Genomic DNA, 115,343 nt, shown 5'->3' on the forward strand with positions numbered 1-115,343 from the left:
ACGCCACGGTGGTGCACGTCGTCGACGCGCCGAGCCAGCGCGCGGGGCACCTGCAGCCGGCCGCCGCTCCCGCCGGTGACCTGCGGCTGATCCTCGGTGCCTTCGCCGGGCACTCGGGCGACCGGACCGACCACGCGGGCTGGATCGCCGACCTGCGGGCCGCCGAGGACGCCGCCAAAGCCCGCGACGCCGCGGAGATGGCCGCCGACACCGACCCGATCCGCCCCGCCCAGGTCTACGGCGAGCTGCGCAAGGTGCTCGCCCGCGACGCCATCACCATCGGTGACGGTGGTGACTTCGTCTCGTACGCCGGGAAGTACCTGGAGCCGGCGCTGCCCGGTACCTGGCTGGACCCGGGCCCGTACGGCTGCCTCGGCACCGGGATGGGCTACGCGATGGGTGCCCGGGTCACCCATCCGGACCGGCAGATCTGCGTGCTGATGGGCGATGGGGCGGCCGGCTTCTCCCTGATGGATGTGGAGTCCCTGGTCCGGCAGCGGCTGCCGGTCGTGATCGTGGTCGGCAACAACGGCATCTGGGGCCTGGAGAAACATCCGATGCGCGCCATGTACGGCTATGACGTGGCGGCCGACCTCCAGCCCGAGCTGCGGTACGACACCGTGGTCGAGGCGCTGGGCGGGGCCGGCGAGACGGTGGCGAAGTCCGCCGACCTGGGGTCGGCCCTGCGTCGGGCGTTCGATTCGGGTGTGCCGTATCTGGTCAACGTCCTCACCGACCCGACCGACGCGTACCCCCGCTCGTCGAACCTGGCGTGACGCGGGCCAGCCGCCGGCGCCGGGCACCGACCCGGGGTCGGCGGCCGCTCACACCTCCGGGCGTTTTTCCTCGCGGGGCGGCTCACCGTCGTGGCGACGGAGTTCGTTCTCACGGCGGCGCAGATCCTCCTCCCAGCGGCGGAACAGCTCCTGGTCCTGTTGGTTGGAACGTTCCTCGATCGAGCGGAGGAACTCGGGGTCGTCGTCGGGGGCCACCGGGCGGCGCTTACGTTCGGCGAAGACCCCGCCTGCCGGCCACGCCGCGCGCGGCCGACCGGCGGCACGCTCGCGTCCGGCGACGAACCAGGCGATCGAGCCGACCAGCGGGAAGAGGAGGATGATCAGCACCCAGGCGACCCGGGGCAGGGCGCGGATGTCGCCCTCCTCGGCCGAGAGGCAGCTGATCAGCGCGAAGACGGCGAGGACGACCTGCGCGAGGAAGAGAAGCACGTACAGCCGGGCCATGTCTCTATCATGGCGCACCCGCGTCGACTACCACACCCCGTGGACGACCAGCACCACACCGAGTGTGGCGTAACCGGCCGTGGCCAGAGCGGCCAGCGGCAGCGCCCGGCTGTAGGCGGTGGCCGGGGCGGCGCCGGTCGCCCGCCACCAGCACACCCGCAGCGCCGCCAACCAGCCGAGCACCGCCACCCCGGCCACCACCGTGCCGACGGCGCCAGCGGTCAGCGCCAGGCGCACCGTCAGCACCAGGACGACCGTCATCGCCAGCGCGGTACGCCGCCAGGCCAGCCGGGTCCGCTCGGGTTGCAGACCAGGGTCCCGTGTGCCGTCGGGTCGGGTCGGGTCAGTCACGCCCACCGACCACCCGGGCGAGCACCGCGGCGACCAGCAGCAACGCGCCGATGCCGACAGCGAGGGCCAGGACGGCCGGGAAGCGGGACGCGGGCAGCTCCTCGCCGAGCCGGATCGCGCGCTCCGTGCGGGCCCAGTGGTCGATCGCCCGGATGGCGACGGCCGCGCCGAGCAGCAGCAGCGCGATGGCGATCGCCTCGCGCAGGTGGGCCGGCGGCAGCGGTGGCAGGAACTGCGCCGCGGCCAGCCCGCCGGCGACCAGTGCCAGGCCGGTCCGCAGCCAGGCGAGGAAGGTGCGTTCGTTGGCCAGCGAGAAGCGGTAGTCGGGCGTGCTGCCCACCGACCGCAGTTCCTGCGGGTCGAACCACCGCCTGATCGCCTGCCACACGCGACCGATTATCGCCTCCGGCCGCTCGTAGCCTGCCGGAGATGCCTGCCATGACGAACCCGCCGGCCTGCCGCGGGCCACGCTGGTGACCGATCGGGCGCTCGCCGCGCAGGGCCGCGGCGCGAACTCGCTCCAGGTGGACGCCTCGGCGGACAACCGCCCGATCCTCCGAGCGGCTCGGCTTTGTCGCGGTCACCATTGCCGCGCCGGACGTCTACACTCCGTGATCATGGAGCAGACGTTGACGGCCGAGGAGCGGCTGACGCTCAAGACGGGCGCGTTCGGTGCGGTCTTCCTGGTGTCCAACGCCGATCCCGGGGTGCTGGCGCTGGTCCGGGAGAGCTTCGCCGCCTCGGGTGCGCTGGCCGACGCCAGCGGGGTGGTGAAGGAGGCGTTGACCACCGGGCCGCTGCCGGAGCTGCCCCGGGACTCGGAGCTGGAGATCGAGTCGGTGGTGCTTCCGGCGCTCACCCGGGCGATGGCGATCCTGCGGGACAAGTCGCCGCGGGACACGGTGACCTACCGTGAGGTGGTGTTGGCGGCGGCCGACCGGGTGGCCCGGGCGCACCGTGGGGTCACCCCGGCGGAGGTGGCCGCCATCGAACGGATCCGCGCCGCGCTGGCTCAGCCGGCCTGAGCTGGTGAGCTGTGTCACTCCGGCCCTCTCGAGGGTAGATGCTACTTGCGGGTAACATTGCTCTCGTGGGCAACTGCACAACAGCCCGCGGTTGACCGTCGGCAACGCCACGCGCGAGGCTGCGCCCCAGACCGGGCGAGCGATCGCACAACCACAGGAGGGTCGTCGAAGCGCGATGAACATCGTCGTACTCGTCAAGCAGGTGCCCGATTCGGGCGCGGACCGCAACCTGCGCAGTGACGACAACACCGTCGACCGCGGTTCGGCGAACAACGTCATCAACGAGATGGACGAGTACGCCATCGAGGAGGCGTTGAAGATCAAGGAAGCGCACGGCGGCGAGGTCACCATCCTGACCATGGGTCCGGACCGGGCGACCGAGTCGATCCGCAAGGCGCTCTCCATGGGCCCGGACAAGGCCGTGCACGTGGTCGACGACGCCCTGCGCGGGTCGTGCAGCGTGGCCACCTCGAAGGTGCTCGCCGCCGCCCTCGGGCAGCTCGGCGCCGACCTGGTGCTCTGCGGCGCCGAGTCGACCGACGGCCGGGTCCAGGTCATACCGCACATGATCGCCGAGCGGTTGGGTGTGGCCGCCATGACCGGCGCCCGCAAGCTCACCGTGGACGGCTCCACGCTGACCGTCGAACGGCAGACCGAGGAGGGCTACGAGGTGGTCACCGCCACCACCCCGGCCGTGGTCTCCGTCTGGGACACCATCAACGAGCCGCGCTACCCCTCCTTCAAGGGCATCATGGCCGCCAAGAAGAAGCCGGTGCAGACCCTGTCCCTGGGTGACCTCGGCGTCGCCCCGGCCGAGGTGGGGTTCGACGGCGCGACCAGCACCGTGCTGGAGCACAGCAAGCGCCCGCCGCGCTCCGGCGGCGCCAAGGTCACCGACGAGGGCGACGGCGGCGTGCAGCTGGTCGGGTTCCTCGCCACCGAGAAGTTCGTGTGAGAGCAGGTCTGCAACATGTCTGAGGTTCTCGTCGTCGTCGAAGCCACCCGGGAATTCGGCGTCAAGAAGGTCACCCTGGAGATGCTCACCCTCGCCCGTGGCCTGGGCGCACCGAGCGCGGTCGTGCTCGGCGGCCCCGGCGCCGCCGAGGCGCTGAGCACGAAGCTGGGCGAGTACGGCGCGGAGAAGATCTACGCGGCCGAGAGTGAGGAGATCGACGGCTACCTGGTCGCTCCGAAGGCGACCGTGCTGGCGGAGCTGGTCCAGCGGGTCGGGCCCGCCGCCGTGCTGCTCGCCTCGTCCCAGGAGGGCAAGGAGATCGCCGCCCGGCTGGCCGTCAAGCTCGACAACGGCATCCTGACCGACGTGGTCGAGCTGGACGCCGACGGCACTGCCACGCAGGTGGCCTTCGCCGGTTCCACCATCGTCAAGGCCAAGGTCACCCGGGGTCTGCCGCTGGTCACCGTCCGGCCGAACTCGATCACCCCGGAGCCGGCCGCGGCCAGCCCGGCGGTCGAGCAGCTCACCGCCTCGATCGCGGACGGCGACAAGCTGGCCAAGGTCGTCGACCGGGTCGCCGAGCAGAAGGGCTCCCGCCCGGAACTGACCGAGGCTTCGGTGGTCGTCTCCGGCGGTCGCGGGGTCGGCAACGCCGACAACTTCAAGCTGGTCGAGGAGCTGGCCGACCTGCTCGGCGGCGCCGTCGGCGCGTCCCGCGCCGCCGTCGACTCGGGTTTCTACCCGCACCAGTTCCAGGTGGGCCAGACCGGCAAGACGGTCTCCCCGCAGCTGTACGTCGCGCTCGGCATCTCCGGCGCGATTCAGCACCGGGCCGGCATGCAGACGTCGAAGACGATCGTCGCGGTCAACAAGGACGGCGAGGCGCCGATCTTCGAGCTGGCCGACTTCGGCGTGGTGGGTGACCTGTTCAAGGTCGTACCACAGGCCGCCGAGGAGATTCGCAAACGCAGGTGAGCTGAGCGCGAGCGCGGCGGGGCCGGGAACCGATCGGTTCCCGGCCCCGTCACGTCACCGTCCGCTCGGAACCGCCCTGCTGAGCCCGCCCAGGTGCGTGGACGACGGGCGGATCCGCGCACCCCCGGACTGGGACGGTGGACGAGCGTCGCCGATGCTGCCTCAGGGCGTCCGGGAGCGGTCACCACACGCCGACCTGCTGTTGGGTGCGTCTGCCGTCGTCGCCGCCCCGGGTCCCGCCGTCGGCGTTCGGTGGAGCCTGCCGGTACGCGTGGCGGTAGCCGGCACCGCGGGCCTCCCGCGGTGTTTGGTGGTGCCGCGCACCGAAACGGGCCGGCCGGGCCGCCCACGGGCGGGTCCGGGTCCCGGCCGCGGCCGGGACCCGGACCCGGGAGGTGCACTCCGGGGTCCAGGTGGCGGCCGGGTGGTGGTTAGGCTGAACCCTGATGGCTTACCTGGATCACGCGGCGACCACTCCGATGCTCGACGAGGCCCTGGAGGCGTACGTCGCCACCGCCCGTGAGATCGGCAACCCGTCCTCCCTGCACGCGGCGGGCCGCCGTGCCCGCCGGCGGGTGGAGGAGTCGAGGGAGCGGGTGGCCGCCGCGCTGGGCGCTAGGCCCTCCGAGGTGATCTTCACTGGCGGCGGGACGGAGAGCGACAACCTCGCGGTGAAGGGCATCTTCTGGGCACGGCGGGCCAGCGACGGCCGGCGGACCCGGGTGGTGTCCAGCGCCGTCGAACACCACGCGGTGCACGACGCGGTCGACTGGCTGGTCGCGCACGAGGGCGCCGAGGTGGGCTGGCTGCCGGTGGACCCCGTCGGCCGGGTCGACCCGGCCCAGCTCCGCGCCGAGTTGGCCGCCCACGCCGACCGGGTGGCCGTGGTGACGACGATGTGGGCGAACAACGAGGTGGGCACGGTCCAACCGGTCGCGGAGCTGGCGGCGGTCGCCGCCGAACACGGGGTGCCGTTTCACACCGACGCGATCCAGGCGGTCGGCCAGGTGCCGGTCGACTTCGCCGCGAGCGGGGTGTCCGCGCTCACCGTGACCGGGCACAAACTCGGCGGGCCGGCCGGCGTGGGCGCCTTGGTGCTCGCCCGCGACACCGCCGCGATGCCGCTGCTGCACGGCGGCGGCCAGGAGCGCGACATCCGCTCCGGCACGCTCGACACCGCCGGTATCGTCGCGGTCGCGGTCGCGGTGGAGGCAGCGGTCAAGCGCCAGCAGGAGCACGCGGCCCGGGTCGCCGTCCTCCGCGACGACCTGGTCGGGCGGGTCCGGCAGGTGGTGCCGGAGGTGGTGTTGAACGGCGATCCGGCCGACCGGCTACCCGGCAACGCGCATTTCTCCTTCCCCGGTTGCGAAGGTGACGCGCTGCTGCTCCTGCTCGACGCGCAGGGGATCGCCTGCTCCACCGGCTCGGCCTGCTCGGCCGGCGTGGCCCAGCCCTCGCATGTCCTGCTGGCGATGGGCGCCGACGACGACCGCGCGCGTTCCTCGCTGCGCTTCACCCTCGGCCACACCAGCACCGCGGCTGAGATCGACGCGCTGATCGCGGCCCTCCCCGCCGCGGTCGACCGAGCCCGTCGCGCCGCCTCCTACCGCACCCCCCGCTGATACGCGCGCGCCCGGCTCACCCCCTCTTCGAGGTGTTGCCGCATGGTGCCGAGTTACTACCCCGGTGCAGGCCCTGACGACGCGGCATCGCCGCTTACCCGCCCCGACCCACCACCACGCGAGCTTGCAGTGCCGCTGCCCAACGTGCGGCTACCGCACACCCTGTCGAGGCGGGAAGTGCAAGCTGGTGGCGGTGGGTCGGGCGGGGTGGAGTGGGGTGTGGGCGTGGAGGGGGTGGGTGGTTAGGCTCGGACGGGATCGGGAGGGGTGGTAGTGGTGCGGGTGCTGGCGGCGATGTCGGGCGGCGTGGACTCGGCCGTCGCGGCGGCACGGGCCGTCGAGGCGGGGCACGACGTGACCGGGGTGCACCTGGCGCTCGCCCGGAATCCGCAGACGTACCGCAGCGGCGCTCGGGGCTGCTGCACCCTGGAGGACTCCCGGGACGCCCGCCGGGCGGCCGACGTCATCGGCATCCCGTTCTACGTGTGGGACATGGCTGACCGTTTTCACACGGATGTGGTGGACGACTTCGTCGCCGAGTACGCGGCCGGCCGTACGCCCAACCCGTGCTTGCGCTGCAACGAAAAGATCAAGTTCGCGGCGGTGCTGGACCGGGCCGTCGCCCTGGGGTTCGACGCCGTGATCACCGGTCACCATGCCCGGCTCGGATCGGACGGCGTGCTACGGCGCAGCGTCGACCTGGCCAAGGACCAGTCGTACGTGCTCGCCGTGCTCACCCGCGAGCAGCTCGCCCGATCGATGTTTCCGCTGGGGGATTCGACGAAGGCGCAGGTCCGCGAGGAGGCGGCGGGCCGGGGGCTGGCCGTCGCCGAAAAACCGGACTCGCATGACATCTGCTTCATCGCCGACGGCGACACACGTGGGTTCCTCGCTCAGCGGTTGGGCGAGGCGCCCGGTGACGTCGTCGACGCCACCACCGGCGCGGTGGTGGGCACGCACGGCGGGGCGTACGCATACACCGTCGGCCAGCGACGTGGCCTGCACCTGGACCGGCCGGCGGCGGATGGCCGCCCGCGTTACGTCCTGTCCATCACGCCGAAGACCAACACGGTGACCGTCGGCCCGGCCGAGGCGCTGGAGGTCTCCCGGGTCCGCGCCGGGCGTCCGGTTTGGCTGGGCGGCACGCATCCGACGGGGCCGGTCGAGTGCGAGGTGCAGCTGCGTGCGCACGGCGATGCGGTGCCCGCGACGGTGACGGTGACCGCGGACGGCCTGCACGCCGAGCTGCGCCGTCCGGTCCGAGGGGTGGCCGCCGGTCAGGCGATCGTGGCCTACCGGCCGGATCCGGCCGGTGATGTCGTGCTCGGCTCCGCCACCATCGTCGGCTGACCGCCGAGCCGGCGGACGCCGACGCGGGAGATCCTGGAACCCGCCGGCCCTCCGGGCCGTTTTCGCCAGCACCCGCGAGGGTGGCGCTGGCGGCCCGCGCGGTGCGGTCCGCGTACCGGATAGTCTTCGGCGGTGACAGATCAGGCGTGGCCGTGGCCGGCCGGTGCGGCGACCGGCGTCGGGTCGCTGCCGGGTACCGACATCGCGGAAGCCCAGCGGATTGTCCTCGGCGAGCTTCCCGCGCTGCCGCACCTGCCGGAGCTGCCTGCCCGTGGCCCCGGCGCGGACATTGTCGGTCGCACGGCCGGCCTGCTCGTGGAGCTGCCCGTCGAGCTGTACGCGGCCCGTTGGCGCGTCGCCCCGCGCTCCGGGCGGGACCTGCGCCGCGCCCGGGACCTGCTGGAACGCGACCTTGACCAGCTCGCTGAGCAGGCCGAGACGTACGCCGGGCCAGTCAAGATCCAGGTCGGCGGGCCGTTCACCCTGGCGGCGGCGCTGGAGCTGCCGATCGGCGGTCGGCTGGTGCGCGATCCGGGCGCGGTGCGGGATCTGGCCGGGTCGCTCGCCGAGGGGGTACGCGGCCACGTCGCCGCCGTCGCCCGCCGGCTGCCCCGGGCCACGGTGCTGTTGCAACTGGACGAGCCGTCGCTTCCGGCGGTGCTTGCCGGGCGGGTGCCGACCGAAAGCGGCTTCGGCACGTACCGGGCGGTCGAACCGGGCGTCGCCGGGTCGCTGCTCCGCCGCGTCGTCGAGGCCGCCGGGGTGCCGGTGGTCGTGCACTGCTGCGCACCCGACGTGCCACTCGATCTGATCCGGAACGCCGGTGCCGTGGGCGTGAGCCTCGATCTGAACCTCGTCACCGACCTGGATCCGCTCGGCGAGGCGGTCGACGCCGGGCTGGGACTGCTGGCCGGTGCCGCGCCCACCCAGCCCGCCTCCGATGGTCGGGCGCCGAGCTCCGCCCAGGTCGCCGACCGAGTACGCCGACTCTGGGATCGCCTCGGATTCCCCCGCCGGAGGCTCGCCGATCAGGTGGTCGTCACGCCGGCCTGCGGGCTTGCGAACGGCTCCCCGCGGTACGTCCGGGCAGTCCTGGCAGCCTGCCGCGACGCCGGGCGGCGGCTGGCCGAGGAGTGAGTCCGAGGGTCCGGTGGGCCCGTCCTCGGGGCCGGCACCCCGCCGACGATCGGGTTCCGGCGGCGTCGCCCACCGGCGGGTGGCCCGTGGAGTGTCCCACCCTCCGGATACGGTGCCGAGGTAGTGGAACAACGGGAGGTCACGGCGGTGTCCGACGATGTCATCGGCCAGCGGATCAGTCCGGCGCAGGAGGCGGCGGCCGGCGCCGAGCCGACCCCGGAGGCGCGGGAACGGCACGCGACGCTCAGCCGTGAGCTGACCGAACATCAGTACCGCTACTACGTGCTGGACGCGCCGATCGTCTCGGACGCGGTGTTCGACCGGCAGCTGCGGGAGCTGTCGGCGTTGGAGGCGGAGTACCCGGCCCTGCGGACGCCGGATTCGCCGACCCAACGGGTCGGCGGCACCTTCTCCACCGAGTTCACGCCGGTGGCGCACGCCGAGCGGATGATGTCGCTGGACAACGCCTTCGCCGACGAGGAGCTGGCGGCGTGGGCCGAGCGGGTCGAGCGGGACGCCGGCGGTCAGGTTCCGTACCTGTGCGAGCTGAAGGTGGACGGGCTCGCGATCAACCTGACCTACGAGAAGGGGCACCTCGTGCGGGCGGCGACCCGGGGCGACGGTCGCACCGGTGAGGACGTGACAGCCAACGTCCGCAGCATCCGTGACGTCCCCGGCGAGCTGACCCCGTCCGCCGAGTTCCCCGACGTTCCCGAGTCCATCGAGGTTCGGGGCGAGGTCTACTTCCCGGTCACCGCGTTCGCGGACCTCAACGCCGGGCTGGTCGAGCAGGGCAAGGCGCCGTTCGCCAACCCGCGCAACGCCGCCGCCGGCAGCCTTCGCCAGAAGGATCCGCGGGTCACCGCGTCCCGTCCGCTGCGCCTGGTGGTGCACGGCATCGGTGCGCGGCGGGGCTTCCAGCCGGTTGCGCAGTCGGAGGCGTACGCCGCGCTGACGGCGTGGGGCCTGCCGACCAGCGACCGGTGGCGGGTGGTTCCGGACCTGGCGGGTGTCGCGGAGTACATCGCGTACTACGCCCAGCACCGACACGACGTGCAGCACGAGATCGACGGTGTGGTGGTGAAGGTCGACCCGGTCTCCATCCAGGGTCGGCTCGGCTCGACCAGCCGGGCGCCGCGCTGGGCGATCGCCTTCAAGTACCCGCCGGAGGAGGTCAACACCAAGCTGCTCGACATCGACGTGAACGTCGGGCGGACCGGCCGGGTCACCCCGTTCGCCGTCCTGGAGCCGGTCCGGGTGGCCGGGTCGACGGTGGCGCTGGCCACCCTGCACAACGCCCGGGAGGTCGAACGAAAAGGCGTGTTGATCGGCGACACTGTGGTGATCCGCAAGGCCGGGGACGTCATCCCCGAGGTGCTCGGTCCGGTGATCGACCTGCGCCCCTCCGACGCCCGGCCGTTCGTCATGCCCACCACCTGCCCGGCCTGCGGCACCCCGCTCGCACCGGCGAAGGAGGGCGACGTCGACATCCGCTGCCCGAACGCCCGCAGCTGCCCCGCGCAGCTGCGGGAACGGGTCTTCCACCTCGCCGGACGCGGCGCCTTCGACATCGAGGTCCTTGGCTACAAGGGTGCCGCCGCGCTGCTCGACGCGCAGATCATCACCGACGAGGGGGACCTGTTCGCCCTCGACGCCGAGCAACTGTCGCACTCGCCGTTCTTCGTCAACAAGGACGGCAGCCTCGGCAGCAACGCCGTGAAGCTGCTGGACAACCTGGCCGTGGCCAAGGAACGCGACCTGTGGCGGGTGCTGGTGGCGCTCTCCATCCGGCACGTCGGCCCGACAGCCGCGCAGGCCCTCGCCCGGCACTTCCGGTCGATCGAGGCGGTCGACCGGGCCGGTGAGGAGGAGCTGTCCTCGGTGGATGGTGTCGGCCCGACCATCGCCGCGAGCATCCGCGAGTGGTTCGCCGTCGACTGGCACCGCGAAGTGGTGCGGAAGTGGGCCGGGGCCGGCGTCCGGATGGCGGAGGAAGCGGACGACGAGGGGCCGCGCCCGCTGGAGGGGGTGACGGTCGTGGTGACCGGGACGCTCTCCGGCTACTCCCGGGACCAGGCGGCCGAGGCGATCCAGTCCCGCGGCGGCAGGGTCAGCGGCTCGGTCTCCAAGAAGACCGGCTTCGTGGTGGTCGGCGAGAATCCCGGTTCCAAGGCCGACAAGGCGGCCAGCCTCAAGGTGCCCGTGCTGGACGAGGACGGCTTTCGGGTCCTGCTCGACTCCGGCCCGGACGCTGCCCGCGAGATCGCCCGCGTCGAGGACTGACTAGGATCTTGCGCCCGGATACCAACTTAGTTACGACTACGACCGATTAGTGACTGTCATCCGGGGGAACCAGCCACCTGGGCGTTTCACTGGGGCACGGCGTGCGGACGGGTACGCCGTTCGTGATCGCCGGAGGTGTGATGGAGACAGCCGACCCGCGCAACTCCGTCCCACCAGGACGGACTGCGCCGTTCTCCGTCTTCGTGGCCACGGTCCTCGCCGTGGCCGCCACGGTCTCGGCCGGTCCCCTGCTGGCGCTCGCCGACCAGGTGTCCCGGCTGCCTGCCGCGTTCTGGACGATGGCCGTGCTGGCCGTCGCCTGCGACGCCCGCCCGTTCGTCCCGCCGGGGCGGCGCCAGTCCTCGGCGGTGTTCCCGTCGACCTGCTTCACCTTCGCCATCCTGCTCGGCTGGGGGCTGGGCGCCGCGGTCGTGGTGCAGGCAGTGGCAGTCGTGGTGTCCGGCGCCCGGATGGGCCACGCCGGCTGGCGGACCGTGTTCAACGTGGGACAGTACGCGTGTGCGCTCGCCGCCGCGTACGTCGTCGTCCGTATCGGCCCGGGTGACCTCTTCGACGGCGGCCCGCTGCGGTGGACCGACGTGGCGGCGGTCGGTGGCGCGATGCTCGCCTGGTTCGCGGTCAACTACGGGCTGGTCAGCGTGGCCGTCCGGCTTCGCTTCGGCGAGCGCTGGCTCCGCGGCCTGCGGCAGGGCCTGGGGTTCGAGCTGCTGTCCACCGGCTCGCTGCTGCTGCTCGCCCCGGTGCTGGTCACCGCCGCGCGGGCCAGCGCGGCGCTGATTCCACTGGTGCTGGTACCACTGTTCGCGGTCTACCGGATGGCCCGCCTCAGCATGGAGCAGCAGCAGCTGTCCTCCCTCGACCCGCTCACCGGTCTGCCCAACCGCGAGGCGTTGCTCGCTGAGGTGGGCGAGCAGTTGCATCAGCACGCGGAGCGGGCGGCGCGCGGCGAGCCGCCCGCCCGGTTGGCACTGCTGCTGATCGACCTGGACCGGTTCAAGCACGTCAACGACGCCCTCGGGCACGCGGTGGGGGACCGGCTACTGGTCGAGGTGAGCGCCCGCCTGACCGAGGTGGTCGGGCGGGACCTGGTGGCCCGGCTCGGCGGGGACGAGTTCGCCATCGTCATGACCGGGCTGACCGACGTCAGCGAGGCGCGGGAGCTGGCCGATCGGGTGGTGGCCACCCTGGCCGAGCCGGTGCCGCTGGACGGGCTGCCGCTGGACGTCGGCGCTTCGATCGGAATCGCCCTCTTCCCCGACCATGGCGAGGACTCCACCACCCTCATGCGCCATGCCGACGTGGCGATGTACGACGCCAAGCACCGCAACGACACGGTCGCCGTGTATGCGGCCGAGTCCGACCACAACTCCGCCGAGCGGCTGGGGCTCCTGGCCGACCTGCGTCGGGTTCTGGGGTCCGGCCCGTCGACCGCGGACGCGGTCTCCGGGACCGACCCGGCGACCACATTCCCGATCGCGGAGACCACCGACTCGGGCGGGCCTCCGACCGGCGTGGCGGTCGGCGGGCTGGGTGGGGCGGACCCGGCCACCACCGGCCCTCGCCCCGACCCGGACGGGTCGGCGGTAGCCGATGCTTCCGGGCAGCAGGGTGCGCAGACCGTGGAGTCGGCGACCGCCGGCCGGATGGGAGCCGCACCGCACGGACGGAACCGGAGTCCCGCCCCAACCCCGGACGGGGCGCCGCCGGCGGCGGTCCCGGCTCCGGTCCAGGGCGGTGACGGCGCCGTGCTCCCGGTCCGGGGCGGCTCCCGGACCGGCCGCTGGTGGTTGCGCGGCCGACGGCAGCGCGCCGATGTGATCCAGACCGATGACCTGATCCGGCAGATCGTCACTGCCGCCGACCCGATCCGCCGCCGGGCCGCGAACCGGACCGGGGCCGCCGACCGCGCGATCCGCGCGGATGGTCGCGCCGGCGGCGGCCCCGCGCTGGTGGGCCGGGACGGCCTGGCCGTGGGCCGGCGTTCCGGCTGGAACGGGTGGCGCGGTGGGGACACGCCCCACCCGGGCAGCCGGCGGGCGGCCCACCACCGCCAGGCCGTCGCGGACCGGCAGGGTGAGTCGGCCGCCGACGCGGGTGAGATCACCATGTACTACCAACCCCAGATCGCGATGGCGACCGGCGAGGTGGTCGGCGTCGAGGCGCTGCTGCGCTGGCGGCACCCGCGCCGCGGGATGGTCGACCCGGAGGAGCTGATCCGGGTCGCCGAACAGAGCGCCGTGATGCGGCTGCTCACCCTACGGGTCGTCGACGACGTCATGGAGCAGTTGGCGCAGTGGTCGGCCGCCGGCACCCGCCTGCGCGCTTCGCTCAACGTCAGTGTGCGGGATCTGCACACCGGCGAGATCGCGGACCGGATCACCGAGCAGCTCACCCGGCGCGACGTACCGCCGCAGCGGCTCCAACTGGAGATCACCGAGGGGGCGCTGATGGCCGACCCGCGCCGGGTGCTGACGACGATCTCCCGGCTTCACCGGCTCGGCGTGGGTATCGCACTGGACGACTTCGGCACCGGGTACTCGTCGTTGCAGCACCTACGCCGGCTGCCGCTGTCCGAGGTGAAGGTGGACCGCTCGTTCGTGCTGGGCATGGCCGAGGACGCCGACGACGCGGCGATCGTCACGTCGATGATCGAGCTGGCCGGGGCGCTCGGGCTGCGGGTGGTCGCCGAGGGGGTCGAGGACGAGCGGACCTGGCGGATGCTGCACGCGGCGGGGTGCGACGTCGCCCAGGGTTGGTTCTACGCCCGGCCGATGCCGGCCGAGGAACTGGTCGCCTGGCTGGCCCGCTACCGTCCGGTCCGCCCGGCCACCGCGCCGGACCGGACGGCCCGGCGCCGGCCCGCCCGCTGACCCCACCTGCCCGATCCGGGCGAACCGGCGGCGGTGGTGAGCAACCCCGGTCAGGTCGACCCGGCGGGGGTGGGAGGACGGCGCGGGCAGAAGGGGGAGTCCGGGGACGCGCCACCGGGGCGGAACAATAGACTCGCTCCGGTCACCGCGCGTCACGCACCACCGGCCGCGCGGTCGGCGTACCCAGATGCAGTAGGACAGCCACGAAGGGGGCACCCGATGGCCGCCATCTCCCGCGAGGAGGTCGCGCACCTGGCGCGACTGTCGCGGCTCGCCGTGACGGAGGAGGAGCTGGGCACCTTCGCCGGCCAGCTCGACGTGATTCTCCAGGCGGTCGCCCAGGTCGGCGAGGTCGCCGCGGCGGACATCCCACCGACCTCCCACTCAGTGCCGCTGACCAACGTGCTGCGGGAGGACGTGGTGACGCCGTGCCTGACCCCCGAGGATGCGCTGTCGGGCGCGCCCGACGCCGAGGAGCAGCGGTTCCGCGTCCCGCGGATCCTGGACGAGGATGTGGCATCGTGACCGACCTGACGAAACTGACAGCAGTCGAGGTGGCCGGGCTGGTGGCATCGGGCGCGACGACCGCCGTCGAGGTCACCGAGGCGCATCTGGGCCGGATCGCCTCGGTCGACGACCGGGTGAACGCGTTCCTGCACGTCGACACCGAGGGTGCGCTGGACGCGGCACGCGCGGTGGACGCCCGCCGCGCGGCCGGCGAGCCGTTGGGCCCGCTCGCGGGCGTGCCGGTCGCGGTCAAGGACGTACTCACCACGAAGGGTGTGCCGACCACCGTCGGGTCGAAGATCCTGGAGGGGTGGCGCCCGCCGTACGATTCGACGATCGTGCGGCGGCTGCGCGAGGCGGGCACGGTGCTGCTCGGCAAGACCAACATGGACGAGTTCGCGATGGGCTCGTCCACCGAGTACTCGGCGTACGGCCCGACGCACAACCCGTGGGACCTGAGTCGGATCCCCGGTGGTTCCGGCGGCGGCAGCGCCGCGGCCCTGGTCGCGTACGAGGCGCCGTTGGCGATCGGGTCGGACACCGGTGGTTCGATCCGCCAGCCGGGTGCCGTCACCGGCACCGTCGGTGTGAAGCCGACGTACGGCGGCACCTCCCGCTATGGCCTGGTCGCGTTCTCGTCGTCGCTGGACACGCCCGGTCCGTGTGCCCGCACCGTGCTGGACGCCGCCCTGCTGCACGAGGCGATCGGCGGTCACGACCCGCGCGACTCCACCTCCGTTCCGGCCCCGGTGCCGGATGTGGTGGCCGCCGCCCGACTCGGCGCCACCGGTGACCTGACCGGGGTCCGGCTGGGCGTGGTGAGGGAATTCGCTGGCGAGGGCGCCGAGCCGGGGGTGCTGGCCGCGTTCCGTGAGGCGGTCGACACCCTCACCAAGCTGGGCGCCGAGATCGTCGAGATCTCCTGCCCGCACTTCGGGTACGCGCTGCCGGCGTACTACCTGATCGCTCCGAGCGAGTGCTCCTCCAACCTGGCCCGCTTCGACGGCGTTCGATTCGGTCTCCGGGTCGGCGACGACGGGAACCGGTCGCTGGAGGAGGTCATGTCGCTGACCCGGGAGGCCGGGTTCGGCCCGGAGGTCAAGCGCCGGATCATGATCGGCACGTACGCCCTCTCGTCGGGCTACTACGACGCGTACTACGGTCAGGCGCAGAAGGTTCGCACTCTGATCACCCGGGACTTCACCGCAGCCTTCGGGCAGGTCGACGCACTGATCTCGCCGACCACGCCGTTCGTGGCGTTCCCGGTCGGCGCGCGCACCTCCGACCCGTACCAGATGTACCTGGCCGATCTGTTCACCATCCCGTCCAACCTGTACGGGGGGCCGGCCATCTCGGTACCGTGTGGCCTCTCCGACGGGCTTCCGGTCGGTCTGCAGGTCATGACGCCGACGATGGCCGACGACCGGATGTACCGGGTCGCCGCCGCGCTGGAGAGCGCCGTCGGCACGTTCACCCCACCGGCACTGTGAGGCAGGAGCACCGATGACGACGACACTGCCCGCGTACGACGAGGTCGTCGCGCGCTACGAACCGGTGATCGGCCTGGAGACCCACGTCGAGCTGGGCACGAACACGAAGATGTTCTGTGGCTGCCCGACCGACTTCGGTGGCGCGCCGAACACCCGGGTCTGCCCGGTCTGCCTGGGCCTGCCCGGCTCGCTGCCGGTGGCCAACAAGGCGGCGATCGAGGCGACGATCCGGATCGGCCTCGCGTTGAACTGCTCCATCGCCGAGTGGTGCCGGTTTGCCCGGAAGAACTACTTCTACCCCGACATGCCGAAGAACTTCCAGATCAGTCAGTACGACGAGCCGCTCTGCGTCGACGGCTACCTGGATGTCGAGGTGAACGGGGAGACCGTGCGGATCGGCGTCGAACGGGTGCACCTGGAGGAGGACACCGGCAAGACGCTGCACGTCGGCGGTGCTACCGGGCGGATCCATGGCGCGACCGAGTCGCTGGTGGACTACAACCGGGCCGGAATCCCCCTGGTCGAGATCGTCACCAAGCCGGTTGCCGGCACCGGCGCGCTGGCGCCGGAGGTGGCGCGGGCGTACGTCACCGAGCTGCGCGACGTGCTCCGCTCGCTCGGTGTCTCCGACGTGCGGATGGAGGAGGGCTCGCTGCGCTGCGACGTCAACACGTCGCTCAACCTGCCCGGCGAGCAGTGGGGCACCCGCACCGAGACGAAGAACGTCAACTCGCTGCGGTCGGTGGAGCGGGCGGTGCGATCGGAGATGATCCGGCAGGCGTCGGTGCTCGCCGCGGGCGGCGGGATCACCCAGGAGACCCGGCACTTCCACGAGGACACCGGAGACACCACCCCGGGTCGGTCCAAGGAGACCGCGACCGACTACCGGTACTTCCCCGAGCCGGACCTCGTCCCGTTGGCGCCGGACCCGGCTTGGGTCGCCGAGCTGCGGACCGCGCTGCCCGAGCTGCCCCGGCTGCACCGGCGCCGGCTCCAGCAGGCGTGGGGCCTGTCCGACCTGGACATGCAGTCGATCCTGAACGCGGGCGCGGTCGAGCTGATCGAGGCCACCGTCGCAGCCGGCGCCACCCCGGCCGCCGCCCGCAAATGGTGGCTGGGGGAGCTGTCCCGGCGGGCCAACGAGACCGGTGTGGAGCTGGCCGATGTCGGTGCCATCCCGGCTCAGGTCGCCGAGCTGCAGAGCCTGGTCGACGCCGGCAAGCTCACCGACAAGCTGGCCCGGACGGTGCTGGAGCACGTGGTCGCCGGTGAGGGCTCGCCGACCGAGGTCATGGCCAGCCGTAACCTGGAGGTGGTCTCCGACACCGGCGCGCTGACCGCGGCGGTGGACGAGGCGATCGCCGCCAACCCGGACATCGCCGACAAGGTCCGCAGCGGCAAGGTCGCCGCGGCCGGCGCGCTGGTCGGGGCGGTCATGAAGACCACGCGCGGCCAGGCGGACGCCAAGGCCGTCCGCGAGCTGATCCTGCAACGTCTCGGCGCCTGAGCAAGTGGTGTGTCGGCGGGTAGGTCGGACAGCCGGTAGTCGGTGGGTTCGTCCTGGCCGGGTGGCCATTGCACGAGCAGCCAGCATTCGGGGCGGACCCCGCCGTCACCACGGTTCGGTCCACGCTGGATGGTGCGGCCGGCGGGCCGGACCCGTAGGACGAGGAAGTGCCCGGATAGTTTACGGGTGGGCTGGCCTGCCTGGTGCACGGTCGGCGGTGGGGAGCCGGTCGCGCCAGCGCACCCGTCGTGTCGCGTGCGGGCCCTGGGCCAGAGCGATGTCCTTGAGGCTGCGGGCGGGTTGCGGGTATTTCGGGGTGGGATGCTTGCCGGCGCCGGCGTAAGGGACCTCGACCGGCTGGGCGTCGCCGGGTTGGACGGTGGTGGACGAGGTGGTCGCCACGAGGTAGGGGATGCCGCGTTCGGTCAGGCCTTGGCGGAACTCGGCGACCTGCCCGTAGCCGGCGTCGGCGGTCAGCAGCGGGGGACGCAGCCCCCATGCGGCCAGCTCGTCAAGCGTTTTCAGGGCCATCATCCACTTCGGCCGGTACCGCTGATCCTCGGGCAGCCCTTGACCTCAAGTCGGCTTGAGGATGTTGTATGGGGAGTCATGAATCGTGAAGAGTGGATCGCCCGGTACGGCAAGGCGTGGCAGGACAAGGACGACATCGGCGTGACAGAGCTGTTTCTCGAGGATGCGGTGTATCGGTCGTCCCCGACGGGGATTGCCCATGTGGGCAGCGACGCCATCGCGGCATACTGGCGCCGCGCCACGGCGAGCCAGCAGGAGTTGAACCTGCGGTTCGGTACCCCGGTAGTGGACGGTCCTCGAGTGGCCGTGGAGTGGTGGGCGGTGATGCGTGACCCCGAGTGGCGACCCGATGCGCCCAGCGACTGGGCGACGTTACCGGGCTGCCTTGTGCTGTTGTTCGCTGAGGACGGGCGCTGTGCGGAGTTGCGCGAGTACTACAACCCAGTGTTCGGCGAGGCGATACCCGCGCCGTCTGGCTGGGGCAGATGAGGGGTTCCGGTCCGCTCGACTGCGCGGTTCATGGCGCGCCGCAACGTCTGCATGTCTGGAATGTTGTCGACGTCGATGCCCTCCTCGGCGAGCAAGGGCGCCAACTCGCGCAGCATCTCGTTGGCCATGCCGGGCTTGAACTCGATCCTTGGCGGGCCAGGCGGCGGCTCGGGAGCGCGTCGGCGTATCGGTGCCACGCCACCATCCTGCCCGGCCGGTGCCGGCCGGGCCAGGCACGCCGTCGGTGTGGGTGTCCAAGCCGCGACCGGGTGACACCCCGACAGCCGCACACGGTTGGCACGTCTTGTGGGTTGGCACGTTCCGCCAACCTCACGCGCGTTTCCTTAGTCAGGGTCGATACCCTCTTCGGCCAGCAGCGGCGCCAACTCGCGCCGCAGCCCATCGGCCATCCCCAGCAACCGGTTCCGGACCGGCACGACGCATATCCACCACCGACCCCTGACGGCTAGATCACGGTCCAGCCGTCGATGCATACGGTGGCGGTGCCACCGACCCAGATCGTGCCTTCGGTGTCTTGGTCGATGTGGACGCGGCCCCGACGGCCCAACGTAGCGCCCTGGCTGGCGCGATACGGCGCGGTGGCGCGGCCGGACGAGATCAGCCACTGCGCGACCGACGCGTTCAGGCTGCCGGTGACGGGATCCTCGCGTATCTCACCGTGAGCGTCGCTGTAGAACGCTCGGAGCTCGAAGGCCGGATCGTGGCCTTCGAGGTACGGACCGACGACGCCGATGTCGGCCGAGCCCGGCCCGGTGTAGGGGCTGCGGTCGGGCTGCAGTGCGAGCACGGTGGCAGCGTCGGGGACCAGAACTCCGACCCAGCCGGGCCCGTTGTCGATCCAGGCGATGTCGACGACCTGGTCGGCAGTCAGCCCGAGGATCGCCGTCACCCGTGCCCGGTGGGCGCCGTCGACAGGTCCGCTGCGGATCAGCGGCGGGGCCGCGAAGGCAAGCCCCTCCCGGCTAATCCGGACCGGCACGAGCCCCACCCCGCTCTCCTGCACGACGATGCCGGCCTGTCGTGGAATCCCGCCGGCCGCGAGCCAGGCTTGGCAGGAACCGAGCGTGGGGTGACCGGCGAACGGGATCTCGCGTGCCAGAGTGAAGATCCGCACTCGGTAGTCTGCGTCCGGAGTTGTCGGCGGGAGTAGGAACGTGCACTCGGACAGGTTCGTCCACCGGGTGAGCGCTTGCATCTGTGCGGTGGTGAGCCCATCTGCGCCGCTCACGACCGCGACCGGGTTGCCGAGGTAGGGCTCGGCGCCGAACACGTCGATCTGGAAGAATCGTCGTCTCATTGAACCGGTCTCCTGATCGTGTCGCTGCGCCTGCTCGGCGTCGTTGGCTGGGTGAACACCGTCTCGCCCGACACCCACCGGCGTCGCACCAACACTTTGCTGAGCAGCCGGCAGTAGGTCCGTCGTTCGGCGTCCCAGGGCAGTGGCGGCGCAGCACGCGGATCGGGGGCATGGGCGATCATGGCCTGTCACGCCGAGCCTAGACACGATGCTGACTCGAAGAAGATCCAATACTGGACACGTGGCCTGCCAGCTCAACAGCTACGTCGGCTGGCAGCCCGATAGGCCCACCATTGCCGCATTCCGGGGACAAGGCGGTGCCCGCCCGTGCTACGAGATCGTGGTTCACGCCGATCACCACCCGCCACATCCGATCTTCCTTCGACCAGCACACCGTTGTTGTAGGCGGCGTCGATGTGCTCGGTGTCCAGGGCATCGCCGAGGCTCATCTGCCGGGAGAAGACCCCGATCGGGCGCTTGTTGAGCTGCGTGGTGGCCTGCTCGGCCAGGTCGATCGGGCGGCGTTCGGCACGCACGGTCAGCACCGGCCGCTGAAACCTACTAACGAGGATCGCCGGAGACACCGTTAGCGAGAGAGCCCCGTACGTAGAGGTCGTGGATCTCCGGTTGGCCGTCTGCCCGGTACCCGACGTCCAGCTTCATGCCGTCGACGGTGTGCTGCCGCTCGTGCAGCCACCGCTCGATGGCGCTGAAGGTGTCCGCGATCTGCTGGACCGGTCCCGCGTGCCGGCAGTGCGCCCACGCGCCGGCTGGCAGGTGGGCGACGGTCCAGTGCCCGCTGACCGGCGTGTCGGCGGGGACGGTGACGCCGACGACCTCGTGGTAGCGGCCGTCGCCGAGGTAGTAACTCGCCTCGGCGAATGTGCCGCCGGTCGGCGGCAGTTGCGCCTGGCGCGCGAAGAGTTCCCGCCACGCGGCGGGGACCAGGTGACTCAGGTCCTGGAAGGCGCCGATGACCGGAAGGCCGACGATCACGACCGGCTCGCGATGAATGATGTGCACGATGTTTCTCCATCCCTCGTTCATTCCTCCACCTTGCCGGATGCTCCCGCTGCCCCGGTCAGTTGCGGGGCCAGATCCGCGGCGGTACGCGGGGGAACGCGGCCGTCAGGAACTGCTCGGTGAGGCCGTCGCGAACGGCGGCGTCCGGCCAGGTGTCGAGTACTTCGGGCAGGGTGCGGTGACCGATGGTGAGGTGCAGCAGGGCGCCGGGTGGGATGGCGGCGTGGGGGTTCCCGTCGACACTTGCACCTACGGCGCTCCGCTTCGCCGTCACCGTCGTGAGTTCACCGTCGGCGAAGTGGAGGTGAGCGCTGGCGGTGTAGGTGTCTATCACGAGTGTGGGTTCGGGCCAGCGTAGGTCGGCCGCCTGCCAGCGGTTGCGTAGCAGCGGGGCGAGTCGGGCGAGCAACTCGATCGGGTCGCCGGTTCGGGCGTACCAGGCTCCGGGGCGTGCTGGTATTCCCCGCGGCCCGATCCGGGCCAGGGGATGGTCCGCGTCGAGTAGGGGACGTACCGCGTGGAACGGGCGCTGCGTCGTCGTGGCGTGGCGCCGACCGACCCGGCCGAGATGGGCGTACATCGCGGCGGCGGCCTCCGGCCAGTGCGCGCCGGGCTCGCAGGTTGCGGCGAACACGGTCAGCTCCCCGGCGGCGGAGAGTCCACTGCCGTGCACCAGGAATCCCTGGACGTCCTCGCCGCGTAGCAGAACGGCGATCTCGCGCCGGGCGATATCCGCGGCGCGGCGGCCCATGATCTCGTACCGCCAGACGACGGGGTTCCGCGGGCACACCAGAGCATCCCCGTCCGCCTGCCGTCGGTCGACGTTGGCGAGGCCGTCCGCGTCGGCTGCGGTGGCCGGACGGACGGTCAGGAGGCCGCGGTAGACGTCCGGTCTTGACGCCTCCAGGTCAGGCAGGGCATTGGCGGGCATGGTCGGCGCGCCACCGTTCGCCAAGGCGTAGTCGTAGCCGAACCGGCGGTAGAAGTGAGGGATCCCCTCGATGATCTGAAGTGGCACGCGATCGGTCGCGCACCGGTCGTGCAGCGCGGCGAGGAGCCGTTCGGTGAGCCGGTTGCCGCGATGCTCCGGTGCCGTGCCCACCAACTCGACCTGAACCACCGGCAGCCAGATCCCGGCCAGACTCCACTCCTGACGAAGGCCCACCAGACTCGCCGCCAGACGGCCGGTGGCGGTTTCCTCCACGACCAGGAAGTCGTCGGGTACGACTGAAGGATGCCCGGTCAACAGATCCTGGGCCCAGGCGGAGATTCCCGCGTGCGGTTCTCCGCCCGTTGCCGCCTGCAGTTGAACGGCCGCCTGCAGGCGTGCGATCTGATCGACGTCCGATTCGCGGCCGCGTCGGATCTTGTAACGGTCGCTCTGGCTCCTCATGCCTTACGTTCTACCGCCGGCTGTCCGCTCCCGGGACGTGATCTGGCGCACCCTGCGTGAGCATGCCGACTTATCCTGCAGCCGTGAGCATTACCGACTGGCAAGTGCCGCACCACGTGGAGTTCCCAGGGCTGAGCCTGCCCGCATCGCCATATCCCACCTGGGAGGCCGGGACAACGGTTCTACGTGCGCTGCTGGCCGGCCCGGCGCCACCGAGCCCTGCCACTCGATCCCAGACACCCGGGCCCGTCAGAACGGAAACACCTGGGGCCGAGGCCTGCGGGTCGGTGATGTGCTCGGCGGGGATCCACTGACGCGCGCCGATCAACGCGTGCCCCGGCTTCTCCCGAACGAAGGACAGGTGCACGGTGTTGATCCCGTTCGCGACCCGGCCCGCGCACCCCCATGTACTGCCGCTTCACCCCACACGTCACGACGCCCTGCTTCGGCTGGCCCGTCTCGTCCAACGCACCCACCGTCAGGCCACGCCGGCGCCGACGGCTCGCCGCCTCGTCCAGACCAGCGGCCACGAACCGCCGGACGTGGCCCATCGTCGCCGTCGTGTCCCAGACCGCCCGGTTCAACAGCCGCTGCGTGCGGTCCTGCGTGGCGTCCCGGACCTGCTCGGCGCGCTCCACCCGTTGCGCTTCGGCATCTGACTGACCAGCGCCGACGCATCGGCGGCGCAGCGTCATCGTCCAGCAGGCCGAGGCTGGTGAGCGGTTGGTGTCACCCGGATCGATAACGACCCGTTCGCTCTGGCTGAACAGGTCGCCGGATGGGGTGAAACGCCGCAGGTGGTGCTGGAAGCAACGTACGGCTGGTACTGGGCGGCCGACGTTCTCACCGGTGCCGGCGCACAGGTGCGCCCGGCCCACCCTCTCGGGGTTGAAGGGGTTCGCCTACCGCGGGGTCAAGAACGACGAACGCGACGCGTCTGACCTTGCCGATCTGCTGCGCAAGGGCAGCAGGACGCGAGTGACTCCGGCACCACGCCGCTGCCCTCGTCAGGACCAGGAAGTTGGCGGCGGCCCGGCCATGTGACGTGGTGCGGTCAGATCCGTCTGTTTGCAGTCAACGGCCTGGATTTGGTATCCAGTAACACCGCTGGCGACGTGCCGGAACCCAGGAGTCGATCGTGAACAACCAACCGCCCCGGCCCGACCTCGATGTCCTCGACGACATCCAGCGGCGGGTACTGTGGCTCGCCACCCGCGTCGTGGACGCGGCCAACCATGACCGCGACACCGGCGACGGGGTGAAGGTCGGCGGGCACCAGGCGTCGAGCGCGTCGTTGGTCACCGCGATGACGGCGTTGTGGTTCGCGCATCTGCGGGCCGAGGACCGGGTGGCGGTGAAGCCGCACGCGTCGCCCGTGTTCCACGCGATCCAGTACCTGCTCGGCAATCTGGACCGGCCGTACCTGACGCGGCTGCGCGCCCGGGGCGGCCTCCAGTCGTACCCGTCCCGGACGAAGGACCCGGACGAGGTGGACTTCTCCACCGGCTCGGTCGGTCTGGGCGCGGCGGCGCCGCTGTTCGCGGCGGTCACCCGCCGCTACGTCGACGCCCACTTCGGCGAACGCCCGCACTCCCGGTTCGTCGCCATCCTCGGCGACGCCGAGCTGGACGAGGGCAACATCTGGGAGGCGGTCGCCGACCCGGCCACCACCGGCCTGGGCAACGTGATGTGGCTGGTCGACTTCAACCGCCAGTCGCTGGACCGGGTCGTCCCGGGCATCCGGATCGACCAGTGGCGTGGCCAGTTCGAGGCCGCCGGCTGGCACGTCGTCGAGGTCAAGTACGGCCGCCGGCTCGCCGCGGCGTACGCCAGGCCGGGCGGCGAGGCGCTGCGCGACTGGATCGACGCGATGCCGAACGAGCAGTACCAGTCGCTGTTCGGGCTGGCCGGGCCGGCCCTGCGCAAGCAGTTCCTCGACGGCGCCCCGGCCGGCGTCGCGGAACTCGTCGCCGGTGTCGCCGACGACGAACTGGGCCCGCTGGTCACCGACCTCGGCGGGCATGACCTGCAGGCCATGCTCGACGCGTACGCCCAGTGCGACGCGGTGACCGACCGGCCCAGTGTGGTCTTCGCGTACACCGTGAAGGGCTGGGGGCTGCCGATCGCGGGCAACCCGCGCAACCACTCGGCGCTGCTCGCCACCGACCAGGTCGACGCGCTGCGCGCCGCGCACGGTCTGCGCCCCGAAACGGAGTGGGACCGCCTCGACCCGGCGAGCCCGGCGGGCATCCGGGCCGGCGAGCGCCGCGAGGCGCTGTCCCGGGCGCCGCGCGCGCGGGCGCTGGGCGTCACCGTCCCGGAGACCACCCGGGTACGCGCGAACAAGCCGATCTCCACCCAGGAGGTCTTCGGTCGGGTGCTGGTCGACCTGGCCCGTGACCCGAGCGTGGGACGGTACCTGGTCACCACGGCACCGGACGTGGCCACCTCGACCAACCTGGCCGGCTTCATCAACAAGACCGGCGTGTTCGCCCCGACCGCGCAGCGCGCCTGGAGCGAAGACCGGATGCTGCGCTGGACCGAGAGCCCGGCCGGGCAGCACATCGAACTGGGCATCTCGGAGATGAACCTGTTCCTGCTGCTCGGGCAGCTGGGCCTGGCCTGGGACCTGTCTGGGCAGCCGCTGCTGCCGGTCGGGACCGTCTACGACCCGTTCGTGCTGCGCGGCCTGGACGCGTTCCTGTACGGCACCTACTCCGGCTCCCGGTTCGTGGTCGCGGGCACCCCGTCTGGTATCACGCTCGCCCCGGAGGGTGGGGCGCACCAGTCCACCATCACCGCCAGCGTCGGGTTGGAGCTGCCCGGGGTCACCTTCCTCGAACCCGCGTACGCGGCCACGCTGGACTGGCTGCTCTGCGACGCGCTCGGCCAGATCGCGCAGGGGACGGCGCCTGCGGCCACCGCCGCACCGACCGAGGACGGCGCGTACTACTTCCGGCTCAGCACGCGCCCGATCGATCAGGGACCACTCGAGGCGGCCCGGGCCCGCCTCGGCGACGCGGTGCTGCGCCGGCAGGTGCTCGCCGGCGCCTACCGCCTCGTCGACGCCCACGCGGCGTACCCGCACCTGGCCGACGCCCCGGTCGTGCAGATCGCCGCGTCCGGCGCGGTCCTGCCCGAGGCGCTCGCCGCCGCCGCCGAACTGGCCGAGGAGGGCGTCGCCGCGCACGTCGTCGACGTCACCAGTTTGGACCGCCTCTACCGGGCCTGGCAGCGCACCCTGCGGCAGGGCGTGCGCACCGCCGCCGTGCCCAGCGTCCCGGGCGCCCTGCGGTCGGCCTTCGCCGACCGGGTGCCGGTGGTGACCGTGCACGACGCCGCCTCGCACGCGATGGCCTGGCTCGGCTCGGCGGTCGGTGCCCCCGCCGTCCCGCTCGGCGTGGACGAGTTCGGCCAGTCGGGCAGTGTCACCGAGCTGTACGAGCTGCACGACCTGCTGCCCGGCAGCATCGTCAACGCCGCGCTCGCCGCCCTGTCGCTGCGCTGACCCACCGACGGCGCCGCGGCGCCCGGTCGTCACCGGCGACGCCGGTTGCGAGTTCGGCGCCGACAAGCTGCGCCGACGGCTCGGATGCGGACGACCGGGTGCCCGTCGGGCCCCGCCCCGCCGCCGGTCGCGCGGAGTCCCGGCTCAGCGGGTCGGGGTGGGGGTGACCGGGGCGGGGACACCGACCTTCGGGTTCTCCACCACGTGCCGCTGGAGGTTCACCTGGGCCTGCCCGGTGCCGCCCACGGTGATGTCGTCGTACGCCGTGAGCAGTTTCTCCTTGTCGAAGTAGAGGACGCTCATCGACAGCGGCGTCGGCTCTTCGCCCTCCAGGCCGCGCAGGCCGGCGCCACCGGTCGAGCCCTGCACCATCAGCAGGGTGGGGGACTGGCCGGGCTCCTGCGGCAGCCGGGACACCTCACGATGGTGGGTGTGCCCCGCGAGCACCAGGGGGGTGGCACCCGCCAGCGGCCCGGCCGACGCGGGGTCGTGCACCAGCGCGATGTCCACCGGCCGGGGCGAGCTGCGGGCCGTGGCGGCGAGTTGGTCGCCGACACCGATGAGCTGGTCAGCGGTCTCCTTGGTGAGGCCGCTGCCGGCCGGTGAGGTGCTCTTGTCGGGGGTGAAGCGCGGGTCCCCGATGCCGGCGATGGTCAGTCCGGCGACGGTGGTGGTCGTGTTGTCGAGCACGATCGTGTTGCGTTGGCGGGCCACCGCCGCAGCCGTCCGCCCCGAGTCGTGGTTGCCCCGGATGAAGACGTACGGCTTCTGGAGGAGCCCGATCGAGCCGACGTAGGACGCCTCCGGCTCACTGCCCCAGTCCGTCATGTCGCCGGTGTCGACCACCACGTCGATGCCGAACTGCTCGACCACCGTACGGATCAGCTGCCAGGCGGCGGGGTTGAGATGCATGTCGGAGATGTGCAGCACGCGGGTGGTGCCGGGTTCCGGGTCGTACACCGGCAACGCCGAGACCGTGGTGTACAACTGGCTGACGTTGCCGACGATGCGCTGGAGCTGCTCGGCGTACCGCGTGTAGTCGTTGGCGATCCGGCGGGCGTCACCGACAATGGCCGGCGCGTTGACCAGTAGCCCCTCGTAGCGTGGTTCCTCGATCGCCTGCGGGCGCAGGGTGGCGGCGGCGGTGCCGAGGCTGCCGGCGGTCACCGCCAGCGCGAGCCCGCCCGCCCATGCCGCCCGACGGGCGTCGCGGAACACCAACAGGGCCAACGCGAGCGTGACCAGTACGGTCGAGGCGACCGTCCGCAGACCGAGCCGCAGCACCCCCGCGCGGATGTCCTCCACCGCGGTCTGGCTCGCCCGGTTGATGCTGGCCGGGTCGTGCAGGAGCGCCTGCGTCCGGCCCTGGTCGAGCGCGCCCAGTTCCACGGTCAGGTGGGTCGGCCCGTCGTGGCTGTCGAGCAGCAGCGCGCCGAGCGGCGGGACGTCGATGGTGGTGCTGCCGGCGAGGGCCGGCGCCATCGTCAGATCCGCCTGGAAAGGCCCGATGTCGGTGCTGACCCGGCCGCCGGCGAGTGCTCCGATCATGATCCCGGCCAGGGTCACGACGAGGATCGCCAGTGTCACACCGACCGCCCGGAGGGCACGCCACCGGGTCGGGCCCCGCCAGCCTGGCCCGCGGAGCGCGAACCGCCGGATGCGGCCGCCCTCCGGGGCCGAGCCGCCCCGCCCCTTCTGCTGCTCGTTCTCCTGTCCGTCCATGCTGAGATTCTGACCTGTCCGTCGGTGGATCTTGCTAAACCTGCGCCCGGGTGTCTCGAGTGTCAGCTTCGTCCGGCTCCGCCCTCAGTGAACACCAGCCGCAGCAACCGGTCGTCGTCCGGTTCGGGGTTGCCGCGCCCGTCGTGGTTGGAGGTGCTCACCCAGAGCGAGCCGTCGGGCGCGGCGGCGACCGCCCGCAGCCGGCCGAAGCGGTTGGTCAGCAGGTCACGGGGCTGGCCGAGTACCGTCCCGGTGGCGGTCAGCTCGACCAGCCAGAGCCGCTGACCCCGCAGGCAGGCCGTGACGAGCACGGCGTCGGCGCGGGCCAGCCCGGAGCACGAGGCGTCCGAGGTGGGCCACTGGACGATCGGATCGACGAATCGGCGATCGTCGGAGCGCCCTTCGACCTGCGGCCACCCGTAGTCGCGTCCCTTGGTGATCTCGTTGATCTCGTCCCAGGTGTTCTGGCCGAACTCGACGGCGTACATCTTCTGGTCGGCGGTCCAGGTGAACCCCTGCACGTTGCGGTGCCCCAGGGACCAGACGGGCGAGTCGGGGAAGGGGTTGTCGGGCGCCGGCTTCCCGTCGGCGGTGATCCGCAGGATCTTGCCGCCGAGGCGCTTGACGTCCTGCGACTGGGTCCGGTCGCCGGCGTCGCCGGTGCTGGCGTAGAGCTGGCCGTCCGGCCCGAAGGCGAGGCCGCCACCGTTGTGGATGCCTGCCTTCGGGATCCCGGTCAGGATCGGCTCGGGCCGCCCGCCCAGCCGCAGCCGCGCGATCCGGTTGTCCCGTTCGGCGGTGTAGTAGATGAAGACCATCCGGTCCTGCTGGTAGGCCGGCGAGACGGCGATACCCAGCAGCCCGCCCTCACCCGCCGCGGCCACCTCGGCGACCGTCTGCACCGTGGTCACCTTCAGGCCGTCGGGCCCGGACGCCGGGCCGACCTGGAGGATGCGGCCGCTGTCCCGTTCGGTGACCAGGGCGCCCCCGTCGGGCAGGAAGGCGATGCCCCACGGGACGCGCAGCCCGCTGGCCAGCACGGTGGCCACGACCTCCTGGCCGACCCCGTCGGCCGTCGCCGACGGGGTGGGAAAGGTGGGCGGTTCACCGGCCGGGTCCGACTCCGGCTCGCCGAAGGTGCAGCCGCTGGTCACCAGCAGCGCCGCGCATGACGCCGCGAGGGCCGCGCGGAGGCGGTAGGTGCGAGGGTGCGAGGTACGGGCGCTCACCCGGCCCAGCGTAGTCGGGTGAGCCCCAGGATCTGGGCGTGGATCAAGCGTCGAGGGCCTGTGGCTCCCCGTCGTCGCTGTCGGCAGCGGCACCCCGGCCTGTCAGTTGGGTGGCCTTCCCGACACCTCTGCCGTCGTGAACCACGCCGCCCGGCGGTGCGTAGCATCGCCGCATGGAACTGATCGGAGAGGTCACCCCTGACCGACCGTTACTCGTGCTGGCCGTCAAGGAGGAAGCGCAGTTTCTCCCCCCGACGCTGCCGGTTCTGCTCACCGGCATGGGCAAGGTGAACGGGGCGATCGCGTTGGCCACCACCCTGGCCCGCGGCCCTCGCCCAGCCGGCATCGTCAACCTGGGTACCGCCGGCGCACTTCGCCCGGGATGGGCCGGCACGCACGCCATCGGCATCGTGATCCAGCATGACCTGGACAGTGATGTGCTGCGGACCCTCACCGGCGAGGTCTACGGCTCCCCCCTGGCGCTTCCTGACTCCGACGGCCCCACCCTCGCGACCGGCGACGCCTTCGTCGCCGACGAGGCGTCTCGTCAGCGGCTGGCGGCCATCGCACCCCTGGTGGACATGGAAGGCTACGCCCTCGCGGCCGCCGCCCAGCAGGCCGGTGTCCCGCTGCGCATCGTCAAGCACGTCAGTGACCACGCGGGAGAGGGCGCGGCCAGAACGTGGCGTGAGACGGTCACGGAATGCGCCCGCGCGCTCGCCGACTGGTCCGTCCGAAACCTTCCGCTGGCGCGGATCTCACAGCGACCCGACTCGGCCGAGACCAGGGGTTGATCATCCGATCCGCCACTCGACTATTCCATCCGGAAGTCGGCGAAGTCGAATCCCGGCGTCACCACACAAGTGACCAGGACCGGCTGGTCACCCGCCGGGGCCGCTGCCTGCCACGTCCCGCCCGGGACCAGCATCTGCGGGCGCTGACCGGCAGCCACATCCGCGCCGAGGGCGACGTCCATGGGATCAGCCGCCGGCTCCCTGCCCGAGCCGCCGAGTCGCAGAGTCAGCGGGCCGCCCGAGTGCCACAACCACAGCTCGTCTGAGCGCACCACATGCCAGCGGGACCGCTCGCCGGGGTGGAGCAGGAAATAGATGGCGGTGGCCGCGTTACGACTGCCGTCGTAGCCCGCGGGACGCACGGTGTGCGCCGAGCGCCAGGTCTCTCGGAACCAGCCGCCCTCGGGGTGTGGCGCGAGGTCGAGCAATGCGGCAAGCGCGGGCCGCTGCGCATTCGTCACGCGCACCCCCTCTCGCTGATGGTCCGCCCAACGGGGCCAACACCAGGACTCATGGTGTGGAGGCGGTGGGCTGACGGTAACAAGCGCCGACTACGGAGCCGACTGGTCGCCGACTACGGAGCGGACCGGTCGGCCGCGTCGGGCAGGGACCCGCCGGTCGCCGAGACCAGGCGGGGCAGGTCGGTGCCCCGCACCGCCGGGAGCTGGACCTCGATGCCGTCGTCGAGGCGGGCGACCGCCCGGCCCCGCGGATCGGTGGTCAGCTCGACGACTCGATCCCAGTCAATGCGGCGTTGGCCGGCGAGCGCCCGTAGGCGCAGCCCGTGAGAGTCGGCGTCGGTGCCGGCCCGCCACGCCCACACCCCTACCGCGAGGGGTACGAGCAGCACCGGCAGTAGATACCACCGGGCGCTGGCCAACGGAAGGGCGCCGATGAAGGCGATCACCGCGGCGACCAGGACGGCCTGGTTGTGCCGGAAGCGGACGGTGTCGGAGCTGCTCACCCACCGATGATCCCACCCCGCCACGATGCCGGGCGCGGCGACCCCGTACGGGCGGTGACCGAGGCAGAATGGTGACCGGCATCACGGAAGGTGTACGTCACTGTCCGGGCGCCGGCTCGTTATCGGGAGTTGGGCAGCGGACTTGCCGTCCGCGTCCCGCACCGCCGCACCGCCCCCGTGCCCCCTCACGAAGGCGATCGCCGTGCCCCTCGCGTACCCGCGCACTTCAGCCCGCCGACCGGCCCTGCCCGAGGTCGTCGTTCTTGGGGTGGTCACCCTGCTTCTGCTCGCCGCCGCAGCCGGCACGCTGCCCGCGCTCGGCGTGGTGGCACTCACCGCGACGGCCGGCAGCGCGCTCGCCGGCACCCGGCTGTCCCGGCTGGCCGCCAACCCACCCCGCCCCGCCGTGCGCAACGGCGACACCCGGGCGGCCGCCCGGCGCCGGGCGGCGCGACCGCGCCGGGCCGCCGTCCTACTCGGCGCGGCCGTCGTCGCCGCCGGGCTCACCACCACCGTCCTGCCGCTGGCCGGCGCTGCGCACCGGAACGCCGTGGCCGTCGCCGGGCCGGCCGTCGTGGCGACGCTGTTCGGCTTCGGCCTGACCGCGCTGGCCGGGTCACCGCGCCCACCGGCCCGGGTCCGGCTGCGTCGGCTGACCGACGCGGCGGAGCCGGGCGCCGGGCTGGCCCTCGCCGGGTGGCTGATCCTGCCGCGGGACAGCCTCGGCGCACCGGTCCGCCTCGTGGCGGCGGTGACGCTTGGCACGCTCGCCGTCGGCGCCCTCACCGCAGTGACCGGGCCGCGTCGGCTGGGCGGGGCGGCCCGGTGCCGGGGCGGGGGGGCGCTGACGCTGACCGGACTCCTGCTGCTCACCACGCTGACCGCCGGCACCCTGCCCGACCGGGCGGGGCTGCTGGCCGTACCGCCGCTGGTGGGTGGGGTGCTGCTGACCGCGGCGGGGGCGCGGCGCGAACTTCGTCCGGACCTGGAGCCACCTCCGCGGCCGACCGCCGTCTGGCCGCGGGTCGTGGTGCCGGCCGTCGCCGTGGTCGCGGCGACCGGCTGGTGGCTCGGCGCGGGGCTGGCGTCCGACCCGACGGCCGTGCTGCTCGCGCTCGCCGTGGTCCCGCCGCTGGTCCTGCGGGAGCTGCTGCGGTCGCTCCGGCATCCAGACAGCCGGCGGACGGCCGGGGTGGACCCGACGGCCGAGGGGCCGGGCATACCGGTGACCGGTGGGCCCGACGAACCGGCCGCGCTGCCGCAGCCACCGGCACCCAGCAGACCAGGCCGGTCCGCGCCGGCCGGTGAACGCGGCGCGCTGCTGCGCGCGCTCGCGGCGCTACAGGACATGCCGCACCCGTCCGGTGCCCTGCTGGTGGTGGACCTGCACGCACCCACGGCCGCAGCGGCCGAGCAGCTCGCCGGGCCGGAGCTGACCGGCGAGGTGGCCCGTCGGACCCGGGCCGTCCTCGGCCCGGGTGACCTGGTGGTCGACGCGACCACCACCGACTTCGCGGTGGCGACCGGCGTCGGGCCGGTACTCGCGTACGCGCTCGGAACCCGACTGGTCGCCGCGCTCACCCGGCCCTACCCGGGTGCGGGTGGGACGGTGCGGCTGCAGGTGAGTATCGGGCTCGCCGAGACCGGGGGCACCGCCGCGGAGGCCGTGCTACGCCAGGCGGACCTGGCCCGCCGCCGCGCCGTGCAACTCGGCCGGGACCGGGTCGAGTGGTACGACGCCTACCTGGAGGAGCAGCTGGTCCGCCGCCTGGATCTGGAGCGTGAGCTGCCCGGGGCGGTCGCCCGGGGCGAGCTGGATCTGGTCTTCCAGCCGGTGCTCGGGCTGGTCGACCGGCAGCCGATGGGCGCGGAGGCGTTGCTGCGCTGGCGCAGCCCGGTGCTCGGTACGGTGCTGCCCGCCGAGCTGCTGCCGGTGGCGGAGGACCTCGACGTGGTGGGCGAGCTGGGCTGCTGGGTCCTCGACCGGGCCTGCCGGCAGTTGGCCGCGTGGACCGGGGCGGGGCGCGAGCTGTTTATGACGATCAACGTTAGTGTCCGGGAGCTGACCGCACCCGACTTCGTCCCTCGGACGGCGGCGGTGCTCGACGCGTACGGCCTGGCACCAGAGCAACTGGTGGTCGAGGTAGCCGAGCCGCGGGTGGCGGCGGAGCTGCCGACGGTGGTGGCCCGGCTGGCCGGACTCCGGTCGCTGGGTGTCCGCACCGCGCTGGACGACTTCCGCGCCGAACACGCCTCCCTCGCGCAGTTGCGTCGGCTGCCGATCGATCTGCTCAAGGTCGGGCCGCAGCTGGTGGGTCGCGGGGCGGACCAGGGCCGCCCGCTGATCGACGTGGTGGTGAACGTCGGCGACCGGCTTGGGCTGGAGATCGTCGCGGAGGAGTTGGAGTCGGACGAGCAGGTCGAGGGAGCCCGCCGCGCTGGCTGCCGGTACGGGCAGGGCTTCGCCCTCGCCCGGCCGGCGACCGCGGAACGCGTCGAGGCGTACTTCGAGGAGTTCCCGTTCGCGTCGCGCTGAGCCGACCACCGAGTCGGCTCAGGTTGGCCGGGGAAAGGCGGTGCTGCCCCCGGCCGGGCTCTTTGCCGCCCCCGCGTGGAGCCCACCGCAAGCAGTCCGACGGTGGTGGAGGCGGGGCGGTCTTGACACCCGTCATGTTGCTGGTTTCGGCGGGCCGGGCCGGCGCGGGATCCCGTGGTGCCACGCCGGCCCGACACCCGGGCAGCCGGATCGGTTTACCGGCTGCCCGCCGCGAGCCTGCCGGTCGACTGCCGGTCAGGCGCAGAGCGGGGTGCTGGTGTACTTCGTGCCGGACGGAGTAGTCACCTCGCCGACCGCGCACACCGTGGCGTTCTGGCCGTCGAGCTGGTCGCCGTAGTACTGGTAGCCGGTACCGCCGTACTTGGTGGTCGTGGCGTACGGGCTCTGCCGGTAGACCCACACCCGGACGGTGTTGTTCGGGCTCACCCGGTTATAGATCTTGCCCCAGTTGGTGCCGCAACTCGGGCTCCAGCGCAGCTCCACGACGGCCAGTGTGGTGGCTCCCTGCCTGATGTACGCCGGGTTGTAGGTTGCGTTCTGGGCGCCGGTGGAGCAGCCGGTGTCGATCGGGTCGGTGCGGTCGCACCCGGTCTGCGGGCAGGCGGCATTGGCCGGCGACGCTACCAGCAGACTGGCAGCGGTGAGGAGACCGGCGGCGGCGGTGGTCAGCAGTCGGCGGCGGGTGGAGCGGGTGGTGCGGGTCATCGAGCCTCCTGAGGACTGAACCGGTCGGGTCGACCGGCCCCTCATCCCTACCGCTCGTCGACCCTCCTCTCTACGCTGTGTCGCGTTGGACAATCAATTCCGATGTCGGTCAATCAATCGGCAGGAGCTGCATGGCCCGGGCGGAGCGTCAACTCGACCCGACGGCTAGCCCCGTCCAGGCGTTCGCCGCCGACCTGCGCAGGCTGCGCGACGCGGCCGGACGGCCCACCTACACCGCGCTCGCCCGGCGGGCACACCGGTCGGCGACATCCCTGTCCGAGGCGGCCGGCGGCCGGAAGCTGCCCACCCTGGACACCACGTTGGCCTACGTGCGTGCGCTGGGCGGCGACGAGGTGGCGTGGGCGCGACGGTGGCACGAGGTGGCCCGGTCCGGGGAGGCGGTGGTTCTACCCGGCGGGCCCGTCACGCCGGGGGCGGGCGGAACGCCAACGGAGGACCGGCGGTCGGGCGCCGGCGACGACGGCGGGCCCACCGGCCGGGGCCCCGATCCGCGGGGCGGCGATGCCGGTGCGGCGGGAAACCGGGACGGCGGCGACCGCCCGGCCCTGGAGCGTCGCTCCGGCCGGCGGAGCGTCCGAGCCCTGGTCCTGGCGGCGGCGGTGGTGGCCGGGCTCGTCACCGTGCCCTGGCTCGCCGGTGGCTTCCGGTCGGCGGCCACGGAGGACACGCCACCGGTTGCGGCGTCCCCACCGGACACCGGCGAGCCGCGCGACGGCGCCGACCCGAAGGACGCCGGCTGCGCCGTCGACCCGGCGGTAGCCACTGTGGACACCAATGCTGTCTTGCTCGACGGCCGGGTCGTCGGCACCGTGGAGCTGCGCTACTCACCGGCCTGCGGGGCGAGCTGGCCCCGGTTCCTGCCGGTGCCCGCCGCGGCGGCCGTGGTGCCCCGGCCGGCGCAGATCCAGCTCACCGTCACCGACGGCGAAGACCCGACCCGATTCGCCGACTTCGCCATGGACTACGCCGGCATCTCCGCCTTCGGGAACATCCTCACCAGCACCCGCACCTGCGTCTGGGCCCAGGTGCGACTCTCCGGCCCGGGCTGGACCTCGCCGCGGGCCCGCACCGGCTGCTGGCGCGGCGCCACCCAGGTCAGGCCGATTCCCTGAGCTCCCACGCGGCCGACCCGGCGGCGGCCGGAGACGCCCCGGTCCGGCAGCGCCCCGGTCCGGCAGCGTCCCGGGCCGGGCTACGCGGGGACGCGGCGGTAGGCACCGTCGCTGGCCGAGGTGGCCATCGAGGCGTACGCGCGCAGTGCCGCCGACACCGGCCGCTGCCGGTCGACCGGGGTGTACGGACGGTCCCGCTTCTCCTGGGCTGTCCGCCGGGACTGGAGCACGTCGTCCGGCACGGCCAGCTCGATCGACCGATTCGGAATGTCGATGACGACTTCGTCGCCTTCCTCGATTAACGCGATCAGCCCACCCGAGGCCGCCTCGGGGGAGACGTGCCCGATGGACAGCCCGGAGGTGCCGCCGGAGAACCGGCCGTCGGTGAGTAGGGCGCACGCCCGGCCCAGCCCGCGGCCCTTGAGGAACGAGGTGGGGTAGAGCATCTCCTGCATGCCCGGCCCGCCCTTGGGGCCCTCGTAGCGGATCACCACCACGTTCCCGACGCCGACCTGCTTGGCCAGGATGGCCGAGACCGCGTCGTCCTGTGACTCGTAGACCTTCGCCGGGCCGCGGAAGGTCAGGCACTCCGGAGGCACCCCGGCGGTCTTCACCACGCAGCCGTCCGGCGCGAGGTTGCCATGCAGGATGGCCAGCCCGCCGTCGGCCGTGTACGCGTGCTCGTGGTCCCGGATACAGCCGCCCGCCGCGTCGGTGTCCAGTGACGACCAGCGGTTGGTGGTCGAGAACGGTTCGGTGGTGCGCACCCCGCCGGGCGCGGCGTGGAACAGGCCCACCGCCGCCGACGTCGCGGCGCCACCGCGCACGTCCCAGTCGGTGAGCCAGCGCTCCAGCGTGGGGGAGTGCACAGCGTGCACGTCCCGGTTGAGTAGCCCGGCACGGTCCAGCTCGCCGAGGATGGCCGGGATGCCGCCGGCCCGGTGCACGTCCTCCATGTGGTACTCGGGCGAGTTCGGAGCGACCTTGGCGAGGCAGGGCACCCGCCGGGAGATGGCGTCGATGTCGGCGACGTCGAAGCGCAGCTCCGCCTCCCGGGCGGCGGCGAGCAGGTGCAGGATCGTGTTGGTCGACCCGCCCATCGCCACGTCCAGCGCGACCGCGTTCTCGAAGGCGGGGCGGCTGGCGATCGACCGGGGCAGCACGGAGGCGTCGTCGCTGTCGTACCACCGCTTGGCGAGATCCACGACGGTGCGGCCGGCCTCGACGAAGAGCGAGCGGCGCGCGGCGTGGGTCGCCAGCGTCGACCCGTTGCCGGGCAGCGCCAGGCCGATCGCCTCGGTGAGGCAGTTCATCGAGTTCGCGGTGAACATGCCGGAGCAGGAGCCGCAGGTCGGGCAGGCCGACCGTTCGATGGCACCGAGCTGGTCGTCGGTGACCGCCTCGTTCGAGGAGGCGATCATGGCGTCGATCAGATCGATCTTGGAGTGGACGATCCCCTCGATCGCCACCGTCTTGCCAGCCTCCATCGGGCCCCCGGAGACGAAGACGGTCGGGATGTTCAGCCGGAGCGCGGCCAGCAGCATGCCGGGCGTGATCTTGTCGCAGTTCGAGATGCAGACCAGGGCGTCGGCGCAGTGGGCGTTGACCATGTACTCCACCGCGTCGGCGATCAACTCCCGGCTGGGCAGCGAATAGAGCATGCCGCCGTGGCCCATCGCGATGCCGTCGTCGACCGCGATGGTGTTGAACTCGCGGCCCACCCCGCCGGCCTCGCCCACCGCCTCGGCGACGAGACCGCCGAGGTCCTTGAGGTGTACGTGGCCGGGGACGAACTGGGTGAAGCTGTTGGCGATGGCGACGATCGGCTTGCCGAAGTCGTCGTCGGTCATCCCGGTGGCCCGCCACAGGGCCCGGGCGCCGGCCATCGTCCGACCGTGCGTGGAGGTCTTCGACCGCAGCTCAGGCATGCGTACCAGTCTGGCACTGCCGCCCGGGCGGTCACCGCTGCCGTACGCCGTGTCCCAACAGTTGCACACTCGGTACCCCACGGCGGGGACTGATCCGGCACCCTTGAGGGCGTGCTGTCACCCCCGGCCATGGTCACGGTCGCGGTACTGAGCGGGATCCTCGCCGCGTCGGCCGCCGCGTTGCTGGCCGCCGGTGCTCGCCGGCGAGCACCGGCGGCCAGCAACGCGGCGCACCCGCTGCTCGCCGTGGCCGCTGGCGTCGGGCTGCTGGCAGTGCTGGCCGGGGCGGTGGTGGCGCTGGAGGCGGCCGGCCACGTCGATCACGGTTCGCCGCGACGCGGCGGCTGGGCCGAGGCGGTCGCACTGGTCACCGCGTTCAGCGGGCTGCTCTTCGCGGCCGGGCTGCTCCGACTACCCGGTGTGGCGCCCACCGCCGGGGCGGCCGCCCGGCTGTCGCTGGACGGCCTGATCGTCGCCACCGCGCTCTGGTTCGTGGGCTGGGTGCTCACCTCCGAGCCGACCCGCCTGCTCGGCGACGCCACCCCGATGGCCTGCCAGCCGATCCTGCTCGCCACCGTCAGCGCGGCGCTCACCACCGGGCTGGCCGCCATCGTGGTCTTCCGCGCCCCGCCGCCCCGGCACCGGCTCGCCGCCCTCGGCGTGGGTGTGGTCGGCGTCACCACCGGCGGGCTCGGCATCGCCGCCGGGCTCTGCCAGGCCGGTCCGGTGGTCGCGTTGGTCGGAGCGCTGGTGCTCGCCGCGGGGCTGCTGACCGTCGCACTGGTGGTCCGCCGGCTCGATGCGACCAGCTGGATCGACGACGACCTGATGCGGCGCGACGGTGGATATGCGCTTGCATCGATGCTCGCGATGGTCGCCTCGGCGATGTACCACCTGGTCCAGGACGGCCGGTTCGACGCGCTGGCCATCGTGGCCGGCAGTGTGCAGGGCTTCGCTCTGGTGGCCCGCCAGTACCTGACCCTGCACGACGTCCGCAGGTACGCGGGCCGGCTGGCCGAACGGGAGGCCCACTTCCGGGAGTTGGCACACACCGATCCGCTGACCGGCCTCGTCAACCGGCGCGGCCTGCTGCGTGCGCTGCACCGCTGTGCCGAGACGGGAACCTCCTGCCTCCTGCTCACCCTCAACCTGGACGGCTTCAAGCATGTCAACGACGTGCGTGGGCACGACGCCGGGGACGCGGTGCTGGCCGAGGCGGGCCGGCGGCTGCGCGGCAACCTGCGCCCCGGCGACGTGGCTGCCCGCCTCGGCGGCGACGAGTTCGCCGTGCTGATGCCCGGCCGGCGGCCCGCCGAGGCCGACCGGATCGGCCAGCGACTGCTCGGGGTGCTCGGGGCGGTCTACGACCAGCCGGAGGGGCCGGTCTTCCTCACGGTGAGCATCGGCACCGCCGGATGGGCCGGCGAGCCGGACGTCGAGCTGCTGCTGCGCCACGCCGACCTGGCCCTGCGGTACGCCAAGCAGCGTGGCAAGAGCCGGGTCGAGCGGTACGACGCCACGTACGACCGGCTGCTGCGCCGGCGAGCCACCCTGGAGCACGAGCTGCGTGGCGCGATCGAGCGTGACGAACTGCGCCTGGCGTTCCAGCCGGTGGCCTCGCTGCCGTCGGTGCGCCCGGTCGGCGCCGAGGCGCTGCTTCGGTGGCGCCACCCGGAGCTGGGGAAGGTCCGGCCCGACGAGTTCATCCCGCTCGCCGAGGAGTGCGGCATGATCGCCAAGCTGGGCGCGTGGGTGCTTCACGAGGCCTGCCACCAGCTGTCCCGCTGGCTGGCCGAGGGCCACGACGTGTGGGTCTCGGTGAATGTCTCGCCCCGGGAGCTGCACGCCCCGGAGTACGTCGTCCAGGTCGTCGAGGCGCTGCGCGCCCACCACGTCCCGCCGCAGCGACTGGTGTTGGAGGTCACTGAGCACGCCGTCGCGACCGATCTCGACGAGCTGATCCGCCGGCTGACCGCGTTGCGACGCACCGGTGTCCGGATCGCGCTGGACGACTTCGGGGCCGGGTACTCGTCGCTCGGCCAGCTGCGGCGCCTCCCGATCGACATCCTCAAGATCGACCACAGTCTCGTTGCCGAGCATGCCCCGGTCCGGCCGGTCGACACCGACGGGCCGGCCTTCGCCCCGATGGTGGACGTCGTGATGCGGCTCGGTCACCAGCTCGGCCTGGAGGTGATCGCCGAGGGGGTCACCACTCCGACCGAGTTGGCGGCGGTGGTGGCCGCCGGCTGCCGCTTCGGGCAGGGTGCCCTCTTCGGCTGGGGGGTTCCGGCCGAGCACCTGGAGGCGATGCTCGAGGCCGCCACGTCGCCGGGGGCACGGGATGTGCCCCATGGCCGAACGGGGGATTCCACAAGATCCGTTAACCAAAATGTGGGATCGGTTGACTCATCGCGTGAGATGCGTCAGGCTTGACCACATGTCGTCGTACCGGTCGCTGCGAGTACTTACCTGAGCGCACTCTCCACCGAGAGTGCGCTGGCCCCGTGCGTCCTGCACGAGGGCTTTTTTGTTGCCATCAGAACCCGCCGGCGCGGGCCCCGCCCGCGTCCCACCGCTCGAAGCCGCACCCACTCCAGCCGAAGGCCTGAACCGCCATGACGAGACCCACGCCAGAGACCCTCGCCAACTCCGCCCGGCGGGCCCGCGCCGCCGCCGAGCCGGCGCGCGACGCCGACCCGGCCGTCCGTGCCGCGACCGCCCCGACCGCCCCGGGGGCAGACACCGCCGTCCCGGCGCAGGTCTCCGGTGCCGGTTCCCTCGTGCGGTCCCTCGAAGCGCTCGGCGTCGACGTCGTATTCGGCATCCCCGGCGGTGCGATCCTGCCGGCCTACGACCCGCTCTACGACTCCACGGTCCGGCACATCCTGGTCCGGCACGAACAGGGCGCGGGGCACGCGGCAACCGGGTACGCCCAGGCCACCGGCCGGGTCGGCGTGTGTATCGCCACCTCCGGACCGGGCGCGACCAACCTGGTGACGCCGATCGCCGACGCGTACATGGACTCGGTGCCCCTGGTGGCGATCACCGGCCAGGTGCCACGGCCGTCGATCGGCACGGACGCCTTCCAGGAGGCGGACATCCAGGGGATCACCCTGCCGATCACCAAGCACAACTTCTTGGTCCAGCAGGCCGAGGAGATTCCCCAGGTGCTCGCCGAGGCGTTTCACCTGGCCTCGACCGGCCGACCCGGACCGGTCCTGGTGGACATCCCGAAGGACGTCCTACAGGCGTCGACGACGTTCACCTGGCCGCCGACGCTCGACCTGCCCGGCTACCGCCCGACGTTGCACCCGCACGGCAAGCAGATCCGTGAGGCGGCGCGGCTGATGACCGGTGCCCGCCGACCGGTGCTGTACGTCGGCGGCGGCGTGCTCAAGGCCGGCGCCGCCGAGGGGCTGCGCAAGCTCGCCGAGCTGACCGGCATACCGGTGGTCACCACGCTGATGGCGCTCGGCGCGTTCCCCGACTCGCATCGGCAGCACCTCGGTATGCCCGGCATGCACGGCACGGTCGCGGCGGTCTACGGCCTCCAGAAGGCGGACCTCATCGTCGCACTGGGCGCGCGGTTCGACGACCGGGTCACTGGCCGGTTGGATTCGTTCGCCCCGGACGCGACGGTGGTGCACGCCGACATCGACCCGGCCGAGATCGGCAAGAACCGGCACGCGGACGTCCCGATCGTCGGCGACGCCCGGCACGTGATCGACGAGCTGATCGGCGCGGTCACCGCCGAGCAGGCGGTCGGGCACCGCCCCGATCTCGACGACTGGTGGACCCAGCTCGACGACCTGCGCAAGCGCTACCCACTGGGATACGACGAGCCGGCCGACGGCACCGTCTCACCGCAGTACGTCATCAAGCGGCTCGGCGAGATCGCCGGCCCGGACGCCATCTACGTCGCCGGTGTCGGTCAGCACCAGATGTGGGCCTCCCAGTTCATCTCGTACGAGAAGCCGTGTACCTGGTTGAATTCCGGCGGTCTCGGCACGATGGGGTACGCGGTGCCGGCGGCGATGGGCGCCAAGGTCGGCAAGCCGGACGCGGTGGTGTGGGCGGTCGACGGTGACGGCTGCTTCCAGATGACCAACCAGGAGCTGGCGACATGCGCGCTGGAGGGCATCCCGGTCAAGATCGCTGTCATCAACAACGGCAACCTCGGCATGGTTCGGCAGTGGCAGACCCTGTTCTACGGGGAGCGCTACTCCAACACCGACCTCGGTACGCACAAGCACCGCATCCCGGACTTCGTCAAGCTTGCCGAGGCCCTCGGCTGCATCGGCATGCGCTGCGAGACCGTCGAGGATGTCGACAAGACGATCGAAGCCGCGATGGCCATCAACGACGCCCCGGTGGTCATTGAATTCGTGGTCGGCAAGGATGCCATGGTGTGGCCGATGGTCGCCGCCGGCACCAGCAACGACGAGATCATGTTCGCCCGCGGCGTCCGCCCGGTCTTCGACGAGGATGACATCTGACATGAGTGAGCGAAGCGAACACATCATCAAGCGCAGTCCTTCGCGTCGTCCGGGCGCGGCCGAGCGGAGCGAGGTCCAGGCGTGACGATGCACACCCTGTCCGTGCTCGTGGAGAACAAGCCGGGCGTGCTGGCCCGGGTGTCGGGGCTGTTCTCCCGGCGTGGCTTCAACATCGACAGCCTGGCGGTCGGCGAGACCGAGAACCCGGACGTCTCCCGGATCACCATCGTGGTCAACGCGGAGTCGTCCCCGCTGGAGCAGGTCACCAAGCAGCTCAACAAGCTGGTGAACGTACTCAAGATCGTCGAGTTGGACCCGCAGGTGTCGGTCGCCCGTGAGTTGCTGCTGGTCAAGGTCCGGGCGGATCGCAATGCCCGGGGGCAGGTGCTGGAGACGGTAGGCCTGTTCCGTGCCCGGGTGGTCGACGTCGCGCCGGACACGCTGACCATCGAGGCGACCGGTACCCCCGACAAGCTGGACGCGCTGTTGCGCGACCTCGAAGCCTTCGGCATCAAGGAGATGGTCCAGTCCGGCACGGTGGCGATCGGCCGTGGCTCGCGTTCCATCACCGCCGGTCCGGCACTCCGGGCCGCCTGATCCGCAACACAGACCACGACGGGCCGCCCCGGCCGCCGTACGAAAGGGATAACCATGAGCGTTGAGGTGTACTACGACGACGACGCCGACCTGAGGCCGATCCAGGATCGTAGGGTCGCGGTGATCGGATACGGCAGCCAGGGCCACGCCCACGCGCTGTCGCTTCGGGACTCGGGCGTGGACGTGGTGATCGGCCTACCCGAGGGCTCGAAGAGCCGGGCCAAGGCCGAGGAGCAGGGCCTGCGGGTCGTCACCCCCGCCGAGGCGGCGGCCGAGGCCGACGTGATCATGATCCTCGCCCCGGACACCGCGCAGCGCAGCCTCTACACCGAGTCGATCGCGCCGCACCTGACCGCGGGCAAGGCGCTGTTCTTCGGCCACGGCTTCAACATCCGGTACGGCCTCGTCACCCCGCCGGCCGAGGTGGACGTGGCGATGGTGGCCCCCAAGGGCCCGGGCCACCTGGTCCGCCGGCAGTACGTCGACGGCAAGGGCGTGCCCTGCCTGGTCGCCGTCGAGCAGGACGCCAGCGGTGGCGCGCTCGCGCTGGCCCTGTCATACGCCAAGGGCATCGGCGGCACCCGGGCGGGTGCTATCAGGACCTCCTTCAAGGAGGAGACGGAGACCGACCTCTTCGGTGAGCAGGCGGTGCTCTGCGGTGGCGCGGCCGCGCTGGTGCAGACCGGCTTCGAGGTGCTGACCGAGGCCGGGTACGCGCCCGAGGTGGCGTACTTCGAGTGCCTGCACGAGCTGAAGCTCATCGTCGACCTGATGTACGAGGGTGGCATCGCCAAAATGCGCTACAGCATCTCCGACACCGCCGAGTACGGCGACCTCTCCCGCGGTCCACGTGTCATCGACGGCCGGGTCAAAGAGGAGATGCGCAAGATCCTCGGCGAGATCCGATCCGGCGAGTTCGCCCGCGAGTGGGTGGCCGAGGACGAGGCGGGCCGTCCGAACTTCACCAAGTGGCGGGCCGAGGGGGCGGCGCACCCGATCGAGGAGACCGGTCGGAAGCTGCGCGGCATGATGAGCTGGGTGGAGCGCCCGATCACCGAGACCGCCTGACCACGTCCCCCCGAGACTCCGCTCTGGTCCGTTCACGGCCCGACGCTCTCCCTCCCCGGCGTCGGGCCGTGAACGGCGCGGAGGACTGGTCGCGGCCGCCATCGTCCGGGCGTGTGTCCGTGTCGTCCGGGCCTGTTTTCGTCCAACATTGTCCCGGTGGGACGCCTGGGCGGGTCGTACCGGAACACGGAGAGTCTCCGAACAGCGGTATTCCTGACCGGCATTTCCTGCCTCTCAGGAATACCGCTGGATTCCTCTGTCCGCCTCCGACGGTCGTCACGCGGAGCCGGGTCCGTCGGATCCCGCTCGAGCTCGTCCGCCTTCCGTGCCAGTCGATTCACGTCGTTGCTTCACGTCGTCGGGCCGGCCGGCCAGGGGTGGGTTCCGGCACATCGCGCTGAGTGGCCGGGAGTTCGAGCGGCACGGCTGCGCCTCTCGGCGTCTACCGCCGGCGGCGTCGCGAGGGGAGTCCCCAACGATCGTTAATCTGCGTGTCATGTGTCGTTTGTGAGGGCGCTCACCCCGCTCTCCGCGGCGCGCGGGCCGGCCCGCCCCCTACGATCCGAGGTAGGTGCGTAGCCGGCACCTGACGGCCATGGCCTGGATCAGGGTGGGGCGCAGCGTCGCCTCCCGCCGACCGGCCGACCGCTCTGACGACACCTACGAGGACCGATGAATCCTGTCGTACTGATCGCCGAAGAACTCGCTCCCGCCGCCATCGAGGTGCTCGCCCACGACTTCGACGTCCGTCACATCGACGGCACCGACCGTCCGGCCCTGCTCGCGGCGCTCTCCGAGGCCGACGCTGTCATCGTCCGTAGCGCGACCCAGATCGACGCCGAGGCGATCGCCGCCGCGCCGCGTTTGAAGGTCGTCGCCCGGGCCGGCGTCGGTCTGGACAACGTCGAGGTGTCGGCCGCCACGGCGCGGGGCGTCATGGTCGTCAACGCCCCCACCTCCAACATCGTTTCTGCCGCCGAGCAGGCCGTCGCGCTGTTGCTCGCGGTCGCCCGCAACACCGCCAGCGCCAGCGCGGCGCTCAAGGCGGGGGAGTGGAAGCGCTCGCGGTACACCGGCGTGGAGATCCAGGGCAAGACCGTCGGCGTGGTCGGCCTCGGTCGCATCGGTGTGCTCTTCGCACAGCGGATCGCCGCGTTCGGCACTCGACTGATCGCGTTCGACCCCTACATCCAGCCGGCCCGGGCGGCGCAGCTCGGTGTCCGCCTGGTCGGCTTGGAGGAGCTGCTCCGGGAGAGTGACTTCATCTCGATCCACCTACCGAAGACGCCGGAGACCGTGGGCCTGATCGGCGAGAAGGAGCTGGCGATCGTCAAGCCAGGTGTGCGGATCGTCAACGCCGCTCGGGGCGGGTTGGTCGACGAGCAGGCCCTCGCGGACGCCATCGCCGAGGGGCGGGTCGCCGGTGCCGGCGTCGACGTGTACGCCAAGGAGCCGTGCACCTCCTCGCCGCTGTTCGCGTTCGACAACGTGGTGGCCACCCCGCACCTCGGTGCCTCCACCGCCGAGGCGCAGGACAAGGCCGGCCTCGCCGTCGCCAAGAGCGTCAAGCTGGCGCTGCAGGGCGAGTTCGTGCCGGACGCGGTCAACGTGCAGGCGGGCGGCGTGGTCGCCGAGGACGTCCGGCCGTTGCTGCCGCTGGCCGAGAAGCTCGGCCGGGCGTTCACCGCGGTCGCTGGCGGGATCGCCGCCAGCGTCACCGTCGAGGCGCGCGGTGAGATTGTCAGCCACGACGTGTCGGTGCTCAAGCTCGCCGTGACAAAGGGGCTGTTCAGTTCCGTGGTCGAGGAGCAGGTCACCTACGTCAACGCGCCGCACCTGGCGGCCGAGCGGGGCGTCGAGGTGTCGCTCACGACCTCGGCCGAAACGTCCGACCACCCGGTGCTGGTCACCGTCCGCGGCGCGCTGCCCGACGGTCGTACGGTCAGCGTCTCCGGCACGGTCGCCGCCGCCGGTCCCCGCGACGTCATCAAGCTCACCGAGGTGGACGGCTTCGACGTCGAGATCGGCGCGGAGGGCATCCTGGTCTTCCTCCGCTACGCCGACCGTCCCGGAGTGGTCGGCACCGTCGGCACGCTGCTCGGCAAAGCTGGCATCAACATCGCCGCGATGCAGGTGGCCCGCCGGGAGGCCGGCGGCGAGACGCTGATGACGCTCACCATCGACCAGGCGCTCGGCGCCGACCTGCTCACCTCGGCGGCAGACTCGATCGGCGCGACCGCGGCCAGCGCCGCCGACCTGCGCGACGAGTGATCTGAGGGCACCACGAGGAAGGGCCCGGCGACGCCGGACCCTTCCTCACCCTCGCCCCGGGCACTCCCGCCACCCGGGCGCGCACTCACTCCCTGACGACGTGGTCTGGCCGGCCGGGTGGCGGGACGGGCACCGTCAGCGATTGGCGTGGGCGGGGGGCGGGTAGACCGAGCCGTCCTGGGCGTCGAACAGCATCAGACGGTGCTCGCCGGCCAGCCGCTCGATGTCCAGCAGCACCTGGTCCTCACAGGTCGGGTCCAGGTTCAGCTCAACATGGTCGCCGGCCGTGTGCAGCGGAGCCACCGCCCACGGCGTGTCGGCGCCAGCCGGCCGGTCCGGGTACGCGGCGGTGATCGCCTGGTAGAACCCCACGACCCGGGGGTCGGCTTGGCGGTCTTCGTGCTGTCCCTGCCGGCACCGCTGCACCGCTTCTCGCACGTCCTCGGGCGTCGCTCCGTCCATCAGGGCCCACACGCTCAGATCGAAACTCACGGCCCACAGGGTGCCATCCGTCGTTCATGCTGTCGAAATCGCCCCGCCGCAGGCCAGCCGCATTCCAGCAAGCTGGGTCCGTAGTGGAACCTCTTGCGTCGAGTTGCGTCGATTCGCTAGCGTACTCGTGCGGTTACTGATCGAGTGCGACGTCGGCCCGTCTTCGGGTGGCGAGGTCGACGTGCGACCCGGCGGGCCCGCACCCCTCGATTGCGCGAGCCACGCGCACTCGTCGCTGATCGGCCCTTACGGTCGTTGCCGAGACCGTGAGGGCCGATCGCGTGTCAGGTGCGCCCCTACGGTCAGTTCGCCGGCCGTGGCGTTCTCAGCGGTGGTGGACGAAGAGCGCGCGGTAGTCCGACCCGTCCTGGAACCATGCCAACCCGGCCGGACCGGCGGCGTAGAGCGCGGTGGCGTAGGCGTCGGCGACGGCGAGGTCCGGCCCGACGACCGTGGCGGCGACCAGTTGGTCGGCCGGCCCGCCGGTGTGCGGGTCCACCACGTGTCCCTGCCGGCCGGTCACCCCGGATGTGCCCACCGCGCCCGCCGTCATCTCCAGCACCAGCGGCGCCCGCCGCGGGGCGGTGGGGTGGTGCACCGCCACGCGCCACGGGCCGCCGTGCGCCGCGTGGCCGCGTACGACGAGGTCGGCGCCGTTGAGCACGGCGTAGTCGTGGATGCCAGCGGCGCGCAACCGGGCTGCGGCCCGTTCCACCGCCCACCCGCCGAGCAGCCCGCCCGGGTCGAAGCCGCCGGGCACGGCCCACGCGTCGAACCAGCCGTCGGTGGCCGCCCGCATCGCCGTGCAGCGGTCCACCAGATCGGCCAACGGTGGGTACGAGTCCGGGCTGATCTCGCCTCGGCGTAGCCGGGAGACCAGGCTTTCGGGTCGGGTCGGCCCGTAGGTGAGGTCGATCGCGCGTAGCTCCGCGACCACGTCCCCCAACGCCTCACCGACACCCCTGCGGCCGAGCCACTCCGGCGCGTTGAGCAACAGTGAGTAGTCGGCGGTGGCGGTGCGGACGGTGTGTTGGACGGCGATCCGGTCGCCGGGTGCCGCGCCCCCCGGGCCGATGCGGTGGTGCCGGGCACCGAGGCGCAGATCGGGGCGTGGTTGGAAGGCCGATGGGTCGACCCAGCGGGTCCGTGGCTGCTCGTCGATCCGCATTCCCTGTCTGCCTCCCCGGCCGACGGCGCCGCCTCATCGCGGTGCCGGTCGCGGGCCCCGTGACCCGCTGGCCATCAGGCTAGGCAGCGGAGATGACCGCACAATGAATGTCACCTGGAAGCCTTCTGTGCATCTCGTTTTCCCGGATCGTGGAAGATTTGTATCGGGGAGCGGGACTGCGGCGTACCGTCGGTGTGACAGCGAGGCGAGGGAGTTCAAGCGTGGCACGGATCGCGGTGGTGGCCGGGGACGGGATCGGCCCCGAGGTGGTCGCGCAGGCCCGCAAGGTTGTCGACGCGGTGCTTCCCGGTGCGCAGACCACCGAGTACGACCTCGGTGCCGCCCGCTACCACCGCACCGGCGAGGTCCTGCCCGACTCGGTGCTCGCCGAGCTGGCCGAGCACGACGCCATCCTGCTCGGCGCGGTCGGCGACCCGACCGTCCCGCCTGGCGTGCTGGAACGGGGACTGCTGCTCAAGCTGCGCTTCGCCTTCGACCAGTACGTCAACCTGCGGCCATCCCGGCTCTGGCCCGGCACTGCCGGCCCGCTCGGCGGCGTCAAACCCGGCGAGGTCGACCTGGTGGTGGTCCGCGAGGGCACCGAGGGCCTGTACGCGGGTGCCGGTGGGGCGCTGCACCGGGGCACACCCGCTGAGGTCGCCACCGAGGAGAGCCTCAACACCCGGCACGGCGTGGAGCGGGTGATCCGCGACGCGTTCGGCCGAGCGCGGCGCCGTGAGCGGCGCAAGGTCACCCTCGTGCACAAGACCAACGTGCTGACCCACGCCGGTTCGCTGTGGGCGCGTACCTTCGAGACGGTCGCCGCCGAACACCCCGACGTGGCGACGGAGTACCAGCACGTCGACGCCGCCGCGATGTTTCTGGTCACCCAACCCCAGCGGTACGACGTGGTGGTCACCGACAACCTCTTCGGCGACATCCTCACCGACATCGCCGCCGCGGTCACCGGTGGCATCGGGCTCGCGGCCAGCGGCAGCATCAACCCCGAGAGCGCGTACCCGTCGATGTTCGAGCCGGTGCACGGTTCCGCGCCGGACATCGCCGGTCGCGGCGTTGCCGACCCGGTGGCGGCGGTGCTCTCCGCCGGGCTCCTGCTCGACCAGCTCGGCCACGCCGAGGCGGCGGCCCGGATCGTCACCGCCATCGGCGCGGAGCTGACCGGGCGGAGGCCCGGCGTGCCGGTACGCACCGAGGAGGTCGGCGACCGGCTGGCCGCGCACGCGGCCGGCTGAGCCTGTCAGGTCGCCGGTCCCGGCAACCGGCCGCCACGGCCGATCCCCGTCAGTGGCCCCGACCGGTCGGCCCCGTGACCAGGGGCGGTGCTGGCGTCGCCCGCCGAACGGAGCCGACGTACCCGACGGCGCTACCCGCTGAACGACCGTTCGGGGTAAGTTGCTCGCACAGCTCTCTCGGCATGCGGACCCGTGTGCCGTCCATTGCCTAGGAAGGTCAGCGCGATGAGCGGTGGTGACAAGCTCGACTTCGAGATCCGTCCGAATCCCGCGCCGGTATCCGCCGCCGATCGGGCAGCCCTGCTGGCCAACCCCGGCTTCGGGCGCGTCTTCACCGACCACATGGTCACCATTCGTTACGCCGACGGCAAGGGCTGGTACGACGCCCGGGTCGAGGCGCGGGCGCCGATCCCGATGGATCCGGCCGCCGCGGTCCTGCACTATGCGCAGGAGATCTTCGAGGGGATGAAGGCGTACCGCGGCGCCGACGGCGGCGTGACGATGTTCCGCCCGTACGCCAACGCCGCCCGGTTCGTCGCGTCCGGCCGGCGGCTGGCGATGCCTGCGCTGCCGGAGGAGACCTTCGTCGACTCCCTGCACCGGCTCATCAAGATTGACCGTGAGTGGATCCCGGAGGGCGAGGACGGCAGCCTCTACCTGCGGCCGTTCATGTTCGCCAGCGAGGTGTTCCTCGGGGTCCGTCCCGCCAACGAGTACCTGTACGCGGTGATCGCGTCCCCGGTCGGGGCATACTTTTCCGGAGGCGTCAAGCCGGTGACCGTCTGGGTTTCCCCGGACTACACCCGTGCGGCCCCAGGTGGTACCGGCGCGGCGAAGTGCGGCGGTAACTACGCCGCCTCGCTGGTCGCGCAGGCGGAGGCGATCTCGCACGGCTGCGACCAGGTCGTCTTCCTCGACGCCGTGGAGCGCCGGTTCGTCGACGAGCTGGGCGGCATGAACGTGTTCTTCGTGTACGACGACGACACGGTGGTCACCCCGCCGCTGACCGGCACCATTCTGCCCGGCATCACCCGGGAGTCGGTGCTCACCCTGGCTGCTGATGCCGGGCACCGGGTGGAGGAGCGGCCGGTCACGTTCGCCGACTGGCAGGCCGATGCGGCGACCGGCCGGCTGCGCGAGGTCTTCGCCTGCGGCACCGCTGCCGTCGTCACCCCGATCGGCGCGGTGCGCTCATCCGACGGCGAGTTCCTCGTCGGCGGTGGCGAACCGGGCCGGGTCACGATGGCCCTGCGCCAGCAACTGGTCGACCTCCAGCGGGGCAAAGCCGCGGACCCGCACAACTGGGTCCATCGGGTGCTCTGATGCACGGCGGGCCCGCTGTTCCACGGCAGGCGTGGGACAGCGCGCCCCGCTCGCCCGTCGCGGTCCCGCCCGGCACCGCTTCTGGCTACTCCAGCAGGTGATCGCGCAGCGCGCTGAGCTGTGCGTCCGTGACACCGGAGTGGCGCAGGTAGCCCTCGACCGAGCCGTAGGCCGTGCGCAGTTCGGCGAGGAACAGGAGCATGGCTTCCTCGGGGCAGGTGAGTGGCGGTAAGCCGGGCCGCATCTGCTTCCCGGTCGACGCGAACCACGCCATGAAGCGTTCGCCGGCCTCGGTGCTCAGGGCGTAGTCGGCGGCGATGTCGGTGTCGGAGACGCCCAGCACGGCGAGGGTGAGGCCGCAGACGATGCCGGTGCGGTCCTTGCCGGCGACGCAGTGCACCACCACCGGCGCGTTGGCTGAGTCGGCGATCAGCCCGAGCGCCGTACCCAGCCCGGCGGTGCCGGTGGTGGCCAGGTCGGCGTACCGGTCGGCGAGGTAGCGGGCCAGGTCGGTGTCGGACTGGTAGGGGTCGTCGCTCCACTCGGCGTGCTCAGGGTGGACGTGCCGCCAGGTCAGACCGTTTAGGTCGGGGATCCGGCCGTCGCGCTCCACCTCGTACGGGCGGCGCAGGTCGAGCACCGTCCGCACCCCGAGGGCGGCGAACGTCTCCCGGTCGGGCCCGTCCAGGCGGTGCGGTGAGTCGGAGCGGAAGAGCCGACCCCGGCGGACGGTGCGGCCGTCGTGGCCGGCCGGCCCACCGACGTCGCGGAAGTTGAACAGGGTCGAGAAACGGGTGACCTCGATGGCGTCCACCCTGACACCGTAGCGGCCGGTGGGGCGATGCCCCACCGGCCGTCGACGAGACCGCCGCTACCTGACGGTTCCTGCGGTGCCCGGCGGGATGGCCGAGTACGTGTCGCCGTAGTAGCCACCGAGCTTGTCCCGGTAGGCCGGGTCGGTGTCGGCGGTCTCGTCGAACTCGGGCGCGGCCTTGATCTGGTCCTTGTTCCGGTCGACGAAGACCTTCCGTTCGCCGTGGTCGACGTGGTTGACGGTGCCGGCAGGGATCATGACCTTCTTGCCGAAGACCCATGGACCGGTGTCCACCACGAGGTAGCTGGAGTTGACCTCGTGGCTGGCCTGGTCCACCTTGCCGATGCTGCCGTCACTCGCCTCGACCTTGTAGCCCACCAGGTCCGCGCCGGTCACCCCGGCGTCGTCCCGGTAGCGCCATGGGTCGAAGGTGCCGCCGGACGCGCCGCCCGGGAAGGTGTCCTGCCCACCGGCGACGAGCGGGTCCGGTGTCCCGTGGGTCGGCTGAGGGTCGAGCCGCTCCATGGCGTTTCATCTCCTCTTCGACTGGTCGGGGGTTGGTGCCTGTCCACCCCATGTCCTACCCCGTGTCGAGATCGCTACACCTGTCCGCACCGCCGGTCCTCCACCACCGTCCCGATATGTGGGTTACTCCTCCCAAAACTGGCGTGGGGTGGCAGAGTGTCGACCGTGACCAGCACCTCCCTGATTATCGACACCTAGCGCGCCGGCCCCCTCCGCCGAGCGCGCAGACCTCCCGCATCCCGCGGGGGGTCTTTTTGTTGGTTGAGAAAGGACCCTCCCATGACGTTCCAGGTCTATGACACGACCTTGCGCGACGGCGCGCAGCGCGAGGGGCTCAGCTACTCGGTGGTCGACAAGCTCGCGGTGGCCCGGCTGCTCGACGAGTTCGGCGTCGGCTTCATCGAGGGCGGCTGGCCGGGCGCGGTGCCGAAGGACACCGAGTTCTTCGAGCGGGCGCGCGCCGAACTCGACCTGAGACACGCGGTGCTGGTCGCGTTCGGCGCCACTCGCCGCGCCGGGGTGGGGGTCGCAGACGACCCGCAGGTACGCGGCCTGCTCGACGCCCAGACGCCGGCGATCGCCCTGGTAGCCAAGGCCGACCTGCGGCACGTACAGCGGGCCCTGCGCACCACCGCCGGCGAGAACCTCGAGATGATCCACGACACCGTGGCTCACCTGGTGGCCCAGGGGCGGCGGGTGTTCGTTGACGGTGAGCACTTCTTCGACGGCTTCCGGTACGACCCGGCGTACACCGCGGCGGTCGTGGAGACCGCGCTTGCCGCCGGCGCCGAGCGGTTCGTGCTCTGCGACACCAACGGCGGCATGCTTCCCTCCCACGTCACCACCGCGATCGCCGACCTCACCCACCGGCTCAACGTGGCCCCCGAACGACTCGGCATCCACTGCCAGAACGACACCGCCTGCGCGGTGGCCAACACCATCGCCGCCGTTGAGGCGGGCGTGCGGCACGTCCAGGGCACCGCCAACGGATACGGGGAGCGTCCCGGCAACGCGGATCTCTTCGCCGTCGTGGCGAACCTTCAGCTCAAGCTCGGGCTGCCGGTCCTACCGGAGGGCTGCCTGGGGCAGATGGTGCGGGTCTCCCACGCCATCGCCGAGATCGCCAACATCGCCCCCGACACCCACCAGGCCTACGTCGGGGCCGCAGCCTTCGCCCACAAGGCCGGGCTGCACGCGAGCGCGATCAAGGTGGATCCGCTGCTCTACAACCACGTGGACCCACCGGTGGTGGGCAACGACATGCGGATCCTCGTCACCGAGATGGCCGGCCGGGCCAGCGTCGAGCTCAAGAGCCGAGAGCTTGGCCTGGATCTGGCCGGCCATCCGGAGACCCTGACCAGGGTCACCAAGCGGGTCAAGGAGCTGGAGGCCGGCGGCTGGTCATTCGAGGCCGCGGACGCCTCCTTCGAGCTGTTGGTCCGCTCCGAGCTGTCGGACGCGGCACCGGCGCGGCCGTTCGCGTTGGAGTCGTACCGGGTCCTGGTCGAGCACCGGGAGGACGGCGCGGTGGTCTCCGAGGCTACAGTCAAGATCAGGGTACGCGGGGAGCGTGTCATCGCCACGGCGGAGGGGAACGGCCCGGTCAACGCGCTCGACGAGGCGCTGCGGGTCGGCCTGGCACGGCACTACCCGGAGCTGCGCACCTTCGAGCTGGCCGACTACAAGGTACGGATCCTGGAGGGCAGCCACGGCACCGGTGCGGTGACCCGGGTGCTGGTGAAGACGTCCGACGGCGCCAACCGCGACTGGACCACGGTGGGGGTGCACCCCAACGTCGTGGAGGCGAGCTGGCACGCGCTCGTCGACGCCCTGACGTACGGGCTGGATCGGACGTGGGCGTGAGCTGCGTTGGGGCACCTCCCTCCTACCCCGCTGGTAGGAGGGAGGTGCTACCCCGCTGGTAGGCGGAGGTGGGCGAGCACCGCACGATGGTCGCTGCCGCGGACCGGATACACGGAGACGGCGCGGACGGCTATCCGCCGGTCCACCAGCACGTGGTCGATGGTTACCGGCGGGATCGGGTCACCGTCGTACGGACCCCACGTACCCGTGAGCCCGGCCCCGGCCCCGGCCGCGTCGGCCGCGTCCACGTAGCCCGTGGCCAGCAGGGCGCGCAGCGGGGCGTGGTCCAAAGTGGCGTTGAAATCTCCGGCGAGGATGCCCAGCGGCCCGTCCGGGGCCGCGGGTGGTTGCGCCGCCAGGTCCGTGTGCCAGGCGTCGACCTGGTCCAGCGCGTACGGGGCGGCGGGGTGCGCCGACTCGACCCGGACCGGCGGTGCGCCGGGCACCGCGAGGGTCCCGTATGCCTGGTCGAAGCCCCAACCGCCGCGATTGTGCCGGACGCCGCCCGCGCTGATCGGAAATCGCGCGTACAGGCCGGAGCCGAGGGTCCCCTCCGTCGGGTGCAGTTCCCGGTGCGGCAGCAGCTGGTCGAGGCCCAGCCGGTCCAGCTCCGCCCCGATCTCCGGCGTGAACTCCTGCACGGCGAGCACGTCCACCGACTGCCGGCGGACCAGGTCGACCAGCGCCCGCGGATCGGCGGTGCCGGCCAGCAGGTTGGCGGTCAGCAGCCGGACCGCCGGGCCGTCGGCGGCGGGCGGGGTCGAGCCGACCGCCCGGGGCGCCACCACGGTCACCAGCGCGACGGTCGTCACCGCCGCGACCACCGCGGGCCAGCGCCGCCGTAGCGCGAGCGCCAGCACCAGGGGCAGCACGCTCACCGCCGCGACGTACGGGGTGAAGGCCAGCAGCTGCACGAACGGCCCCCGGTCCAGGCCGAGTAGGCGCACCGATGCCCAGCCGGCGCCCGGCACGACGGTCAGCCAGCAGGCCACGGTCACGACCCGCGCCGTGCCGTCCCCACCTGTCCCACGCACGCCAGCAGTCTAGTCCGGACCCGAGCGAACCTCCGGCCCCGGTGACCGCCAGGGAACGGGCGGCGGCGAAGGCCGCTCTCGCCGAGGGCGACGTCGGTGCCCTGGCGGTCCACGCGCTGTTGGCGGGGTCGAGCGTCTGTCGGGTCGTCCACGAGTTCGTCGGACCCGCTCCAGACGGCCTGGGCGGGTTGTCCCGCTCCGGCGGGTCATCGGGCGGAATCGGCCTGCTCGGGGCGGTAATTCCGACGTTTGTGCGGTGGCCGGCACGGGAAGCAAGCACCGTGACGGACATCTCGGACACCCTGGCCAGCGTGCCCACCCCGGTCGATCCCGACGCGACCGGCACCGAGCTGCAGCAGACCCTCGCCGAGGTCAGGCACGTGATCGTCGGACAGGACCTGCTCGTCGAGCGCCTGCTCACCGCACTCCTCGCCGACGGCCACTGCCTGTTGGAGGGAGTGCCTGGCGTCGCCAAGACGCTCGCCGCGCAGACGCTCGCCACGGTGGTCGGCGGCAGTTTCTCCCGCATCCAGTTCACCCCCGACCTGGTCCCGTCGGACATCGTCGGCACCCGCATCTACCGGGCGTCCCGGGAGACCTTCGACATCGAGCTAGGTCCGATCATGGCCAACCTGGTGCTCGCCGACGAGATCAACCGGGCTCCGGCGAAGGTGCAGTCCGCGCTGTTGGAGGCCATGGCCGAGCGGCAGGTCTCCATCGGTGGGCGGAGCTGGGACGTCCCGGCGCCGTTCCTGGTGCTGGCCACCCAGAACCCGATCGAGTCGGAGGGCGTCTACCAACTGCCCGAGGCGCAGCGTGACCGGTTCCTGATGAAGGTCGTCGTCGACTACCCGACCGACGCTGATGAGCTGGCGATCCTCTACCGGATGAGCACCGACCGGCCCACGCCCCGCCGGGTGCTGGACCCGCAGCGGTTGCTCGACCTCCAGGGCCGCGCGGCCCGGGTCTTCGTGCACCACGCCCTCGCCGAGTATGTGGTGCGGCTCATCCTCGCCACCCGCGATCCCGGCCGGTTCGGGTTGCCCGACGTCGCCCCGCAGCTCGCCTACGGCGCGAGCCCGCGCGCCACGCTCGGCCTGGTCGCCGCAGCCCGGGGTTTGGCGCTGCTGCGCGGACGGGAGTACGTGCTCCCCGAGGACATCCGCGAACTGGCGGTGGAGGTGCTGGCCCACCGGCTGGTCCTGTCCTTCGACGCGGTCGCCGACGGGGTGTCGGCCGAGTCGGTGGTGAGGCGGCTGGTCGACGCCGTACCACCGCCCCGCGTCGCCTCCGGCCAGCCGGACCAGGCACCGGGATCCAACGGCGACAGGAGCGAGCGGGGCAAGCGAATAACCGGGCGTGTTGTGGGCTCTCCTGCCGGCGTCGACCCGAGGCCGGCGGCGACATGAAGTGGTGGGGACGCGGCGCGGCGACCGTACCCGCGGCTCCCGGACTGGCCGACCTCGCCGGGGACCGGCGCCTGCGACGGCTGGAGCTGGCGGTGACCCGGCGGCTGGACGGACTGCTGCACGGGCAGCACCAGGGGCTGCTGCCCGGACCGGGCAGCGAGCCGGCCGGCAGCCGGGAATACCGCCCGGGCGAGGACGAGGTCCGTCGGATGGACTGGGCGGTCACCGCCCGGACGGCGGTGCCACACGTCCGCGAGGTCGACGCCGATCGGGAACTGACCACGTGGCTGTTGGTCGACGCCAGCGCCAGCATGGAGTACGGGACGGCCGAGCTGGACAAGCGTGAACTCTCCGTGGCCGCCGTCGCGGCGGTCGGCTTCCTCACCGCCGGCGCCGGCAACCGTCTCGGTGCGCAGGTGCTCACCCCGACCGGACTGCGTCGCTTCCCGCCGGGCACCGGGCGTACCCACCTGTTGGGGCTGCTCCGGGCATTGCTCGCGGCGCCGCGCTCCGGTGGGTACGACGAGGACACCGCCCCGCTCGCGTCGCCCGACCTGGCCGAGGCGCTGGCGGCCGTGCACCGGGTCGCCACCCGGCGTGGACTGGTGGTGGTGGTCTCGGACTTCCTCGACGGCCTGCCCGACGATCCGACGCGGGTGGCGCCCTGGGAGCGGACCCTGCGCCGGCTCGCCGTCCGGCACCAGGTCCTCGCCGTGGAGGTGACCGATCCGCGGGAGTGGGAGTTGCCGGATGTCGGCCTGGTCACCCTGGTGGACCCGGAAAGCGGGCGGCGGCGGGAGATCTGGACCGGCGACCCGCGGCTGCGCGAGCGGTACGCGGACGCCGCGGCTGCCCAGCGTGACCAGGTTCGCCAGGCGCTGCGTCGCGGCGGAGCGGCGCACCTGCCGCTGCGGACCGATCGGGACTGGACCACAGACATCGTCCGTCACGTGCACCGGCAGCGCCGGCTGGCCACCGTGCCGCCTGGGCTGGCCCGGGGAGGTGCGGCGTGACCTGGCTCTCACCCACCCGCCTCTGGCTGCTGGTCGGTGTGCTCGCGCTGGCCGCCGGCTACGTCCTGGTGCAGCGCCGCCGCAGCCGGTATGCGGTGCGCTTCACCAACCTGCGGCTGCTCGACCGGGTCGCCCCGCAGCGGCCGGCGTGGCGACGGCACGTCCCGGCCGGGTTGTTCCTCGCCATGCTGGCGCTGCTGGTGGTCGGCTTCGCCCGGCCGACGGCGGAGGTGCGGGTGCCTCGGGAACGGGCCACGGTGATGGTGGCGGTGGACGTCTCCACGTCGATGCTCGCCAGGGATGTGGAACCGGACCGGCTGACCGCCGCGAAGGAATCGGCCCGACGGTTCGTCGACGGCCTGCCCGACGAGTTCAACGTCGGTCTGGTCGCGTTCGCCGGTAGCGCGGCGGTGCTGGTGCCGCCGGGCGTCGACCGGGAGGCACTGCACGACGGCATCGACCGGCTGGTCGAGGGGGCGACCGGGGTGCAGGGCACCGCGATCGGGGAGGCGATCAACACGTCGCTCGGCGCCGTGAAGGCGCTGGACGGTGCGGCGGCGAAGGATCCGCCGCCGGCTCGGATCGTCCTGCTCTCCGACGGAGCCAACACCTCGGGGCTGGATCCGATGGAGGCGGCGGTCGACGCGGTGGCGATGAAGGTGCCGGTGCACACCATTGCCTTCGGTACCCCTACCGGATACGTGGAACGGGGCGGCCGGCCAATCCAGGTGCCGGTGGACGGGCAGACCCTCGACGCGGTCGCCCATGAGACCGGCGGCCGGTTCCACGAGGCGGGCAGCGCCAAGCAGCTGCGCGCGGTCTACGACGACATCGGCAGTTCGGTGGGTTACCGCACCGAGCGGCAGGACGTCTCGGCCCGGTTCATCGGCCTCGGCCTGGTCTTCGCGCTGGGCGCGGCGGCGGGCTCGATGCGTTGGTTCTCCCGCCTGCCCTGACCCGGCCACCGGTGTGCGGGGCCGGTCACGGTGGGGCCCATCGACACGTGAGGAGCGTACGCATGGCAGTGCAGACCGGGCTGGGTGAGCCGCGCGGCCCCTGGTTCGTCTCGCCGGAGCTGGACCCGGATGGGCGGGGCCGATGGGAGGTACCCGGGTCCGGCCGGGCCGGGGCGGGGCGCCGCAGGCGCGGCCGGTTGCTGGCCGGTTTGGCGGTGGTCGCCCTTTCCAGCGCTTCCGGCGCGCTCGCCGGCGGTCTCGTCGCGAGCCGGGACGGCGCACCCGGCTCGGCGGCCTCGGCGGCACCGGTGCCCGCCGAACTGGTGACGGCCGCGGAGAAGACCGTCCCCGGGGTGGTGTCGGTGCTGGTGGACGGGACGAGAGGCGCCGCCGCGACCGGCTCCGGGTTCGCGGTCGACGATCAGCAGCACATCATCACCAACGACCACATTCTGGCGAAGGGCCAGAGCGGGCCGGTGACGGTGGAACTGCCGGATGGGCGACGGTTCGCCGCGGAGGTGGTCGGCCGCGAGCCGCGCAGCGACCTTGCGGTGCTGCGGGTCCCGCAGTCGGCGGGCCTGTCGGCGCTCCCGCTGGCGAAGCCGGGCTCGACCCGGGTCGGCGAGCCGGTCCTCGCCGTCGGTTCGCCCCTGGGGCTCCCCGGTACGGTCACGGCGGGCATCGTGAGCGCGCTGGACCGGCAGGTGCGCCTTGGCGACAACCGGCACACGGCCGTCCAGACCGACGCGTCGATCAACCCCGGCAACTCGGGCGGCCCGCTGGTGAATGCCCGGGGCGAGGTCGTCGGCGTGAATACGGCGATCGCCACGATCGACGGCAACGGCTCGATCGGCATCGGCTTCGCCATCCCGATCGAGCAGGTCCAGCAGACCGCCGACACCATCATCGGCAAGGGGGGTTGAGCGCGCACGGGCTGCGGTGGGGTCTGCCGTCACGGACCGTGCGCCACCGGGGATGTGGACGTCACGCATCACCGAAGGGTGAGGTTTCTGCTGGCTCCGATGGTCACGTCCGGTGGGGCCGGCGTCGGCGGTGGTCGCGTGCGGCGGGCCCGCGCGAGCGGCTACTCGGGGCGCCCGGGCCGGAGACCGCGCGTGCGCGGCGGGGGGAGCGGCGCTAGCCTCAGGGCATGGACGGTGGGCTGCGGGTCACCGACCGGTGGGTCGTCCCCGACGCCGAACTGCGGGAACGGTTCTCCCGGTCGTCCGGCCCCGGAGGTCAGGGGGTCAACACCACGGACTCGCGGGTGGAGCTGAGCTTCGACGTCGCCGCCTCGCCGGGGATTCCGGACACGCTGCGGGCGCGGGCACTAGGGCGTCTCGCCGGACGGCTCGTCGACGGGGTGCTGACCGTGACCGCCAGCGAGCACCGGGCCCAGCTCGCCAACCGCGAGACGGCCCGGGACCGGATGGTCGTGCTGTTGCGGGAGGCGGTCGCTCCGCCGCCGAAGCCCCGCCGCCCGACTCGACCGTCCCGCGCTGCAAAGGAGCGCCGCCTGGCCGAGAAGAAGCGGCAGTCCCAGCGCAAGCGGGACCGCCGGGTCGACGGCGACTGACCGGCGGCGACCGACCGGGTAAGTGGGACCGACTCCGGGCCCGGGATCCGCGGTGTCGGTCGCGCCGCGGCCGCGGCCCCAGAGCGGTTCACATGCCGCCGTACGGGCGGCTGGGACGGGTGCCCCGGGCCACCTCGACACCGACCAGGTACAGGCCGGCGCCGACCAGCGCGGCGAGTGCCGGTAGCGGCGGCAGCTTGAGGGCCAGCGGCGTCAGCGCCGCCACCACGAGCGCGAGGATCACTCGGCGCCGCCGCACGCCACCGGTGACCCGCCACCAGAACGTCTCCCCCGCGATCAGGAAGAGGAGTACCCCGCCGAAGAGCGCGACGTGTGCCACCCGGGAGAGTGGGGGGCTGGTCACGAAGAACGGCTGCGCGCCGAGCGCCCCCATGGTCTTGTGCAACCCGAGCGAGAGGAGCACGATCCCGGCCATCATCGGCAGGTGCAGGTAGCCGTACGCGTCCCGAGCCAGCGTCGTACGCGCCGGCCCGTGTCGCGCCTCCAGCGTCCGCTCGGCGACCGTGGCGTCGTATCCGAAGTAGAGCCACCACACGATACCCAGCAGCGCCGTGCCGAGCACGACCGCGACGATGATCTTGATGGAGATGGGGGAGTAGACGATCGCGGCGCCGATCGCGATCACCGCTTCGCCGAGGCCGATGATGATGATCAGGCTGAACCGGTCCGCCCAGTGCCGGGCGGACCAGATCCGCCAGCGGTGGGAGCCGACCAGCAGGGCGCCGCCGAGGTCGATCGCGATCGCCGCCACCCACAACGCCACCCGCAGCGGCGAGAGCAGCCGGATGTCACCGACCGGGTGCGGCACGAAAACCGCCGCCGCGAGTAGGGCCAACGCCACCAGCGTGGGCGCCGCCGCGAAGGTCACGTTGGCCCGCCGGTCCAGCTCCCCCCGGCGATGGGTGGCCACCCAGAAGGCCCCGAGGTGGAGCAGCCGGATTATCGCGTAGCAGGTCACGAAGACCGCTGGCCCGGACAACCCGCCGGCGGCGTCCGCGAAGGCCTGCGGGACGGTGATGCCGATGACCGCGGTCACCGCGACCACCGTCACCATCACGGCCCGCACCACGGCCGACTCCGAGCGCACCACGCCGGCCAGCCAGACGTACGCGACCCAGGCCGCCCAGAGCACCGCGAGTACCAGTAGCCCGCGCAGCAGACCGGACCGGGTGGGGTCATCGGCCATCAGGGCGGACACCTGGAGAAAGGCATAGACGAAAACCAGGTCGAGGAAAAGCTCCTTCGGGGTGACGCCGCTGCCCTTCTCGCCCAGCGCGCCGACGTGGGCGTGTAGCTGCCGGTGCTTGTGCCGGAACACGGTGGCGTCGGAAAGCGCCATCGTGCCCACCGCGGCCACCAGCGCGGTGAGCTGCGCCAGCACCGGGAGCCCGACCACGAGGGGCAGCAAGCCGACCGTCAGGGCGACGCCGAGCAGGGGGGAACGGCCGATCAGGCGCAGCGTCCGTACCTCGAAGGCGACGAGCCCAACCAGGTACAGCGCCACCCCGCCGTAGAGCACCAGCGGGCCGAGGACCGTCGGGTCCGACGGGATCCGCAACTGTGCCAGGGCATGCTTGAGCCCCAGGGAGACCATGATCAGCCCGGCCATCATCGGCAGGTGCAGGTAGCTGTACGCGTCCCGACCCAGCCGGGTCCGCCGCTCGCCGGACACCCGCTCCAGCGCCTGTTCCGCCGCGAACCGGGCGATGTCGAAGTACGTCCACCAGAGCAGACCGATCAGCAGCACGCTCACCAGTACCCCGGCGATCACCGGCCAGGTCAGCGGCTGGGCGACCCCGGCGCCCTGGCTCAGCCCCACCGAAATGATCGTCTCGCCGAACCCGATCAGGATGATCAGGCTGTGCCGCTCGGCCCAGTACGGGATCGACCGCAGTCGCCAGGCGCCGACCCCGGCGGCGTACACGCCGCCGTACTCGATGACGATGGCGAGCACGAGGAGCCCGAAGCGGGTCCAGCCGCGCAACGTCCGGTCGTCGGGGAGCCCCGGCAGCAGAGCGGCGGCCAGCACCAGGATCATCCCGGCGACGGCGGGCAGCCATATCTGTCGGAATTGCTGGCGCATCTGGGGCTGGCGGCGCAGCGCCAGCGCACCGACGAGCAACGGGCCGCCGCGGGCGACGACGTACCCCACGGCGAAGACCAGCGGTCCGGGCAGCCCGCCGATCCGGTCCTCGAACGCCTCGCCCACCGTCAGCGCCATCACGTACAACGTCGCGGCCAGGCCGAAGGTCACCGTTGGCAGCACACCCCGGTTCAGTCGGACGGCGTTGCCCAGCCACGCGTACTGCACCCAGCACCACCAGAGCAGCACCAGCAGCAACAGGCCCCGTGGCACTCCGGCGAGGTTGAACTGCTCGGCGGTGACGCCGGTGACGTTGAGGAACGCGTAGACGAAGACCAGGTCCAGAAAGAGCTCCAGCCGGGTGACGCCGTCCGCCCGGCCGGCCAGGTGGATGCGCCCGAACTGCGCGACAGGCCCCGGATTCCTCACCCGATCACTGTGTCAACCGGACCGCCGCTTCCGGTCCGGTTCGGGCTACTTCGGCAGGGCGTCGAGCAGTCGGGCGCGCAGTAGCGCGGCCCGCTCGGCGAAGTCGCGCTGGGCGGTCGCGTACTCCGCCCGCCCCTCCGGGATCTCCACCGGCACCGGCGGATATCCAAGCGCCGTCAGGTCGTACGGGCTGGCCCGCATGTCCAGGGTGCGGATCTCCCGGGCCAGCGCGAACGCGTCCGCGACCAGCTCGCTCGGCACCAGCGGGGACAGCTTGTACGCCCACTTGTAGAGACATGTTGGCGTGCAGGCAGCCGGGTTGTTCCAGGTCGTGCTGGCTCTCCCGGCTCGGGGTGAGCACGTTCAGCGGCCGGGCCGGGACGGTGAAGAAGCGGTACGCGTCGAAGTGACTGCACCGCACGCCCCGCTCCTCGACGACGGCTGCGGTGCGCTCCGCGCTCAGCCGCAGCGGCCAGGCGTTGTGCCGCACCTCCGCCCGGGTCTGCCGGTAGACCATCGCCCACTCGTGCAACCCGAAGCATCCGAACTGCGGCGGCCGGCCGGCCGTGGCGGCGAGCAGGCTCCGAATCCAGGCGATCGACCCGGCGCGCCGGCTGCGTACCGCCTCGGTGCCGAGGGTGAGTCCGGTGCCGTCGGCGCGGTACTCCCGCCCGAAGTCGGCCGGCTTGGCGTCGCGCAGCATCACCCCGGCGCCCGGGTGCCAACGACGCAGCTGGGCCGGGCGGTGCGAGTAGTAGGTGAAGAGGAAGTCCTCCACCGGGTGCCGTTCGTTGCGCCGCCGGCGGGCCAGGTGCGGGGCCAGCCAGGCGTCGACCCGCTCCTCGTGCGCCCGGCGCCGATCCCGCCAATCCGCCGCGTCGCGCACGGTGGTCGGGGCGGAGGCGGCGGGCACGCAACCAGGGTACGGCCGCCGGTCGCGCCGCAGTCAGGGCAGGTCGACCCGCACCCCCGCGGAGAACACCCCGCTGCGCAGCTCCAGCTGGGTCGGTGGCTCCCGGCCGTGAACCGTGAACACCAGCGGAAGCACCATCCGGCTGCCGGCCGCCATCGGCTTGGCGAACACGTCCCGCCCCTGGTTCGCCCGCCGGGTCGCCTGCTCGTCGGTGCTGACGAAGTTGCCGTCGGCGAGGTACGCGCGCTGGAGCCGACCGTGCCAGGTCTGCTGTTCCGGGGTGAGGTTGCGTACGCCGACCGTGGCCGCGCACTGTCGTGCCCCACGGCCGGGCTCGCACGCGACGCGGTAGACGGTGAACTCGAACGCCGCCTCGCGCAGCGGGTCGCCGACCCCGCCGTAGGCCCCGGTCCCCTTCCAGGCCCCGCTGGTTGGCCGGCTGTCGGTGTCGACGTCGGGGACCGTTCGGGTCGCCGTCCAGGCCGCCGTGCCGACGGTGCCGGTCAGCACCACCGCGGCCACCGGGACGAGCAGCCAGGTGGACGGTTTCCGCTTCCGGGCCACCGCGCCGGGTGTCGCGGGCCGCGGGTACACGGTCCCTGGGCCGTCGTCGGAGAGGGCCACGGCGCGCGGGCGGCGCCGGCGCCGCCATGTCCAGAGCCCGCCAACGGCGAGGACGGCGACACCGCCGAGGCCGGCCAGCAGCGCCGTCGGGTGCCGCCACGCCGGCGGCTTCTCCGCCTCCTGCCCGGTGACGGGTACCGCCCGCCAGGTGGCCGTCGCGCAGTCGTACGGGCGGCTGCCGTCAACGGCGAAGGCGCAGGCGGGTGCGGTCAGAGACCGGCCCGGGGTGGCGGTGACCGCGGTGCCCAGGGTGGTGGTGCTCCGGGCGGGCAGCCGCAGCCGCCAGGTCACCTCGGTCACATCATTGCCGGCGGTCCGGACGGCCCGGCCACCGTCGGTGATCGAGGTCGGTGCGGTGCCCGGGGGAAGTTCCTGGCGGACGGTGGTGGAGACGGGTCGGTTGCCGTCGTTGCGGACCTGGATGCGGTACCGCGGCGCGGGCGTGCTCTCCGATGCCACCCGTAGCGTGACCGGCGGTTTCGGCGGTGGGACCGCCGCCCGGGTCGGGGTCGGCACGGCCGGCGGGGCGGACGGCCGGCCTGGCACGGCGGTCGCCGTGGCCGCCGCCGGCTCGGCGGCCGGGGGGTGTGTGGGCGCCGGCTGCCGAGCCGTGAACGGTCGCGTGCCGGCCTGCGGGGCCGGTGGTTGCGTGGCCGTGGGTTGTCGCGCGGTGGCCGGGTCGGGCGCCGCCGTTGGCAGCGCCGGGACGGCGGCGAGGATGCCGAGGCAGTGGACGAATACTGCGAGGGCCTTGTGGTGTCGTGTCGATGCAGGCATACGAACGAACCTCCGGACCCGACGCTAGGGGCGGGGCACGCCGTGCGGGTACGAAGCAGCGAAGTCGGCACCGTCGGCCCGGTCGTGGCGTATGGTGCGCGGTTGCGGGGTGGGTGGCACGGCGTCCGGCCGGCGGCCCGGGCTGCCGGCCCAGGCTAGATTGGCCACGTGCGTATCGCTCGTTTCGCTCATGCCAAGGGAATGTCGTTCGGAGTCGTCGAGGGGGAGTCGGAGGCGGGGCCGCAGGGGCTGACCGTCGCCGAGATCGACGGGCACCCGTTCGGCCGGATCAGTTTCACCGGTGCCCGGTGGGCCCTGTCGGACCTGCGCCTGCTCTCGCCGATCCTGCCGAGCAAGGTGGTCTGCGTCGGCCGCAACTACGCCGAGCACGCCGCGGAGCAGGGCAGCGAGGTGCCGAAGGAGCCGCTGCTCTTCCTCAAACCGTCCACCTCGGTGATCGGGCCCCGGGACGCGATCCGGTTGCCGGTCTTCGCCAAGCAGGTTGAGCACGAGGCCGAGCTGGCGGTGGTGATCGGCGCCCCCGGCGCCCGCCGCGCCGACCGGGCCGCCGCCGAGCGGGCCATCTTCGGCTACACCTGCGCGAACGACGTGACTGCCCGGGACCTCCAGCGCGCCGACGGGCAGTGGACCCGGGCCAAGGGGTTCGACTCGTTCTGCCCGATCGGTCCCTGGATCACCACCGGTCTCGACGCGACCGACCTGGAGATCCGCTGTGAGGTGGGCCGCAGCCCGGACGAGATGGAGGTCCGCCAGCTCGGCCGCACCCGGGACATGGTGTTCGACGCGCCGGCCCTGGTGTCGTACGTCTCGCACGTGATGACACTGCTGCCCGGTGACGTCATCCTGACCGGTACGCCGGCCGGGGTTAGTCCCATCGAGGACGGGGATACGGTCACCGTGCGGATCGAAGGGATCGGTGAGCTGACCAACCCGGTCGGGTCCGTCTCCTGATCCCAGATCGTGTCCCGTTCTCCCAGCTCGTGGGCGGTTTGCGGGGCTCGATTTGGCCCGCTGGCGGCGGGAGGGTAGAGTTTGTCCCCGGCGCCGCAAGGGGCCTGTGGGGTATGGGGTAATTGGCAGCCCGACTGATTCTGGTTCAGTTAGTCTAGGTTCGAGTCCTGGTACCCCAGCGCAGTCGCGATTCAGTATGAATCGCGGTCGCTGGATTCTGGCGGAGGTTCTCTCCTCTGGTGGAGTTCGGCTTCCCGCTCGCGAGGGTGGGAGTAGCAGGTCCTGGCCCCGTCGTCTAGCGGCCCAGGACGCCGCCCTCTCAAGGCGGTAGCGCCGGTTCGAATCCGGTCGGGGCTACAGAAGCGGCTACAGCCCGTCCCATAGCATGGGGCGGGCTTCGTCGTTGTCCCGCGGGGCGCGGTGCGACCGCGTCCCGCGCTCCGACTCGTTGCCAGGTCGGATGGCTCGCTGCCCGGGTCGGTGTCGGTCCCGGTTTGTCGGGGCGGCGACCCCCGGCGTGGCGCTGTCGACCGATGCCGCTAGACTACGTCCGCGCCGCCCGATCGGGTGGTGAAGCAGGAAAGTTCCTGGCCCCGTCGTCTAGCGGCCCAGGACGCCGCCCTCTCAAGGCGGTAGCGCCGGTTCGAATCCGGTCGGGGCTACCCATCCCGACAGGCCCGCCTCACAGACCGTGAGGCGGGCCTGTCGCTCTTGCCGACGCTGCCCGCCGGCCGGCCCAACGCGGGACCGAGCGTGCGCTTCGGGTCGTCGCCGGAGCTGGACGATGAACTCCGGATCACCTGGCCGGGGTGGGTCGGGGGATCGGGTGGGTCATAGGCCGGAGAGACGCTGGCCGGCGCGGACGACAGCCATGGCGTGGCGTTCGCCGGGGCGGCGGCCGAGGCGTTCGATCGGGCCGGAGATGCTGACTGCGGCGATCACCCGGCCGGTGCGGTCGCGGATCGGCGCGGAGACGCTCGCCACCCCGGCCTCTCGTTCCGCCACGCTCTGCGCCCAGCTGCGCCGGCGGACCTCCGCCAGGGTGCGGCCGGTGAACTTGGCGCGGGGCAGCAGCGGCATGACCGCCTCCGGCGGCTCCCAGGCGAGTAGGATCTGCGCTGCTGAGCCGGCCGTCATCGGCAGCACCGAGCCGACCGGCACGGTGTCGCGCAGGCCGCTGGACCGCTCGGCGGCGGCCACGCAGATGCGCTCGTCGGCGCGGCGTAGATAGAGTTGCGCACTCTCGCCAGTCGCGTCGCGCAGTGCGGCGAGCAGTGGTTCCGCGGCGGTCAGGAGCACGTCGGGCGCCGCGTTGGCCAGCTCGCCCAGGCGTGGGCCGGGACGCCACCGCCCCTGCGTGTCGCGCACCAGCATTCGGTGGATCTCCAGTGCCTGCGCCAACCGGTGCGCGGTTGCCCGGGGCAGCTTCGTGCGTTCAACGAGTTCGGCCAGGCTGGCGCCGTCGATGCAGGCGGCCAGGATGACCACCGCCTTGTCGAGAACGCCGACACCGCTCATACTGTGTCCCACAAGACGAAACTTACCTCCCAGAATTTAGGAAGTCCAGATGGTGGGAGTCACTCCTGAGCCGAGGACCCTGGCCGAGAAGGTCTGGGACGCACACGTCGTACGGTCCGCTGGCGGCGAGCCCGATCTGCTCTTCATCGACCTGCACCTGCTGCACGAGGTGACCAGCCCGCAGGCGTTCGACGGGCTGCGGCTCGCCGGGCGCCGGGTTCGCCGCACCGACTTGACGGTCGCGACCGAGGATCACAACACCCCGACCGGGTACGCCGAACCGTCGTTCCGGTCCCGCCGCGGCGACCTGCTCACCATCGCCGACCCGACGTCGCGTACGCAGATCGAGACGCTGCGCCGCAACTGCGCCGAGTTCGGCGTGAAGCTGCATCCGCTCGGCGACGAGAACCAGGGCATCGTGCACGTCATCGGCCCGCAGCTGGGCCTGACCCAGCCCGGCATGACGGTTGTCTGCGGCGACTCGCACACCGCCACCCACGGCGCGTTCGGCGCCCTGGCGTTCGGCATCGGCACCAGCGAGGTCGAACACGTGCTGGCCACCCAGACGCTGCCGCAGGCCCGCCCGAAGACGATGGCGGTGAACGTCACCGGGCGGCTCGCTGCGGGCGTCACCGCCAAGGACCTGGTGCTCGCGCTGATCGCCCAGGTGGGCACCGGCGGCGGGCGCGGTCACATCGTGGAGTACCGGGGCGAGGCGATCCGGAACCTCTCCATGGAGGGCCGGATGACCATCGCCAACATGTCCATCGAGTGGGGGGCCAAGGCCGGCATGATCGCGCCGGACGAGACGACGTTCGCGTACCTCAAGGGGCGGCCCAACGCCCCGACAGGCGCCGACTGGGAGGCGGCGGTCTCGTGGTGGCGGACGTTGCCCACCGACGAGGGGGCGACCTTCGACGCGGAGGTCACCCTGGACGCCAGCCGCGTCACGCCGTTCGTGACCTGGGGCACCAACCCGGGGCAGGGCGTCCCGCTGGGTGCGGTGGTGCCCGACCCGGAGGAGTTCGTGACGGAGCCGGAGCGGGCTGCCGCCCGCCGCGCGCTGGAGTACATGGACCTCACCCCCGGTACCCCGCTGCGCGACCTCGCGGTCGACGTGGTCTTCGTCGGCTCCTGCACGAACGGCCGGCTGGAGGATCTACGCGCCGCCGCCGACGTGGTGCGCGGGCACCGGGTGGCCGACGGCGTCCGGATGCTGGTGGTGCCCGGCTCCGCGGCCGTTCGGGAGGCGGCCGAGGCCGAGGGGCTGGACAAGATCTTCGTCGACGCCGGGGCCGAGTGGCGCTTCGCGGGCTGCTCGATGTGCCTGGGCATGAATCCGGACACGCTCTCCCCGGGCCAGCGCGCCGCCTCGACCTCCAACCGCAACTTCGAGGGTCGCCAGGGCCGGGGCGGACGTACCCATCTGGTCTCTCCTCCGGTCGCCGCCGCCACCGCTGTGGTGGGTCGGCTCGCCGCGCCTACCGACCTGCACGTAGGAAAGGGACACCGCTGATGGAGAGGTTCACGACCCACACCGGCACCGCCGTGCCGCTGCGTCGATCCAATGTCGACACCGATCAGATCATTCCCGCCGTGTACCTCAAGCGGGTGACCCGAACGGGCTTCGGGGACGGCTTGTTCAGCGCGTGGCGGGAGGACCCGGAATTCGTCTTGAATGATCTCGGATATTCCGGTGCGTCGATTCTTGTGGCCGGCCCGGAGTTCGGCACCGGCTCCTCCCGGGAGCACGCCGTCTGGGCCCTGCGGGACTGGGGGTTCCGTGTGGTCATCGCGCCCCGCTTCGGTGACATCTTCCGGGGCAACGCGCTCAAGGAGGGGCTGCTGCCGGTCGAGTTGGAATTGAAGGCGGTCGAGGAGATCTGGGCCCTCGTCGAGGTTGACCCGAGCGCGCCGATCACCGTCGACCTCACCGCCCGTCAGGTCCGGGCAGGGGACGCCACCTGGTCGTTCCCGCTTGACGATTTCAGTCGCTGGCGGCTGATGGAGGGCCTGGACGACATTGGACTCACGCTCCGGTACGAGGCCGAGATCACTACCTTCGAGGCGTCCCGGTCGCCGTTCCTGCCCTCGGTCGCATAGCCGCACGCCCTGTCCCGACGCGGAATGTCGCCCCCACCGGTCTCACCGGAGGGGCGAATCCGTTGCGACACAAGGGCTTTTTTCCACCGAATGTTTGTGTCCCGGCAGCACAGGGCATACCGTGCGCGCAGAATGGCTCGCGTCGAGTCAGTAGCACATTCGGGAGGAAGTCGTGAACAAGGCCGAGCTCATCGAGGCGCTCGCCGTTCGCCTGGGGGACCGGAAGACGGCGACGGCCGCGCTCGACGCGGTCCTCGCTGAGGTCCAGGCGGCGGTCACCAAGGGCGAGAAGGTGGCGATCACCGGCTTCGGAGCGTTCGAGAAGCGTGTCCGAGGTGCCCGAACAGCGCGCAATCCGCGGACCGGAGAGGCGGTGAAGGTCAAGAAGACCTCCGTCCCGACCTTCCGCCCGGGCGCCGGGTTCAAGGAGATGGTGGCCGCCGGCAAGGTGCCGAAGGCCACGGCGGCGGCAAAGAAGAGCGCCGCCGCCAGAACCACCGGCGTGAAGGCGGCCGGGGCGAAGGCCACCGGCGCCGCGGCCCGGAAGGCCACGGCGGCGAAGAAGACCGCCGCGGCGAAGACGACCGCGGCGAAGAAGACGACCGCGGCGAAGAAGACCGCAACGAAGGCCACCGCGGCCAAGAAGACGACCGCGGCCAAGAAGACGACCGCGGCGAAGAAGACCGCAACGAAGGCCACCGCGGCCAAGAAGGCCGCTCCGGCGAAGAAGACCACCGCGGCGACCAGGAGCGCGGCGGCCACGAAGGCCTCCGCGAAGAAGGCCCCCGCCAGGAAGGCGGCGACCAAGCGCTGAACAGGCTGCCGAGGGGCGTCCACCGACCGGTGGGCGCCCCTCGCGGCGTACCGTGCCGGGGCGTTGCCCCGCCGTGGCGGCTACCGATTGGCCGGTGCCTGGCTGGAACCCCACGCCATGCCGTGGACGTCGGGGCCCTTGCTCACAGGCGGTCGGTGGCGAGGAGGTGGTCGCCGGTGAACGCGAGCAGCCAGCCTCCGCCCTTCGGGGTGGTGAACTCGCCCGGCCGGCCGGCGAGGTGTTCCAGGGCTCCCGGAATGACCTTTCCCTGGCCGCACACCGCGACCGGCTCGCCGGCTGCGCCGAGAGCCGCGAGCCGGGAAGCCGTGGCCAGCACGCACTCGGCACGATTCTGGCCGGGCCGGGGTTCGTCGAGGTCGCCGTCCACCTCGATGGGCAGGTCGAGCAGCGCCGCCGCCGGGTCGAGAGTCTGCACGCAGCGGCGCGCCGACGCCGACAGCAGACGAACCGGCCGGACCAGCGCCACCATGGGTGCGAGCGCGTACGCCTGCGCCCAGCCCTGGGCATCCAGCGGCCGGCCGCTGTCCGGCCCCGACCAGGAGCCCCGCTTGCCGGCGTGGCCGTGCCGGGCGAGCACGATCGCGCCGGTCACCGGCGGCAGGGCCGCGAACGCGGCGAGAACCTCCGCGTCGTGCGGGTAGCTGACCAGCCGGACCGCGTCGTCGACAGTGAGCCAGCGCACGTCGTCGACCTCGGTGCCGGACTGGAAACCACCGCCGGCGACCGCCCGCATCGACCAGTAGTCGACCAGCTTCGGCTGGCCCTCGCTGCGGTAGCTCGTACCCGGCAGGCGGATCTGCGGTGTCGCCCGCACGCCGGTTTCCTCGGCGACCTCCCGGACGGCCGCGCGCAGCGGATGCTCGCCCGGCTCCAACTTGCCCTTGGGCAGGGACCAGTCGCCATACCGGGGCCGGTGTACCAGGCAGACCTCGACGCCGGCCACCCCCGGCCGCCAGACCACCCCACCGGCCGCCCGGATCTCGGCCACGGCCGGAACGTCGTTCCCGGCCCGGATTCCGGTCACCGCAGCCACGCCGTCCGCCGCCGGCGGCTGGCCTGCCGCCACGCCCCCGGGAACTCCGCTCGGGCCCGTCGCACCGCCGCGCGCTCCCGCTCCAGCAACCGGCCGGCGGTGACCGCCAGCTCGTGGTCGTTCGGGCGGGTCTCCGTCACCTCCCGCCAGGTCTGCGCGGCCACCGCCGCGTCCTGGTGCTCGCCCAGCAGGTCCTGCACCCGGGAAAGCTCGCGGGCGAGTTTCCGGGCGTCACCGCCGAGCACCGGCGCCACGGCTGTGACGGCGGACCGGGCCTGCTTGCCGTCCTTGCGGACCGTGTGCCACTGCTCGTCCGGCCCGTCCTGGGTCAGCGTCGCCACGCTGCCCGCGTGGCCCGGAGCCCCGGCCAGCCGGTGCCAGGGTCGGGCCACCAGGCGGGGTAGGACGTCCCGGGCGGGCGCGACAGCCCGCCGGGTCAGCCGCGGTGCCCGGGCGGCCAGCACCAGGGCGTCCACCAGGGCCAGGTAGCGGTCGGAGCGCAGCGCCGCGTCGACGGTGGCCAGCGCCGTGTCCTGCCGTGCGCCGAGCGCGGCGTCCAGCCGGTCGACCGCCGCCGCGGGGAGCGGGCTCAACGGGTCGGCCGCGGCCGTGCGCCGCAGCCGCTCCCGCAGCACCTCGACGTCCCGGGCCGCACCGAGTGAATCCGCCAACCACTTCAGCTCGTCGCGCAGGGGCCGGGCCCAGGCCGGCCGGACCAGCCGCCGGAAGGTCTTCAGGTCGCTGCGCAGCCGCCGGCAGGCGACCCGCATCTGGTGCACGGCGGTGTCGCCGTCGCCGACCGGGGTACGCAGCCTGAGTAGCGGATCGTGCGTGAAGAGCCGCCGTACCTCCCGGCGGATCGCCTCGGCCACCACCTCACCGGCGGTCGGGTCGGCCGACAGCCCGGCGGGGGCGACCAGGTCCGGCTCGCCCCTGGCCGCGGCGCCGAGTGCCCGGACGTGTTTCGGGACGAACCCGGCGTCCCGGGCGCCGGCGTCCCGCAGTATCGAGCCGATCCGGTCCAGCAGGTCCCGGTCGCCGGCCTTCCGTTCGACCTCCACCTCGCGGAAGGTGAACGTGGTGGCGCCATCGGCGCCGACCACGGTGACGTCGTCGTCCACCACCTCGGCGAGCACCACACCCGCGTCGTCGTGGACCTCGTACGCCCGGCGGAGCGTGCGCACCTCGGCGGCCGGGGTCAGCGGCGCGCCCCGGTGCACGACGGTGACCAGCTCGACCAGATCAGCCGGCGGGTCACCGCGGCCGTCCGGCCGGGATATCTCGTGCCGGACGCCGGGGGTGTCCGTCGGCAGCTTCACCGTCCACGGCAGTGCGTCACCCGCGCGGTGGCGCAGCGACACCCCGGCCCGTGCCAGCCGCAGGTCGACCGTGTCGAAGTACGTGGCGACCAGGGTCGCCGCCGGCAGCTCGCGCACCCCGCCGTCGTCCGGCGTCGCCGCGGTCAGCTCCGGCAGGGACCAACCGTCGTTCACCTCGTACTTGCGCTCCTCCTCCATTCGCCAAGCCTAGTGCGGTCGACCGGCCGTGCCGCCGACGCGACGAAGCAGCAGTTCCTGGAGGGCCATCAGCGGTGTGTCATCGTCACCGGTACGCCGGGTCCAGGTGCCGTCCGCGTTCAGCTCGAACGAGTCCACGTCCGGGCTGAACGCCGTGGTCAGCACGTGGTCCAGCTCGGCCCGGGCGACCGGATCGCTGACCTGCACCAGCGCCTCGACCCGACGGTCCAGGTTCCGGTGCATCAGGTCGGCCGAGCCCATCCAGAACTCGGCGTCGCCGTTGTTGCCGAACCGGAAGACCCGCGAGTGCTCCAGGAACCGGCCGAGAATCGACCGGACCCGGATGTTCTCCGACAGGCCCGGCACGCCCGGCCGCAGTGTGCACATGCCGCGGATCAGCAGGTCCACGTGTACCCCGGCGCGGGAGGCACGGTAGAGCGCATCGGTGACCTCCTCGTCCACCAGCGAGTTGACCTTGAACTGCACCAGCCCCGGCATGCCGAGTCGGACATGCGAGATCTCCCGGTCGATCCGCTCGACCAGGCCGCTGCGGATGCCCTGCGGCGCGACCAGCAACCGCCGGAACGCGGTCTGCCGGCTGTAACCGGTGAGCACGTTGAACAGGTCGGTCAGGTCCGCGCCGATCTCCGGGTCGGCGGTGAGCATGCCGAAGTCCTCGTACAGCCGGGCGGTCTTCGGGTGGTAGTTACCGGTGCCGATGTGGCAGTAGCGGCGGATCTGGTTGCCCTCTTGGCGGACCACCAGCGCGGTCTTGCAGTGCGTCTTGAGGCCGACCAGGCCGTAGACCACATGGCAGCCGGCGCGCTCCAGTGTGCGGGCCCAGCCGATGTTCGCGATCTCGTCGAAGCGGGCCTTCAGCTCGACCAGCACCACCACCTGTTTGCCGGCCTCGGCGGCGTCGACCAGCGCGTCGACGATCGGGGAGTCGCCGCTGGTGCGGTAGAGGGTCTGCTTGATGGCCAGCACGTTCGGGTCGGCTGCGGCCTGCTCGACGAGGCGCTGCACGCTCGTCGCGAACGAGTGGTAGGGGTGGTGCACCAGCACGTCCCCGTCCCGCAGGGTGGCGAACACGCTGCGGGGCACCTCGCCCTCGGCCAGCCGCGGATGGGTGGCCGGGACGAACGGCGGGTCCTTCAGATCCGGCCGGTCGGCCTCGCCGTACAGCTGCCAGAGGGCGGACAGGTCCAACAGGCCGCGGACCCGTAGGACGTCCTGGGCGTCCATGTCCAGTTCCCGGACCAGTAGCTCCAGCATGTGGTCAGAGATGGAGGCGGCCACCTCCAGCCGCACCGGCGGGCCGAACCGGCGCCGGGCCAGCTCACGCTCGAGCGCCTGGAGCAGGTCCTCGTCGCGGTCCTCGTCGACCTCCACCTCGGCGTTGCGGGTGACCCGGAACAGGTGGCACTCGACCACCTGCATGCCGGAGAAGAGCTGTCCCAGATGTACCGAGATCAGGTCCTCCACCGGGAGCACCCGCATCCCCGGCTGGTCCCGGTGGACTCGGACGAACCGGGGCACGTTGTTGGGCACCTTCACCCGGGCGAAGAGCTCCGAGCCGCCATCTGGGTCGCGGACCGACACCGCCAGGTTGAGAGACCGCCCGGAGATGTACGGGAACGGGTGTGCCGGGTCGACCGCGAGCGGGGTGAGTACCGGGAAGATCTGCTCCCGAAAGTAGGTGCGCAGCCGCTCCCGCTCGGCGTCGTCGAGGTCACCCCAGCCGAGGATACGGAGGTCCGCCTCGGCGAGCTTGGGCAGCACGTCGTCGACGAAGCAGGCGGCCTGCCGGGTGACCAGGGCAGCGGTCTTCTCGGCGATCAGGGTGAGTTGGGTGCGCAGGGGCAGGCGATCGCCGCCGCGGACCGGCAGGCCGGCGGAGAGCCGCCGCTTCAACCCGGCGACCCGCACCATGTAGAACTCGTCGAGGTTGCTGGCGAAGATGGCCAGGTACTTCGCGCGTTCCAGCAGCGGGGTGACCGGGTCCTCGGCGAGTGCGAGGACCCGGGCGTTGAAGTCGAGCCAGGAGAGTTCCCGGTTGAGGAAGCGGTCCTCGGGTAGGGGCTCGACGGGCAGTGCCTTGGCGGTGGCGGCTGCCGGGGTGGCGGGCGGCGCCGCGCGTGTGGACACTTGGCCTAGCACCTCCTCCAGCCCGGCCGAGGCGGCGGCGCCGGTGTCGGGACCGGTGTCGGCGGTGTCGGTGGACCGTGCGGCCAGGAAGCGGCCGTCGGGACCCCGGGAGCGGGTGCCGTTGCGGTGTCCGGCCGGATCGGTGGCGGAAGGCTGGTCGGCGAGGTGTTCGCGAGGGGTGCTCACGTGCTCATCTTCACCCGAATCCGGTTAACGCAAAATGAACTTGGGCCGGGTTGCTCAGGCCATCGTCGGCAACGTCACGCGCAACACGGCGCCCGTGGCGTCGGTCTCGATCCGCACCCGCTGCCCGAGGCGGAGCAGCCGCAACCCGGATGCGTCGAACGCCCGCGCCGGGAACGCCAGCTCCGTGCCGTCGTCGAGGAGCAGCGTCCCGCTGCGGGTCGCCGCGTCGTAGGTGGCCACCGTGCCCTGCATGACCGGCACGCTACACCGGGTGCCCGATCGCCGGGACAGCCGCGTCGCACAGCGCCGCAGTGTGCGGCCCCAGCCCCAGCCGGGCCGCCGCGGTCAGGTCGTGGGCGGTGTCGACGTCGCGGCGCAGGCTGGGCCAGTCCCCGGTCAGGGGCAGTGCCCCGCTGGCCGTGTGCGCCGCCGCCGACTCCCCGCCGAAACGCGGGTCCAGTGGTACACCCGGCGGCGCGGCCAGCAGCACCGTGCCACTGCCGGGGGCGTCGGCGAGGTACCGGCGCGCCCCGGTCGGCCCGGCGCGCACCGCGCGCAGTGCCGCCGCCAGCTCGGCCGGGCGTAGGGCCGGCAGGTCGGCGGTGAGGCCCGCCACCCAGCCGCCGCCGGCGGCCGCCGCGCCGTGCCGGAAGGCGGCGTTGAGCCCGGCGGCGGGGGTGTCCGGCAGCGTCCGGGCGCCGGCCCCGCCGGCCTCCGCCGCCACCCGTGGGTCGTCGGTGACCACCAACACCTCGGCCACCTCGGGGCAGGTCCGCACCGCGTGGACCGTGTCGGCCGCCAGCGCCAGCGCCAGCGACTCATGGGGTACACCCGGCAGCGCACCCCGCAGCCGGCTTTTCGCTATGCTCAGCCGCTTTACCGGCACCACCACCGTCCACACCTCGGCCACCCCGCCATCCTGCCAGCCCGACGGCGGTACCCTCACTGGCCGGACCCGGGGCGAACAGGCATGATTTCACCTCGCGGGGATCACCGGTGGGTGAACCGGCGGTCGAGACGGCGGCAGGAGGAGGCGCGGTGGCGCGGCGCAGGCTCGGGTTCTGGCGACGGTTCGCCGTGGTGCTGGTCAAGCCCGTGATGACCGGCTGGACGCGGCGGACCTGGCGCGGGATGGAGCACCTCAACCGTCCCGGCGGCATGATCATCGTGCCGAACCACATCTCGCACGCCGATCCGCTGGTGTCCGCGCACTTCATCTACGACTCCGGACGCTGGCCGCGGTTTCTCGGCAAGGCCAGCGTGTTTCGGGTGCCGGTGATCGGCTGGCTCCTGCACCGCTGCCGGCAGATCCCGGTCGAGCGCGGCACGGTCGAGGCGGTGAAGTCGCTGGACGCCCTGGTCGCCGCCGTGCACAGCGGGGGCGCCGTGGTGATCTACCCCGAGGGCACCACCACCCGGGAACCGCGGTTGTGGCCGATGAAGGGCAAGACCGGTGCGGCGCGGCTGGCCCTGGCCACCGGGGCGCCGGTCGTCCCGGTGGCGATGTGGGGTCCGGAACGCATCTTCGACCCGCGGACAAACCGCTTGAGTCTCCGCCCGCGCATCCCGGTGACCGTGGTGGCCGGACCCCCGGTCGACCTGAGCCGGTGGACGGGCGCCACCCCGACGAAGGCCGTACTCGAGGAAATGACCGACGCCATCATGCTGCAGTTGCGTGGCCTGCTCGCCGAGATCCGGGAGGAGACCCCGCCGCCGTTGTGGGAACGCCCCGTCCGCACCGACCGGCCCGGGGCCACCGCATGAGCGGGCATGTCGCGGTGCTGGGAGCCGGCTCGTGGGGGACCGCCTTCGCCAAGATCCTCGCCGACGCCGGACGGGACGTCACCATCTGGGCCCGGCGGCGGCCGGTCGCCGAGGTGATCCGTACCGAGCGGCGTAACCCGGAGTACTTGCCGGAGCTGGTGCTGCCCGAGCGGGTGACGGCGACCGGGAACGCGGTGGAAGCGATCACGGGGGCCGAGGTGGTGGTGCTCGCGGTGCCGTCGCAGACCCTGCGCGGGAACCTCGCCGAGTGGGCGCCGCACCTGCACCCCGACGCCACGTTGGTCTCCCTGATGAAGGGCATCGAGCTGGGTAGCACCAAACGGATGAGCGAGGTCATCGTGGAGACCGCCAACGTGGCGACGGACCGGGTGGTGGTGGTCTCCGGCCCCAACCTGGCGCCGGAGATCGCCGTCGGGCAACCGGCCGCCACCGTGGTCGCCTGCACCGACGTCGACCGGGCCACGCTCGTGCAGCGGGCGATCACCACGCCGTACTTCCGGCCGTACACCAACGACGATGTGATCGGCTGTGAGCTGGGCGGCGCGGTCAAGAACGTCATCGCTCTCGCGTACGGGATCGCCACCGCGATGGGCTTCGGCCACAACACCCGCGCCATGCTGGTGACCCGGGGGCTGGCCGAGACCGCCCGCCTCGGCGTCGCGCTCGGCGCCGACCCGCTGACCTTTTCCGGCCTGGCCGGCCTGGGCGACCTCGTCGCCTCCTGCTCCTCCCCGTCGGCCCGCAACCGCACCTTCGGCGAGCACCTCGGCCGGGGCGCGACCCTGGACGAGGCGCGAATCGCTACCCGGCAGACGGCCGAGGGCGTCAAGAGTGCCCTCGCCGTGCGGGACCTGGCCCGGGCGCACCGGGTGGAGATGCCGATCACCGAGCAGGTCGAGCTGGTCTGCCACGAGGGGGTCGATCCGCGGCGGGCCGTGGCGGCGCTGATGAGCCGGACGACGAAGCCGGAGTGAGGGAGTGACGGCCGACCACGACGGCACCCGCTGCGTCCGGGCCGGGCTGCCCGAGCCCGAGCCGGGAGAGCCGTTCCTGCCCGGACCGGTCTTCGCCGCGCCGTACCACCTCGACCCGTGGATGGGGCCGGCGGCGGCACCGAACGGTTACGGCCGGGCGGACAACCCCACCCGGCGGCTGCTGGAGGCGGCGATCGGGGAGCTGGAGGGCGGCGACTGTCGGGTCTTCGCCAGCGGTCAGGCCGCGATCACCGGGCTGCTACTGACCGTACTGCGCCCGGGGGACACGGTGGTACTCCCGTCCGACGGCTACTTCCCGGTGCGGACGTTCGCCACCGACACCCTGGCGGGCGTCGGCGTCCGGGTGCTGTTCGCGCCGACCGTCGGGCCGTACCCGGACTTCGACGGCGTACGGCTGGTGTTGGTGGAGACCCCGGCCAATCCCGGCCTGGACGTTGTCGACGTGCCCGCGCTGGTTGGCCGGGCGCGCGCCGCGGGCGCTCTGGTGGCGGTGGACAACACCACCGCGACGCCGCTCGGACAGCGCCCGTTGGACCTCGGTGCCGACCTGGTGGTGGCCTCCGGGACCAAGGCTCTCACCGGTCACTCCGATCTCCTGCTGGGGTACGTCGCCAGCCGGTCGGCCGAGCTGCTGACGGCCGTGGCGGGATGGCGGACGGCCACCGGGGCGGTGCTGGGAGCGTTCGACGCCTGGCTGGCGCACCGGTCGTTGGGCACCCTCGACCTGCGCCTGGCGCGGCAGACCGCGAACGCCCAGGCGCTCGCCCGGCTGCTCGCCACCCGGCCGGACGTGACCGGCCTGCGCTGGCCGGGGCTCCCGGACGATCCGGCGTATCCGGTGGCCTCGGCCCAGATGCGACGGATGCCCGGGGTGCTCTGCTTCGATCTGGGCGACGCGGACCGGGTGGGCCGGTTCCTCGACGCGGCCCGGCTGGTCGCGGCGGCCACCTCGTTCGGCGGTCTGCACACCTCCGCCGATCGGCGGGCACAGTGGGGGGACGACACCGCGCCCGGTTTCCTCCGCCTCTCCTGCGGCGTGGAGGACACCGCCGACCTGGTCGCGGACGTTACCGCTGCGCTTGACGTCGCCCACCGATGACCGTGCCGGTCGACCGGGCCGCCCTGGTGGCGCGGTTGCGCGCCGCCGGCTGCGTCTACGCCGAGGACGAGGCGGCGCTGCTGGTCGCCGCGGCCGGCAACCCGGCGGCGTTGGCCGCCCTGGTCGAGCGCCGGGTGGCCGGGCAGCCACTGGAGCACCTGCTCGGTTGGGCGGAGTTCGGCGGCGTCCGGGTCGCCGTAGACCCGGGCGTCTTCGTGCCACGGGCCCGCAGCCTGCTGCTGGTGTCGGCGGCGGTCGCGGTGGCCGGCCCGGCCCCGGCCGTGGCGGAACTGTGCTGCGGCTCCGGGGCGCTGAGCATTCTGCTCGCCGAGCGGCTCGAGCCCCGTTTCCTCGCGGCGGTGGACGTCGACCCGGCGGCCGTGGCGTGCGCCGGTCGCAACCTGGCCGGGCGGGGGGTGCCGGTGTTCGCCGGTGACCTGTTCGAGCCGCTGCCCGCCGGGTGGCGCGGGCGGCTGGACCTGGTGGTGGCCAACGCCCCGTACGTGCCGACGGAGGCCGTCGCGCTGATGCCGGCCGAGGCTCGGCTGCACGAGGCCCGGGTGGCGCTCGACGGCGGCCCGGACGGGCTGGCGGTGCTGCGCCGTGTCGCGGCCGGCGCGGCGCAGTGGCTGGCGCCGGGTGGGCACCTGGTGGTGGAGGCCGGCGCGGCGCAGGTGGACGGGCTGCGTGGAGTGCTCGCGGCGGTTGGGCTCGCGTCCTCGGTGGTTCATGACGGTGACCTGGACGCGACCGCGGTCACCGCCCGCCGGGAATCGCCTGGCGGCGACGGGCCGTGAGGTGGCGTCGCGACCGTGCCGTCGCGACCGGGTCGACACCCTCGGTGCGAGGACAGTCGACCGGTGCCCCTGGTGACGGATTCGCCGAGCAGCGTCGTTCCTGATCGGTATGTCCACGGCCGGCCCAGGGACACCGGCAGGTGGGGTGGCCGGCGGCTGCCGTTGCCTCGACGGTCCGCCCGACGAAACGGGGCATGGCGGCGGGGCGGAACGGGAACTAGCCTCACGTCAGGTGCGAGGGTGGGAGGGCGGAGTTTCGTGGACAAGGCAGGCGTGCCGGTAGCCGTCGGGCTGGACAACGGCGGCACCAGCAACAACGCGACGGTCCTCACCGTTGACGGGCGGTTCCTGGTCGACGGGCTGCTGGAGACTCCGAGCGAGGTGCAGGTCGGCCCGGCGGCGGCGATCGAGGCACTCGCGCGGGCCTTCGACGGGGCGCTGGCGTTGACCGGTGTGCCCCGGGAGCTGGTTCGCGCGGTGGGGCTGGACACTCCCGGGCCGGCCAGCGCCGCCGGAGTCCTCTCCTCCCGTGGCGCCACGAACTTCTCCCCGCCGGCGTGGCGGGGGTACGACGTGCGGGGTGCCCTGGAACGGCGGCTCGACCTGCCGGTGGTGTACCTCAACGACGGCAACGCCGCCGCCCTCTATGCGCATCACAGCTTTTTTGGCGTCGATGCCATGCGCCGTTCGTCGGTCTCCGCCATCGTCGGCACCGGGCTTGGCGGGGGCGTGGTCGAGGGCGGCCGGGCGGTCGCCGGGGCGGCCGGGATGGCCGGCGAGCTGGGGCATGTGCACCTGCCGTTGGCCGGGCTGCTCGCGCCCGGTCAGCCGGAGCCCACCTGCGCCTGCGGCTTCGTCGGGGACGCGGAGAGCGTTGCCTCGCTGACCGGGATCGTGCGCAACCTGCTGCCGTACTGGCTGACCCGCTTTCCCGGGCATCCGCTGGCCGCCGAGCCGCCGGCGCGGGCCGCCAAGCTGGTACGCGGCCTCGGCGAGCGGGGCGACCCGTTGGCCCGGGAGATCTTCACCCAGCAGGCGATGGCGATCGGCCGGCTCTTCACCGTCGCTGCCAACTTCACCGACCCGCACGCGTACTTCGTCGGCGGTGGCGTGGTGGAGGCGGCGCCGGAGTTCCGCGACTGGTTCCTCGCCACGGTGCGGGAGCACACCGTGCTGCGCGCGGAGCAGGCGGCCGAGGCCACCTTCGCCCTGGTGCCCGACCGGGACATGGCCGGCGCCCGGGGCGTGGCCATCGCGGCGCTGGAGGCGTTGCGGGCGGAGCCCGCGCCCCAACCGCTGGTCGGCGGCTAGCTCCTGTGTCAAGGTCCCGGTCGGACCGTGACGGTGACGAAGGCTTCAGCGGCGACCGTCCGGCGTCGCCGAGCGGCTCTGGGCCCGGCGACGCGGGCGGCGGCGGGACCTGGGCCGCCGCCCGCGTCGGCGGGAGTCAGCGGTGGGGTGGCGCCGCGGCGAAGGCCGCCCAGGCCGCCGGTGCGAAGAGGAGCAGCGGCCCGCCCGGGTCCTTCGAGTCGCGGACGCCTACCTTCCTGGGTAGCGTCGCGATCTCGACGCAGGCTCCCTCGTCGCCGCTGTGGCTACTCTTGCGCCACCTGGCCAGGGCCAGTTCCGCATTGATCTTCGGTGTCATCGTCCTACCGTCCCTTCACGAGTTGCCGGAGCTGGTCGCGGCTCGCCGCCGGGCTGAGCGCGACGCTCCGCAGGTGCTCCATGATCTTGGTGCAGGTGCGCAGGTCGCCCGGCCGGTCCAGGACCATCTGCCCGGCGACGGTCTCCACCGAGGCGATGATCGGATCCTCGGGGTCGGCGAACTCCAGGATGTGCAGGGAGCCCCGGGTGCCTCGGTGGTAGCCGGCGGCCAGCGGGATCACCTGGATGGTGACGTTGGGCAGCTCGCCGATCTTCAGCAGGTGTCCGAGCTGGGCCTCCATCACCGTGCGGTCGCCGACCGGCCGGAGCAGCGCGCCCTCGTCGATGATCGCGTCGAGGATCGGTGGGTTGCCGGCCGTGAGTCGCTGCTGGCGGTCCAGGCGTAGCTGCACCCGCTGCTCGACCTGCTCGTCGCCGAGGGTGTGTGGGCCGCCCCGCATCACCCCGCGGATGTAGTCGGCGGTCTGGAGCAGGCCGGGCACCACCGAGGGCTCGAAGTTCGCGATGCCGGTGGCCTCCGCCTCCAACGCGATGAAGTCGATGGTGCGCCGGTCGAGCAGGTACGAGTACGACACCCACCAGCCAGGCTTGCGGGCGTCCTTGGCGAGTTGCGCGGCCGCCGCCACCTCGTCCGACCCGACGCCGTAGAGCGTGAGCAGCGCGCGTACGGTGGCCGGGCTGACCAGGGTCTGGGCGTTCTCGTACCGGGAGAGCGTGCTGCGGGTGCTGTTGATCTCGTCGGCTGCGGCTTCCAGGGTGAACCCGGCAGCCTCCCGGTGGGTGCGCAGCGCGATGCCCAGCCGGCGGGCGCGGGCGGTCTTCGGTGGCATGCGTCGATCCTCGCACACATGCACGGGAGGCTGTACATGAGAGAGTGCAGATGAGAGTTGCATTCACGGCGGTCATGATGCCAACCTGTCATCAGGTCCTCACCGGCGGTTGTCGTGGCGACGGCGGCGGTGAGTGACCGGAGGGGATGGGGCGCGCGACGATCGGGTTTCTCCCCCGTACCCGATCGTCGCGTGCCTGCGCCCGGCGCCGCCCAGCCGAAGGGACTCGACGTGCGTACTGCCCAGCAGCCCCGAGCTGACCGTGCCGCCAGTGCGGCGCTGACCCGGTTCCTGGTGGTGCTCACCGACGTGCGTCCCGACGACGGCGGCCGCGACGAACGGAGCAGCCCGGAGCGGCGCCGCCAGGTGGTGGGTGCGAGTAGTCGCGAGGCGGCCGACCGGATCGCGGGTGCGTTCATGGCGCTGGGCATGGTGCGGGCGGGCCGGCAGCGGGTCAAGGTGATCGCCATCGGCCGGCGACACGCCCGCGCGTAGTCGACGGCCCGGCGGGCCGCCGGAACCCGTCGGGCCGTCCCCGCGGCGTCAGGGCAATCTGCGCGCCCTCGTTGTCAGAGGGGTGGGTAAGCCCTGTCCGAGCTACGCGATCGCCGCGCACGCCACCGCGGCGACACCGCACCCACCGCCACGCGGCGCACCGCCAGCGGCACGGCGAGGCGCAGGCGGAGCGGTAGGCCGTCCGGGCTGGCGTCCAGCGCCGCCGAGAGCGCGTCGATGCGGGGCGTCGGAGCTCGTCGGACGGGGCGGTCCGGCGGGGCGACGACCGGCCGGGGATCCCAACGTCCGATTACTCACCGTATATCACCGATCAACCGGTTGTTGACCGGCTTGTTCTTCCCCCGGGTATCGGCCGCTGGTCCTCGCCACGCACAGTAAGGTCGACCGGGTGAGCGCCCTGAATCGCGGACGAAGAGGTGAGGGCCAGTGACCACCCCAGGCAGGACCCGCGTGGCGATCGTCTTCGGCGGACGTAGTCCGGAGCACGGCATCTCCTGCGTGAGCGCCGGCAGCGTGATCGCGGCGCTCGACCCGGACGAGTACGAGGTCGTCCCGGTGGGCATCACCCGCGCCGGCCAGTGGGTGCTGACCAGCGGTGATCCAGGTCAGCTGGCGATCAGCGCCCGGCGGCTGCCGGAGATCACCGCAGCGTCCGGTACCGACATCGTGCTGCGGGCCGACCCCACCGGCAACGGGCTGATGGTGCTCGACCCGACCGAAGGGCCCCGGGCCCTCGCCGACGTGGATGTGGTCTTCCCGGTCCTGCACGGCGCGTACGGCGAGGACGGCACCATCCAGGGCATGCTGGAGATGGCCGGCATCCCGTACGTCGGGGCGAACGTCTTCGCCTCCGCCGCCGCCATGGACAAGGAGTTCACCAAGAAGCTGTGCGCTGCCGATGGCATCCCGGTCGGCCCGTACGTGGTGCTCCGCAACGGCATGACGTTGGGCGAGGACGACAAGCGCCGCCTCGGTCTGCCGGTTTTCGTCAAACCTTCCCGGGCCGGCTCGTCCTTCGGTATCACCAAAGTCGACGACTGGGCGGACCTCGACGACGCGGTCGCCACCGCCCGGCAGATCGACCCCAAGGTGCTCGTCGAGGGTGCGATCGTCGGCCGGGAAATCGAGTGCGGCGTCCTGGAGGGGGAGTCCGGCGGCGCGCCGGAGGCGTCCGTGCTCGCCGAGGTCCGGGTGGTCGGCGACTACGACTTCTACGACTTCGAGGCGAAGTACATCGACGCCGACTCCGCCTGCGAGTACGACATCCCCGCCGGCCTGCCGGAGCGGGCGGCCCGCCAGATCCGGGAGCACGCCGTCCGCGCGTTCACCGCGCTCGACTGCGCGGGTCTGGCCCGGGTGGACTTCTTCGTCACGCCGGAGCTGGACGTCTACCTCAACGAGATCAATACGATGCCCGGCTTCACCCCGTCGTCGATGTTCCCGCGGATGTGGGCGGCGGCCGGCTTGGAGTACCCGAAGCTGGTTAACCGCCTGATCCGCACCGCTCTGCACCGCGGTATCGGCCTGCACTGACTCCCACCCACCCGCACCGGTGGCGCCCGCACCGCGAGGTTCGTCCACCTGCGGGGGCGCGGCGCCGCGGACCGCCACACCTTCTCGGAGCCGCGAGCGTGGCGGTCCGGGAGGAGCCGGGGTCAGGCTGGGCGGCAGCCGGTTGGGGTGTCGTCGTTGGAGGGGACCGAGGCGACGATCGTGTCGGAGATGGGGGAGACCCACTGCAATGGCTGTTCGTACCCGCGGGGTACCCGGACCGTGATCGCGGTCTCCCGGTCGAGGGTGGTCAGCACGGTGGCGTCGCTCTCCTCCCGGCCGTACCAGCAGACCTTGTTGACCAGCCAGACGTCGTCGGTGTCCGCCACGGTCGGCTCGGCGCCGCCGCAGGCGACGGTGAGCGCGGGGTCGCCGTAGGCGGCGTTCTGCTCCGCGCCCTTTGTCACCGGCCGCTGCGGCAGGTTCCGGAGGGCCGGTGGCAGCTGGGAGAGCAGGGCCCGGCAGACCGTCGCCGGGCGCTCGGCCAGGGCCGGCGCGGCCATCTCGACCGGAGTGGTGGACTGCGTCCGGGGCGCAGCCGCCGACGGGCTCGGCTCGGCCACCGGCTGCTCCGGCGCGAGCCGGGCGAACGCGAGCGCGCCCACCAGCACGGTCACCGGCAGCGCTACCGCCGTCGCGATCAGGGCGGCGTTCCGGGTGGACCGGTCCCGGCCGGGCAGCTCGGGGCCGGCGGGCGCTGCGGTGTCGTCGCGGGTGGCGTCGGCCATGGCGGAGTCAGTCATCTTGTCCACTTATCAGTCATCTTGTCCACTTACAGGCGCACCACCGAACACGTGAGGGTGCGAGTGATGCCAGGCACCAGCTGCACCCTGCTGACGATGAGGTTGCCGAGCTCGTCGACGGTGTTCGCCTCGCAGAGCACGACCACGTCGTAGGGCCCGGTGACGGCGTCGACGCGTACCACGCCGGAGATGTTCGCGATCTCGCCGGCCACGTCACGCGCCCGGCCGACCTCTGTCTGGATGAGGATGTACGCCTGAACCACGACTAGACCTCCGTCCGTCGCCGCGTGTGAGCGGCTCGAAGGGAGAAAGTACCTTACGGACCAGGTCTGATCCCGATCGGTGGTCAAGGAGAAGCAGTGAGCGAGCGCGGCGTGGGCGTCCCGGAGGTGGGAGAGTTCGGCCTGATCGACCGGGTGACCGCCCGGTTGTCGTACGGATCGACCGTTCTGCTCGGTCCCGGCGACGACGCGGCCGTGGTGGCCGCCCCGGACACCCGGGTCGTCGCCTCGACCGACGTGCTCGTGGAGGGGCGACACTTCCGGCGCGACTGGTCCACCGCCTGGGACGTCGGTCACCGGGCGGCGGCGGCGAACCTGGCCGACGTCGCGGCGATGGGAGCCCGGCCGACCGCTCTGCTGGTCGCCCTCTGTATGCCGCCGGACCTGACCACCGGCTGGGCCGAGGACCTGGCAGACGGGTTGGGCGCCGAGGCGGCCACGGTGGGTGCCAGCGTGGTGGGTGGCGACATGTCGGCGAGCCCGACCCTGACCATCGCGGTGACCGCGCTCGGCGACCTGGCCGGCCGGGCGCCGGTCACCCGGTCCGGGGCCCGGCCTGGGGACGTGGTTGCCCTCGCCGGTCGGACCGGCTACGCGGCGGCCGGGCTGACCGTGCTGTCTCGGGGGTTCCGGACGCCCCGGCTGCTCGTCGAGGCGTACCGGCGGCCCGAGGTGCCGTACGCTGCCGGACCGACGGCGGCCGTGGCCGGCGCGACGGCCATGATCGACGTATCCGACGGGCTGGTGGCCGACCTCGGGCACGTGGCCAGGGCCAGCGGCGTCGCCGTCGACCTGAGCCGAGATGCGTTCGAGGTGCCTCGGCAGATGGGCGACGTCGCCCAGGCGCTGGGCGTCGATCCGTACACCTGGCTGCTGGCTGGGGGAGACGACCACGCGCTTGTCGCGACCTTCCCCCCGGCGGTGCCGTTGCCGGTGGGTTGGCGGCCGATCGGGGCGGCCGCCACCGGTTCCGGCGTGACGGTGGACGGCCACCCGTGGGAGGGCCCAGCCGGTTGGGACCACTTCCGCTGACGGCTGCCGGGAAAACAGCGTCCGGGGGTGGGGGTATGGCTGGGGGTAGGCCCGATGTCCACGGCAGCCGCCGGCCCGCCGACCCTGCCGCCCTGGCGGGCCGTTTCCACTGGTATCGCCGGTGACCTCCGGGCGCCGGGACCGGGTGATCTGGGACCGAACGGGGCTGGGGCGACCCCGGTCTGGGGCCGGCCACGATCGTACCCTTGCCCGGTGAGCCAGATCGAGATCCGCGCTACCCGCTTCGACACGCCCGAGTCGCAGATGCTGATCCGGGCGGCCCTCGCCGACCTCGGCCAGCGGTACGGGGGCAGCGGCGACGACACTCCGGTCGACCCGGCCGAGTTCGAGCCGCCGGATGGGGCGTTCCTGGTCGCGCTGCTCGACGGGCGGCCGGTCGGCTGCGCCGGGTGGCGCAGCCACGGCGAGACGGGTGACACCGCCGAGCTGAAACGGATGTACGTGGCGCCGCAGGGGCGGGGCCGAGGCGTGGCCCGGGCGGTCCTGGCAGCGGTGGAGTGCTCGGCGCGGGAGCAGGGCCGCAAGCGGATCGTCCTGGAGTGCGGGGACCGGCAGCCCGAAGCGATCGCCCTGTACTCCTCGTCCGGTTACGAGCGCATCCCGAACTTCGGCTTCTACAAGGACGCCCCAGGCTGCATCTCGTTCGGCCGCACCCTCTAGCCCACGCCTCGCCCCTCGACACGTCTTCCCGAGGCATGGCGAAGCCGGCGGTCCCCCCAGGGCCGCCGGCTTCGCAGGCTGGTTACCGCGTCAGGCGCGGGTGACCTTGCCGGCCTTGATGCATGAGGTGCAGACCTGCATCTTCTTGGTGTTGCCACCACCGGCCGGGGTACGCACCGACTGGATGTTCGGGTTCCAGCGGCGGTTGGTCCGCCGGTGCGAGTGGGACACGTTGTGGCCGAAGCCCGGTCCCTTGCCACAGACGTCGCACACGCTAGCCACGGGATACTCCTGGGTTTGATACGTTCATGAGGTCGCCGCCAGGCGCTGCCCAGGCAACCTGGTCAGGCTACCCGATCCCCCGGCTGAGCGACCAACCACCCCCGGCGCCGCCGGACACACCGACCGACGCCCGCCGACCTCACCACGTGTCGGTGCGCGCCAGTAGGCTACTCGCCGTGCTGGACACCCTCGACGCCGCCGCGGTTCGCCGGTGGTGCGTGGGCGGGCTGGCCACGCTCAAGCGGCACCAGGGCGAGGTCGACGACCTGAACGTCTACCCGGTGCCCGACGGCGACACCGGCACCAACCTGGTCCTCACCCTCACGGCGGCGCAACAGGCGCTGGCGACGGACCCCGACCCGCTCCCCGGCGACCGGTCCACCCCGCACGGGCACGCGCTGCGGCTGATGGCCCGGGGTGCGCTGCTCGGCGCCCGGGGCAACTCAGGGGTGATCGTGTCGCAGATCCTGCGCGGCTTCGCCGACACGGCGGCGGCCGCCCCCGCGGTGCGGGGCCGGGAGTTGGCCGGTGCGCTGCGGGATGCCACCGTCGCCGCGTACGCCGCCGTCGCCACCCCGGTCGAGGGGACGCTGCTCACCGTCATGGCCGCCGCCGCCGGGGCCGCCGAGCAGGCCGACAGCGACGACCTGTGCACGGTGGCCCGGGCCGCGGCGGCCGGGGCGGGGCGGGCGTTGCGCCGCACCCCGGAGCAACTGCCCGCGCTGGCCCGGGCCGGCGTCGTCGACGCCGGCGGCCAGGGGCTCTGCCTGCTCCTCGACGCCCTGGTCGAGGTGGTCACCGGGGAGCGCCCGGCGCACCCGCAGCCCGCGCCGCGCCCGGTCCGCCCGCCGACCACCGCAGCTCTGGAGTCCGGCTCGGTGGCATACGCGTACGAGGTGCAGTACCTGCTCGACGCCGAGCCGGCGGCGGTGGCCCGGCTGCGGGAGGAACTGGCCGCCCTGGGCGATTCGCTGGTGGTCGTCGGCGACGGCGTCGCGTCCGGCGGCACGTGGAACGTTCATGTGCACGTCAACGACGTGGGCGCGGCGATCGAGGCGGGGGTGGCCGCCGGGCGTCCACACCGGATCACGGTGACCCGTTTCGCCGACCAGATCGCGACCGTTCCGGTGCCGGATTCGCCGCCGCCCGTGCCGGGCAGCCGGGCCGCCGTGGTGGTGGCCGCGGGGGCCGGCATCGCCGAGCTGTTCGCCGCCGAGGGGGCGACCGTGGTGCCCGGCGACCATCCGTCCGTCGGCGAGCTGGTCGACGCGATCCGCGCGACCGGGGCCGCCCGGGTGGTGGTGTTGCCCAACGACCCGGACACGCAGGCCGTGGCGAACGCCGCGGCGAGCCAGGTGCACCGGCTGGGCGTCGAGGTCAGCGTCGTGCCGACCCGGTCGCCGGTGCAGGCGCTGGCCGCCCTCGCCGTGCGCGACCCGGGCCGGCGCTTCTCCGACGACGTGATCGCGATGGCCGAGGCGGCCGGCGCGTGCCGGTACGCGGAGGTCTGCCACGCCGGCCGGGAGGCGCTCACCGTCGCCGGCCAGTGCCGGCCGGGCGACGTGCTCGCCCTGGTCGACGGTGAGGTCCATCTCATCGGCTCCGACCTGGTGGACACCTGCACCGCGGTGGTCGACCGGATGCTCGGCGGCGGCGGTGAGCTGCTCACCCTGCTGTCCGGGGCGGACGCCCCGGCCGGCCTGACCGACGCGGTTCGCGCGCACGTCGCCCGGTCCTGGCCGTTCGTCGAGGTGCACGCCTATCCGGGTGGCCAGCCGCACCACCCGCTCCTGGTGGGGGTCGAATGACGTCCGATCCGGCCACGGTCGACACCCCGCTGAAGAAGCTCGTCGGCGAGAAGACGGCGAAGGCCCTCGCCGGCCAGCTCGATCTGCACACCGCGGGCGACCTGCTCTATCACGTCCCCCGGCGGTACGACGAGCGCGGCGAGCACACCGACATCCGCTCGCTCGACGTCGGTGAGCAGGTCACCGTGCTGGCCCAGGTGCAGCGCACCGCTGTCCGGCCGATGCGGCAGCGCCGGGGAAACCTGCTGGAGGTGACCGTCGGCGACGACTCCGGTGGCACGCTCGCCCTGACGTTCTTCGGCAACCAGGTGTGGCGCGAGCGGGACCTGCGCCCTGGCCGGTGGGGTCTGTTCGCCGGCAAGGTCACCGAGTTCCGGGGCAGGCGGCAGCTCAACAGCCCGGAGTACGTGCTGCTCGGCTCCGGCGGCGAGGGCGAGGCAGCCGTCACCGAGGAGGTCGAGGAGTTCGCCGGCGCGCTGATCCCGGTCTACCCGGCCGCCGCGGCCGTGCCGACGTGGGTGATCGCCCGCTGTGTCCGGGTCGTGCTGGACACGGTGGCCCCGCCGGAGGACCCGCTGCCGGCCCCGGTGCGGGCCACCCGCAACCTGGTCGGGCTCGGCACCGCGCTGCGGGAGATCCACCGCCCGTCCAGCAAGGAGGCGCTCTACCGGGCCCGGCGCCGGCTCAAGTGGGACGAGGCGTTCGCCGTGCAGCTCACCCTGGTGCAGCGCAAGCACCGGGCGGCTGCCCGCCCGGCCCGGCCCCGGCCCGCCAGGTCCGACGGTCTGCTCGACGCGTTCGACGGCCGGCTGCCGTACGAGCTGACCCGTGGCCAGCACGACGTGGGCACCGAGATCGCGGCGGACCTGGCCACCGCGCACCCGATGCACCGGCTGCTGCAGGGTGAGGTCGGCTCCGGCAAGACGGTCGTCGCGCTGCGCGCGATGCTCCAGGTGGTCGACGCGGGTGGGCAGGCCGCCCTGCTCGCTCCGACCGAGGTGCTCGCCGCGCAGCACCACCGGGGCATCCGCGACCTGCTCGGTCCGCTGGGGCGGGCCGGCGAGTTGGACTCCGCCGAGCAGGCCACCCGGGTGGAGCTGGTCACCGGTTCGCTCGGCGCGGCGGCCCGGCGGCGGGCGCTGGCCGAGGTGCGCGGCGGCGCCGCCGGCATCGTGCTGGGCACGCACGCGCTGCTGTATGAGGGTGTCGACTTCGCCGACCTCGGCCTGGTCGTGGTGGACGAGCAGCACCGGTTCGGTGTCGAGCAGCGGGACGCGCTGCGGGCCAAGGCCGACCAGCCGCCGCACGTGCTGGTCATGACCGCCACGCCGATCCCGCGCACGGTCGCCATGACCGTCTACGGCGACCTGGAGGTGTCCACGCTCTCCCAGCTGCCGCGGGGGCGTTCGCCGATCGCGTCGCATGTGGTGCCGGCCGCGGAGAAGCCGGCCTTCCTGGATCGGGCCTGGCGCCGGCTGCGTGAGGAGGCCGCCGCCGGCCACCAGGCGTACGTGGTGTGCCCGCGGATCGGCTCCGGGCCGCAGGGCGAGGAGGAGGAGCCGCCGGCGGAGGACGACACCGGGCGACGGCCGCCGCTGGCGGTGACCGAGGTGGCACCGCTACTGGCCGAGGGGCCGTTGCACGGGCTGCGGATCGGCGTGCTGCACGGCCGGCTGCCGGCCGACGAGAAGGATGCGGTGATGCGCGCCTTCGCCGCCGGCGACCTCGACGTGCTGGTGGCCACCACCGTGGTCGAGGTGGGGGTGGACGTACCCAACGCCACCGTGATGATCGTGTTGGACGCCGACCGGTTCGGTGCGTCCCAGCTGCACCAACTGCGCGGTCGGGTTGGCCGGGGCTCGGCGGCGGGGCTCTGCCTGCTGGTCACCGAGGCGACCGAGGGCAGCTCAGCCCGGGAGCGGTTGGACGCGGTGGCTTCCACGACGGACGGTTTCAAGCTCGCCGAGCTCGACCTGGAACAGCGTCGGGAGGGCGACGTGCTGGGCGCGACCCAGTCCGGCCGCCGCTCGCACCTGCGGCTGCTGTCGCTGCTGCGCGACGCGGACCTGATCCGTGACGCCCGTGCCGAGGCGATCACCCTCGTCGAGGAGGATTCGACCCTGGCCCGCCACCCTGCGCTGGCCGCCTCGGTGGCAGCCCTGGTCGACGCCGATCGTGCCGAGTACCTGGAGAAGGGGTAACCGCGGGCGAAGCGTGCCTCTGCAACCAGCGAGCCGCGCCTGACCGGCTAGCGCCACCTCGACGTGCTTTCGCGACCGCCGAGTGACGCCACGGTGGCGAGCGGTGCTTGGCGAGTCCAGCGACTGTTGCCGAACCCCAGGCGGGATCTGCAACTGGTGACGGCGCGCCGACCAGTAGGTCGACGCGCCATCGTCACTCAGGAGTATTCCGCTCCAGCGAACACTCCGCCCTTAGGCGGTGAAGCGGAGCTTCCGGCGGCGGGTCACCACGAACAGGACCGCGCCGGCGGCCAGCAGCACGGCCGCACCGGCGATGATCCCGCCGGTCGCGGCACCGGTCAGGGGCAGCGTCGGCTCGTCCTCGTCGCCGCCGCCTCCACCGGGAGCGCAGTCCGCTGGCTGCTCCCAGGCGATCGGCTCGGCGTCCTCGAGGCCCTCCGCGCTCGGCGTAACGGTCAGTCCCTCCTCCGCCGGGAACGACACCGTGCCGCTCGTGCCCGGCTTGACCGTCAGCGTCTTCGTCTCACCCTTGTTCGGGGTGAAGGTGACCGTGACGGTCTCGCCGTCCTCAGGGTTGCTGATCTCGAAGATCAGCTCATCGCAGGTGGACTGGTAGGCACCGGCCGGCTCGCCCGGCTCGACGCAGTTCTCAGCCAGCGCGGGCTCGCCGTCGAAGAGCGGCTCTTCGATGCCGTCGACAACCACCTTGATGCTGTCGGCGTTCTTCGCCGGCACCGTGACCGACGTGCTCTTGCCGGGCTCGACGGTGGCCGTCTCGCTGAAGCCGTCCGTACCGGTGATGAGGAACTCCGCCGGGGCGGTGGCGTCCTCGGCGTTCTCGAGCTTCACTGCGACGGTGCCCTCGCAGTCGGCCGTGACACTGGCCGTCGGCTTGGGGGTCGTCGGCGTCGGCGGCTCGTCCTTGGCGCAGGTGCCGCTCAACTCGATCACGCCCGTGCGGAGGTCCTCCTCCTCGAAGCCGTTGTCCCAGGCGGCCCGCACAGCGAGCGAGGCCTTGGTGACCTTGCTGTCGAGGCGCTGCGTCGCCGTCAGCGGCTGATCGGTGGCGTGGGGGTAGCTGTCGTCGGCGGTGACAGCGATCCCGGGGATGGTCACGTCGGTGGCCTTCTCCCCGACGAACGTCTTGGCGGAGACCTCGACGAACTTGTACTTCTTGACCTTGCGTGGCGCGTAGTTGTTGATCGTCCAGTCGACCACCCACTCGCCGGTGGCGGTGTCACACTTGGCCTGGACCTTGATCTCGCTGTGGTGGGCGCTGGCGGGGGCGGCGAGGATGGCGACGCCGCTGAGGCCGAGCAGCGTTCCGGCGGCGACGGCCGTGGCGCGCCGGAACAAGGGCTGGAGACGTTTCACGTCTGCTCCTGGTGAGGGGGTATGGACGTGGAGCCGGGCGGGCGGGAGACGGCAGTGGCTACTGGTGGGCCGCTGGCTCATCGACGCCCGATCCGGCGCGCATTGCGCCCGCTGGGAACGGGCACAGCGGGTGACCTTACTGATCGATGGTGAATCGGGGGGGTCCGGATGAGGTTGTTCCCATGATGATGTCGATTCGTGATCATTGATGCACCCTTCGTTGCCGTCCGATTACGATCCGCTGTGGAATGTGGATTCCATGCACGATCCGAGGGTCGTGATCCTCCGGTCGGAGGCGCTGATCGGGATCCGGGTAGGACGGGGCCGGTCGGACCGGGTGACGTAGCGTCCTTTCCATGAACAGGAGCAGGCGGTGACCCGGATCGTGGCCGGCGCCCTGGGCGGGCGACGGATCGCCGCGCCGCCCGGCGCCGGCACCCGGCCCACCTCCGACCGGGTCCGCGAGGCGCTGTTCAGCGCGGTGCAGACGGAGGTGGACCTCGACGGCGTACGCTTCGCCGACCTGTACGCCGGCTCCGGAGCGGTGGGGCTGGAGGCGCTGTCCCGGGGGGCCGCGCACGTGCTGCTGGTCGAGTCCGACCCGCGCGCGGCGCGGGTGATCCGAGAGAACGTGGCCGCCCTGCGAGCCGGGCCGGGCGTCCGGCTGGTGACCGGCAAGGTCACCACCGTGCTCGCCGCCGGGCCGGACGGCGACCCGTATGACGTGATCTTCGCCGACCCCCCGTACGCGGTGTCCGACGCGGAGGTGTCCGCGATGCTCGGCGTGTTGGTGGACCACGGATGGCTCGCCCCGGACGCGCTGGTTGTGGTGGAGCGTTCCAGTCGTACCGGCGCGGTCGAGTGGGTGCGGGGCGTCACCGGTGAGCGTAGTCGCCGCTACGGCGAAACCACCCTTTGGTACGGTCGCCGATCATGAGACGTGCGGTGTGTCCCGGATCGTTCGACCCGGTGACCAACGGTCACCTCGACATCATCGGCCGAGCCAGCCGGCTCTTCGACGAGGTGATCGTCGGCGTGCTGATCAACCAGTCGAAGACCGGCCTGTTCACCGTCGTGGAGCGGATCGACATGCTCCGCGACGTGACCAAGTCGTACGACAACGTGCGGGTGGCGTCGTTCCGCGGCCTGTTGGTGGACTTCTGCCGGGCGCAGCGGGCGAGCGTGCTGATCAAGGGTCTGCGGGCGGTCAGCGACTTCGACTACGAGTTGCAGATGGCCCAGATGAATATCGGCCTGGCCGGCGTCGAGACCCTCTTCATGCCGACCAACCCGCTCTACTCCTTCCTCTCCTCCAGCCTCGTCAAGGACGTGGCGAAGTGGGGCGGCGACATCTCCCCCCACGTCCCCGACGTCGTCCGCGAGGCCCTCTCAACCCGTCTGACTCCCCCACCCCCCACCCCTGACACGTGAGCCGCCGGGCTCACCCCTTCGGGTGCCGTCGCAGGCTGCCGGTTCGCCGCGTCATGGCCCCCACCCGCACCACCCGCCGCCTTCCTTTCTCGTGACCTCGCAGTTCTGGGCTCCGTTCTGCGTCGGTCAAGCTGCTTCGTGCCGTAGGAAGGTGCATGATCGGCGTTGAGGTGGGTGCGGGGGCGACGCGCCGGGTGGGGTTGATGGTGTGCGGGTGGGCGGCGCACCGCATCATGTGGGGAGCGCCGAATCCGGGCCCAGCCCGCATCATTGAGGTCGGCCGACGAACGACAGGAGTGAGGTGCCGGTGGACCCGCTCGATCGCATCGACGAACTGATCGCCTTGGTGGAGCAGGCCCGCTCCGTCCCGATGTCGCGTAACAACTGCATGGTCGATCGGGGTGAGATGATCGCCGCCCTCGACGAACTGCGCGCCGAGCTCCCGGCCGACCTGCGCCGGGCCGTCGCGCTGCTGGAAGAGCGGGACAAGATCATGGACGCCGGTAGACGCGAGGCGGACCGGATCATCAGTGAGGGCGAGGCAGAACACGCCCGGCTGGTGTCGGTGAACGAAATCACCGTCTCCGCCGAGCACGAGGGCGCGCGGATCGTTGCCGAGGCCCGGGCCGAGGCACAGCGGCTGCGCGACGAGGTCGACGACTACGTCGACACCGCACTCGCCAACTTCGAGCAGTTCCTCACCCGGGCCCTCGCCTCGATCGAGCGCGGCCGCGACAAGATGCACGCGCTGCGTGAGATCGGCACGTTCGCCGGAGACGAGCCCGAGCGCCCGCTGCCCTTCTAGGGTCCTGAGTCGCAGCCTAGCCGCCGTATGCGGCTAGGCTGCGGTGGCTCGCCTCGGAGCGTCCGGAACGGTTGTTCGACGTGGTGCGGACGGGTCGTGGCGAAGATCGGGGTGCTCCCGGGTGGTCCGCCCGGCGCCGGGCGAGATCAAGATCTACGTTTCCGGAACCAAGTACGCGAGCGAGACCGTCGTCGTCGAGAACGCCCGAGCGGCCTACTCTCCGCTACCGCCACGAAGATGACGTGACCGTCGCCGGCCCTACCCGGGGCGACGGGCTACGACGAGCACGGTTCCCCGTACCGACCGAAAGTCATCAGCGGGTCACCGCGGAGGTAGTCCAGCGACCGTATCCGTCCGGTACCGCCCACCACGTCCAGCAGCAGTGCCAGCATCCCGCCGTGGTAGCTCTCGCTGTCTTCCCCACGGACGTCGGCCACCACACAGTTCCAGGTGTCCGAAGGATCGGCAGTGATCTCCCAGCACAGTTCGAATTCACCGTTGACGGTGCCCCACGCGATCAACTCGCCGGGCTGGTCGCCGAACCGGAACCGGAAGCGGTCCTCGACATCGTTTACCTGATCGTTGCGGGCCAACAGCTGTTCGACGTAGACACGTGGGTCTCCCTCGAACCACGGTTCGAGCGGGTGGAACACGTTCACCATGCCAAATGCGCCGGGCGGGAACAGCTCGACGTAACTCCTGAAATCGGCCGGAAAGACGTGGCCGAACGCACTGTCGAACGCCGGCCAGTCCAGGCGGGGAGGCGAATCGCCCGTCCAGCCGGTCAACACGGCGAGTTGCTTGGCACGGGCTTGGGCCGCACGCTCCGCAGACGCCATGGCGCACATCCTACGGGCGCTCGTCGTGCCTGCCAGCACCATCCGGTGGCCGCCGCGACGGCTGGACCCGGCGGCGACCCGGCGGGTGGCCAGACGGTCGGAACGGGCGTTGGGCCGGCCGCCACGCAACCGTTCCTGAGGGAGACTCCATGGCCCTGGCGGGAGTCCCGACGGGTGGATGAGGCTGGGAGAATCGGGGTCGAGGCCGGGCCCCGATTCGACGCTGCGGCGATCGCCCAGGTACCCTCGTTTGTCGGCCTCTCACCGGCCGGAGTCTGACTATGCCCAAACACACGCCTTCGCCACTCGACCCCAGGTCGCCGCTGGTCCTCGACACGAGGGAGCTGCCGCGCCGACCTGGTGCGTTGCGTGCGGTCAAGCGGGTGGTGCCGGCACCGGCGGACCTCGGCGTGGAGTTGATCGGCGTGCCGGAGGGCGCGGACCTCGACCTCGACCTGAGGCTGGAGTCGGTGTCCGAGGGCGTACTCGTCTCCGGGACCGTCACCGGTCCCGTCAAGGGCGAGTGCGGCCGCTGCCTGCGCGAGATCGACGACACCGTGGCCGTGGGGATCCAGGAGCTGTACGCGTACGAGAACAGCACCACGGATTCCACGACCGACGAGGACGAGGTGGGCCGGATGCAGGGCGATCTGATCGACCTGGAGCCGGTGCTGCGGGACGCGGTGGTGCTCGCGCTGCCGACGAACCCGCTCTGCCGGGAGGACTGTCCAGGCCTGTGCCCCGACTGCGGGGTGCCCTGGGACGAACTGCCGGCCGACCACAGCCACCAGCAGGTCGACCCGCGTTGGGCGGCCCTGTCGCAACTGACCCGTAAAGAGGAGTAAGAACCGTGGCCGTCCCCAAGCGCAAGATGTCGCGCAGCAACACCCGGTCCCGCCGGGCGCAGTGGAAGACCGCGGCGGTCGCGACCGTGCCCTGTCCGCAGTGCAAGTCCGCGAAGTTGCCGCACGCCGCCTGCTCCGTCTGCGGCACCTACAAGGGCCGTCAGGTTCTCGAGGTCTGACCGGGACGCCGAGTGACGCCCCCGACCTCAGGTCGGGCGGCGCGCGTGCCCTGGCGATCGCCCGGTGCCCCGGCTCCCTCCGACGCCCGCCGGCCCGCTCCGGCCGGCGTTCCGGTGGAGCCGGGCACCGTGCGGATCGCCGTTGACCTCCTCGGCGGGGACGCAGCTCCCGCCGTCGTGGTTGACGGCGCTCTGCGGGCCGTGCGTGCCGACCCCGATCTGCACCTGCTGCTCGTCGGCCCGGCCGAGGCCGCCGGCGAGTTGATCGGCGCCCTCGACCCGGCGCAGCGCGCCCGGGTCGCCGTCCGCCCGGTCGACGCCGCGGTCGGCATGGGCGACCACCCCGCCGCGGCCCGCGCGGACAGCACGGTCCGCGCCGCCGTGCACGCCATCCGCGAGGGGACCGCGGACGCGCTGGTCTCCGCCGGCTCGACCGGCGCCACCGTCACGGCCGCCGCGCTCGGCCTCGGTCGCTGGCCGGACATCCGCCAGCCGGCCCTGGTGGCCACCCTCCCGGCCGTCGACGGCCCGGTGGTCCTGCTGGACGTCGGCGGTTCGCTGGAGCCCCGTCCGGCCACCCTCGCCCGCCATGCCGCGCTCGGCGCCGCCTACGCCGCCGTCGCGCACGCCGTCGGGTCCCCCCGCGTCGGACTACTCTCCGTGGGCACCGAGGCGGGCAAGGGCGACCGCGTCCGTGGCCTGGCCGATTCGGCGCTCGCCGCCGCGCTACTGCCGGGCGCCGGTCGCTACGTCGGCCTCGTCGAGGGGTACGACGTCTCGTTCGGGACGCGCGCCGAAGTGGTGGTCACCGACGGTTTCACCGGTAACGTGCTGCTCAAGGCGATCGAGGGCGCGTACGCGCTGGCCGGTGGTCCCCCGCCCGGCGGCGGCGCCCCCCGGGCGGCCGCTCTGCTCGGCGTCGCCGGCACCGTGGTGGTGTGCCACGGTGCCGCCCGGGGCGACGACCTCTCCGCCGGTATAGCGCTGGCTGCCCATCTGTGGCGGCGCCGCGCCGCCGACCAGGTCCGCGCGCTGCTGGCCGGCGCCGACGCAGGAGACCACGCGCACCGCACCGACCGCACCACCGACACCGAGGTACGCACATCATGAGCAACGACAAGCGCCGGCGACCGCCCGTCGACCACCTGGCCGCGGAGTTCGGCGTGACGCTGGACCCGGACCTGCTGGAGCGTGCGCTGACCCACCGCTCGTACGCGTACGAGAACGGCGGCCTACCCACCAACGAGCGGCTGGAGTTCCTCGGCGACTCGGTGCTCGGCGTGGTGATCACCACGGCGCTCTTCCACAACCACCCGGACCTGCCGGAGGGCCAACTGGCAAAGCTCCGGGCGAGCGTGGTGAACATGCGCGCCCTCGCCGACGTGGCGCGCGGTCTGGGCCCCGCCGGGCTGGGCCCGTACCTGCTGCTCGGCAAGGGGGAGGAGACGACCGGGGGCCGGGACAAGGCGAGCATCCTCGCCGACACCCTGGAGGCGCTGCTCGGCGCGATCTACCTCCAGTACGGGCTGGACACCGCCGCCATCGTCATCCACCGCCTCTTCGACCCGCTGATGGCCGAGTCGGCCCGGCGCGGGGCGGCGCTGGACTGGAAGACCAGCCTTCAGGAGCTGACCGCCGCGCAGGGGCTGGGCGTCCCGGAGTACCGCATCGAGGGCACCGGGCCGGACCACTTGAAGACGTTCACCGCGTGGGTGGTGGTCGCCGGCAGCCGTTACGGCGGTGCCGAGGGGCGGAGCAAGAAGGAAGCCGAGCAGCGAGCCGCGGAGTCGGCCTGGCGGACACTGACCGCGCGGGCGGAGCGCGCGCAGGCCGGTACCGCCGAGAGCGTGTCCGAACCGGACGGGGACGGCGACCGCGGGACGGTGGACGTGGGTCTCGCCGGCGAGTCCGGCCGTGCCTGAGCTGCCCGAGGTCGAGACCGTCCGGCAGGGGCTGGCCCAGTGGGTCGTCGGCCGGCGGCTCACCGCCGTCGAGGTGCTTCACCCCCGGGCGGTGCGTCGGCACGCGGCTGGTGGTCGCCACTTCTCCGACGTGCTCGCCGGCCGGACGATCCTCGGCGCGCGGCGGCGGGGGAAGTACCTCTGGCTCCCACTGGACAGCGGCGACGCGGTGATCGGTCACCTGGGCATGTCGGGGCAACTCCTCCTGCAACCGCCCACGGCGCCTGACGAGACCCACCTGCGGGTCCGGTTCCGGTTCGCCGACACCGGCCCCGAGCTGCGCTTCGTCGACCAGCGGACGTTCGGCGGGCTGTCCGTCAGCGAGGGTGGTGCCGACCTGCCGGCGGAGATCGCCCACATCGCCCACGACCCGATCGACCCGGAGTTCTCCGAAGCCGCCTTCGTCGCCGCCGTGCGGCGCCGCCACACCGAGGTCAAGCGTGCCCTGCTGGACCAGACGCTGCTCTCCGGCGTGGGCAACATCTACGCCGACGAGGCGTTGTGGCGGGCGAAGCTGCACGGTGCCCGCGCCACCGACGCGCTGACCGGCCCGGCGGCACTGCGTCTGCTCGGGCACGTGCGCGACGTGCTCGGCGAGGCGATCAAGGAGGGCGGGACCAGTTTCGACGCGTTGTACGTGAACGTCAACGGCGAGAGCGGATACTTCGACCGTGCGCTCAACGTCTACGGGCGGGAGGGGCAGCCGTGCCGGCGGTGCGGTGCGCCGATCCGTCGGGAGGCGTTCATGAACCGGTCGTCGTTCAGCTGTCCGCGCTGCCAGCCCCGCCCCCGGGGGACTGTCCGGGTCTGACCCTGAGTCGGCTCGGGGCCACTGCGGCGTGTCGTGTCCCGCTCGTCGGGGATGGTTCCGGAAATGCCAGCCGGGCCTGCCGGCTCCGGTCGGCGCGGGCCGAATCCTGGTTCCGGGGCGGACCCGGGCCGTTCCCCGATGTCCCCGTGCCGTCGCGTCCCTAACGTCAACCCCGACAACAGGGGGTTGACGTGACACAGGGGACCCAACATGGGGGAAGACCGATGACGGTGCGGCTGGCGCGGTGGAGTGCCGAACATCCGTGGCGCGCGATCGCGCTGTGGGTGGTGTTCGTGGTGGTGTGCTTCGTGGCGGGGAACGCCGCCGGCCTCAAGGAGGCCACGAGTTCCGATCTGGCGGTCGGTGAGTCGGGCCGGGCGGAAGTGATCGTCGCCGCTGGCGACTTCACCGACCCGGCGGTGGAGAACGTCCTGATCACGCCACGCGACGGCACGTTGGACATGACGGCGGCGCGGGCTGCGGCCGACGACGCGGCGGACCGGCTGCGGACGGTGTCGGGCGTCGCGTCGATCGGCGAACCGGTGCCGGCCCGCGACGGGTCCGCGCTGCTGCTGCCGATCGTCATGTCCGGCGACCCGGAGACGGCGCCGGACCGGGTGCAGCCGCTGCGGGACGCCACAGCCGGCGTGCAGGACGTCCACCCGCGGCTGCGCGTCGAGCAGGTCGGCTCCCCGTCGATCAACAAGGCGTTGGACGACACCCTCGGTGCCGACTTCAAGCGGGCCGAGCTGCTGAGCCTGCCGGTGACGCTGGCCATCCTCGTCGTCGCCTTCGGCGCGCTGATCGCCGCCGGCGTACCGGTGTTGTTGGCGCTCTCCTCGGTGGCGGCCGCGCTGGGGCTGTCCACTCTCGCCTCGCACCTCGTGCCGGCAACCGATGCCACGGCCAGCGTGATCCTGCTGATCGGCATGGCGGTCGGGGTGGACTACTCGCTCTTCTACGTCCGCCGGGAGCGGGAGGAGCGGGCGAAGGGCCGCACCGGGCTCGACGCGGTGGAGATCGCCGCTGAGACTTCGGGGCACGCCGTGGTGGTCTCCGGCTTCGCCGTCATCATCTCGATGGCCGGGCTGCTGCTCGCCGGCGACGTGCTCTTCTCCTCCATGGCCGTCGGCTCGATCCTGGTGGTCGCCGTCGCGATGATCGGGTCGCTGACCGTGCTGCCGGCGCTGCTCGCCAAGCTCGGTCGCTGGGTGGACCGGCCCCGCGTGCCGCTGCTGTGGCGGCTCACCACACCGCGCACCGGGCACCACGGCGCACCCGCCCGGCCGCGCTTCTGGCCCGCCGTACTGCGGCCGGCGCTGCGGGCACCCGTGGCGACCCTGGTGGTGTCGGTGGCACTGCTGCTCGCTCTCGCCGCTCCCGCGCTGAGCATGAAGCTGAAGTCCCCCGGCATCGAGGACCTGCCCCGCAGCACGCCGGCGATGCAGGCATACGACCGGCTCACCGCCGCCTTCCCGAGCAACGGCACCAGCCACACCGTCGCGGTCCGGGCGCCGGCGGCGGAGGCCGACCGGGTGCGCGCGGCGCTGACCGACCTGGCCGGCCGGGCGGATGCCGACCCACTGTTCGCGTCCACCGAGGGGGCCGGCCCGAAGATCGAGGTGTCGGCCGACCGGCAGGTGTCCGTCCTGTCGATCGCCACACCGTACCCCGGCCGGGACGACCGCGCCGTGCAGTCGCTGCGCAAGCTCCGCGAGGACCTGGTGCCGGCCAGCCTGGGCGGGATCCCGGGCACCGAGTACGCGGTCGGTGGCGCGGTGGCCGACAGCGAGGACTACGGGCGACACATCGAGGAGAAACTGCCGATCGTCATGGGCTTCGTGCTGGTGCTCACCTTCCTGGTGATGACCTGGACGTTCCGGTCGGTGGTGGTCGCGCTCAGCTCGATCCTGCTCAACCTGCTCTCCGCCGGTGCCGCGTACGGGCTGCTGGTCCTGGTCTTCCAGGGCGACTGGGCCGAGGGGCTGCTCGGTTTCACCTCGATGGGCGCGATCGTCTCCTGGCTGCCGCTGTTCCTGTTCGTGGTGCTCTTCGGGCTCTCGATGGACTACCACGTCTTCGTGGTCAGCCGGATCCGCGAGGGTGTCCGTGCCGGCATGCCGAACCGGGAGGCGGTGGCGTACGGCATCACCTCGTCGGCTGGCGTGGTGACCAGCGCGGCGATCGTGATGGTCGGAGTCTTCTCGATCTTCGCGACGCTGAGCACTGTCGACATGAAGCAGCTCGGCGTCGGCCTCGCGGCGGCGATCCTGCTGGACGCCACGATCATCCGGGCGGTGGTGCTGCCGGCGCTGATGACCATGCTCGGCGAGCGGAACTGGTGGGCGCCCCGTTTCCTGCGGGCACGCTCCGCGCCGGCTCCCACCGCCCCACCCACGCCGACACCGGAGCTGGTCGGCCAGCGCTGACCAGCCACCGCCGGGGCCACGGACGCCCGGCCCCGGCGGTGGTCAGGCGGGGCAGGGCTCGCGCCAGGCGCCGAGGGCCCGTTCCTTGCGGATGGAGACGAACCCGTAGCCCACCGTGGTGACGCAGAAGTCTTCGGCGGAACCGCCGTACTCGACGTGGAACACGGGCTTGCCGGCCTCCACGAACGGCAGCAGCTTGGCGCACACGGCGAGGCGGACGCACTCCTCGTTGACCGCGAAATCGAAGTCCGGTGCCAGCGCCGCGACCAGCGGCACGGCGTTGACCAGGCCGGGGGACAGGTCAAGCGAACGGGCCAGTTCGGCCAGCAGACGGTTGAAGCGCAGCTGCTCGTCGAAGTCGAGCGGGAAGCCGGAACGGTTCGCGTACGCGTCGGCATCCGTGATCGCGACCGCCCCGAACCCCTTGCCCCGACAGAGTCGCAACCGGTCGGCGAGCGCCGGACGCAGGGTGTCCCACCGCCGGATGTCCAGCCAACGGCTCCCGGGGCGGCGTCCGGACGCGCCCTGCACGGCCGGGGGAAGCGGGTCGCGTCCGGGTCGGTGGGCACGACCGAGCCGACGTGTACCTGACAGATCAGTCGCCGGTCGAGGGCGCGCAGCTCCGCGGTCTGCGTGGTGGTCGTGGTGACTGGGTCGAGCAGGAAGACGTCCGCCGGCACGGTCGGGTCCAGCGCCCCACTGAGCTGCCACTGCCACTGGGAGACCCCGCTCCTCGGCCAGCTGGTCGCCGCGTCCCGCCGGGGCGCCTCCACCCGGCACGCGGGCATCGGGGCCAGGAGTAGCAGCGCGACGACCGCGGGTAGGGCTCCGCGCGGGCCCTGCCCGGCGGCGCGGGTAGGCGGCAGGATCCGCATCGACAGCTCCGCAAGGTCGCGGACGGCCGTTCGCCGCCCCAGCGGGTACGCCGGCCGGCGCACCCCATCCGCTCAACGAGGGCGGACCCGACAACGACTCGCGGATGCCGGACACCGGCCGCAGCCACGGCCGGTGTCCGGTCCAGGCCCTAGCGCGGTGCCGCGAAGACCTGCGTCCAGTACGGCCCGTTGCTGCTGGCGATGCCGACACCGATCTCGGTGAAGTCGCAGTTCAGGATGTTTTTCCGGTGTCCGGAGCTGTTCATCCAGGCGTCCATCACGGCGGCCGGGGTCCGCTGGTTCCAGGCGACGTTCTCGCCGTATGTGCTCCACTCGTAGCCGACCCGGTTGATCCGCTCGCCGGGGTCGCTGTCGTCGCTGCCGTCGTGCGACATCTTCTGGTGGTCGGCCTGGTCCTGGCTGTGCCGCTGGGCGGCGAGCATCAGCTTGTCGTCGATGCTCAGCGCGCCGCAGCCCGCTTTCGCTCGCTCGGCGTTGACCAGGTCGACGACCTCGCTGGCCTGGGCGCTGACGCTGCCGCCGGAGGGGGCCGCGGTGGTGCCGCTGGTGGCCGGCGCGGTGGTGCGCGCCGGTGCGCGGCGGGACGTGGCGGTGGACCGGGACACGGCCGGCGTCGATCTGGCGCTCGGCTTGCTGCTCGGCGTAACCGACGGGGAGGGCGTCGCGGTGGTCGGCACGGCGCTCGGGCTGGTGGGGGCGAGCGCCTCGGCCGGTGTCTCCGCGCTCTCCGCCAGGGCTGGGGCTGTCGCGACGGTGTTGTCCACGGCCGAGGTGGGGGTGCGGCCGTCGCCGCCGGAGAGGGCGAGGGCGCCGACTCCGAGGCTGACCACCAGCGTTGCCGCCGCGGCGGCGCCGCCGATCAGCACGGGGCGCGGCAGTCGACGGCGGTGCCCGCCGTCGACCGGCGGCTGGCCGGCTCCGACCGTGACGGCCGGCGCGCCGGTTGCCGGCAGCTCGCTGGTTACCGGCTCACCGGGGTACGCCCCGGTGGGCGTGCCCGCCCAACCACCGGTTGCTTCCTCCTGCCGCCACTCGCCGGTGGCCGCAGCCGGGCGCCAACCGGCCGTCGGCTCGTCGGATCGCCAACTGGCGGTCGCCTCTTCCCGCGGCCAGCCCGGGTTCTCCCCGCGCTGCCACGCGGTGGGGGGCTCGTGGCTCCCGGCCGCGGCGCGCTGCCAGCCGCCTGTCGGTTCGTCGCGCTGCCAGCTGCCTGTGGGTTCCGCGTGCTGCCAGCTGCCTGTGGGTTCCGCGTGCTGCCACGCGGTGGTGGGCTCGTGGCCCCCGGCCTCGGCGCGCTGCCAGCTGCCTGTCGGTTCGTCGCGCTGCCAGCTCGAGGTGGGCTCCGGGCGCCGCGCCGGTTCGTCGCGGTACGCCGCGGCCGGCTGCCGCGGCGGTGCGTCGCGCCGGTCGGGCTCGGGCTGCCAGCGGGCGGTCGGCTGCTGCCGGGACCACTCGTCCGCGGGCCGGTCCGGGTCGTCGCCGAACAGGTAGGCCGAGCGCGGCTCGGGGTGGTCGGTCAGCCAGGCCGGTTCGTCGGCCGCCGGTTCAGGCCGCCGAGCGGCGCCATCCGGTTCGATCGGGTCGTTCCAGCCGTACACGCCTCTAGCCTCCATGTTTCGGTAGCGGGCCGAGGTGACGCTACGTGCGGCCACGACCGGCGGCAATGCGGCTAAGAAAGAGTTAAGGGGAACCGAAAGGCCGGGGGTGGGGTCTTCCGGGAGATCGGAGCGTACGGTTAACGAGTCCGGACAGAGCGTGTCCGCGCCGTGTGGCAACCCCCAGCAGGTGGGCCGGGTCGACGTCGAGATGATCTGCGGCCTGCGAGAACTTGACGACGGCGGGGGTGTCGCCTCAATATGGATGTGTCGCCAGTCGCGCCCGGTCATGCCCAGAATCGCCTGGGTCGACAGCCGCGTACGAATGGGCGCGCGTTGGCCGGCCTTCCGGCAGCGCATATCAAGGAGTCAACATGGCGAAGGCCCTGTACGGCCACGTAGGTGCGGCGCCCGACCGGCGCCTGCTCGACGAGGTCACCCGACTGCGTGCCATGGTTCAGGCACTGGAGTTCGAGGTCACGCGGCTGCGTGCCGAGAATGATCGGCTCGCTGCGGCTGCGGCCGAGGCGGACGATCTGCTCCGGATCGCCGAGCCCGCGCTGACCTGATCCACCGCGCTGACCTGATCCTTCGGGTCCGCAAAACTGAATCATTCCACGCGAAAATGTCGCGCCGACACGAACGTGCCGGCGCGCAGCTTTGTGTCCGTCCACCCGCCCGCCCGCCGATCGGCCGGCGGCGGACACCGTGCCCCACCGGCGCTCCGCCGGGAAGCCGTGCCGCGGACGCCCCGGAAAGCGTCGTGGACGCGTCGATAACGAGAACCGGTCGATAACGAGAACCGGGCGAGACGGGCCGGTGTGGCTCCAGGTGGGTCGCTCGCGCGGTGCTCGCCGGCCGCGGGTTAGTCTGCGGGTTCACCAGGTCCGCGCAGCCGGCGACGGTACGGCGGCCACCGGACGAGGATCGAGAAGGTGCATCTCAAGAGCCTGACGGTGAAGGGTTTCAAGTCCTTCGCCTCCGCGACGACGCTGAAGCTGGAGCCGGGGATCACCTGCGTGGTGGGTCCGAACGGCTCCGGCAAGTCCAACGTCGTCGACGCCATCGCCTGGGTGCTTGGCGAGCAGGGTGCGAAGGCACTGCGCGGCGGCAAGATGGAGGACGTCATCTTCGCCGGCACCGCCGGTCGTGCGCCGCTCGGCCGGGCCGAGGTGACCCTCACGATCGACAACACCGACGGCGCGTTGCCAATCGAGTACACCGAGGTCTCCATCACCCGGCGGATGTTCCGCTCGGGCGAGAGCGAATACGAGATCAACGGTGACTCCTGCCGCCTGCTCGACATTCAGGAACTGTTGTCGGACTCCGGTATCGGCCGGGAGATGCACATCATCGTCGGGCAGGGCCGGCTCGACGGTATGTTGCACGCCAAGCCGGAGGATCGGCGGGCGTTCATCGAGGAGGCTGCCGGCGTCCTCAAGCACCGCAAGCGCAAGGAGAAGGCGCTGCGGAAGCTCGACGCGATGCAGACCAACCTCAACCGGCTCACCGACCTCACCGCCGAGTTGCGCCGCCAGCTCAAGCCGCTCGGCCGGCAGGCCGAGGTGGCCCGCCGGGCCGCCGTGATCCAGGCCAACCTGCGGGACGCCCGGCTCCGGCTGCTCGCCGACGACCTCGCCACGCTGCGGACCACCCTGGACAAGGAAATCGCCGACGAGACCGCCCTGCGCGAACGGCGGGAGCAGGTCGAGGCCGAGCACGCCGAGATCCAGTCCCGCCTCGGTGAACTGGAGGCGGTACTCGCCGAGGACGCGCCGCTGCTCGCCGCCGCGCAGGACACCTGGTACAAGCTCTCCGCGTTGCAGGAGCGGTTCCGTTCCATCGAACAGCTTGCCCGTGAGCGGCTGCGCCACCTCAGCACCACGCCGGACGACGAGCGGCCGGGCCGGGACCCGGACCAGTTGGAGGCGGAGGCGGAGCGGGTCCGCGAGCAGGAGGACGAGCTGCGCGCCGCGCTCACCGACGACCAGATCCGGCTCGCCGAGGCGGTGGAGCACCGCCAGGAACTGGAACGGCAGCTCGCCGCCGCCGAGCGGGAGCTGGTCGCGGCGGCCAAGGCCATCGCCGACCGCCGTGAGGGGCTGGCTCGGTTGACCGGGCAGGTGAACTCCGCTCGCGCCCGTACCGCCACCGCCGGTGAGGAGATCGAGCGACTCGCCGCCGCGCACGCCGACGCGCTGACCAGGGCGGAGCGGGCGCAGGCCGAGCTGGACGCCGTCGCCGAGCAGTCCACCGAGGCGGACCGGGACAACGCCGACCTGGACGCGCGGCACGCCGAGGTGGTCGCGGCCCAGGAGAAGGCGCAGGCGACGGTGCGGACGTTGAGTGACGCCGAGCGGGCCGCCGAGAAGGATGCGGCGACCTGGAAGGCCCGCGAGGAGGCCCTCGCCCTCGGCCTGCGCCGCAAGGACGGCGCCGGCGCGTTGCTGGCTCGCGCGGACGAGGTGCCGGGGCTGCTCGGCGGTCTGTCCGGGCTGCTCACCGTGGCCCCCGGCCACGAGGCCGCACTCGCCGCCGCCCTGGGCGGCCTCGCCGACGCGGTCGCGGTCAGCGGCGTGGACGAGGCCATCGAGGCGATCCGGATGCTCAAGATCGCCGACGCCGGGCGGGCGGGCCTGATGATCGGCAGCGCCGCGGGGCCGGGGATGGCCGGTTCCGCCGACGCGCTGCGTCCCAAACTGCCCGACGGCGCCCGCTGGGCACCCGACCTGGTGGAGTGCGCCGCCGAGATCCGGGCCGCGGTGCACCGGGCGTTACGCGACGTCGTCCTCGTCGACGACCTCGCGGCCGCCGCCGAGGCGATCGCCGGTAACCCGGAGCTGCGCGCGGTCACCCCGGACGGCGACGTGCTCGGGGCGTACGCCGCCGCCGGTGGATCGGCCAGGGCACCCAGCTTCATCGAGGTTCAGGCCGCCGTCGAGGAGGCCCGGACCAGCCGCGTCGCTGCCGAGCGGACCGCCGCCGAGCTGCGCGAGCAGCTGGCCGACGCGCGCGCCGAGGTGGCCGCCGCCAAGGAGGCGGTGCAGCACGCCGCCGCCGTTAAACGGGAGGCGGAGAGCCACCGCAACGCGGCCGCGCGCCGGCTCGCCGAGCTGGGCGGGGCGGCCCGGTCGGCGCAGGCCGAGACCGATCGGCTCGGGGAGTCCCGCGCCCGGGCCGAGGCGGCCCGGGAACGCGACCTCGCCGCCCTCGGCGAGCTCGAGGAGCGGCTGCGGCTGGCCGAGGCAACCCCGATCGACGCGGAGCCCTCGACCGAGGAGCGCGACCAACTCGCCGCGATGGCGCCTCGGGCGCGGCAGAACGAGATGGAGGTGCGCCTCGCCGTGCGTACCGCCGAGGAGCGGGTTTCCTCGATCGCCGGCCGGGCCGATTCGCTGCGCCGGCAGGCGACGGCCGAGCGGGCCGCCCGCGAGCGGGCGGCGGCGCGGCGGGCGGCGCGGACCCGCGGTGCGGCGATCGCGGGGGCGGTGGCCGGCGGCGCCCGGGAGGCGCTGACCCGGCTCGCCATCTCGATCACGCAGGCCGAGGAGCACCGCGACGCCGTGGCGCGCGAGCGGGCCGCGCGGGAGGCCGAGCTGTCCGAGGTGCGCGGCGCCGCCAAGCGTCTCGGCACGGAGCTGGAACGGCTGACCAGCCAGGTGCACCGGGACGAGGTCGCCCGCGCCGAGCAGCGGCTACGCATCGAGCAGCTGGAGGCCAAGGCCGCCGAGGACTTCGGGCTCGACGTGGCGACGTTGGTCGCCGAGTACGGCCCGTCCCGTCCCGTCCCGCCGACCGACGCCGACGTCGCGGCGGCCGACCGGGACGGCCTGCCGGTGCCCGAGCCGGTCCCCTACGAACGGGCCGTGCAGGAGAAGCGCGCCGCCAAGGCGGAACGGGAGCTTGCCCTGCTCGGCAAGGTCAACCCGCTGGCGCTGGAGGAGTTCGCGGCGCTCGAGGAGCGGTACAAGTTCCTCGCCGAGCAGTTGGAGGACCTGAAGGCCACCCGGCGTGACCTGCTCACCGTGGTCAAGGACGTGGACGACCGGATCCTGGAGGTCTTCGCCAGCGCGTTCGCCGACACCGCGCGGGAGTTCGAGCAGGTCTTCGGCGTGCTGTTCCCCGGCGGTGCGGGGCGACTGGTGCTCACCGACCCGGACGACCTGCTCGCCACCGGCGTCGAGGTGGAGGCCCGGCCACCGGGCAAGAAGATCAAGCGGCTGTCGCTGCTCTCCGGCGGCGAGCGGTCGCTGACCGCGGTGGCGATGCTGGTGGCGATCTTTCGCGCCCGGCCCAGCCCGTTCTACATCATGGACGAGGTGGAGGCGGCGCTCGACGACGTGAATCTGGGCCGACTGATCACGCTGCTGGCGCAGCTGCGAGAAAAGAGCCAGCTGATCGTCATCACGCACCAGAAGCGGACCATGGAGGTCGCGGACGCCCTCTACGGCGTGACGATGCGCAACGGGGTCACCCAGGTGATCAGCCAGCGGCTCAACCGGGCCGATGACAGGCAGGAGAACAACGAGTGAGTCGGGAACGCGCCACGGCGCTCCTGGTGGACTTCGACGGCGTGCTGCGCCGCTGGGACCCGGCGGTGGCCGCCGGCGTCGAGCGGAAGTACCGGCTCACCGAGGGCGTCCTCGGTGAGATCGCGATGTCGTGGGGGTTGCTCCAGCCGGTGCTGACCGGCAAGGTCAGCCACGCGGACTGGACGGCCAGCGTGGCGGACGCGTTGACCCCCGCGGTCGGCGATCCGGGGCGGGCCCGCGCGGCGGTCGACGAGTGGCAGCGGTACCGAGGCGAGGTGGATCCCGAGGTGTTGGCGTTCGTCCGTGAGGCCCGGGCGGCCGGGGTGCGGGTCGGGTTGGGCACCAACGCCACCGACCTGCTTGACGCGGACCTGGCCGCGCTCGGGCTCACCGACGAGCTGGATGTCGTGGTCAACTCCGCGGTGGTCGGGGTGCACAAGCCGGCGAAGGAGTACTTCGAGCGGGCCTGTGACGCCCTGGCGACCCCACCGTCACGGGTGCTGTTCGTCGACGACGAGGACCGTGCGGTCGCCGGCGCCCGGGTGGCCGGTCTGTCGGCGCATCGCTGGAGCGGCCCCAACGACCTCCGCTACCTGCGCGCGGCCCTCACGCCGGCCGCCTGACCCGGAGATCTCGGAAGGATCCAGCCCTTCCGGGCCGCCCCCAAGACCCTCGTGCGCCGAACGGTCAGTCGCCGGTCACGCCGTCCAGACATTCGCGGATCAGGTCAGCGTGGCCGTTGTGCCGGGCATACTCCTCGATCATGTGGACGTAGACCCAGCGCAGGCTGACCTCGTGCGCGCTGCCATCGCGGCGACGCAGCGTGAACGTCTCGTTCAGGTCGTGCCCGGCGGCCGCGGCGTCGGCGGCCTCGATCTCGGTCCGGAACGCGGCGATGTCGGCCGCCGGGTCGGCGGTGGCCACGGTGTTGAACTCGGCGTCCGGGTCGGCGGCGAAGTCGTACTGGTCGGGCAGGTCCGCACCGGCGAAGCGCTGCCGGAACCACCACCGTTCCACCACGGTCATGTGCCGGACCAGGCCGATCAGGGTGAGGGCGGACGGAGCTACGCTCGCCGTCTTCAGCGGCCCAGCGGTCAGCCCCGAGCACTTGTGCAGCAAGGTGTCACGGTGGTAGTTGAGCCAGCCCTCCAGCATGGTGCGCTCGTCACCGAGGTAGGGCTCGTGCCGCCGGTCGATCAACGGTGCTTTCCACGTCATGCCGGCCATCGTCGCGCCCGGGTCCGACACGCGGCGACCGGACTAGCCACCGGGTGCGGCGGGCGGACGGGCCCGTCCTGGGTGCGTGCTTGTCCACCGGTGTTCGAGCGTAGGGAGCGGATCAGTCGTCGGGGGCGAGCCGGTGGTGCATCACCGGGCGCAGGCGGCCGTCGCCGGTGGTGCCCTCGATGGTCACCTCGGCCGAGTGCCCGACGTGCACCAGGGTGGCCAGCGCGTTGCCGAAGTACGGGCCGGCGAGCTTGCTCCAACGCATCGACGGGCGGCGGACCCCGACGGAGCGGGCGAGGGCGCGGGTGGCCCCGGACGGGCCCGCTGACCAGCCCAGCCGCATCAGGGGGCGCATCCCGGCGGGCACCTGGTTGTGGATGGGGGAGCAGGTGAGCTGGTGCACCGGGGTGACCACCCCCGGGTCGTCGAAGCGGGCCCGGGCCACGTACGAGTGGTGTACGTCCCCGCCGAGCACGCTGATCGAGGCCGGTGGCGCGTACGCCGGGCCGGCGCCCACCGGCGTTCCGGGCGAGCCCGGGGCGCCGGTGCCGATCCGGGCGAACAGTGCGCCGAGCCCTTCGAACGAGCGGCGGAACGCCGCCCAGTGCTCCAGGTCGAGGCCCCGGCGTAGCCGCTCGGCCAGGCCGGCGACCCAGCGCCGGCGGGAGTCGGCGAGCCGCTCGTTCCACGTCTCCATGTGGTGGATGCCTGGTGGGAGCAGCCAGGGCAGGGAGGATCCCACGACCAGGTGGTCGTACGTGCCGTGGGCCCGGTCGACGAACCACGACCATTCGCCCGGCGGCAGCATCGCCCGCTGGCCGGGCCTCAGCACCCGGCTGCACCGGTTGTCGAGCATGACCAGCCGGGTGCGGCCCAGATCGAGGGCGTAGCTCCACTGGTACTGCACTGCCCGCCACCGTCCGGTGTCGTGCGCGAGGTCGGACTCCTGGTCGACCCGGTGGCCGAAGTCCCGCAGCACGCCGGTGGCGTCCTCGGCGGCGGTCACCTTCGCGTACACCGGGTCGGCCGCGATCTCGTCCGGCGAGAGGTTGCCGAGGTGCTGGTAGACCCAGTACGAGGCCAGGCCGCTGCCGATCCGTTCCGACCACCACGGCTGGGCGCGGGCGTCGGAACGCCAGGAGGCGGAGGTGTTCCAGTCGTCGATGACCTCGTGGTCGTCGAAGATCATCACGCTCGGCACGGTCGAGAACAGCCACCGGATCTCCGGGTCACGCCAGGACTCGAGGTAGAGCTTGGTGTACTCGTCGAAGCTCACCACCTGGTCCGCCGGCGCGCCCTTCGGCCGCCGGCGGCGCCGCTTGAGCAGCCGCCGCACGGTGGGTGAGGCCTTGTCCGCGTATACCTGGTCGCCGAGGAGCACCAACAGGTCCGGCAGGGCCGCCGGGCCGAAGTCGGCCGCGAGCCGGCGGGCGTACGCGTCGAGCGCGTCCGGGGGTAGCCGCCGCGCGGTGGCATGCTGCGTGGTCTCCCGGCAGGAGCCGAAGACCAGGCGGACCGGCTGGTCCCGGTCGTCGGCCGCCCGGGTGCGGATCACGCTGGCCGGGAACGGGCTGCCCGGCTCCGGCCAGGCGCGTTCGCCGTCGACCAGCACCTCGTACGTGGTCGCCCGGTCCGGCGTGAGCCCGGACACCACGACGAGGGCGTAGTGGTGGTCGTACGCCGAGAAGGTGGGGGCGGCGCCGGTGGCGCCGTCGGCTGTGCGGACGGTGACCACCGCCGGTCGGCTGGTCTCCACCCAGATCGTGGCCCGCGTGTCGACGACCCGTCGCAGCAGCGGGCCGACGAGCAGCTGTGCGGCGGGCATGGCGGACCTCCGAGGATGAGCGAGCCCGGTCTGTACCACCCGGCCGGTCCGCACCGTCCGGCCGGGTGGTCGCACCACTGCTGGCTGGGGGTCGAGCCTACCGCCGCATCCGGCGGCGTCGAGGGCGCGGTGGTGAAGACGGCGTGGCCGACGTCTGACAGGATTTCGGCATGACGGAATACCTCCTCATCGCACTCGCACTGCTCGGTGTGCTGATCCTCGGTGTCCTCGGGCTGGTGGTGCCGAAGCTGCGCCGGCGTCCCGAGCCGCCGCTGCCGACGACGGAGGTCGAGACCCGTGCCGAGGAGGACCTCGCCGGGCCGCCCGTCGAGGCGCCCGAGGCGGAGGTGTCCGCGGGTGTCCTGGTCGAGCCGCCGGTGGTGGAGGCGCCGCCGGCGCCCCCGGTGGAGGTGCCCGAGCCGACCGCCGGCCGGCTGGTCCGGCTGCGCTCCCGGCTGTCCCGCTCGCAGAACGTCTTCGGCAAGGGCCTGCTCGGTCTGCTCGGCCGGGACCACCTCGACGAGGACACCTGGGAGGAGATCGAGGACAGTCTGATCACCGCGGACGTCGGCATCGACTCGACCCGGGAGATCGTCGACCGGCTGCGCGAGCGGACCCGGGTGCTCGGCACCCGGTCCGCCACCGAGCTGCGGGCGTTGCTCGCCGCCGAGCTGGTGAACGCTCTGGACCCGGCCCTGGACCGGTCCCTGAACACCGCGCCCAAGGACGGTGTGCCCGCCGTGCTGCTGGTGGTCGGCGTCAACGGCGCCGGCAAGACCACCACCTGCGGCAAGATCGCCCGGGTGCTGGTGGCGGATGGTCGCAGCGTGATCCTCGGCGCGGCGGACACGTTCCGCGCCGCCGCCGCCGACCAGCTGGAGACCTGGGCCGGACGGGTGGGCGCCGAGACGGTTCGCGGCCCGGAGGGGGCGGACCCCGCCAGCGTGGCCTTCGACGCGGTCAAGCGTGGCATCGAGACCGGCGTGGACACCGTCCTGATCGACACCGCCGGTCGCCTGCAGAACAAGGTCGGCCTGATGGACGAGTTGGGCAAGGTCAAGCGGGTGGTGGAGAAACACGGCCCGATCGACGAGACGCTGCTGATCCTGGACGCCACCACCGGTCAGAACGGCCTGGAACAGGCGCGGGTCTTCACCGAGGTGGTCAACGTGACCGGGGTCGCGCTCACCAAGCTCGACGGCACCGCCAAGGGCGGCATCGTGATCGCCGTGCAGCGCAGGTTGGGCATCCCGGTGAAGCTGGTCGGGCTGGGCGAGGGCAAGGACGACCTGGCCCCGTTCGACCCCGCGCAGTTCGTCGACGCGCTGCTGGGTGCCGAGGCCGCCGGACGGGACGCGTAACCTCGCAGTGACGACCGACGATCGCGCCTACGTCGGGTGGCGCGACCCCCGCCACCCGGGCCCCCGCCTCGGGAGACCGTACGTGACTTCGCAGGAGATCCCGCTGCGCGGTGGGAACGTCAGCACCGTGGTCCGGGTGGGCGACACGGTGCGGCGTAACGCGGGTCCCTGGACCCCGGCGGTGCACGCCCTGCTGCGGCACCTGGAGTACGTCGGCTTCACCGGCGCTCCCCGCGCGCTCGGCATGGACGAGCGGAACCGGGAGGTGCTGTCGTACCTGGAGGGGGAGTGCGGTGGGTACCCGCTGGCGCCGCACTGGGTCACCGACGAGGCGTTGGTGACCGTGGCCACGATGCTGCGCATGTTCCACGACGCCCAGTACGGCTTCGTGGCGCCAGCGGGGGCCGTGTGGCGCTCCTTCGGGCCGCCACCGCCGGACACCGAGGTGATCTGCCACCACGACGCGGCCCCGCACAACGTGATCTGGCGCCCGGACGGCACGCTCGGGCTGATCGACTTCGACCTCGCCTCGCCCGGCGCCCGCATCTACGACGTGGCGTACGCGGCCTGGACCTGGGTACCCGTTTTCTCCGACCGTGACTCGATCACCCTCGGCTGGAACCGCCCGGACCGGCCGCGCCGGCTGCGGCTGTTCGCCGACGCGTACGGGCTCATTCCGCGTGACCGGCACCGGCTGATCCGCACCATCCGGAAGCGGATCGTCGACCACGTGGAGGGCATCCGGCGGATGGCCGCGGCGGGCGAGCCGGCGTTCGTCCGGATCGTGCACAAGGGGCACCTGCGCCGGCCGATGCGGGACCTGCGGCTGCTCGACTACGAGCGGCAGGCACTGGAGAGCGCCCTGCGGTAGGGCACGACCGGACCCGGCGGTTGTGCGGGGTTCTTCACACGTACGAAACAAGCCGTCACCGATCGGAAATCGGCGGGTGACGCTGAAGGAAACAGGGAGCGACGAAGCTTCCGCGCAACCGGTGGACGGGCGACGCTGCCCAGGAAGCCGGGAAGGAGGGAACTTCACCGTTAGGAGGCCAGCGTGCCTGAAGCACCGACGATCGATACCGGCAACACCGCCTGGTTGCTTGTGTCGAGCGCGATCGTGTTGCTCATGACGCCCGGACTGGCGCTGTTCTACGGCGGCCTCAACCGGGCCAAGGGCGTCCTCAACATGATTATGATGAGCTTCTCCGCGATCGGGCTCGTCAGCATTCTGTGGCTGTTCTACGGCTTCTCCATCGCCTTCGGCGAGGACCAGGGTGGGGTCATCGGTGACCTCGGCCAGTATCTCGGCACCAAGACGTTCATGGCGGAAACCGACCTGTGGGGCGAGACCGGGATCCCGCTCTACGTGTTCATGGCGTTCCAGATGATGTTCGCGATCATCACGGTGGCGCTGATCAGCGGCGCGATCGCCGACCGCGCCAAGTTCTCCGGCTGGCTGCTCTTCGCCTTCGGCTGGGCGACCCTGGTCTACTTCCCGGTCGCCCACTGGGTGTGGGGCGGCGGCTTCATCGGCGCCCAGCTCGGCGCGCTGGACTTCGCCGGCGGCACCGCGGTGCACATCAACGCCGGTGCGGCGGCGCTGGCTTTGGTGCTGGTGCTGGGTAGGCGGCTCGGCTGGCCCCGGGAGACCATGAAGCCGCACAACGTCCCGATGGTCGCGCTCGGCGCCGGCCTGCTGTGGTTCGGCTGGTTCGGTTTCAACGCCGGGTCCGAGCTGACCGCCGACTCGACGACCGGCCTGGCGTTCGTCAACACCCAGGTCGCGACCGCCGCAGCAGTTCTCGGCTGGCTGCTGGTGGAGAAGCTGCGGGACGGTCGGCCGACATTGGTCGGCGCCTCCTCCGGGGCCATCGCCGGCCTGGTCGCCATCACCCCCGCCTGTGCCTTCGTCACACCGTGGGCGGCTGTGCTGCTCGGTCTGGTCGCCGGTGTGCTCTGCGCGCTGGCGGTGAGCCTGAAGTACCGGCTCGGCTACGACGACTCGCTCGACGTCGTCGGCGTGCACTTTGTTGGTGGCTGGATCGGCTGCCTGTGGATCGGCCTGTTCGGGACCAGCTCGGTCAGCTCGTTGGTGAGCGACGAGGGCCTGTTCTACGGCGGTGGGGTCGCCCAACTCGGTGTCCAGGCGCTCAGCGCCCTGATCGTGACCGTTTACTCCTTCGCGGTGGCGTTCGTCCTCGGCTTCGTCATCCAGCGGACGATCGGCTTCCGGGTTTCCGAGGAGGCCGAGGTCGAGGGGATCGACATCGCCGAGCACGCCGAGAGCGGTTACGACCTGTCTCCGGCCACCGGCGGCGCCGGCGGCGGTGCGTTCGTGATGGCCGGCCTGTCCAGCGGGAAGCCGGCGGGAGACCCCGCCGCCTCCGACACCGAGCCGGCCACCGAGAAAGTCGCCGGTTAACGTTCTGGGATGAAGGGGTTGGACATGAAGCTGGTGACCGCGGTCATCAAGCCGTACCAGCTGGACGCGGTGAAGGAGGCCCTGCACGCCCTGGGCGTGACCGGCCTGACCGTCAGCGAGGTCCAGGGCTACGGCCGGCAGAAGGGGCACACCGAGGTCTATCGGGGTGCCGAGTACACGGTCGAGTTCCTGCCCAAGATCCGGGTCGAGGTGCTCACCGACGAGATGGACGTCGAGAAGATCGTCGACGCCATCGTGGCCGCCGCCCGAACCGGCAAGATCGGTGACGGCAAGGTGTGGGTGACCGGCGTCGAGGAGGTCGTCCGGGTCCGCACCGGCGAGCGCGGCCTCGACGCCCTGTAGGGCAGCCCTCGATGACCTCGTCGACCACCACCACGCCAGGACACCCTGGCGCCGGCGATCCGGGCGTGGTGGTCGACGAGGTCGTCGACGTACCCGGCGGGATCGGGGCGGGGGCGCGAGCCGCCCGAGCCGACGCGTTCGACGCCTGGCTGCGCCTGCTGCTGCCGGCCCGCACGGGCGTGGCGCTCGTCGCCGTCGGCGGGCTCGGGCGGCGGCAGTGCGCCCCGTGCGGGGACCTCGACCTGGTGCTGCTGCACGACGGGATGCCAGGCGTGGACGACCTGGCCGCCGCAATCTGGTACCCGGTGTGGGACGCCGGGCTGCGGCTCGACCACTCGGTGCGGACCGTCGCCGAGGCGCTGTCGGTCGCCCAGGACGACGTCAGGGTGGCCCTCGGGCTGCTCGACGCGCGCTGCGTCGCCGGCGACACGGCCCTCGCCGAGCGGCTGATCCGCGCAGCCGCCGACCGCTGGCGGCGCACCGCCGTCCGGCGACTCCCCGGGCTGCGGGAGATCACCGCCGCCCGCTGGGAGA

At 72.5% G+C, this 115,343-nt stretch carries 100 protein-coding genes, 3 tRNA genes and 4 pseudogenes (2 of these 107 cut by a window edge); 65 read left to right on the top strand and 42 right to left on the bottom strand.

What is annotated here, in order from left to right; all coding sequences use genetic code 11:
* A protein-coding gene (locus QTQ03_RS25850; RefSeq protein ID WP_289280323.1) for an acetolactate synthase crosses the window boundary here: on the top strand, positions 1-776 show its 3' end. The gene continues 847 nt to the left of window position 1, outside the view; 776 of the gene's 1,623 nt are visible here — the last part of the coding sequence; its start codon lies off the left edge, out of view; it ends in the stop codon at positions 774-776.
* Positions 777-824: 48 nt separating this feature from the next.
* On the opposite strand, the gene QTQ03_RS25855 is transcribed toward QTQ03_RS25850, so the two are convergent.
* The 3 genes from QTQ03_RS25855 to QTQ03_RS25865 are packed head-to-tail and all read right to left on the bottom strand — an operon-like array spanning position 825 to position 1,980.
* On the bottom strand, positions 825-1,241 hold the full coding sequence (locus QTQ03_RS25855; RefSeq protein ID WP_289280324.1) for a PLD nuclease N-terminal domain-containing protein: 417 nt from the start codon (positions 1,239-1,241) through the stop codon (positions 825-827).
* Positions 1,242-1,268: 27 nt separating this feature from the next.
* Entirely contained in the window at positions 1,269-1,592 is a 324-nt protein-coding gene (locus QTQ03_RS25860) for a DUF202 domain-containing protein (RefSeq protein WP_289280325.1), read from the bottom strand.
* Positions 1,585-1,980 (bottom strand): YidH family protein, encoded by a 396-nt coding sequence (locus QTQ03_RS25865; protein ID WP_289280988.1) that lies wholly within the window; start codon positions 1,978-1,980, stop codon positions 1,585-1,587. The genes QTQ03_RS25860 and QTQ03_RS25865 overlap by 8 nt, the downstream gene beginning before the upstream one ends.
* 223 nt (positions 1,981-2,203) lie before the next feature.
* Between QTQ03_RS25865 and QTQ03_RS25870 the strand changes: the two genes are divergently transcribed.
* The 11 genes from QTQ03_RS25870 (at position 2,204) to gatB (ending at position 17,334) form a co-directional block, all read left to right on the top strand.
* A complete protein-coding gene (locus tag QTQ03_RS25870; protein ID WP_289280326.1) occupies positions 2,204-2,617 on the top strand; it encodes a hypothetical protein in 414 nt (137 codons plus the stop codon).
* Positions 2,618-2,792: 175 nt separating this feature from the next.
* Positions 2,793-3,572, top strand: a complete 780-nt coding sequence (locus QTQ03_RS25875) for an electron transfer flavoprotein subunit beta/FixA family protein (RefSeq protein WP_289280327.1) — start codon at positions 2,793-2,795, stop codon at positions 3,570-3,572.
* A gap of 15 nt (positions 3,573-3,587) precedes the next feature.
* On the top strand, positions 3,588-4,547 hold the full coding sequence (locus QTQ03_RS25880) for an electron transfer flavoprotein subunit alpha/FixB family protein (protein ID WP_289280328.1): 960 nt from the start codon (positions 3,588-3,590) through the stop codon (positions 4,545-4,547).
* A gap of 446 nt (positions 4,548-4,993) precedes the next feature.
* On the top strand, positions 4,994-6,169 hold the full coding sequence (locus tag QTQ03_RS25885; RefSeq protein WP_289280329.1) for a cysteine desulfurase family protein: 1,176 nt from the start codon (positions 4,994-4,996) through the stop codon (positions 6,167-6,169).
* 276 nt (positions 6,170-6,445) lie between these two features.
* Positions 6,446-7,519 carry a tRNA 2-thiouridine(34) synthase MnmA gene (gene mnmA, locus QTQ03_RS25890; RefSeq protein WP_289280330.1) on the top strand — a complete coding sequence of 358 codons (1,074 nt, stop codon included), beginning with the start codon at positions 6,446-6,448 and terminating at the stop codon, positions 7,517-7,519.
* A gap of 132 nt (positions 7,520-7,651) precedes the next feature.
* The gene (locus QTQ03_RS25895; protein WP_289280331.1) at positions 7,652-8,656 is read left to right on the top strand and encodes a methionine synthase; all 1,005 of its coding nucleotides are present in this window, start codon (positions 7,652-7,654) and stop codon (positions 8,654-8,656) included.
* 147 nt (positions 8,657-8,803) lie between these two features.
* On the top strand, positions 8,804-10,939 hold the full coding sequence (gene ligA / locus QTQ03_RS25900; protein ID WP_289280989.1) for an NAD-dependent DNA ligase LigA: 2,136 nt from the start codon (positions 8,804-8,806) through the stop codon (positions 10,937-10,939).
* A 140-nt stretch (positions 10,940-11,079) separates the two neighbouring features.
* The gene (locus QTQ03_RS25905) at positions 11,080-13,830 is read left to right on the top strand and encodes a GGDEF domain-containing phosphodiesterase (RefSeq protein ID WP_289280332.1); all 2,751 of its coding nucleotides are present in this window, start codon (positions 11,080-11,082) and stop codon (positions 13,828-13,830) included.
* Positions 13,831-14,049: 219 nt separating this feature from the next.
* Positions 14,050-14,355: an Asp-tRNA(Asn)/Glu-tRNA(Gln) amidotransferase subunit GatC gene (gatC, locus tag QTQ03_RS25910; protein WP_289280333.1), complete on the top strand. Its 306-nt coding sequence runs from the start codon at positions 14,050-14,052 to the stop codon at positions 14,353-14,355.
* Positions 14,352-15,827 carry an Asp-tRNA(Asn)/Glu-tRNA(Gln) amidotransferase subunit GatA gene (gatA, locus tag QTQ03_RS25915; RefSeq protein ID WP_289280334.1) on the top strand — a complete coding sequence of 492 codons (1,476 nt, stop codon included), beginning with the start codon at positions 14,352-14,354 and terminating at the stop codon, positions 15,825-15,827. Before gatC ends, gatA begins: the two co-directional genes overlap by 4 nt.
* A gap of 13 nt (positions 15,828-15,840) precedes the next feature.
* Complete coding sequence (gene gatB / locus QTQ03_RS25920; protein ID WP_289280335.1) at positions 15,841-17,334, top strand: Asp-tRNA(Asn)/Glu-tRNA(Gln) amidotransferase subunit GatB; 1,494 nt, start codon at positions 15,841-15,843, stop codon at positions 17,332-17,334.
* Here the strand turns inward: gatB and QTQ03_RS25925 are convergent.
* A pseudogene (locus QTQ03_RS25925) lies at positions 17,322-17,901 on the bottom strand (transposase); the annotation flags it as partial. The gene gatB and the pseudogene QTQ03_RS25925 sit on opposite strands and share 13 nt — an antisense overlap.
* A gap of 42 nt (positions 17,902-17,943) precedes the next feature.
* On the opposite strand from QTQ03_RS25925, the gene QTQ03_RS25930 reads away from it, so the two are divergent.
* Complete coding sequence (locus QTQ03_RS25930; protein WP_289280990.1) at positions 17,944-18,354, top strand: nuclear transport factor 2 family protein; 411 nt, start codon at positions 17,944-17,946, stop codon at positions 18,352-18,354.
* On the opposite strand, the gene QTQ03_RS25935 is transcribed toward QTQ03_RS25930, so the two are convergent.
* From QTQ03_RS25935 to QTQ03_RS30440, 6 genes and pseudogenes are all read right to left on the bottom strand, one after another.
* A complete protein-coding gene (locus QTQ03_RS25935) occupies positions 18,300-18,551 on the bottom strand; it encodes a hypothetical protein (RefSeq protein WP_289280336.1) in 252 nt (83 codons plus the stop codon). The genes QTQ03_RS25930 and QTQ03_RS25935 overlap by 55 nt on opposite strands.
* 269 nt (positions 18,552-18,820) lie before the next feature.
* Positions 18,821-19,672: a PhzF family phenazine biosynthesis protein gene (locus QTQ03_RS25940; RefSeq protein WP_289280337.1), complete on the bottom strand. Its 852-nt coding sequence runs from the start codon at positions 19,670-19,672 to the stop codon at positions 18,821-18,823.
* A gap of 254 nt (positions 19,673-19,926) precedes the next feature.
* Complete coding sequence (locus QTQ03_RS25945; protein ID WP_289280338.1) at positions 19,927-20,217, bottom strand: Hsp20/alpha crystallin family protein; 291 nt, start codon at positions 20,215-20,217, stop codon at positions 19,927-19,929.
* A gap of 16 nt (positions 20,218-20,233) precedes the next feature.
* The gene (locus QTQ03_RS25950; RefSeq protein WP_289280339.1) at positions 20,234-20,695 is read right to left on the bottom strand and encodes a GyrI-like domain-containing protein; all 462 of its coding nucleotides are present in this window, start codon (positions 20,693-20,695) and stop codon (positions 20,234-20,236) included.
* A gap of 58 nt (positions 20,696-20,753) precedes the next feature.
* Positions 20,754-22,088: a GNAT family N-acetyltransferase gene (locus QTQ03_RS25955; protein WP_289280340.1), complete on the bottom strand. Its 1,335-nt coding sequence runs from the start codon at positions 22,086-22,088 to the stop codon at positions 20,754-20,756.
* Positions 22,089-22,356: 268 nt separating this feature from the next.
* Positions 22,357-22,761 (bottom strand): annotated as a pseudogene (locus QTQ03_RS30440) (transposase); the annotation flags it as partial.
* A 465-nt stretch (positions 22,762-23,226) separates the two neighbouring features.
* Between QTQ03_RS30440 and QTQ03_RS25965 the strand changes: the two are divergent.
* On the top strand, positions 23,227-25,596 hold the full coding sequence (locus QTQ03_RS25965) for a thiamine pyrophosphate-binding protein (protein WP_289280342.1): 2,370 nt from the start codon (positions 23,227-23,229) through the stop codon (positions 25,594-25,596).
* Positions 25,597-25,740: 144 nt separating this feature from the next.
* Here the strand turns inward: QTQ03_RS25965 and QTQ03_RS25970 are convergent, their stop codons facing one another.
* Both QTQ03_RS25970 and QTQ03_RS25975 read right to left on the bottom strand, forming a co-directional pair.
* On the bottom strand, positions 25,741-27,318 hold the full coding sequence (locus QTQ03_RS25970) for a metallophosphoesterase (RefSeq protein ID WP_289280343.1): 1,578 nt from the start codon (positions 27,316-27,318) through the stop codon (positions 25,741-25,743).
* A 62-nt stretch (positions 27,319-27,380) separates the two neighbouring features.
* The gene (locus QTQ03_RS25975; RefSeq protein ID WP_502889888.1) at positions 27,381-28,556 is read right to left on the bottom strand and encodes a PQQ-dependent sugar dehydrogenase; all 1,176 of its coding nucleotides are present in this window, start codon (positions 28,554-28,556) and stop codon (positions 27,381-27,383) included.
* A 164-nt stretch (positions 28,557-28,720) separates the two neighbouring features.
* On the opposite strand from QTQ03_RS25975, the gene QTQ03_RS25980 reads away from it, so the two are divergent.
* Positions 28,721-29,341, top strand: coding sequence for a nucleosidase (locus tag QTQ03_RS25980; RefSeq protein WP_289280345.1), 621 nt, complete (start codon positions 28,721-28,723; stop codon positions 29,339-29,341).
* A 20-nt stretch (positions 29,342-29,361) separates the two neighbouring features.
* Here the strand turns inward: QTQ03_RS25980 and QTQ03_RS25985 are convergent, their stop codons facing one another.
* Positions 29,362-29,802, bottom strand: a complete 441-nt coding sequence (locus tag QTQ03_RS25985) for a cupin domain-containing protein (RefSeq protein ID WP_289280346.1) — start codon at positions 29,800-29,802, stop codon at positions 29,362-29,364.
* A gap of 113 nt (positions 29,803-29,915) precedes the next feature.
* Positions 29,916-30,305, bottom strand: a complete 390-nt coding sequence (locus tag QTQ03_RS25990; RefSeq protein WP_289280347.1) for a PH domain-containing protein — start codon at positions 30,303-30,305, stop codon at positions 29,916-29,918.
* Between the two features lie 202 nt (positions 30,306-30,507).
* Between QTQ03_RS25990 and QTQ03_RS25995 the strand changes: the two genes are divergently transcribed.
* Positions 30,508-32,841: a bifunctional diguanylate cyclase/phosphodiesterase gene (locus QTQ03_RS25995; protein WP_289280348.1), complete on the top strand. Its 2,334-nt coding sequence runs from the start codon at positions 30,508-30,510 to the stop codon at positions 32,839-32,841.
* 255 nt (positions 32,842-33,096) lie between these two features.
* On the opposite strand, the gene QTQ03_RS26000 is transcribed toward QTQ03_RS25995, so the two are convergent.
* Complete coding sequence (locus tag QTQ03_RS26000) at positions 33,097-33,567, bottom strand: DUF2690 domain-containing protein (RefSeq protein WP_289280349.1); 471 nt, start codon at positions 33,565-33,567, stop codon at positions 33,097-33,099.
* Between the two features lie 131 nt (positions 33,568-33,698).
* Between QTQ03_RS26000 and QTQ03_RS26005 the strand changes: the two genes are divergently transcribed.
* Positions 33,699-34,700: a helix-turn-helix domain-containing protein gene (locus QTQ03_RS26005; protein ID WP_289280350.1), complete on the top strand. Its 1,002-nt coding sequence runs from the start codon at positions 33,699-33,701 to the stop codon at positions 34,698-34,700.
* Between the two features lie 80 nt (positions 34,701-34,780).
* Here the strand turns inward: QTQ03_RS26005 and ilvD are convergent, their stop codons facing one another.
* A complete protein-coding gene (gene ilvD, locus QTQ03_RS26010; protein WP_289280351.1) occupies positions 34,781-36,628 on the bottom strand; it encodes a dihydroxy-acid dehydratase in 1,848 nt (615 codons plus the stop codon).
* 111 nt (positions 36,629-36,739) lie between these two features.
* On the opposite strand from ilvD, the gene QTQ03_RS26015 reads away from it, so the two are divergent.
* The 5 genes from QTQ03_RS26015 (at position 36,740) to serA (ending at position 45,060) form a co-directional block, all read left to right on the top strand.
* Entirely contained in the window at positions 36,740-39,061 is a 2,322-nt protein-coding gene (locus tag QTQ03_RS26015) for a putative bifunctional diguanylate cyclase/phosphodiesterase (protein ID WP_289280352.1), read from the top strand.
* Positions 39,062-39,243: 182 nt separating this feature from the next.
* The gene (locus tag QTQ03_RS26020) at positions 39,244-41,124 is read left to right on the top strand and encodes an acetolactate synthase large subunit (RefSeq protein ID WP_289280353.1); all 1,881 of its coding nucleotides are present in this window, start codon (positions 39,244-39,246) and stop codon (positions 41,122-41,124) included.
* A gap of 81 nt (positions 41,125-41,205) precedes the next feature.
* Positions 41,206-41,721: an acetolactate synthase small subunit gene (gene ilvN, locus QTQ03_RS26025; protein ID WP_289280354.1), complete on the top strand. Its 516-nt coding sequence runs from the start codon at positions 41,206-41,208 to the stop codon at positions 41,719-41,721.
* A gap of 54 nt (positions 41,722-41,775) precedes the next feature.
* Positions 41,776-42,789: a ketol-acid reductoisomerase gene (gene ilvC, locus QTQ03_RS26030; RefSeq protein WP_289280355.1), complete on the top strand. Its 1,014-nt coding sequence runs from the start codon at positions 41,776-41,778 to the stop codon at positions 42,787-42,789.
* A gap of 672 nt (positions 42,790-43,461) precedes the next feature.
* On the top strand, positions 43,462-45,060 hold the full coding sequence (serA, locus tag QTQ03_RS26035) for a phosphoglycerate dehydrogenase (protein WP_289280356.1): 1,599 nt from the start codon (positions 43,462-43,464) through the stop codon (positions 45,058-45,060).
* 135 nt (positions 45,061-45,195) lie between these two features.
* On the opposite strand, the gene QTQ03_RS26040 is transcribed toward serA, so the two are convergent.
* Positions 45,196-45,552, bottom strand: coding sequence for a hypothetical protein (locus QTQ03_RS26040; protein WP_289280357.1), 357 nt, complete (start codon positions 45,550-45,552; stop codon positions 45,196-45,198).
* 325 nt (positions 45,553-45,877) lie between these two features.
* On the bottom strand, positions 45,878-46,720 hold the full coding sequence (locus QTQ03_RS26045; protein WP_289280358.1) for an FAD:protein FMN transferase: 843 nt from the start codon (positions 46,718-46,720) through the stop codon (positions 45,878-45,880).
* A gap of 221 nt (positions 46,721-46,941) precedes the next feature.
* On the opposite strand from QTQ03_RS26045, the gene QTQ03_RS26050 reads away from it, so the two are divergent.
* Together QTQ03_RS26050 and QTQ03_RS26055 are read left to right on the top strand one after the other, a co-directional pair.
* Positions 46,942-47,973: a 3-isopropylmalate dehydrogenase gene (locus tag QTQ03_RS26050; protein ID WP_289280359.1), complete on the top strand. Its 1,032-nt coding sequence runs from the start codon at positions 46,942-46,944 to the stop codon at positions 47,971-47,973.
* A 225-nt stretch (positions 47,974-48,198) separates the two neighbouring features.
* Positions 48,199-49,296, top strand: a complete 1,098-nt coding sequence (locus tag QTQ03_RS26055; RefSeq protein ID WP_289280360.1) for a branched-chain amino acid aminotransferase — start codon at positions 48,199-48,201, stop codon at positions 49,294-49,296.
* Positions 49,297-49,381: 85 nt separating this feature from the next.
* Here the strand turns inward: QTQ03_RS26055 and QTQ03_RS26060 are convergent, their stop codons facing one another.
* Positions 49,382-50,110 carry a tyrosine-protein phosphatase gene (locus QTQ03_RS26060; protein ID WP_289280361.1) on the bottom strand — a complete coding sequence of 243 codons (729 nt, stop codon included), beginning with the start codon at positions 50,108-50,110 and terminating at the stop codon, positions 49,382-49,384.
* Between the two features lie 57 nt (positions 50,111-50,167).
* On the bottom strand, positions 50,168-50,635 hold the full coding sequence (locus QTQ03_RS26065; protein ID WP_289280362.1) for a PRC-barrel domain-containing protein: 468 nt from the start codon (positions 50,633-50,635) through the stop codon (positions 50,168-50,170).
* A 279-nt stretch (positions 50,636-50,914) separates the two neighbouring features.
* Here QTQ03_RS26065 and cimA point away from each other — a divergent pair, with 279 nt between their 5' ends.
* Positions 50,915-52,498 carry a citramalate synthase gene (gene cimA / locus QTQ03_RS26070; RefSeq protein WP_289280363.1) on the top strand — a complete coding sequence of 528 codons (1,584 nt, stop codon included), beginning with the start codon at positions 50,915-50,917 and terminating at the stop codon, positions 52,496-52,498.
* A 47-nt stretch (positions 52,499-52,545) separates the two neighbouring features.
* On the opposite strand, the gene QTQ03_RS26075 is transcribed toward cimA, so the two are convergent.
* Positions 52,546-53,490: an endonuclease/exonuclease/phosphatase family protein gene (locus QTQ03_RS26075; RefSeq protein ID WP_289280991.1), complete on the bottom strand. Its 945-nt coding sequence runs from the start codon at positions 53,488-53,490 to the stop codon at positions 52,546-52,548.
* A gap of 260 nt (positions 53,491-53,750) precedes the next feature.
* On the opposite strand from QTQ03_RS26075, the gene QTQ03_RS26080 reads away from it, so the two are divergent.
* The 5 genes from QTQ03_RS26080 (at position 53,751) to arfB (ending at position 58,486) form a co-directional block, all read left to right on the top strand.
* Positions 53,751-54,941 carry an AAA family ATPase gene (locus QTQ03_RS26080; protein WP_353890651.1) on the top strand — a complete coding sequence of 397 codons (1,191 nt, stop codon included), beginning with the start codon at positions 53,751-53,753 and terminating at the stop codon, positions 54,939-54,941.
* Entirely contained in the window at positions 54,938-55,954 is a 1,017-nt protein-coding gene (locus tag QTQ03_RS26085; RefSeq protein ID WP_289280364.1) for a DUF58 domain-containing protein, read from the top strand. The genes QTQ03_RS26080 and QTQ03_RS26085 overlap by 4 nt, the downstream gene beginning before the upstream one ends.
* Entirely contained in the window at positions 55,951-56,910 is a 960-nt protein-coding gene (locus tag QTQ03_RS26090) for a VWA domain-containing protein (RefSeq protein WP_289280365.1), read from the top strand. Before QTQ03_RS26085 ends, QTQ03_RS26090 begins: the two co-directional genes overlap by 4 nt.
* Positions 56,911-56,972: 62 nt before the next feature.
* Positions 56,973-57,833 carry a S1C family serine protease gene (locus QTQ03_RS26095; protein ID WP_289280366.1) on the top strand — a complete coding sequence of 287 codons (861 nt, stop codon included), beginning with the start codon at positions 56,973-56,975 and terminating at the stop codon, positions 57,831-57,833.
* Positions 57,834-58,060: 227 nt separating this feature from the next.
* Positions 58,061-58,486: an alternative ribosome rescue aminoacyl-tRNA hydrolase ArfB gene (arfB, locus tag QTQ03_RS26100; protein WP_289280367.1), complete on the top strand. Its 426-nt coding sequence runs from the start codon at positions 58,061-58,063 to the stop codon at positions 58,484-58,486.
* 88 nt (positions 58,487-58,574) lie between these two features.
* On the opposite strand, the gene QTQ03_RS26105 is transcribed toward arfB, so the two are convergent.
* The 3 genes and pseudogenes from QTQ03_RS26105 to QTQ03_RS26115 form a co-directional block, all read right to left on the bottom strand.
* Positions 58,575-61,019, bottom strand: coding sequence for a low temperature requirement protein A (locus QTQ03_RS26105; RefSeq protein ID WP_289280368.1), 2,445 nt, complete (start codon positions 61,017-61,019; stop codon positions 58,575-58,577).
* Between the two features lie 45 nt (positions 61,020-61,064).
* Positions 61,065-61,932, bottom strand: a pseudogene (locus QTQ03_RS26110) (3-methyladenine DNA glycosylase).
* 33 nt (positions 61,933-61,965) lie between these two features.
* Complete coding sequence (locus QTQ03_RS26115; RefSeq protein WP_289280369.1) at positions 61,966-63,333, bottom strand: hypothetical protein; 1,368 nt, start codon at positions 63,331-63,333, stop codon at positions 61,966-61,968.
* 168 nt (positions 63,334-63,501) lie between these two features.
* Here QTQ03_RS26115 and QTQ03_RS26120 point away from each other — a divergent pair, with 168 nt between their 5' ends.
* The 4 genes from QTQ03_RS26120 to QTQ03_RS26135 all read left to right on the top strand — a co-directional run bounded on the left by QTQ03_RS26120 (position 63,502) and on the right by QTQ03_RS26135 (position 64,967).
* Positions 63,502-64,305 carry a fumarylacetoacetate hydrolase family protein gene (locus QTQ03_RS26120; protein WP_289280370.1) on the top strand — a complete coding sequence of 268 codons (804 nt, stop codon included), beginning with the start codon at positions 63,502-63,504 and terminating at the stop codon, positions 64,303-64,305.
* A 107-nt stretch (positions 64,306-64,412) separates the two neighbouring features.
* Positions 64,413-64,484, top strand: a tRNA-Gln gene (locus QTQ03_RS26125).
* Positions 64,485-64,589: 105 nt separating this feature from the next.
* Positions 64,590-64,662: transfer RNA gene (locus QTQ03_RS26130), tRNA-Glu, on the top strand.
* Between the two features lie 232 nt (positions 64,663-64,894).
* Positions 64,895-64,967: transfer RNA gene (locus QTQ03_RS26135), tRNA-Glu, on the top strand.
* Positions 64,968-65,136: 169 nt separating this feature from the next.
* Here the strand turns inward: QTQ03_RS26135 and QTQ03_RS26140 are convergent.
* Entirely contained in the window at positions 65,137-65,823 is a 687-nt protein-coding gene (locus QTQ03_RS26140) for an IclR family transcriptional regulator (protein ID WP_289280371.1), read from the bottom strand.
* A 49-nt stretch (positions 65,824-65,872) separates the two neighbouring features.
* On the opposite strand from QTQ03_RS26140, the gene leuC reads away from it, so the two are divergent.
* From leuC to QTQ03_RS26155, 3 genes are all read left to right on the top strand, one after another.
* A complete protein-coding gene (gene leuC, locus QTQ03_RS26145; RefSeq protein ID WP_289280372.1) occupies positions 65,873-67,339 on the top strand; it encodes a 3-isopropylmalate dehydratase large subunit in 1,467 nt (488 codons plus the stop codon).
* Positions 67,339-67,926, top strand: a complete 588-nt coding sequence (gene leuD, locus QTQ03_RS26150; RefSeq protein WP_289280373.1) for a 3-isopropylmalate dehydratase small subunit — start codon at positions 67,339-67,341, stop codon at positions 67,924-67,926. Before leuC ends, leuD begins: the two co-directional genes overlap by 1 nt.
* A 172-nt stretch (positions 67,927-68,098) precedes the next feature.
* A complete protein-coding gene (locus tag QTQ03_RS26155; RefSeq protein ID WP_353890616.1) occupies positions 68,099-68,740 on the top strand; it encodes an HU family DNA-binding protein in 642 nt (213 codons plus the stop codon).
* A 142-nt stretch (positions 68,741-68,882) separates the two neighbouring features.
* Here QTQ03_RS26155 and QTQ03_RS26160 read toward each other — a convergent pair whose 3' ends face one another.
* The 5 genes from QTQ03_RS26160 to cofC are packed head-to-tail and all read right to left on the bottom strand — an operon-like array spanning position 68,883 to position 74,555.
* Positions 68,883-69,749: an NUDIX hydrolase gene (locus QTQ03_RS26160; protein ID WP_289280994.1), complete on the bottom strand. Its 867-nt coding sequence runs from the start codon at positions 69,747-69,749 to the stop codon at positions 68,883-68,885.
* Between the two features lie 32 nt (positions 69,750-69,781).
* Complete coding sequence (locus QTQ03_RS26165) at positions 69,782-71,311, bottom strand: CYTH and CHAD domain-containing protein (RefSeq protein WP_289280374.1); 1,530 nt, start codon at positions 71,309-71,311, stop codon at positions 69,782-69,784.
* 9 nt (positions 71,312-71,320) lie between these two features.
* Positions 71,321-73,645 carry an RNA degradosome polyphosphate kinase gene (locus QTQ03_RS26170; RefSeq protein WP_289280375.1) on the bottom strand — a complete coding sequence of 775 codons (2,325 nt, stop codon included), beginning with the start codon at positions 73,643-73,645 and terminating at the stop codon, positions 71,321-71,323.
* Positions 73,646-73,699: 54 nt separating this feature from the next.
* The gene (locus tag QTQ03_RS26175; protein WP_289280376.1) at positions 73,700-73,897 is read right to left on the bottom strand and encodes a cold-shock protein; all 198 of its coding nucleotides are present in this window, start codon (positions 73,895-73,897) and stop codon (positions 73,700-73,702) included.
* A 10-nt stretch (positions 73,898-73,907) separates the two neighbouring features.
* The gene (cofC, locus tag QTQ03_RS26180; RefSeq protein ID WP_289280377.1) at positions 73,908-74,555 is read right to left on the bottom strand and encodes a 2-phospho-L-lactate guanylyltransferase; all 648 of its coding nucleotides are present in this window, start codon (positions 74,553-74,555) and stop codon (positions 73,908-73,910) included.
* Positions 74,556-74,683: 128 nt separating this feature from the next.
* Here cofC and QTQ03_RS26185 point away from each other — a divergent pair, with 128 nt between their 5' ends.
* The 5 genes from QTQ03_RS26185 (at position 74,684) to QTQ03_RS26205 (ending at position 79,632) form a co-directional block, all read left to right on the top strand.
* Complete coding sequence (locus QTQ03_RS26185; protein WP_289280995.1) at positions 74,684-75,409, top strand: lysophospholipid acyltransferase family protein; 726 nt, start codon at positions 74,684-74,686, stop codon at positions 75,407-75,409.
* Positions 75,406-76,404: an NAD(P)H-dependent glycerol-3-phosphate dehydrogenase gene (locus tag QTQ03_RS26190; RefSeq protein ID WP_289280378.1), complete on the top strand. Its 999-nt coding sequence runs from the start codon at positions 75,406-75,408 to the stop codon at positions 76,402-76,404. Before QTQ03_RS26185 ends, QTQ03_RS26190 begins: the two co-directional genes overlap by 4 nt.
* Before the next feature lie 4 nt (positions 76,405-76,408).
* A complete protein-coding gene (locus QTQ03_RS26195; RefSeq protein WP_289280379.1) occupies positions 76,409-77,524 on the top strand; it encodes a cystathionine gamma-lyase in 1,116 nt (371 codons plus the stop codon).
* Positions 77,521-78,321 (top strand): putative protein N(5)-glutamine methyltransferase, encoded by an 801-nt coding sequence (locus QTQ03_RS26200; RefSeq protein ID WP_289280380.1) that lies wholly within the window; start codon positions 77,521-77,523, stop codon positions 78,319-78,321. The genes QTQ03_RS26195 and QTQ03_RS26200 overlap by 4 nt, the downstream gene beginning before the upstream one ends.
* Before the next feature lie 258 nt (positions 78,322-78,579).
* Complete coding sequence (locus QTQ03_RS26205; protein ID WP_289280996.1) at positions 78,580-79,632, top strand: ROK family protein; 1,053 nt, start codon at positions 78,580-78,582, stop codon at positions 79,630-79,632.
* A 136-nt stretch (positions 79,633-79,768) separates the two neighbouring features.
* On the opposite strand, the gene QTQ03_RS26210 is transcribed toward QTQ03_RS26205, so the two are convergent.
* On the bottom strand, positions 79,769-79,969 hold the full coding sequence (locus QTQ03_RS26210) for a DUF397 domain-containing protein (protein ID WP_289280381.1): 201 nt from the start codon (positions 79,967-79,969) through the stop codon (positions 79,769-79,771).
* Positions 79,970-79,973: 4 nt separating this feature from the next.
* Entirely contained in the window at positions 79,974-80,819 is an 846-nt protein-coding gene (locus QTQ03_RS26215) for a helix-turn-helix domain-containing protein (RefSeq protein ID WP_289280382.1), read from the bottom strand.
* Positions 80,820-81,050: 231 nt separating this feature from the next.
* Between QTQ03_RS26215 and QTQ03_RS26220 the strand changes: the two genes are divergently transcribed.
* A complete protein-coding gene (locus tag QTQ03_RS26220) occupies positions 81,051-81,314 on the top strand; it encodes an immunoglobulin domain-containing protein (protein WP_289280997.1) in 264 nt (87 codons plus the stop codon).
* Positions 81,315-81,761: 447 nt separating this feature from the next.
* Complete coding sequence (locus tag QTQ03_RS26225) at positions 81,762-82,868, top strand: D-alanine--D-alanine ligase family protein (protein WP_289280383.1); 1,107 nt, start codon at positions 81,762-81,764, stop codon at positions 82,866-82,868.
* Positions 82,869-82,990: 122 nt separating this feature from the next.
* Here the strand turns inward: QTQ03_RS26225 and QTQ03_RS26230 are convergent, their stop codons facing one another.
* Both QTQ03_RS26230 and QTQ03_RS26235 read right to left on the bottom strand, forming a co-directional pair.
* Complete coding sequence (locus QTQ03_RS26230) at positions 82,991-83,629, bottom strand: DUF3515 family protein (RefSeq protein ID WP_502889824.1); 639 nt, start codon at positions 83,627-83,629, stop codon at positions 82,991-82,993.
* A 29-nt stretch (positions 83,630-83,658) separates the two neighbouring features.
* Positions 83,659-83,892, bottom strand: coding sequence for an Lrp/AsnC ligand binding domain-containing protein (locus QTQ03_RS26235; RefSeq protein ID WP_289280384.1), 234 nt, complete (start codon positions 83,890-83,892; stop codon positions 83,659-83,661).
* Positions 83,893-83,988: 96 nt separating this feature from the next.
* Here QTQ03_RS26235 and QTQ03_RS26240 point away from each other — a divergent pair, with 96 nt between their 5' ends.
* Together QTQ03_RS26240 and QTQ03_RS26245 are read left to right on the top strand one after the other, a co-directional pair.
* Positions 83,989-84,942 carry a thiamine-phosphate kinase gene (locus tag QTQ03_RS26240; protein WP_289280385.1) on the top strand — a complete coding sequence of 318 codons (954 nt, stop codon included), beginning with the start codon at positions 83,989-83,991 and terminating at the stop codon, positions 84,940-84,942.
* Positions 84,943-85,206: 264 nt separating this feature from the next.
* On the top strand, positions 85,207-85,623 hold the full coding sequence (locus QTQ03_RS26245; RefSeq protein ID WP_502889889.1) for a GNAT family N-acetyltransferase: 417 nt from the start codon (positions 85,207-85,209) through the stop codon (positions 85,621-85,623).
* 90 nt (positions 85,624-85,713) lie between these two features.
* Here QTQ03_RS26245 and rpmB read toward each other — a convergent pair whose 3' ends face one another.
* Complete coding sequence (gene rpmB, locus QTQ03_RS26250; protein WP_088963534.1) at positions 85,714-85,905, bottom strand: 50S ribosomal protein L28; 192 nt, start codon at positions 85,903-85,905, stop codon at positions 85,714-85,716.
* A 176-nt stretch (positions 85,906-86,081) separates the two neighbouring features.
* Here rpmB and QTQ03_RS26255 point away from each other — a divergent pair, with 176 nt between their 5' ends.
* Entirely contained in the window at positions 86,082-87,713 is a 1,632-nt protein-coding gene (locus QTQ03_RS26255; protein ID WP_289280999.1) for a DAK2 domain-containing protein, read from the top strand.
* Complete coding sequence (recG, locus tag QTQ03_RS26260) at positions 87,710-89,914, top strand: ATP-dependent DNA helicase RecG (RefSeq protein ID WP_289280387.1); 2,205 nt, start codon at positions 87,710-87,712, stop codon at positions 89,912-89,914. The genes QTQ03_RS26255 and recG overlap by 4 nt, the downstream gene beginning before the upstream one ends.
* Positions 89,915-90,145: 231 nt before the next feature.
* Here the strand turns inward: recG and QTQ03_RS26265 are convergent, their stop codons facing one another.
* Positions 90,146-91,288: an LPXTG cell wall anchor domain-containing protein gene (locus tag QTQ03_RS26265; RefSeq protein WP_289280388.1), complete on the bottom strand. Its 1,143-nt coding sequence runs from the start codon at positions 91,286-91,288 to the stop codon at positions 90,146-90,148.
* Positions 91,289-91,661: 373 nt separating this feature from the next.
* On the opposite strand from QTQ03_RS26265, the gene rsmD reads away from it, so the two are divergent.
* From rsmD to QTQ03_RS26280, 3 genes are all read left to right on the top strand, one after another.
* A complete protein-coding gene (gene rsmD, locus QTQ03_RS26270) occupies positions 91,662-92,225 on the top strand; it encodes a 16S rRNA (guanine(966)-N(2))-methyltransferase RsmD (RefSeq protein ID WP_289280389.1) in 564 nt (187 codons plus the stop codon).
* Positions 92,222-92,719 (top strand): pantetheine-phosphate adenylyltransferase, encoded by a 498-nt coding sequence (gene coaD / locus QTQ03_RS26275; protein ID WP_289280390.1) that lies wholly within the window; start codon positions 92,222-92,224, stop codon positions 92,717-92,719. Before rsmD ends, coaD begins: the two co-directional genes overlap by 4 nt.
* Positions 92,720-93,026: 307 nt before the next feature.
* The gene (locus tag QTQ03_RS26280) at positions 93,027-93,524 is read left to right on the top strand and encodes an SPFH domain-containing protein (protein ID WP_289280391.1); all 498 of its coding nucleotides are present in this window, start codon (positions 93,027-93,029) and stop codon (positions 93,522-93,524) included.
* Positions 93,525-93,799: 275 nt separating this feature from the next.
* Here QTQ03_RS26280 and QTQ03_RS26285 read toward each other — a convergent pair whose 3' ends face one another.
* A complete protein-coding gene (locus QTQ03_RS26285) occupies positions 93,800-94,363 on the bottom strand; it encodes a hypothetical protein (RefSeq protein WP_289280392.1) in 564 nt (187 codons plus the stop codon).
* Positions 94,364-94,644: 281 nt separating this feature from the next.
* Here QTQ03_RS26285 and QTQ03_RS26290 point away from each other — a divergent pair, with 281 nt between their 5' ends.
* From QTQ03_RS26290 to QTQ03_RS26315, 6 genes are all read left to right on the top strand, one after another.
* Complete coding sequence (locus tag QTQ03_RS26290; RefSeq protein ID WP_289280393.1) at positions 94,645-95,208, top strand: YceD family protein; 564 nt, start codon at positions 94,645-94,647, stop codon at positions 95,206-95,208.
* Positions 95,209-95,213: 5 nt separating this feature from the next.
* Entirely contained in the window at positions 95,214-95,387 is a 174-nt protein-coding gene (gene rpmF / locus QTQ03_RS26295; RefSeq protein ID WP_289280394.1) for a 50S ribosomal protein L32, read from the top strand.
* 114 nt (positions 95,388-95,501) lie between these two features.
* Positions 95,502-96,497, top strand: a complete 996-nt coding sequence (locus tag QTQ03_RS26300; RefSeq protein WP_289280395.1) for a phosphate acyltransferase PlsX — start codon at positions 95,502-95,504, stop codon at positions 96,495-96,497.
* On the top strand, positions 96,494-97,309 hold the full coding sequence (gene rnc / locus QTQ03_RS26305; RefSeq protein WP_289280396.1) for a ribonuclease III: 816 nt from the start codon (positions 96,494-96,496) through the stop codon (positions 97,307-97,309). The genes QTQ03_RS26300 and rnc overlap by 4 nt, the downstream gene beginning before the upstream one ends.
* The gene (mutM, locus tag QTQ03_RS26310; protein ID WP_289280397.1) at positions 97,302-98,159 is read left to right on the top strand and encodes a bifunctional DNA-formamidopyrimidine glycosylase/DNA-(apurinic or apyrimidinic site) lyase; all 858 of its coding nucleotides are present in this window, start codon (positions 97,302-97,304) and stop codon (positions 98,157-98,159) included. The genes rnc and mutM overlap by 8 nt, the downstream gene beginning before the upstream one ends.
* Before the next feature lie 224 nt (positions 98,160-98,383).
* On the top strand, positions 98,384-100,588 hold the full coding sequence (locus tag QTQ03_RS26315; RefSeq protein WP_289280398.1) for an MMPL family transporter: 2,205 nt from the start codon (positions 98,384-98,386) through the stop codon (positions 100,586-100,588).
* Positions 100,589-100,630: 42 nt separating this feature from the next.
* On the opposite strand, the gene QTQ03_RS30785 is transcribed toward QTQ03_RS26315, so the two are convergent.
* The 3 genes and pseudogenes from QTQ03_RS30785 to QTQ03_RS26330 form a co-directional block, all read right to left on the bottom strand.
* A complete protein-coding gene (locus QTQ03_RS30785; RefSeq protein WP_289280399.1) occupies positions 100,631-101,119 on the bottom strand; it encodes an endo alpha-1,4 polygalactosaminidase in 489 nt (162 codons plus the stop codon).
* Between the two features lie 62 nt (positions 101,120-101,181).
* A pseudogene (locus QTQ03_RS30790) lies at positions 101,182-101,463 on the bottom strand (endo alpha-1,4 polygalactosaminidase); the annotation flags it as partial.
* Between the two features lie 149 nt (positions 101,464-101,612).
* Complete coding sequence (locus QTQ03_RS26330) at positions 101,613-103,097, bottom strand: CAP domain-containing protein (RefSeq protein ID WP_289281000.1); 1,485 nt, start codon at positions 103,095-103,097, stop codon at positions 101,613-101,615.
* A 356-nt stretch (positions 103,098-103,453) separates the two neighbouring features.
* On the opposite strand from QTQ03_RS26330, the gene QTQ03_RS26335 reads away from it, so the two are divergent.
* The 3 genes from QTQ03_RS26335 (at position 103,454) to QTQ03_RS26345 (ending at position 108,234) form a co-directional block, all read left to right on the top strand.
* A complete protein-coding gene (locus QTQ03_RS26335; RefSeq protein WP_289280400.1) occupies positions 103,454-103,648 on the top strand; it encodes a hypothetical protein in 195 nt (64 codons plus the stop codon).
* A gap of 366 nt (positions 103,649-104,014) precedes the next feature.
* Complete coding sequence (gene smc, locus QTQ03_RS26340; protein ID WP_289280401.1) at positions 104,015-107,611, top strand: chromosome segregation protein SMC; 3,597 nt, start codon at positions 104,015-104,017, stop codon at positions 107,609-107,611.
* Positions 107,608-108,234, top strand: a complete 627-nt coding sequence (locus QTQ03_RS26345) for an HAD family hydrolase (RefSeq protein ID WP_289280402.1) — start codon at positions 107,608-107,610, stop codon at positions 108,232-108,234. Before smc ends, QTQ03_RS26345 begins: the two co-directional genes overlap by 4 nt.
* 64 nt (positions 108,235-108,298) lie before the next feature.
* Here the strand turns inward: QTQ03_RS26345 and QTQ03_RS26350 are convergent, their stop codons facing one another.
* Together QTQ03_RS26350 and QTQ03_RS26355 are read right to left on the bottom strand one after the other, a co-directional pair.
* Positions 108,299-108,829 (bottom strand): DinB family protein, encoded by a 531-nt coding sequence (locus QTQ03_RS26350; protein WP_289281001.1) that lies wholly within the window; start codon positions 108,827-108,829, stop codon positions 108,299-108,301.
* 121 nt (positions 108,830-108,950) lie between these two features.
* Positions 108,951-110,663 (bottom strand): alkaline phosphatase D family protein, encoded by a 1,713-nt coding sequence (locus tag QTQ03_RS26355; RefSeq protein WP_289280403.1) that lies wholly within the window; start codon positions 110,661-110,663, stop codon positions 108,951-108,953.
* A gap of 170 nt (positions 110,664-110,833) precedes the next feature.
* Between QTQ03_RS26355 and ftsY the strand changes: the two genes are divergently transcribed.
* The 5 genes from ftsY to QTQ03_RS26380 all read left to right on the top strand — a co-directional run.
* Entirely contained in the window at positions 110,834-112,024 is a 1,191-nt protein-coding gene (gene ftsY / locus QTQ03_RS26360) for a signal recognition particle-docking protein FtsY (protein ID WP_289280404.1), read from the top strand.
* Between the two features lie 7 nt (positions 112,025-112,031).
* Positions 112,032-112,895, top strand: a complete 864-nt coding sequence (locus QTQ03_RS26365) for an aminoglycoside phosphotransferase family protein (RefSeq protein WP_289280405.1) — start codon at positions 112,032-112,034, stop codon at positions 112,893-112,895.
* Between the two features lie 183 nt (positions 112,896-113,078).
* Positions 113,079-114,446 (top strand): ammonium transporter, encoded by a 1,368-nt coding sequence (locus QTQ03_RS26370; protein WP_289280406.1) that lies wholly within the window; start codon positions 113,079-113,081, stop codon positions 114,444-114,446.
* Between the two features lie 24 nt (positions 114,447-114,470).
* Positions 114,471-114,809, top strand: a complete 339-nt coding sequence (locus QTQ03_RS26375; protein WP_353890652.1) for a P-II family nitrogen regulator — start codon at positions 114,471-114,473, stop codon at positions 114,807-114,809.
* 11 nt (positions 114,810-114,820) lie between these two features.
* A protein-coding gene (locus QTQ03_RS26380) for a [protein-PII] uridylyltransferase (RefSeq protein ID WP_289280408.1) crosses the window boundary here: on the top strand, positions 114,821-115,343 show its start. Its footprint extends 1,847 nt past the window's final position; the window shows 523 of its 2,370 coding nt (coding positions 1-523); its start codon is at positions 114,821-114,823; its stop codon lies beyond the right edge, outside the window.

The organism is Micromonospora sp. WMMA1363 (genome assembly GCF_030345795.1).
In the GTDB taxonomy this organism is placed as follows: domain Bacteria; phylum Actinomycetota; class Actinomycetes; order Mycobacteriales; family Micromonosporaceae; genus Micromonospora.

Excerpts from the sequence above, each read along its gene's own strand:
- QTQ03_RS25855 (WP_289280324.1), bottom strand. The coding sequence starts at position 1,241 with ATGGCCCGGCTGTACGTGCTTCTCTTCCTCGCGCAGGTCGTCCTCGCC.
- QTQ03_RS25875 (WP_289280327.1), top strand. The coding sequence starts at position 2,793 with ATGAACATCGTCGTACTCGTCAAGCAGGTGCCCGATTCGGGCGCGGAC.
- QTQ03_RS25880 (WP_289280328.1), top strand. The coding sequence starts at position 3,588 with ATGTCTGAGGTTCTCGTCGTCGTCGAAGCCACCCGGGAATTCGGCGTC.
- QTQ03_RS25885 (WP_289280329.1), top strand. The coding sequence starts at position 4,994 with ATGGCTTACCTGGATCACGCGGCGACCACTCCGATGCTCGACGAGGCC.
- QTQ03_RS25905 (WP_289280332.1), top strand. The coding sequence starts at position 11,080 with ATGGAGACAGCCGACCCGCGCAACTCCGTCCCACCAGGACGGACTGCG.
- gatC (WP_289280333.1), top strand. The coding sequence starts at position 14,050 with ATGGCCGCCATCTCCCGCGAGGAGGTCGCGCACCTGGCGCGACTGTCG.
- gatB (WP_289280335.1), top strand. The coding sequence starts at position 15,841 with ATGACGACGACACTGCCCGCGTACGACGAGGTCGTCGCGCGCTACGAA.
- QTQ03_RS25930 (WP_289280990.1), top strand. The coding sequence starts at position 17,944 with ATGAATCGTGAAGAGTGGATCGCCCGGTACGGCAAGGCGTGGCAGGAC.
- QTQ03_RS25940 (WP_289280337.1), bottom strand. The coding sequence starts at position 19,672 with ATGAGACGACGATTCTTCCAGATCGACGTGTTCGGCGCCGAGCCCTAC.
- QTQ03_RS25955 (WP_289280340.1), bottom strand. The coding sequence starts at position 22,088 with ATGAGGAGCCAGAGCGACCGTTACAAGATCCGACGCGGCCGCGAATCG.
- QTQ03_RS25970 (WP_289280343.1), bottom strand. The coding sequence starts at position 27,318 with ATGGACGGACAGGAGAACGAGCAGCAGAAGGGGCGGGGCGGCTCGGCC.
- QTQ03_RS25980 (WP_289280345.1), top strand. The coding sequence starts at position 28,721 with ATGGAACTGATCGGAGAGGTCACCCCTGACCGACCGTTACTCGTGCTG.
- QTQ03_RS26000 (WP_289280349.1), bottom strand. The coding sequence starts at position 33,567 with ATGACCCGCACCACCCGCTCCACCCGCCGCCGACTGCTGACCACCGCC.
- QTQ03_RS26005 (WP_289280350.1), top strand. The coding sequence starts at position 33,699 with ATGGCCCGGGCGGAGCGTCAACTCGACCCGACGGCTAGCCCCGTCCAG.
- ilvD (WP_289280351.1), bottom strand. The coding sequence starts at position 36,628 with ATGCCTGAGCTGCGGTCGAAGACCTCCACGCACGGTCGGACGATGGCC.
- QTQ03_RS26020 (WP_289280353.1), top strand. The coding sequence starts at position 39,244 with ATGACGAGACCCACGCCAGAGACCCTCGCCAACTCCGCCCGGCGGGCC.
- ilvC (WP_289280355.1), top strand. The coding sequence starts at position 41,776 with ATGAGCGTTGAGGTGTACTACGACGACGACGCCGACCTGAGGCCGATC.
- serA (WP_289280356.1), top strand. The coding sequence starts at position 43,462 with ATGAATCCTGTCGTACTGATCGCCGAAGAACTCGCTCCCGCCGCCATC.
- QTQ03_RS26045 (WP_289280358.1), bottom strand. The coding sequence starts at position 46,720 with ATGCGGATCGACGAGCAGCCACGGACCCGCTGGGTCGACCCATCGGCC.
- QTQ03_RS26055 (WP_289280360.1), top strand. The coding sequence starts at position 48,199 with ATGAGCGGTGGTGACAAGCTCGACTTCGAGATCCGTCCGAATCCCGCG.
- QTQ03_RS26065 (WP_289280362.1), bottom strand. The coding sequence starts at position 50,635 with ATGGAGCGGCTCGACCCTCAGCCGACCCACGGGACACCGGACCCGCTC.
- cimA (WP_289280363.1), top strand. The coding sequence starts at position 50,915 with ATGACGTTCCAGGTCTATGACACGACCTTGCGCGACGGCGCGCAGCGC.
- QTQ03_RS26085 (WP_289280364.1), top strand. The coding sequence starts at position 54,938 with ATGAAGTGGTGGGGACGCGGCGCGGCGACCGTACCCGCGGCTCCCGGA.
- QTQ03_RS26095 (WP_289280366.1), top strand. The coding sequence starts at position 56,973 with ATGGCAGTGCAGACCGGGCTGGGTGAGCCGCGCGGCCCCTGGTTCGTC.
- arfB (WP_289280367.1), top strand. The coding sequence starts at position 58,061 with ATGGACGGTGGGCTGCGGGTCACCGACCGGTGGGTCGTCCCCGACGCC.
- QTQ03_RS26115 (WP_289280369.1), bottom strand. The coding sequence starts at position 63,333 with ATGCCTGCATCGACACGACACCACAAGGCCCTCGCAGTATTCGTCCAC.
- QTQ03_RS26140 (WP_289280371.1), bottom strand. The coding sequence starts at position 65,823 with ATGAGCGGTGTCGGCGTTCTCGACAAGGCGGTGGTCATCCTGGCCGCC.
- leuC (WP_289280372.1), top strand. The coding sequence starts at position 65,873 with ATGGTGGGAGTCACTCCTGAGCCGAGGACCCTGGCCGAGAAGGTCTGG.
- leuD (WP_289280373.1), top strand. The coding sequence starts at position 67,339 with ATGGAGAGGTTCACGACCCACACCGGCACCGCCGTGCCGCTGCGTCGA.
- QTQ03_RS26165 (WP_289280374.1), bottom strand. The coding sequence starts at position 71,311 with ATGGAGGAGGAGCGCAAGTACGAGGTGAACGACGGTTGGTCCCTGCCG.
- QTQ03_RS26175 (WP_289280376.1), bottom strand. The coding sequence starts at position 73,897 with ATGCAGGGCACGGTGGCCACCTACGACGCGGCGACCCGCAGCGGGACG.
- QTQ03_RS26190 (WP_289280378.1), top strand. The coding sequence starts at position 75,406 with ATGAGCGGGCATGTCGCGGTGCTGGGAGCCGGCTCGTGGGGGACCGCC.
- QTQ03_RS26200 (WP_289280380.1), top strand. The coding sequence starts at position 77,521 with ATGACCGTGCCGGTCGACCGGGCCGCCCTGGTGGCGCGGTTGCGCGCC.
- QTQ03_RS26210 (WP_289280381.1), bottom strand. The coding sequence starts at position 79,969 with ATGACACCGAAGATCAATGCGGAACTGGCCCTGGCCAGGTGGCGCAAG.
- QTQ03_RS26215 (WP_289280382.1), bottom strand. The coding sequence starts at position 80,819 with ATGCCACCGAAGACCGCCCGCGCCCGCCGGCTGGGCATCGCGCTGCGC.
- QTQ03_RS26230 (WP_502889824.1), bottom strand. The coding sequence starts at position 83,629 with ATGACTGACTCCGCCATGGCCGACGCCACCCGCGACGACACCGCAGCG.
- QTQ03_RS26245 (WP_502889889.1), top strand. The coding sequence starts at position 85,207 with ATGCTGATCCGGGCGGCCCTCGCCGACCTCGGCCAGCGGTACGGGGGC.
- recG (WP_289280387.1), top strand. The coding sequence starts at position 87,710 with ATGACGTCCGATCCGGCCACGGTCGACACCCCGCTGAAGAAGCTCGTC.
- coaD (WP_289280390.1), top strand. The coding sequence starts at position 92,222 with ATGAGACGTGCGGTGTGTCCCGGATCGTTCGACCCGGTGACCAACGGT.
- QTQ03_RS26285 (WP_289280392.1), bottom strand. The coding sequence starts at position 94,363 with ATGGCGTCTGCGGAGCGTGCGGCCCAAGCCCGTGCCAAGCAACTCGCC.
- QTQ03_RS26290 (WP_289280393.1), top strand. The coding sequence starts at position 94,645 with ATGCCCAAACACACGCCTTCGCCACTCGACCCCAGGTCGCCGCTGGTC.
- rnc (WP_289280396.1), top strand. The coding sequence starts at position 96,494 with ATGAGCAACGACAAGCGCCGGCGACCGCCCGTCGACCACCTGGCCGCG.
- QTQ03_RS26315 (WP_289280398.1), top strand. The coding sequence starts at position 98,384 with ATGACGGTGCGGCTGGCGCGGTGGAGTGCCGAACATCCGTGGCGCGCG.
- QTQ03_RS26330 (WP_289281000.1), bottom strand. The coding sequence starts at position 103,097 with ATGGAGGCTAGAGGCGTGTACGGCTGGAACGACCCGATCGAACCGGAT.
- QTQ03_RS26335 (WP_289280400.1), top strand. The coding sequence starts at position 103,454 with ATGGCGAAGGCCCTGTACGGCCACGTAGGTGCGGCGCCCGACCGGCGC.
- QTQ03_RS26350 (WP_289281001.1), bottom strand. The coding sequence starts at position 108,829 with ATGACGTGGAAAGCACCGTTGATCGACCGGCGGCACGAGCCCTACCTC.
- QTQ03_RS26355 (WP_289280403.1), bottom strand. The coding sequence starts at position 110,663 with ATGCCCGCCGCACAGCTGCTCGTCGGCCCGCTGCTGCGACGGGTCGTC.
- ftsY (WP_289280404.1), top strand. The coding sequence starts at position 110,834 with ATGACGGAATACCTCCTCATCGCACTCGCACTGCTCGGTGTGCTGATC.
- QTQ03_RS26375 (WP_353890652.1), top strand. The coding sequence starts at position 114,471 with ATGAAGCTGGTGACCGCGGTCATCAAGCCGTACCAGCTGGACGCGGTG.